We start from the raw sequence: 115,343 nt of genomic DNA on the forward strand, positions 1-115,343 counted from the left end.
TCGACGTAGATCGTTCGGGGCGACGGGTCGGTCGTTTCCTTGCGCACGGTTGCGACCAGCCGCTCGGCCGCCTTTTCCGCTATCAGGGCGAGCGGTTGGCGCACGGTCGTCAGCGCCGGCCAGATCTTCACTGCGATGGGCGTATCGTCGAAGCCGGTGATGGAAATGTCATCCGGCACCGAAAGCTTGTTCCGCAGCGCCACATTGACAAAGGCGGCAGCCATGTCGTCATTGCCCGCGATGACGGCCGTGAAATCCGGCCGGCCTTCGAGCACGCGTTCCGCCAGCGCCAGCCCTGCCTCGAAGGTCGGCGACGCTTCCCACACATGGTCCATGTCCGCCACGACCCCCGCATCGCCAAGCGCGCGCAGATACCCCCTGAGACGCGACGCGGCCACAAGGGCCGTGGGGAGCGTAACGATGGCGATCCGGCGGTGGCCCTTCTCAAGCAGCATGCGCGTCAACTCGTAGGACGCCTGCTCGTCATTTATGCGTACGCAATCCATATTGCGCAGGTCCCCTCCCGGTGCGAGACCGATCATGGGAACATCGTGCCGGTCCGGTAATCCGGCCGCGCTGGCCACCTCGCAAATCGGCGGCGGCAGCAGCAGTCCGTCTATTCCGTTCCGCAACACTTTCTCGACACTGCCAATGGGATCGGCAAAGTCGTAGATTTCCAGCACCAGTTGAACGCCAAGGCGCGATGTCGCGCGCAAGCTGCCGACCAGCATGGCGCTCAAAAGGGCGCTGTCGATGTCGCGATGGAGCAGGCCGATACGGATCGTCTTGGCCGCGGCCAGGCTGCGGGCGGCGGAATTGGGCGTGTAGTTCAGCGCCTTGACGGCCTCGAGCACCGCCTCCCGCGCGGCCGGATTGACGAAGCTCTTGTTGTTGATGACATTGGAGACGGTCATGGCCGATACGCCGGCGTGGCGCGCAACGGCAGCGATAGTGGGGCCTTTTGCGCCGCGCCGTCGCTTGCGGCCGTTATCCTGCGTTGTCATGTCGTCCCTGATCTGCTGGCGGAGAGAAATGTCGTAAGCGCGACAGTCCGGAGTATTCCCGGGTCCGCAATTCGTACCGGTTTCGACCGACGCCCGCCGGCCGGTCAGTCGCCACTGCGAATCCGATATTTCGCCGGTTCCTGCATCAACACCGGCGTGCCGCCTGCCAGTGACGTGCGGAAATTCTCGAGTTGCGGATCGGCGGTCCGCTCCATCTCGCCCAGCATCAGCCGCTTCATCTGGTCTGCCTTCGTCCTGTACGCCGGGTCGTCGATCAAATTGCGCCGCTGGCCCGGATCGGCTTCAAGATCGTAGAGCGCCATTGGATAGCCCATCACATATTGCTTCACCCGCGCTGCGATGCGCGCGTCCGTTTCTGCCGCCTTTGCCATGGCCGGGTAGGTGAGGCCCCACATGCTTTCGATCTTGAGCTCTGTCTTGCCGTTTGCCCAGGCGGTGTAGTGGAAAGCGTGGCGCCTGTCCTGCAAGGTGCGCGACGGATACAGGAAGCCGCTCGACACATAATCGACATAGGACATGATAAAGGGCGTGTCCCGCACCGCTTCCCCGTTCAGCATCGGAACCCAGGATCGCCCGTCCAGCCCTGGGACCGGCTTTGCCTGCAGCAGTTCGATCAGCGTCGGAAGGATGTCAAGATTGGTCGCAAGCATGTCGAAACGCCTCGGCTTGGCCATGCCGGGATAGCGCAGCAGTACTGGCGTGCGGATGCCATGGTCATACACGCTCGCCTTGGCAAAGGGCATCGGCATGCCGTGATCCGCTACAAACAGGATGATCGTGTCATCCCAGGCACCGCTCTTCTTCAGCGCCTTGAGGATGTTGCCAACTGCAATGTCCATCCGCTGCACCGAATTCCAATATTGCGCCATCTCCTCGCGAATGTCGGGCAGGTCTTCGAGATTTCCGGGAACGGGCACCTGCCCCGCCTTGAGAGGATGCGGAATGCGGTATGGGCCGGTCTGTTCGTGATCCAGTTCCCTCGCGTCCTCGCTACCATAAAAGGGGCGATGGGGGTCGTTGATGTTGCAGTTGATGAAGAAGGGTTTGTACTGGGCCTGCGCCTCTGTGACGGCCAGGCGAAGCATGTCGGCATGGACCATGGGATGGCGGTCCTTGCCCTCCTGCTTCATGTCCCAGGGGAAGGAGGAGGCAGGCTGCATATGTCCGATCTTGTGACTGGCGGCGCAGTAATAGCCTTCGGCTGACAGCGCCGAGCACAACGTCGGCGTCCCCTCCCGCATCGGGAAGAAGCCGTTGCCGCCATTTCTATGCGGCAGAAGGCCGCTCATGAACGCTTGCCGCGAAGGCATGCAGATCGGCGCTACGGTCCGCACCTGCCCGAAAACGTGGCTTTGCGCTGCAAGCCCGTCGAGATGGGGCGTGAGGCCGCGCCGTCCGTTCATGAACCCCAGTGCTGACCAGTCCACATCGTCGGAGGTGATAAGCAGCAGATTGTGGCGCTTGCGCGGGTCACGCTTCACATAGTCTACAGCGTGTGCATAGCCTGGAAGCGCAGCCACGACGGCGGCAGCCGCGCTCGCCTGCAGGAACCGGCGCTTGCGTTGATTTATCATCCCGTCCTCTCTGATCGTCAGTCCCTGGCACCACGCTGTGGCGCCGCTCGGTCCGCCGTTCCAAATGCTGCGTCCGTGTCAAAATGCAGTCTTGCCCACTTCGCGGGCATAATCAATATAGCGCTACATCAAATCGCTTGGCATAAACGGGGGGAGAGTTATGATCTGGACGGCGCAGCATGGGCGCTTCCGATTGGGTCCGATGGCGGTGGCAGGATTGCTGGCATCGGTCGCCCCGCCGGCCGGTGCGTCCTCGGAAGCTGTCCAATGGCGTGACCTCAACCGGAACGGCCTGCTCGATCGCTACGAGGACGCGCGTCTGTCGGTCGAGGAGCGTGTCGATGACCTGATCGCACGGATGACGATCGAGGAGAAAGTCGGCCTGATGGTTCATGCGAGCTTGCGGGCGGAAGGCTCGGCGATCGGCGTATCGTCGACCGGTTATGACATGCCGCGCGTGCGGGCTATGATCGAAGACGGCAAGATCAACAGCTTCATCACGCGCCTGGTGGTGGCGCCTGCGGCGTTCGCCCATCAGAACAATATGGTGCAGAAACTGGCCGAGGGCACGCGCCTCGGCATTCCGGTCACGATCAGCACCGACCCGCGTCACCATTTCCAGGCGACATTGGGTGCCAGCACGACCGGAGGCAGCTTCACACTTTGGCCGGACACATTGGGGTTCGCAGCGCTCGGGGACGCCAATCTCGTCCGTCGCTTCGGCGACATCGCGCGACAGGAGTATCGCGCGGTCGGCATCCATATGGCGCTGTCTCCGCAGGCCGACGTTGGCAGCGAACCACGCTGGTCGCGCTTTTCAGCCACGTTCGGTTCCGATTCCGAGACCATCTCCCGTCTTGCGGGTGCCTATGTCGAAGGATTCCAAGGGGGCACGTCCGGTGTCAGGCTCGACGGCGTCGCGACGGTCGTGAAGCATTGGGTCGGCTATGGCGCCGAGCCGGAAGGATTTGACGGTCACAATCATTATGGCCGCAACGTCACCCTGAGCGACGCGTCCTTCGCCGACCATGTCCGCGCGTTCGATGGCCCGCTTGCCGCCAGGAGCGAGGGCGTCATGCCGACCTATGTTGCTCTGCATGACGTCAGGATAGCCGGAAAGCCGGTCGAACCGGTCGGTGCCGGTTTCAACAAGCAGCTCTTGTCCGGTCTTCTCCGCGGACAAAAAGCCTATCGGGGTATCGTCGTATCGGACTGGTCGATCACGCGCGACTGCCCGGATGACTGCGTGGCGCCAAGCGCGAAACATCCGCAAATGCCAGCGACCATCGGCATGCCCTGGGGCGTCGAGAAACTGACCGTTACCCAACGCTTCGCAAAGGGCATCGATGCCGGTATCGACCAATTCGGGGGCGTGGACGAGGCCGTACCCATCCTCGCGGCGGTGCGCAGCGGCGTGATTACGGAGGCGCGCATCGACGAATCGGCGCGACGCATCTTGTCGCTGAAGTTTCGCCTCGGGCTGTTCGACACACCCTATGTCGACGAGCAGGCTGCTGGAAAACTCGTGGGCAATTCCGAATGGCAGCACGAAGCAGATATGGCGCAGCGGCAAAGCCAGATCCTGCTGCGCAACGTAGACGGACTGATACCGTTGCGGCACCAGACGAAAATCTGGCTCTACGGCGTCGATGCGCGCGGTGCACAGGCGGCGGGCTACACGGTCGTGAACGATCCAGCGGACGCCGAAATCGCACTGGTACGTACTGCCGCACCCTATGAAAAGCTGCACCCCTATCATTTTTTCGGCTCGCGGCAGCATGAGGGGCGGCTGGACTTTCGCGCCGGAGATCCGTCGGTGGCCGCGGTTAAGCAGGCGGCCTCCCACGTTCCCGTAATTCTGGCGGTGGAGATGGATCGACCGGCCGTGCTGACGGATCTCCTGCCATATACCAGGGCTATTCTCGTCAATTTCGGCACCAGCGATGCGGCGCTGTTCGACATCATATCGGGCCGGAGCGGGGTCTGCGGGCGCCTGCCATTCTCTCTTCCAGAATCCATGTCCGCGGTCGAGCGGCAGCGATCCGACATCTCGGATGATGAACGGGCGCTCATGCGGAGAGGCGAGGGGCTTTGTTTGAAAGCGCGCAGTGGGCATGTCAGCGAATGACCTGAGTTCGAAACGACCTGCGATGGCGCAGAATTGTTTGCATCGCGCACGGGGGCAACGACAAGCAGATGTGTGCGAAGGCCACAAGCGGCAGCTGTCTCTGCAAATTACCGCTACATTGTCCCCGCAAAGGTGCGCCGGGGATTTCGGTACGTCCGAACGGCAAACCGCATTTCGGCAGAGCATTGGCGCCTCCTGGCGTCATGGGGAAGGCGTTTGTCATGGGCTGCCACAACGCACGACACTTGTGGCCGCCTCTTTATAGGTCGGACCGGAAAAGGGCGCTGGCTTGGGTCTGCGGGGCCGGCTCCGGCCGATAGCGCCGCTCAATTCGGCGCTCCTGTCCCCTGCCTGGTGGGAGACTGCCCTTCCACTGCGCTGGTCCGTCACGGTCCGACTGCCGTCGTGACGCTGCCGACGGGGAAGATCTTTGCCGGGGCTTTCACCGCCGATGCGGGTTTGCGAAGGTTTGGCCAGATCCCGTCTCGGTCAGCAAGGATCGATGAAGCATGACTGATGGAAAGCGGAGGTGCCGCTTTTGCGTTCAGGCGGGGGTGATGGCGCTAATGCTAACGCCCTGTGCGCTGCCGCAGCCTGCCGTGGCCAAGGCCGAAGCGCCATCGCGGCCGCAGCGGCAACCCATGAATGTCCTTTTCCTCATCGCGGACGATCTGAACACGCGGACGAGTGCGACAGGGTTCAAGGATGTGCGCACACCCAATCTTGACCGGCTTGCGCGGCGATCGGTCAACTTTGCCAACGCTTACGCACAATATCCCTGGTGCGGACCGAGCCGCGCTTCGTTTTTGACGGGACGGCGGCCTGACACGACGCGGGTGTGGGATTTAAAGACCAAGTTCCGAGACATCATGCCGGACGTCGTGACCCTGCCGGAGTATTTTCGCCGGAACGGCTATTTCGCTGGGCGAGTCGGCAAGATTTTCCATCAGGGCGTCCCCGGAGACATCGGCACCAGCGGCCCCGATGACAAGCGATCGTGGGATCAGGTGGTCAATCCGGCGGGCCGCGACAAGATCAACGAACGGGACGGCCGGATGACTATCCTCAATCCTCACCCTTCAGGAAGATTGGGAAGCGCGCTCGCTTTCCTGGCGGATGAAGGCGCGGACGAGGAGCAGACCGACGGAAAGGTCGCGTCCGAAACCATTGCCATGCTCAAGCAGCATCGGGACAAGCCATTCTTCATCGCCGCCGGCTTCTATCGCCCCCATGTTCCGGAAGTTGCCCCCAAGAAATATTTCGACATGTATCCTTTGGCCAAGATTGACTATCGGCCCGAGGATCGGGCTCATTTGGCCCGGGTGCTGCCTGCTTCATACGGGCTTGTCGGATTTCAGAACATGAACCTGACGGCCGATCAACAGCGCAGCTTCGTGCGCGCATATTATGCCGCCACCTCCTTCATGGACGCACAGGTCGGGCGCGTGCTCGATGCGTTGAAGCCGCTTGGGCTGGATCGAAACACCATCATCGTCTTCACCAGCGATCATGGCTTCCTGCTTGGCGAGCACGGCCAGTGGGAAAAGCAGATGCTGTTCGAGGGATCGGTCCACGTGCCGCTCATCATCAACATGCCCGGTGCGAAAGGAAACCGGCGCATTTCGAGGAAGATGGTCGAACTGGTGGACCTTTATCCAACCCTGGCGGACGTTGCCGGGCTGCCAAAGCCGGAAGGGCTCGAAGGCCGCAGCCTGAAACCCCTCCTGCAAAAACCCGCGTCGGAAGCATGGGGGCATCCAGCGTTCAGCCAGGTGCAGGGCGGTCGAAGCGTTCGCGTCGATCGCTGGCGTTACACTGAGTGGGAGCAGGGCAATCTTGGTGCGGAACTCTACGATGAGGATCGGGATCCTCGAGAAGCGTCCAATCTCGCGTCTGATCCGCGCTATGCGGGCGTTGTCGCCCGATTGAAGGCGCTTTTGCCTGCGGCGTCGTCCGGTCCACGCTACGGCGTCGGCGGCGCGGAATGATGCCCGACGTCATGGCGGAGCTTGAGCGATCGGGCCGTGAACCTGTAAAGGTGCGGGACTTTCCGAGCTGCACCCGGTTCCGCGGACATCAGGTTAGGCTGCTACGCCAATACTTCCCCAAAGGAATCGATTTCAGCCGAAAATTGACAGATGAACTTGAAGCAGTGGCCCACACCGTGAACGCGCGACCGCGAAAGGCGCTCGGATTGAGGGGTTCCGGAGAAGCGCTCGACCAGTTCCTTGCCGAGATGCATGAAGCAGGTGTTGCGGCAAATGGTTCAATTATCCGGCAGGACGGTCCCGTTGGTTTGAAGACATATGCCGGTTTGTTGCGGCACTTGAGCGTTAACCCTCCAGTTCGGTGCGATGCCGCGCGGCGAGCGCGGCGAGCCAGCCGGCAAACGCCGCGACGTGCGGAAAATGGCGCGTCTCCTCATGCGTCACCAGCCAGAAGCTTCGGCGGATACGGATATCTGGAATGACGCGTGCCAGCTTGCGATCCGCATCGCCGATGAAGCAGGGGAGCACGGCGATGCCTGCGCCCGCCGTGGTCATGCGGTACTGAGCATTAATGCTGGACGAGCGGAGCTGCGGCTCGGGAGCGCCGGGGATCTCGTCGAGATAGCGCAGCTCGGGCGCATAGATGATGTCGGGGACGTAGCCGATCAGACGATGCTCGCGGAGCTGATCGGGCGTGACGACCGGTTTGTGCGCAGCGAGATAGGCGCGCGACGCGTAGAGGCGCAGGCCGTAGTCGGCGAGCTTCCGCGTGAGCAGCGGGCCACGGCGGGGCCGGGCGAGCAGCACCGCGACATCGGTCTCGCGCCGTGTCGGATTGAGGAAGCCGCTGGTGGCGACAAGATCGACGGCAAGTCCCGGATGCGCCTCCGCGAGTTCGCCCAGATGCCGGCTGACGAACCAGGTGCCAAAGCCCTCGGATACGCTCGCGCGAATCGTACCGCGCACCGGGCCGCCTGCGTCGCGGCTGCCGATCGCGGCGGCGGCACGCTCCATCGCCCGCGCCTGAGTCAGCAGGCGTTCTCCGGCGGGGGTAAGCGACTGGCCGTCAGGGCCTTGCTCGAACAGCCGTTCGCCGAGCGATCGTTCGAGGCGGCGCAGGCGACGGCCCGCGGTGGTCGCATCGATTTCCAGCGCGTGCGCGGCCTTGGTGAGTTGGCCGGTGCGTGCGATCGCAAGGAAGATCGGCAGGTCGCTCCAGTCCATCACCTGCAAATATGCAGACTCGACCTGCATGTCGATGGGTTGCCGGCATGAGGTGTGAAGGCGCATCACTCTCGCCTGAAGGAGAGACTGAGATGGCGACGGCGGTCCGTGAGATTTCGCACTTCATCGGCAATGCGGCGACGGCCGGGACGGGTACGCGTCGGGCGGACGTATTCGACCCCAATACCGGCGCGGTGCAGGCGCAGGTGACTCTCGGCGCGCAGGCCGATCTCGATGCGGCGATGACCAATGCGCTCAGGGCCCAGCCCGGCTGGGCAGCGACCAACCCGCAGCGCCGCGCGCGCGTCATGTTCAACTTCAAGGCGCTGATCGAAAAGAATATGGACGAGCTGGCGCATCTGCTCTCGTCCGAACATGGCAAGGTTGTCGCCGACGCCAGGGGTGACATCCAGCGCGGGCTGGAGGTGATCGAGTTCGCCTGCGGCATCCCTCATGTGCTGAAGGGCGAATATACCCAGGGTGCCGGGCCCGGCATCGACGTCTATTCGATGCGCCAGCCGCTGGGCGTGGTGGCGGGGATTACCCCGTTCAACTTCCCGGCGATGATCCCGATGTGGATGTTCGGCGTGGCGATCGCATGCGGCAATGCATTCATCCTCAAGCCGAGCGAGCGCGACCCGAGCGTACCGGTGCGCCTCGCCGAACTGATGCTCGAGGCAGGCCTGCCAGAGGGCGTGCTGCAAGTGGTGCAGGGCGACAAGGAGATGGTCGATGCGATCCTCGATCATCCCGAGATCAAGGCGGTGAGCTTCGTCGGCTCGTCCGACATCGCGCATTATGTCTATCGGCGCGGGGTGGAGGCCGGAAAGCGCGTGCAGGCGATGGGCGGAGCCAAGAATCACGGCATCGTCATGCCCGACGCGGACCTCGACCAGGTGGTCAACGATCTGGCCGGCGCGGCGTTTGGCTCGGCGGGCGAGCGCTGCATGGCGCTGCCTGTGGTGGTGCCGGTGGGCGACAAGACCGCCGATGCTCTGCGCGCGAAACTGCTTCCCGCAATCGATGCGCTGCGCGTGGGCGTGTCGACCGATGCCGAGGCGCATTACGGCCCGGTCGTAACCGCGGCGCACCGTGCGAAGATCGAGAACTATATCCAGATGGGCGTCGACGAGGGTGCCGAGCTGGTGGTGGATGGCCGTGGCTTCTCGCTCCAGGGGCATGAGCAGGGCTTCTTCATCGGCCCGACACTGTTCGATCGGGTGACGCCGCAGATGCGCACGTACCAGGAGGAGATCTTCGGTCCGGTGCTGCAGATGGTGCGCGCCGGGAGCTTCGAGGAAGCGGTGAAGCTGCCGAGCGATCACCAGTACGGCAATGGCGTCGCGATCTTCACGCGCAACGGTCATGCCGCGCGCGAGTTCGCGGCGCGGGTGAACGTCGGGATGGTCGGGATCAACGTGCCGATCCCGGTGCCGGTGGCGTATCACACCTTTGGCGGGTGGAAGCGCTCGGCCTTCGGCGACACCAACCAGCACGGCATGGAGGGGGTCAAGTTCTTCACGAAGGTGAAGACGGTGACCCAGCGCTGGCCCGACGGGTCGCCCGACGGCGGCAACGCGTTCGTCATTCCGACGATGGGTTGAGTGTCCTGCCTGCCCCATCTTGGCTGGGATGGGGCCAATGTTCATGCTGGGATCGCAAGAATGTTGAGCGTGCGCTCGAGGTCGTAGGCGATGGCGAACATGTTCGCCGCCTCGACCCGGGACTTGTCGTTCGCCGTTTGCCGGATACGCGCCCTCACATCGACGGTGGTGAAGCGGTCATAGGTGAACACGCTGCCACGCCCATTGGTGAAGATCCGGCCCTGGTTGTCGTTGGTGCCAAGCGGGAGCCGGCATAAGCCATGCGACGTCTCCGGACCTTTCGAGCGTTATGGCCGGTCCGATCATTTTGCGCCTGCTCTTTCGGCTTGCGCCCACGCAAGCCGCATAAGCTCGGGAAGAGCCGCAATCCGCTCGCGCGCCTGCGCCGACGAGGCGTTCCCGCGAATGACCCGCCCCTTTATGCCGTGAAAGATCGCCGCCAACCGGAAGAAGTTGAAGGCGACGTAAAAATCATAGCCCGGCATGTCGGTCAGCCCGCGCCGGCGACAATAGGCAGCGAGATAGGACGACTCATCAGGGATGCCGAGCGCGCCCAGGTCCGATCCCGAAAGCCCTGCCACGATGTGCGGCGGCATTCGGTACATCATGGCATTATAGGCGAAATCCGCGCCTGGATGGCCGAGGGTAGAAAGCTCCCAGTCGAGTACCGCGAGGACCCGCGGCTCGGTGGGGTGGAAGATGAGATTATCGATGCGGAAGTCGCCGTGCACGATGCTTGTCTCGGCGCCTGGCGGAATGTGCGCGGGAAGCCATTCGACGAGACGATCCATGGCGGAATCGCGGCCGGCCTCGGCGTCGCGGAAATATTGATCCGACCAGCGCGCGATCTGCCGGGCGAAATAGTTTCCCGGCCGACCATAATCGCCGAGCCCGATCGTGCCGAAGTCGATGCTGTGCAGCGCGGCAATAGTCGCGTTCATGGCATCGAAGATGGCGGAACGCTCTTCCGGCACCATGCCCGGCAGCGTCGCATCCCAGAAGATGCGACCTTCGACCATGTCCATCACGTAGAAGATCGTGCCTAAAACTGCCGGGTCGGTGCAGAGGCCGTGAACTGCAGGCACGGGAAAGTGCGCCTGGGCGAGCCCGGTCAGAACCTTGGCCTCGCGATCGAGCGCGTGGGCGCCCTTCAGCAGTTGGCCGGGCGGCTGCTTGCGCAGGACGTATCTCTGCTCCGGGGTGACCAGTTTGTAGGTCGGGTTGGATTGACCGCCCCGGAACTGCTCCACGCTGAGTGGCCCCGCATAGCCCGACACGTGGCCGCGCATCCAGGCGTCCAATCTGGCGAGGTCGAGTTCATAGCCGGGTCGGACCGCCGTGGTTCCGCTATCGGCGTTTGCCCGCGTCGTCACTTCGCAGTTCCATCTGCGGCAATCGCCGGTGGCAGCCACTGACCGTTCAGCATCTCCGGCTTGGGACTATAGGCTCGGATTACGACGAAGAAGGGTCCGGCGGGCGCCGGCAGCCAGTTCTCTTTGACGCTCCGTGCATGTTGCAGGTGGATTCGCACCGATCCATCAGGCGCTACCCTCAGCCCCTTGGTGCGATCGCTCACGAGATAGCGGCGGAGCGGGTTTGGATAGAGCGCAAAGGTCTTTGCATCATAGAGCGTGACCGACCAGAAGCCGTTGACGGGTGGCGGCGTCTGCAGGCGCAGCGTGTAGCGGGATATTGCTCCATCCAGCGGCGCCCCGCTGCCGTCCACGAAAGTCGTATAGGACGCATTCTCTTCTCGGACATTCGCGCCGAGACCCGCCATGTTGATTACGGAACGACGCAGATAGTTGTATCCGTAGATCCCCTTGTTCACCTTCATCCATCCGGTTCCGGTCGGCTCGCCAAGCCGCGACCTGGATTTGGTGATAAGAGCGAGCGCCTCCGCATATCCTGCTTCGATCGCGATGCGTGCAGCCTGGTCGAGAGACGCGGCATCGAACGGGCGGTCGGCCAGGATACCAAGAGGTCGGAAGCGGGACACCAGCGCCTCCTCGCCAGCCTGGCAGCCATTGATCCGCAGAATGTAGTCCAGCGCCCCGAGAAAGGCCGTGGCGCCGGCGCCCGGAAGCGGGGGCGCGATCATGGGCTCCTTCGTTTCCGCCGCATCGTCGGCTGGAGGGATGATCCTGACCGCATCCTGGAAGGCGCGGGCGACCCGAACCTCTTTTTCCGATTGCGCGAAGACGCGCATCAGAATCCAAAGCTGGGGAGTCGCTGCGTGGTAGACGGTCACGCCTTCCGCTGCCGTGCCCTGCCAGCCGCGGGGGACCAGCAGGAAGCGGCCGCCCTCCTTGCCGACAGTCCGATTGCTCAGATTGCTCGGGTTGCCGAAAATATCGAAGATGTTGAGCGTGAAGTATTTCAGTTGCGTTGCCGGGATCTGGATCTCGACCGGGCCCCTGGTAAGATCGATCCAGGCATTCGAGTACAGCGTATCGGTGTTGGGCACCTTGAACGTCGCATAATCCGGACCCGCAAGATCTCGCTCGTGCGCGAAGCGACTAAAGCCCGTGAACATGGGGGAGTGGCGGTCGAAGACCTGCCGGTAGAGCTGCTCATATTGAAGGTAGGCGGCCATGCCGTAGATCGTGGCGTCGAACGCCGTCGTCCTCAGCAGGTCCGCCCGGCCCTCGACGTCTTTCGGCAGCAGGTCGGCACCATAGCCAGCGGCCGTGACGGGTGCTTCGGGCGCGGCGAAGCTCGGAATCTGGCTATATCCCGCTGTTGCGCAGCAGAGCGGCGCAACAGCGAGTGCCGCGCGAAGGAGGCGCCGGTGATGCTTCTGCCTCATGCCTGTGCTGCTTTCCAATCGCGCTTGATCTTCTTGGCCAGGCTCCATTTGTGGACCTCGGTCGGTCCGTCATAGATGCGGAAGGCGCGGATCTCCCGGAATGCCTGCTCGACGATCGTGTCGCCGGAAACGCCGGTGCCGCCCATCACCTGCACGCACCGGTCTGCGACGCGGAACAGCGCGTCGGACACCGCCACCTTTGCCATGGAGCTTTCCGCCGTGCCGAGCGAACCCGTGTCGAGGATGCTCGCGCACCAGTCGATCATCGTCTCGGCCTGCTTCAGGTCGATCAGATTGTCGGCCAGCATGAAGCCGACGCCCTCATGGTCGATGAGCGGCTTACCGAACGCATAGCGCCGGCATGCATAGTCGATGGCGATCTCGTTGGCCCGGATTGCCAGTCCCCGCCAGCGCATGCAGTGCGAGAGGCGCGCGGGGCTCAGCCGGATCTGCGCATATTTGAATCCCTCGCCGCTCGCTCCCAGCATCTGGTCGGCAGGCACGCGCAGGTCGACAATGTCGATCTCTGCATGGCCGCCCGGCATGGAGTTGTCGATGGTGTCGAGGATGCGCACGGTGCGGATCGCCGGGTCGGGCAGGTCGACCAGGAACATGCAGGCGCCATCGTCTGACTTCGCCATGACGATGCCGACGCGCGCACCCTCGGCACCCGTGATGAATTTCTTGCGGCCATTGATGATCCAGTGATTGCCGTCGAGCCGGCAGGCCGTCTGCATCATCGAGGGATCGGATCCCGCGCCGCCATCCTCGGCAGGTTCCGTCATGAAGAAGGCCGACCTCGCTTCGCCCCGCACGAGCGGATCGAGGAAGCGTGCCTTCTGATCGGGGGTGCCGACCTTCCCAAGAAGGTACATGTTGCCCTCGTCGGGTGCGGCGGTGTTGCACGCGAGTGGGCCAAGGGGGGAAAGGCCGCTCCGCGTGAGGACGGTGGCGGTCTCCCGCTGCGTCAGATGCGAACCGTCGGCGAGGATGTGGGGGGTCAGAACGCCCGCTTCTCGCGCTTTCGCCCGCAATTCCATGACGAGCTCGTCGCTTGGACCATGATATCCCAGCCTCTCGTCCTTTTCGTAAGGAACGATGACCTCCCTGACGAAGGTCTCGACATTCGCCGCGATGGCGAGCGCACGATCGGTCATTGCGCGGTACTTCCTCCGTCGATGACGATTTCCCCACCGGTCATGTAACGGGACTCGTCGCTGGCGAGGAACAGGATGCCGTCAGCGATCTCGTCCGCCTCGCCGATCCTGCCGAGCGGGACATCCGCCAGCAATGTTCTCGCGATCTCGCGATCCGTATAGGCGGGAGCGGTGAGGGGGGTCGCTATATGGCCGGGATGGATCGAGTTCGCGCGAACGCCGTTGCCAATGGCCGCGCATTCCAGCGCCGTTGCTTTCGTGAACATCCGGACTCCGCCCTTGGCGGCGCAGTAGGAGCCGGTGTTCGGCGCCCCGACGATGCCGCGGATCGAGGACATGTTGACGATCGCGCCGCGGCCCGATGCTGCGAGCAGCGGCAACATATATTTCGTGGCGAGGAAGACACTGTCCAGATTGACCGCGATGATCGACCGCCACTGGTCGAGCGTCGTGTCCGCGATCGAGCCGAACTTTCCGAACCCGGCATTGTTCACGAGGACATCGAGCTTACCGAAGCGCGCGGCGATGCGCTCCGCAAGCGCTATCCAGCCCTTTTCGTCGGTCACGTCCAGAACGACAGTTTCATGCCCATCCTCCGGGAGGGCGGCCCGTGCCGCACGTAAAGCCACGTCGTTGCGATCGACCAGAAGAACGGTCGCGCCCTCGCGCGCAAAGCGGAGACTCGTAGCAAGGCCGATGCCGGAGGCGGCACCTGTGACCAGCGCAATCCTGCCTTGGAGCCGGCTCATGCGGCCTCGTCCTCCATGCCGGCATCGCCCTTGCTCAGCGCTAGCAGGCTTTCGAAATGGGGGTTACGGCGCGCCAATATGGCGTCCGCACGCTCCCGGATCGGCTCGTCGAAGCGATCGGAGGTGAACACGTAGAATTGATCATTGCGAATGCCCTCGAACGCTTGGGCGGCAACCTGATCGGCCGACGGCGCATTTCGGTAGAGATTGTCGGCAATGGACTGAAGCGCTTCTGCCTCTTCCGGGCGCCCTCCGGCTGAGCGCAGATGATCGGGCCTGGATCGTTCCGCCTCGTAGATGCGGGTCGCGACGAGCCCGGGACAAAGCATCGTCACGCCGATCGGTGCCCGCACGTCGCGGAGGCCGGCATAAAGCGCCTCCGTGATGCGAACGACGGCATGCTTCGACGCGCCATACACGGCCGATCCCGCGCCGCTGACGAAGCCGGCGACCGAAGCGGTATTGAGGACGTGGCCCGACCGTCCTTCGGCTATCATCCGCGGCACGAAGCTGCGGATGCCGTTGACCACGCCGTCCACGTTGACGCTGAACGCCCAGCGCCAGTCCTGCGGCGTGAAATCCCAGACGAGTCGATGCCGGCCGCCGGGTACAACGCCTGCATTGTTACACAGAAGCGAAACCTCACCGAAACGCTCCCATGCGAGATCTGCGAGAGACTGCACGGCAGCTGCATCGGCGACATCCGTCCGTCGAAGAGCGATCGCGGGGGCCGAGAGGCTATCGGCGACGCTTTCGAGATCGGCGAGGTTGATGTCTGCAAGCACGAGATTCATCCCCTCCGTCGAGGCGATCTTTGCGAGGGCGGCGCCGATGCCACTGCCGGCGCCGGTTATCACCGCCGTCTTCCCGGAAAAGTCCATCATCGGGAGCCGTTCCTCTGCTGCTGTCCGGATTGTGCCCGGAAGGGAGTCCAGTCTCGAACGTAATCGACCGTCCGGTCGGACGTCAACAGCGTCAGACCCGATTGACGTCTTTCGGAGAGGCGAATAGCAAGAGCAAGCCGACCGGACGGTCTAGAGAATATTGGAGAGACGATGCCCGATCTTCTGCCTCCGCTCGCAAGCCTCGGTCTTCTGCGGCGCGATGCGCCCAAGACGGTGGCAGGCTTCCGTCGCTGGCGCACAATTATCGAAACCGATGGCGCGTTGCCGACGCGTATCAAGCGTCTGTTCGTGGCCTGCGCCGCTGTCGTGAAGGGATATTGCGAGCTCGCGAGGCGCGAACTCGCCGCAGCGCGCGATTCCGGGCTCACCGAGCTCGAGGCTGCCGCCGCGGTCGCGATCCTGTCGAGCGTGCGAGGCGAGGGCGCGGCGCTTCGCTATCATGGCATCTTCTGCGAGGTGTTTCCCGAGGCGGTCGATCCCGAATGGCCGGACGAGGAACTTGTGGTGGAACCCGGCGCCGCCGAGACCAACTTTCTCCACTATTTCGGAACAATGCCGCCGTCGCTCGGCAAGCTTCTCGCCGTCAAACCGCTCGGTGCCGACGCATACTATCTCATGCGCGAGGGGACGCTCTCGGGCACCGCGCTGGGGCCGATCAGCGCGGAACTTCTGCTCGTCACGGTACTCGTCGCCGATTACAGCGAATGGTCCTCCGTCCATATGAAGGGCGCCCGCAAGGCTGGGGCGAGCGAGGAGGCGGTTGCCGAGGCGGTGATCTGTGCGGTGCCGACTGCCGGGCTTTCGGCATGGGTCATTGGCGCGACCGCGATGGACGCCTGATCGCTCCTTGCGTCTACAGGCCGCTCACAAGGTGGCCGCCATCGACCGCGATCACCGCCCCCGTCATGTATCGCGACTGATCGGAGCAAAGCAGCATCAGCGGTCCGTCGAGGTCGCTCATCTGGCCCAGCCGGCGTTGCGGGATGCGGGCGATCAGCCGCTGTCCCGCCGTCGATGCGAAGAAGTCGCGGTTGAGATCCGTCGCGATATAGCCGGGTGCCAGCGCGTTCACCCGAATGCCGAGCGGTGCCCATTCCAGCGCCATCGCCTTCGTCAACTGGATCAGGCCCGCCTTGCTGGCCGCATAAGCGGCGAGCCCCTTGGAAACGCGCTCACCGAGAATGGAAGCGACGTTGACGATCGTGCCGCCGCCGTCATGCATCGCCCGGGCAGCCTGCTGGGCAACCAAAAAGGCGCCGGTGAGGTTGGGGTCGAGAACCTGCCGCCATTCGGACGCGGTGACGTCAAGCGCAGCGCGAGTCTGTGCGACCCCCGCATTGTTGACGAGGAGCGAGAGCGGCGCGTCGGCTTCCCGTTCGATGAACGCGAACGCGCTAGCCACCGAGCCAGGATCAGTGACGTCCATCTCAATCGGGATGCAGGCACCGCCGCTCTCCCGTATTTCTGCGGCCAGCATCTCCAATGCGTGCGCGCGACGGGCCGCGACGACAGCGGTCGCGCCTTCGCGGGCGACAAGCTTCGCGAAATGCCGGCCCAGTCCGGAACTCGCCCCCGTGATCAAGGCAATTTTTCCCGCCAGTTGCATAATTTGCCCGGTCCTGCTTGCGTTCAAAGGATGTTGGCCTCACCCTTAAGCAGGACCGACCGGACGGTCGAGTGGACATTTGGAGAGGGCCATGCGGCTTGCCGGCAAGCGCGCGATCGTTACTGGAGGAGCCGGGGGCTTGGGCCGTTCGATCGTCGAGGCGTTCGTGGCCGAAGGCGCGCGGGTGCTGATTGCGGACCTCGAACCTGCCGAAGGCGAGGTCGCCGCCATTCATCTTGATGTCACGAGCGCTGGCGGCTGGGCGGCTGCCGTCGGCCGGATTCTGGCAATGTGGGGCGGGGTGGATATCCTCATCAACAATGCCGGCGTCGCGTCGAGCTTGGTGCAGATCGGCGATCGGACACCCGATGAGTGGGACAGAATGATGCAGGTCAACGCCAAGGGATGCTTCCTGGGTACGCAGGCTGTCCTACCGGCGTTTTGCGCGCAGGGGGGTGGCACCATCGTCAACGTCTCGTCTGTCGCCGGGTTGGGCCAGTCGCAAATCATGGATCCCGCCTATGCGCGCAGCAAGGCAGCACTGGCGATGCTGACAAAGGTGACTGCCGCGCAGCATGCAGCCGAAGGAATCCGCTGCAATGCGGTTCATCCGGGGCCGATCGACAGCGGGGTCGCTCGCATGGCCTACGCGGATGCAGAGGCGTTCCGGCGCCGCATTTCGCGCATACCGATGGGCCGTTTTGGGAGCATGGATGAGATCGTCGCAGCGATCCTCTTCCTTGCTTGCGATGAATCGTCCTACATCACTGGCGTATCGCTGGCCGTCGATGGCGGAGCATTGGTTCAATAGGGACGTCCATTGCGAGTCCGGCGGCAAGAACAAGGAACTGAGTTGGTATGGCCCGAGCGACGACGAAGAAGCGGCAGACGACGGAGGCGCATGATGAGAAGCGCGGTGAAATCCTTCGTCATTGTGCGAGCTTGTTCGACAGGGTCGGCTACCACAAGACATCCATGCAGATGCTGGCTGACGAGGTGGGTCTCGGCAAGCCGACACTCTACCATTATTTTCCCAGCAAGAATGCAATCCTCTTCGCCATGCATGATGCGCACATGAGCGCGCTGCTTGCAGGGCTTCAGGAGAAGGATGACGGTGGCGATCCACATGTTCGCCTGCGCGCAGCGTGTATCGACATTCTGCGCCAGATCGCGGAGCATCCCGGTTACGTTCGAGCGTTCATGGATCATTACGAGGACCTAGAGGGCAAGATGCGCAACCATATCCGTGCTCAGCGCAACGCCTACTTTGATCAGGTCCGAAGTATCATCAGACACGGCATCGACAACGGCCATTTCAGGCCGTGCGATCCGGATCTGACAACCTTCGGGTTTCTCGGCATGTGTAACTGGGCCTATAAATGGTATCCGCCAATGGCCAAGAAGAAGACGCCCGAAGAAGTAGCCGATGCCTTGTGCACCCCTTTCTTCAACGGGCTCAGTCTGACTCAAGGCTGACGCTGGCCGACGAAGGCGCGCCATGCAGATTTTGCCAGAGACGATTTCAGCCGTCCGCTTTGGCGAGCCGGCGGGGATACGCGCGGCAGCCGAGGCACTCCGCGACGCAGTGAGGAGCCTGTGCGGGCTCCGCACCGCGGTTACGCACAACATTGCCTCGCGCGAGCCGATGCGTGACGGCGAGGGTGCGGTGCTGGCGAGCGAGGTGTTCGGCTTCCACGGCGGTGAACCCCGCTGGTGGGAGGCGCCGCAGCTCGCCCTTTCGTCCCCGATCGTCCACGCCTGCAGGGTCGAGGCAGAGCCCTTTTGGTGCAATGGGCACGGCTTTCATACCCGTCTGCCCAATCCGCTGCTGGACGCGATCGATCTGCACGATTTCCGCATCCGCGCCATGACGGCTGCGGCGCTTGTCGTTCCGATCCACCTTCCCTTTGGCCAGATCGCGGCTGCCAGCTTTCTCTCGCCGGAGAAGGAAACGAACGATCTGTCCCAAGCCTACGCGCACGCAGCGGACGCCTTGGCCGTACTCGCCCGTGCGTTCGTGCAGAGCTATGTGAAGGTGACCGAGAGGGCTCGACCCGGTCTCGCCGGCGTATCGTTGACCAAGCGCGAGGTGGAATGCCTGCGCTGGGCGGCAGCGGGCAAGACAAACGACGAGATCGGCATGATCCTCGGTCTCCAGCGGACGACCGTGCGGTTCCATATCCGCTCCGCCTCGGTGAAGCTCGACGCAGTCAATCGCGACCAGACGCTGTTCAAGGCGGCACAACTCGGTTTTCTGGGCATGATCCGCTAAGGCTATCGCAATGGTCAGAAGCCGACCGCTCGGTCGATCGATATGGGTTGGGCAGGAGATAGACCGTGCCCGACTTGTCACCGCCACCCATTGCCAACGATCTCATCTGCCTTGGGGCAGACGGAATCCACCTCATCGCATCCCGGGAGCTCGAGACAGGCCGGGTGCGGTTCCCGGCACGCCCTGAAAGCGACGCGCGCTACGAACGCATCACACTCCCGAATCACGGTCGGCTCTGGTCGTGGACAATCCAGCGCTTTCGCCCGAAAACGCCTCCTTATGCCGGGCTCGACGAATTCGAGCCCTACGCCGTCGGTTATATCGAGCTCGACGGGGTTCTGATCGTCGAAAGTCGGCTGACCGATGTCGCTTTTGAAACGCTGGCGATCGGCATGGCCATGCGGCTCGTCCCGCTGCTATTCGCGGCGGCCGACGGCCTTTCGAGCACGACTTTCGCATTCGCTCCCGCTGAAGGCGCGGCGGCATGAGCGAGGATGTGTTCATCGTCGGCGCCGGCATCCATCCGTTCGGCCGGACGCCCGGGATGACCGGGCTTCAGCAGGGCGTGTTCGCCGTGCGGCAGGCGTTGGAGCGAGCCGGCTTGGCCTGGTCCGACATCCAGTTCGCGTTCGGCGGATCGGACGCGGCGGGCAATGCCGACACGATGGTTTCCGAGCTGGGGCTGACCGGCATTCCTTTCATCAATGTCTCGAACGGCTGCGCGACGGGCGGTTCGGCGATGTTCGGGGCCTACAGCGCCGTCAAGTCGGGCGCGTTCGACCTCGGACTGGCGGTTGGTTTCGACAAGCATCCGCGCGGATCCTTCTCGCCGCTGCCGGCTGACTGGGGCCTGCCGGACTGGTATGGCGAGACGGGGCTGATGCTGACGACCCAGTTCTTCGCGATGAAGATCCAACGTTACATGGCGCTTTATGGCATTACCCCGCGCACATTGGGTGCGGTTGCCGAAAAGGCGTTCGCGAACGGCGTGCTGGCGGATCATGCGTGGCGGCGCGAGGCGGTGGATCTCGACACCATCCTCGATTCACAGATGGTCAGCGATCCGCTGACGAAGTTCATGTTCTGCTCGCCGGGGGAGGGTGCCGTCGCCCTCGTGCTGGCGAGCGGGAAGAAGGCGCGCGAGCTGGGCCTTCCGGCCGTTCGTTTGCGGGCCGCTGCGGTTCGGACGCGGCCGCCGGGGTCGTTCGAAGTCTTTTCCCCCGCGCTCGACGTCGAGCGGGGCGGGTCACCGACGACGGTTGCCGCGCGCGCCGCATACGAGATGGCGGGTGTCGGGCCGGAGGACATCGACATCGCGCAGCTTCAGGATACCGAGGCGGGCGCGGAGATCATGCACATGGCCGAGAACGGCTTCTGCGCTGACGGCGAGCAGACCGGGTGGATCGCCGAAGAGCGAACGCGTATCGGTGGCGCGCTGCCTGTGAACACCGACGGCGGCTGCCTTGCCTGCGGCGAGCCGATCGGCGCCTCGGGCCTTCGGCAGGTGTACGAGAATTATGTCCAGCTGATCGGCCGGGCGGGTGCACGCCAGGCACCGGGCAAGCTGCGGCTTGGCTACAGCCACGTCTATGGCGCCCCGGGCGTTTCCGCCGTCGCGATCGTGGAGCGCTGAGCCATGGATCTTGCGTTTACCGCGGCGCAGCGCGCCTTTCGCGACGAGGTTCGCGCCTTTCTCGATCAGTCGCTGTCGCCCGAGCTGCGGCGCGGCGCGGCGCTTACTTCGGGCGTGTTCGCCGAGCCCGACATCGCCCGCCCGTGGCAGGCGATCCTCGAGGCGAAGGGCTGGCTCGTCTATCACTGGCCGGAATGCGCCGGCGGGCCGGGCTGGAGTCCTGTCCAGCGCTGGATCTTCGAGAAGGAGTGCGCCGAGGCTGGCGCGCCGATCCTGCCCGGCATGGGGCTGAAGCTCGTCGGCCCGGTACTCTACACCTTCGGCACCGAGGCGCAGCAGGCGTACTACCTGCCGCGGCTACGGAGCGCCCAACATGTCTGGGCGCAGGGCTTCTCCGAACCTGGTTCCGGTTCTGACCTCGCCAGTCTGCGGACCCGTGCGGTTCGCGACGGCGACCATTACGTGGTTTCCGGCCACAAGATCTGGACGACGCAGGCGCAGTACGCGAACCGACTGTTCGCGCTCGTCCGTACCGATCCCGGCGTGAAGCCGCAGCAGGGCATCAGCTTCCTTTTGATCGACATGGATCTGCCCGGCGTAACCGTGCAGCCGATTCTCAGCGCGTCCGGCGATCACGAACTGAACGAGGTCTTTCTCGACGAGGTGCGCGTTCCCGTCGCGGACCGGGTCGGCGAAGAAGGGCAGGGCTGGTCCATCGCCAAGTTCCTGCTGGAGAATGAGCGCGGCGGGTCAAGCTTCGCGCCCGCTCTCCTTGCCGACCTGTCGCGGCTGCGGGGCGCGGTAGGCCCCCTTTCCGGCGAGTTGGCAGATCGCGCGATCCGCCTCCGGTTGGAGGCGGAGGCGCTTGAAATGACCGAATTGCGCACGCTCGTCGAGATCGAAAGCGGCGCTGATCCGGACCCGCGCAGCCTCACCACCAAGCTCATCGCCTCCGAGATCCGGCAGGGGATCGAGATGCTGGCATTGGACGCCTGCGGGATGGCCGGCCTCCAGCTTCCCAGCGAGCGGCCATTCTACCGGGCGGGCATGCCGACGCCGGTCGGGCCCGCCGAGGCGCAGGTAGCCGCCGCCCGCTATCTCAACGCCCGCGCCTGGTCGATCTTCGGCGGCACGAGCGAAATCCAGCTCACCGTCATCGCCAAGGCCGCGCTCGGCCTTTGACCATCAAAGGACACATCATGCCCGAAGCCTATATCGTCTCCGCGCGTCGCACCGCTGGCGGCCGCCGCAATGGCCGCCTCGCCGGCTGGCATCCCGCCGACCTCGGCGCGCTCGTGCTGGACGCGCTGGTCGCCGACGCGGGCGTCGATCCCGCTGCGATCGACGACGTGATCATAGGCTGCGTCAGTCAGGTCGGCGAGCAGACCTTTGCCTTCGGCCGCAACATCGTGCTTGCCTCCAACCTTCCCGACAGCGTTCCGGCGGTGACCATCGATCGCCAGTGCGGTTCTTCACAGCAGGCAGTTCATTTCGCGGCGCAGGCGGTGATGTCGGGGCTTCAGGACATCGTCATCGCCGGGGGTGTCGAAAGCATGAGCCGCGTGCCGATGGGGTCTCCGATCACGCTCGCCCAGGCGGGTGGCATCGGCTTTAATCCGTTCTCGGCATCCATCCAGAAGCGTTACGGCGTAGAGATGTTCAGCCAATTCCATGGCGCCCAAGCGATTGCCGACAAATACGGCTTCACGCGCGAAGATCATGACCGGTTTGCGCTGGACAGTCACCGCAAGGCGGCAGCGGCGATCGAGGCGGGTGCCTTTGACAAGGAGATCGTGCCCGTGCCGATCGTCACGGCCGGGGGCGAGCAGGCGGTTCACGACCGTGACGAAGGGGTGCGTGCCGGAGCCACGCTGGAGTCGATCGGGTCGGTCAAGCTGCTGAGTGAAGGTGGCACGCTCTCTGCCGCGACGGCCAGCCAGATCTGTGACGGGGCGAGCGGCGTCCTTGTCGCCTCGGAAGCGGCGGTGAAGGCGCATGGGCTCACGCCGATCGCCCGGATCGTCAACCTTGCGGTGACGGCCGGCGACCCCGTGATCATGCTGGAGGAGCCGATCCCGGCAACCCGGCGCGTGTTGGAACGCGCCGGCCTCTCGATGAGAGATATCGACCTGTTCGAGGTCAACGAAGCCTTCGCCTCAATTCCGATGGCGTGGATGAAGGCGCTGGATTCGGACCCCGCAAAGCTCAACGTCAACGGCGGCGCGATCGCGCTCGGCCATCCCCTGGGGGCAACGGGCACGAAACTGATGGCGACGCTTATCCACGCCCTGAAGGCCCGCGGGCAGCGCTACGGCCTGCAGACGATGTGCGAGGGCGGCGGCATCGCCAACGCCTCGATCATCGAGGTGCTTTGACGATGAACCTCGCGCCTACGGACGAGCAGGCGATGGTGCGCGAAATGGTCCGGCGCTTTCTTGCCGATCGCTATGACACGGGCAGCATGGCGAAGCTGCCGATGTCGCGCGAGGACTGGCGGGCGCTCGGCGAACTCGGCTTGCTCGGCTTTCTGCTGCCGGAAGGAGCCGGCGGCATGGGCGGCGGCGCGGCGGAGGTGATGATCGTCGCCGAGGAGATGGGACGGGCGCTTGCGATCACCCCGCTCGCCGAGAGCATCGTGCTGTGCGGCCGCGCCATCGCCGGCAGCAAGGCGGGTCAGCGCTGGGCCGAGCCGCTGGCGCAGGGGACAGCGTTGCTCGCCTTTGCCCGGGGAGGGGTGGTCAGCGAAGAGCGGCTGTCTGGTTCTGCCGGCATCGTGCGCGAGGGAATGGATGCCGCCGCCTTCGTTGTCGTGCCGGAAGGCGGCGGGGCGCTGCTGATAGATGCGGCCGCGCCGGGTGTGGTACGAATGCCCGTGCGGTTGGTCGACGGCAGCATGGCGGCACATCTCGGTTTCCAGGATACGGCAACCGAGCCGTTGCCGATCCGGTCAGAGGCATTGGCGATGGCCGTTGCTCTCGCGGAGTTGGCGGTGGTGGCGGAGATGGTCGGATCGATGGCGACCTTGCTCGACCTGACCCTCGATTATGTTCGGCAACGGCATCAATTCGGAAAACCCATCGCCAGCTTCCAGGTGGTGCAGCATCGTTGCGCGCGGCTCTACGCCTCGCTGGAGCAGTGCCGCTCGCTGCTACTGAAGGCCGCACTGGTCGAGGAGCAACGGCGGTTGCGCGCGGTAGCGACAGCCAAAGCCTATGTTTGCGATGCGGCGCTCAAGCTCGCCGAGGACGCGGTGCAACTGCACGGCGGCATGGGGGTGACCGACGAACTTGCGGTGGGACGCGGATTGCGTCGGGTGCTGTTGCTGTCCCGGTTGCATGGCGGCGCGATCGCAGCGAGAGCGGTGCTCGCCGCCTGACCATTTTCCGATGGATTAAGGAGCGCCGCACGCTTCCGCGCCGTCGCCCTTCGCCACGGCGCTTGGCATGATCGCGGGTGGGTGCCATTGACCATCCATTGCGTCAGGCCTGGGCCGGTACAGACGCATCATCAGCATGAACTTTTCGGCTGGGGCAGGCAGCCAGTTCGATCGCCCGGCCGCTCCGGGGTCATCGCTTTGCACATGGATTCTCAACGAGCCGTCCTTGCCGTAGGTCAGGCCCGGCGTCCGGTCGCCAATCGAATACCGCCTGCGCGCGTTCGGCACGAGGAAGCCTTTGGCGTAGTAGAGTGTTATCGACCAGAAGGCGTTCACCGGTGGAAGATCCTGCCGGCGAAAGCAGATCGTGTAGCGCGTGCGGCCATCGAGCGGGTGCCCATGTCCGTCGCGATGGGCGACGGGATAGAGCGCCTCCTTCCTGTCGAGGACGTAGATCTGATCCATCGCTACCGCGGCGCGAAGAAGATAGTCGCCCCCGAAGCGGGATCCAGCATAATTGGTCGACCAGCCGTTCTTGACGGCCCCCAACGCGCGCGTCTTCGCCGCGATTGCGGCAAGACCGTCCCGAACGCCCCGACGGACCTCTTCCCGCACCTTCGGGCTCAGATCCTGTTCACGGAAGCCCGCGGTCGAGGCGAGGCCGATCGCTTGCAGGGACGCGGCCAGGGCGGCGTCGTCCGGCTCGGTTCGCCAATCGCGCAGAACGGTGCCCAGACGGGCCAGCCAACGGAGGGGATCGCCGGCAGGCCCGTCCGGAAGTCGGCGTTGCGGTGTGATCGGCGGCTCGACGAGATGCCCGGGCGCGAGCCATTTCGTGAGCCGGATGCGATCCTGAAGCCCGTGCACGCGCGGCAGATCGGCCGCTCCGTCGGTGAGGATGCGGCCGGCCACCATCAGATAGCGTTGTCGGCTCCGGACGAGAAGCGCGCCCGCAGGCACGCTTCCGCTATATGCCGGACCGACGATGAAGATCGGGGGCAGGCGCCGACCATGACTGCTCTGACCAAAGGATTGCCGGGTCTCGCTATCCGCGTCGCCAAACTGGAAGACGTAGTAGCGGTCGCCGAAATCCGGGGTGTCGAGCTGGAAGGGACCTGCCGCCGTGTCGAGGAAGGCGAGCGCGTAGAGCGTGTCGTTGTTTGGCGCGACGCCGATCCTCGTGTCGGGATCGGCGAGCGCGCGCGCCAGGCCCAGATGGTTGATCGGCGCGGTTGCCACTGTCGGCGGACGCGGCGCGTACGGGCGATCGGGCTGCGTCGACTTTTCCCTGAGCTCGGCGGCGCGCACCAGCGGATAGCCCCACACGATCGCGCGGACGGCCAGCACGTATGGATCCGCGCTCGGTCGCGCGAATAGCTGCTCCGTTGTCGGGCTCTTTTCGAGCGCCTGCGCCGTTAATGGCGTGGCAGGCAGGCAAGCGAAGGCCAGTAAACAGGATCGCAGGCAAACGGACAAAGCGCGTCTCCCTCTTCCGGCCGGCATGTCGTCAACGTTCACGCAGTTCGGCCTCGTAGAAGCGGCTTGCCCAGCCAATGCTCAGCGCGCCGGCAACCGAGAACAGGACGACGATGGCAAGGGCATAGCGGAGCGACGTATCCTGTATCGCGCTGTTCGCGGCCAGATGATCGCTGAGCGCTCCCGTCACTGCGGGTCCGAGCCCGAGCCCGAACAGGTTGAAGACAAGCAAGGTGACAGCCGAGGTAAGCGCTCGCGTACGGGCCGGCACGATCGACTGCGGCACGCCAACGATCGGGCCGTAGTAGAAGAACATCAGCATCGTCGCGATGAAGCCGCAGGCCAGAGAAACAGGTAGCGAGGGCGCGAGAAACTGGGCGAGAGCGGCCGGGACCATCAGGAGCATGGCCACCGCGCTCACCCAGACGCGGCCGGCCGGCCTGTGCGTCCCGGCGGCATCGGAGAGGCGACCGCCCAGATAGATGCCGAGCGCACCGCCGAGCCCGTTCATCAACGCCAGCCAGGACGCCACTTCGGCAAGCGGCAGGTGATGGACGCGCATGTAGAAAGGCGCCGACCAGCTCATCATCGCATATTGGGCGAAGGCGTGAAGGGTCGTCCCGGCCAGCATGTAACGGTAGGTGCGCAGCCGCCACAGCACGCCGATCGCTACGCCAAGCGGGACGCTGGCAGCGTCGCCGGAACGCTCCCGGGAGATGGTACGGGCAGGTTCCCTGACCAGCAGCATCACGACCGGTGCGAGCACCAGCCCGGCGAGCCCGATTACGACAAACGCAAGCCGCCAGCCGAGCGCCGCCGCGATCCAGCCGCCGGACGCGTATCCGAGCATGATGCCGGCCGGCAGCGCGAGCCCCCAGAGCGCCACCGCCGTCACTCGCTTCTCGGGCGGATAATAGTCGGCGATGATCGAGTGGGATGCGGGCACCGATCCGGCCTCGCCCAGCGCCACGCCGATCCGGAACGCCACCAGCGAGCCGAAGCCCGTGGCGAGGCCCGACAAGGCCGTCATTGCGCTCCACGTTGCCAGAGAGGCGGCGACGATGTTGCGTCGGTTCATTCGGTCTGCCAGCCGGGCGATCGGCAGTGATAGCGTCGCATAGAACAAGGCAAACGCCAGCCCGGTGAGCAGCCCCAGTTGCGCATCGCTCAGGTGAAGCTCGCGTTTGATCGGTTCCTGCAGCACGGACAGGACCGTGCGATCGATATAATTGAACATCGACACGAGCCCCAGCAGCACGAGCATGCTGCGCCTGGCCTTCAGAAAAGCAGGTCCCGATCCGTCTGCCGTCCGAGGTGCCAAGTCGAGGGAGGGTCCGTTCATGGGTTCACCTTATCGAAGCTTGCGATGGCCGGGAGCAGCCTTGTCGCGCGATGAAACCCGCGCCGCGGACGCCAGATCGGATGATTCCTTCACCGGCTCAAAAGCGGAATCGGACGCCGGCAGTCATCGTCCGGCCGCCAACGTCGTACAGCGTAAACAAGGTCGGGTAGAGCAACCCAGGCGCGGCGGCGGCGGCGACCAGCGGCGGCTTGCGGTCGAACAGGTTCGTGGCGGTCAGGAACAGCTCGGGAGAGCCTGCCGTATCGAATTTGTAGGACAGTGTCGCATCCGTGTAGAACACCGGCTTGACGGCCGGTACGGCATAGGAGGTGGTCGGATCGTTCTCGAGATTGCCGATCTTCACCTTGCCGATGATGGATTCCTGCGCAAACGCCGTGAACCCGCCGTTGGCATAATTGATGCTGATCGTCGAACGAACCTTCGGAAAGGCATAGCCCGTCTGGCTGTTCACGCCATGCCCGGCATAATCGATCACCGGCGCGACCGAGTTGGTCTGCGAAATGTAGCGCCGCAGATAGTTCATGGATCCCCGCAGCGTGACTTCACCACTGCCGACGCTCATGCGATAGGACAATGCGACGTCGATGCCGCTGGTCTTGAGAACGCTGATGTTCTGCGTGATCAGGCTCACCGATGTCGGATAGTTTGCCGGGGATCTGTCGCTGAACGGCAGGGGGCGATCGATCAGGCTGCAGGTTGGGGACGTACCACCGGAGGTTTCGCATTCATTGACGACGTCGTTCAACCCTTGCGTGGCGATCGCGCCGTCGATCTTCAGATCGTAATAATCGATCGAGGCGTTGAAGCCGCTGAAAAAACTGGGGCTGAGGACGATTCCGGCCGCAAAGGTGTCGCCGGTCTCTGGCGTGAGGTCCGGATTGCCGCCGCTGAATTGGCGGATCGACCCCGGCGTTCCCGTGTGCGGGTCATTGAAGTTGACGGGCGCCGTCTGAATGCCGGCAAACAGCTCGAACAGCGATGGCGCTCGAATATCGCGCGAGCGCGTCACGCGGAACATGATGTCCTGGACCGGCTTGTAGACTGCGCCGATCTTCCAGGTGTTGACGCTGCCGCTCGTGCTGTAGTCGGTCAGGCGAAAAGCGCCGTTGAGGCTGAGTTCCTCAGCGAACGGCTGACCCTTGAAGATCGGAACCTGAGCCTCGGCAAAGGCCTCCTTCACGTTGAGCTTGCCGAAGGCAGAGCCGACATTCGTGTTGTTGAAACGCGTCATGCGATTGGCCGGAATGCCGCGCAGACCGGTGAAGTCGATAGCGACGGAAGGATCGGAATTCGAGGTCAGGTTCAGTTTCTGCCTACGATATTGCGCGCCGATAGCCACGGTCACGACACCTGCAGGAAGTTCGACGAGATCTCCGCGCGCCGAGACGACGAAGTCGTCCGTCGTGTTGCTGGCGCGGTAGCGAGATACCCCGAGAACCGTTTGCAAGGCGTCGGTCGTTGGCGTGCCTGCGCCGAACACGTTGATCGGAACGCATCCGGGATAAAGGCCGGGGTTGGTCAGCGTGACGCGGCACACGATTGAACCGTTGGGCGCTCTGACCGCATCGAGCGCTGCGGCAAGCTTCGGGATCTCGATCTGCGTCTGTGCGAACTTCGTGACGGAGTTGCCGTGGGTATAATCGGCGGTGACATTCCATCCGCCGAGTTGCCACTCAAGTCCGCCGTTGACCAAATACGCATTGGTCGCTTCGTTCGTGGGGATCGGCCCCTGCTCGTCGATGAAGCGAAACACGGTGAACGAGTCGTTCGGCCCCAGACGCGCTTGCACCGACGGATCGAGGAAAGCGTTGCCGCTGAAGAAGCGGAAGCCGAGGACCGATTGCGCCTGGGTGTCATAGCTCGTGACGCTACGCGAATAGCTACCCTGAGCGTGCGCCGTCAGCGTCTCGGTAAGATCGTAGGACAATTGCCCGTAGCCTTGGGTGGTCGTCAACGGTGCGATCAACTGGTTGGAGCCCGGAATATACAGGCCGTCCCCGCCGACATTCGTGCCGGGCGTCCCAGTCGGGGCCCCTCGCTGAAACGGACGCACCGCGCCGCCCGGAAGGAAAATCGAGTTGGCGAGCGACGGAACGGTGCTCGTCAGGATGATGCCGTTGTTGAAGTCGTTCGTCGCGAAGCGCAGGTTCGGGAGGAAGATGAACGGGTTTCCCGCTCTGCCCGGGGCGTCGGTCGATCCGACCACCGAGCCGACGGCGGCATAGGCATCGTCACCGTAGATTCGTGCGCTGCGCTTGATACCTTCGCTGCTGAAGCGTTCGAGGGAGGCGATGACATGGCCCCGACCGCCAGCGAACCCGAGACCTCCGGCGAGACCCACCCGGTAGTTGCCGAGATCGCCACGCGTGGAGATGCCCCGCTGCGCAACACCCTTCAGACCCTCGAACTTCTTCTCAAGGACGAAATTGACGGCGCCGCTGACGGCGTCCGAACCATAGACGGCGGAGGCGCCGCCCGTGACCACGTCGACACGCTGGATCAGCAGTTGGGGAATCGTGTTGACGTCGACCGCGCCGCGGAAAGTCGTCGGCGGCACACGGATGCCGTCGAGCAGGATCAGCGCGCGGGTCGGTCCGACACCGCGAAGGTTGAGCAGGTTGCCGTGCTCGCCGCTATTTCCCTGCAACTGGGTATTCGCTGCGGGGCTGACCGAATTCGCGAATTGCGGAAGCTTGTTGAGAGCATCGGCGAGATTGGTCGGCGTTGCTTTCTGGAGTTCTGCGGTGGGGGCGACAGTGACAGGCGTCGGCTGGTTGTACCCGTCGCGGACAACCCGGCTGCCCGTGACGATGATGTCCTGGATCCGGCTGGTGTCGGCGTCTGCGTCCGAAGTCGATGCCGCTCGCGTCGACGTGTCCGCATTCTGGGCATTGGCCGGTGTGATAGCAAAGACGAAGGTGCATCCGCACAATAAGGCCAGTCGGCTTATCTTTAACCTCTCCATCATCCTCTCTCCCTTATTTACGGGCTGTTATGTCTTTCGCCCGGATCATTGGTATTTTTGCAGGTGTGGATGTTCAGCGTGCCCCCGCTTCTCGCGCCGAAAGCCACGCGGCTTGCGCGAGCGGCTCGATCCTGGTCACGATGTCGCCAGCGTTCGTGGCGGTTTGCACCCCATCCCGCGCGCGGCCGGCGATGCCCTGGAGAATGGCGGCGACGCGAAACAGGTTGAAGGCACGGTAGAAGGGGTGGGTCGGATCGCAGCGCAGCCCGGTACGCTCGCAATAGCGGCGCGCATATTCCTCGGCGGAGGGGATGCCGAGTGCCGCAAGATCGGCTCCCTTGAGCGTGCCGCGAACGTCGACGCCTTCTGGCCGGAACCACTCCATCATGTGATAGGTCAGGTCGCCGAGCGGATCGCCGAGCGTTGACAATTCCCAGTCGATGACTGCGGCGACACGCGGTTCGCTTGGGTGCACGAGCAGATTGTGAAACGAATAATCACCGTGGATGATCGTCGTACGCTCGTCCGTGATCGGTATCGCGCCGGGAAGCCACGCGATCAAGCGATCCATTTCCGGTATCTCGCGCGTGCGGGACGCCTCATATTGGCGCGACCAGCGCGAAATCTGCCGCGCGAAATAGTTGCCCTGCCGGCCATAGTCGGCGAGGCCGATCGCCGCGTAATCGACCGAGTGCAGCCGGGCGAGCGTCTCGTTGGCAGAATCATAGATGGCGGCGCGCTCGGCCGGTTCGAGGCCTGGCATCCGCGGATCCCAGAAGCTTCGACCGGGCACGTGCCGCATAACGTAGAACATCGTCCCGATGACGTCATCGTCCTCGCAGAGCGCGAGCGGCTCGGGCACCGGCAGACCGGCATCGTAGAGCGCGCGCGTCACACGATATTCCCGATCGACCGCGTGGGCGGACTTCAACAGCACGCCGGCGGGCTTGCGGCGAAGCACGTAGCTCTTGTCGGGTGTCGAGATCAGGAAGGTTGGGTTGGACTGGCCGCCCTCGAACCGCCTGACCTGCATGGGTCCATGGAATTCGCGCACATGGCTGGAAAGATAGGTCTTGAGGCGCGTCTCGTCGAACGCGCTGTTGCTGGCCACCTCGATCGTGGAGCCGATCGTCGCGGCGGGTCGCGCGGCGTTCACGGGCGGGCGCCTTCGTCTGCATATCTCGCCAGCTCCATGCGGGCGAGCTGACGTTCGTGGACCTCGTCCGGCCCGTCGGTCAGACGAACGATACGGGTGTTGGCCCAAAGTTCGGCGAGACCGAAGTCGTCGCTGACACCGCCGCCGCCATGCGCCTGGATCGCGTCGTCTACGATCTGCTGCGCCATTCTTGGCGCTGCGATCTTGATCATCGCGATCTCGGCGCGTGCCTCCTTGTTGCCCACCGTGTCCATCCGGTGCGCGGCCTTGAGGCAGAGGAGCCGCGCCATTTCGATCTCACACCGGGCACGCGCGATACGCTCCTCCCAAACCGAATGTTCGGCGATGGCCTTGCCGAATGTGCGGCGGGAGAGGAGGCGCCGGCACATTTTCTCCAGAGCGACCTCCATCGTGGCGATGTTGCGCATCGTGTGATGGATACGGCCCGGTCCAAGCCGACCTTGTGCGATTTCGAAGCCGCGTCCCTCGCCGAGCAGCATGTACTCGGCGGGCACACGAACATTTTCCAGCGCGACTTCGAAATGGCCGTGCGGCGCGTGGTCGTAGCCGAAGACTGGCAGATGGCGGACGAGCGTGACGCCGGGCGTTGCTCGCGGAACGAGGATCATCGACTGCTGGCGGTAGGCCGCTGCCTCGGGATCGGTCTTGCCCATGAGGATGAAGAAGTCGCAGCGCGGATGGCCAGCGCCAGACGACCACCATTTGCGGCCGTTGATGACGTAATCGCCGCCGTCGCGGCGGATTTCGGTCTGAATGTTGCGGGCGTCCGATGAAGCGACCGCCGGCTCGGTCATCAAGAATGCGGAGCGCGTCTTGCCGTCGCGGAGCGGGACCATGAAGCGCTGCTTCTGCTCGGGCGTGCCGTAACGATGCAGGACTTCGAAATTACCGGTGTCGGGCGCCATGCAGTTGAAGACTTCGCTCGCGAACGAGATCCGGCCCATCAACTCGGCGATAGGCGCATATTCGACATTTGTGAGGCCGACACTGGTGAAGAAGGCATCGTCATGCTCCGATGGAGGCATGAACAGGTTCCATAAGCCCGCCGCTCGCGCCTTCTCCTTCAGTTCGTCGAAGACCGGGGGGATGGCGGCCCAGCGATCGATGCTGGCCGACTGGTCGTGGTAGACGGGCACGGCAGGAACGATATGCTCGTCCATGAAGGCGCGCACCCGCTCCATCCACTCCCTGGATCTTGTCGACTGGTCGAAGTCCACGCATCCACTCCTGATAGGTGGCCGGTTCCACGCCGGCACTGCTTGTCGTCTACATTCACCCGACCGTACGGTCGAGAGTTTTCTAATCGACCGACTGGTCGGCTGTCAAACTGGTCAGGGCTGAAATTTTAAGTTGACGCCCGACCAGTCGGTCGATCAATTGTTCGGACGGGAGAGAGGATGCAATGTCAACAAGTCCGCTCATGAATGTCGCCCTTTTGCGGGGGTACGCGCCGTACACGCTGGCCGGCCTCGCGGCTTTCCGCGCGGTAATCGAATCCGATGGGGCTGTGTCGGCGAAGCTGAAAGCGATGTTTGCCGCTGTCGCTGCGGTCGATCGTCGTCACCTCGATCTGGCGCGGCGCGAGCTTGCGCGAGGGGGCGAGCTTGGCTTGACGCCCAAGGAAGCCACAGCTGGACTGATCGTGCTCACCAGCCTGCGCGGCGAAGCGGCCGCGCTGCATTTCGCCACCATCATCAGTGAGACGTTCGCTGATTCGAGCGGACCCGTCCCCCAGGAACTGCCGGTCGCGGCCGAGGGGGAGGCAGAGGCGAACTTCAAAGCCTATTGGGCCGGTAGCGTGCCGACGCCTCTGGCGCAGCTGATGCGGTTGGTGCCGAAGGCGGCCGACGCATATTATCTGATGCGGCGGGGCAGCATCGACGCCAACCCGCTGTCGCCCAAGCATGGCGAGTTGTTGCTGCTCACGATCCTTGCCGCCGGGTACAGCCCGATGGCGGCAACGCACGTGCGCGGCGCGCGCAATGCGGGCGCTGTCGACGAGGAGATTGCCGAGGCGGTGCTCTGCGCCGTGCCGGCCGCCGGCATCGCCGCATGGATGGCGGTGGGCGGCATGCTCGCGCCCCCGGAAGAGGGCGGCATTCCACGCTGAAAATCAATCGTTCAAACGCTATCACCAAGGAGAGATATGATGGAACCCGAGAAGGACGTCATCCAATACGAAGTGGCCGACAACGGAATCTGCACGATCTGGCTCAATCGGCCACATGTGAAGAATTGTGTAAGCCCGCAACTTCTGCGTGATCTCGAAGCTGCGGTCGATAAGGCCGCCGAAGACAGCAAGGTACTGGCAGTGGTCTTCCGCGGTCGCGGCCGGACGTTTTGCGCCGGTGCCGACCTCGGCCAGCTCGTCGGCCCCGTCCTGCACGAGACCAGCACCTCGCTCCAGCTCGCGATCGACTCCGCGCGCACCTACGACAAGATCTACAACATGAAGAAGCCCACGATCGCCTGCGTCGAAGGCTATGCCGTCGCCGGCGGGTTCGAGCTCTTCATCTCGTGCGACTTCGGCATTGCCGCCGATGATGCCAAGATCGGCGACTTCCACATCCGCCGCGCGCTGTTCGGCGGCGCGGGGCCGATCTATCGGCTGCCGCGCTACATCGGCATGCGCAAGGCCAAGGAACTGATGCTGACCGGCAAACTGCTCACTGGCGAGGAGTGCGTCGAGTGGGGCCTGTGCAACGCGTCTGCCCCGACGGAGCAGCTCGAACAGCTGATCCAGGACTTCTGCGCGCCGCTGATCGACAAGAGCCCGTTTTGCATGTGGATGACGAAGATGGCGGTCAATCGCGGGCTCGATGCCGACACCAACTCGCTCATTACACTTGAAACGATGACCTGCAACGTCGTCCATCACTCTGCGGATGCAAAGGAAGGCGTGGCGGCGTTTCTTGAGAAGCGCCAGCCCGTCTGGACCGGCAAATAGGCCATGGCGGTCAGCATGGTCGTCCTGGCGAGCCGCCCGCAGGACTGGACGCACGAGCAGTTCACCACCTGGTGGCGGGGGCCCCACGCCGACGCCGCCAGGATCCTGCCCGGCCTCATCGCCTATCGGCACGGCGCGGTGACGAAAGACTATGACAGTCCCGAGGTGCCGGGCTGGGACGGTCATGCAGTACTGACCTTTACCGATCGTGCTGCGCTCGACACCGCGTTCGCTTCCTCCGAGTGGAAGGCGGCGACGGCGCAAACGAGGGGGATGGGCGGCCGGCGCATCATCCTGATCACCGACGAGGTCGACTTGCTGGCAGGGACGCACGATGCCTGATATTGGCCCTGGCTTCGCCGCCGCGCAGTTCAGGCTCGATGGCAAGCGGGCACTGATCACGGGCGGGCGCGGCGCATTGGCCGAAGCCATGGCAGCCACGCTCGCTGATCTCGGCTGCGCGGTCGCGCTTGCGTCCCGCACCGAGGCGGACTGCGCCGAACTTGCAGCCAGTGTCTCGCGGCGGTTCCGCGTCCCGACCGTCGGGCTGAGTTGCAACATTGCCGACGAGGCCTCGGTTGAGGTGGCGGTAGCGCGGACCATTGAACGGATCGGCGGGCTCGACATCCTGATCAACAATGCGGGTGCCTCCTGGTGGGGGTTGCCCCAGGACATCCCGTTGAAGGGATGGCAGAAAGTGATGGATGTGAACGTGACGGGCACGTTCCTCGCCTGCCGGCATGCCGCGCGCCACATGATAGCGCAAGGCGGGGGCGCCATCGTCAACATCGCCTCTGTTGGCGCCTTCCTGTCCTATCAGCCCGAGGCGGGGCAGGTGGTGCCCTATACGACGAGCAAGGCCGCGATCGTTCATTTGACCAGCGACCTCGCCGCTCAATGGGCTGGTCACAACATTCGCGTAAATGCCATCGCTCCGGGCTCGATCGAGACCGGCATGACCGAGACGCTCGACCCCGCGATCCGGGAGAGGACGCGACTCGGCATCCTGATGCGTCGCTTCGGCAAACCCCAGGAGATTGGGGGTACGCTGGCGTTGCTGGCCTCTGACGCCGGCAGCTTCATCACCGGCCAGACGTTTCTCGTTGATGGAGGGCAGTCCCTTGCCTGACGCTCTCGTGCCGCCCGCGATTGAGTGGGATCATGAAAGGCTCTGGCCGCAGTTCGAGCGACTGGCCCTCGCTGATCCGGCCGCGCTGGCGCTTGTCGATTGCGACGATCGGCAGTGGACTCGTGGAGAACTGCTGGGCCTCGCCCTCGAGATCGCAGCAGCGCTGAGCTCGGCGGGCGCGAGGCCGTACGCGCGCGTGCTCGTGACCGGGCACAAATCGCCGGCGTCGATCGCAACCGCGCTCGCTGTTTCGTCGTTGGAAGCGGTCTTCTGCCCCGTGTCGCCAAAGTTGGGTGCTGGCGATCTCGCCAAGCTGGAGTCCCTCCTGGGGCACGTGGCGAAAGTCACAGGCGCGGGTAGCGATTTGCCCGACATTCTGCCGGTCGCCGGGTCGGCGTCGACCGATGAACGGGACCGCCAAACGGTCCTCATCGGCTTCACCTCGGGCAGCACGGGCGTGCCGAAGGGGGTTATGCACGGCGCGGGCGCCCTTAACTATGCCACGCGCGCCTGCGCCGCCATTGCGGGTTTGCAATCCGGCGACGCCATTCTCGGTATTGTGCCGCTGGACAGCGCGCCGGGCTTCACATTTACCGCCCATTTCGCCTTGTCGCTTGGGCACGCGCTGGTCTTGATGGATCCGTGGCTGCCGGCGGAGGCGCTGCGGCGAGCGGAGCGCTACCGTTGCGGCTGGGCGATTGCGGTGCCAACCCACCTGTTCACGATGGTCGAGGCCGCCCGGCAGGGTGAATGGAGCGGCCGGCTCCCGCTGCGCGCGATGGCTGTGGGCGGAAGCGCCATGACCGCCGAGTTGATCGCAGACGCGGACCGCCTGCTCGGCCTGAAGGCCTTGCGCATGTTCGGAATGTCCGAATGTATGGGCCACGCCTCGACACACCCGCAACATCCGCTGGAGAGGCGACAGCATTACGACGGCATCCCTTTTCCCGGCACGGAAGACGAGGCTTTCGATGGCGAGTTGCGGCCTTTGCCGCGCGGGCAACGTGGACAGGCAGGCGTGCGCGGGCCGTCGCTCTTCCTTGGCTATGCCGAGGGGCTGGGCGCGGGGCAGGAGCGGATGACGCCGGACGGCTTTTATCTTACCGGCGACGAGATCATCCGTGACGATGAAGGCTTCGTCCGCGTGGTCGGGCGGATCAAGGATCAAATCATTCGCGGCGGCTTCAACATTGATCCTGCCGAGATCGAGGCGGCGCTGCTGCGCCACCCCGCCATCGCCGAGGCGGCGGTGGTGGCGGTGCCCGAGCGCAAGCTCGGCGAACAGGCGTGCGCCGTCTGCCGGATCCGGGCGGGCGAAGGGGCTGTCGATCTGAGCGCCTTGCTCGGTCACCTGGCTGCACAAGGTGTATCGCGCAAGAAGTGGCCAGAGCATCTGGTGCTGGTGGAGACCATGGCCGTAACTGCCACCGGCAAGCTCGACAAGAAAGCAATGGCAGTCATGGCCGCGGCGGAGCTTGCCCGACGGTCTGGTTCCTCCGCCCTTAGACAGGACGCCTGACATGACCCGCACCGCAACGAGCGCCTTCATGGCCGACGTGATGCTGATCACGCTCGACAATCCGCCAGTGAACGCCCTTTCGAATGCTCTTCGGCGCGACCTGCATGAGGAACTGCAGCGCGCCTTCGAAGATGCGGCCGTGCGGGCGATCGTGCTGATCTGCGCAGGGCGCACGTTCGTTGCGGGTGCCGACATCACGGAGTTCGGCCAACCCTGGCAGCGACCGTCGCTGCCGGATCTCTGCACATTTCTCGATGATGCGCCCAAGCCGGTCATCGCCGCCATCCACGGGACGGCGCTGGGTGGAGGGTTCGAACTGGCGCTCGCGTGCCACTATCGCATCGCCGCGCTGAGCGCGAAGGTCGGCTTGCCCGAAGTGCACCTCGGCATCCTCCCCGGTGCGGGCGGCACCCAGCGCGTGCCCAGGATCGTCGGGGTCGAAGCCGCGCTCGAGATCATCACGTCAGGGCGGCGGATCGGCGCCACCGAGGCCCTGTCACTTGGGCTGATCGACGCGGCCGTTGGCGATGCGATCCTCCGCGATGAGGCAATTGCCTTTGCAAAACGGGTGATCGCGGATGGTGGCGCCATGCCGCGTATTCGCGACCGGACAGTGACGGTAGAGGCGGCTCACGCCCGTTCGGATCTTTTCGCGAATTTCCGCAAGGCCAATCCGCACCGGTTCAAGGGGTTCCTCGCGCCTGCCGCGATCGTCGAAGCGGTCGAAGCGGCAGTGACGCTCCCCTTCGACGACGGACTGGCAACGGAGACGGCGTTGTTCGAGCGATTGGTCGCCAGTCCCGAGTCGGCCGCGCAGCGGCACGCGTTTTTTGCCGAACGGGAGGCGGCGCGCGTGCCCGACATAGGAGCAGATGCGGTGCCGATCGATATCTGCGCCGTCGGCGTTATCGGTGCCGGCACGATGGGCGGCGGCATCACCATGAACTTCCTCAACGCCGGCATTCCGGTGACGCTGGTTGAGATGACGCAGGAGGCGCTGGATCGCGGGATCGCCACCATCCGCCGAAACTATGAAGCGACCGCTGCCAAGGGACGCATGACGACCCAGCATGTCGAGCAGCGGATGGCTCTGATCTCGCCCAGCCTGGATCTGGGGGCGCTCGTCGATGCCGATCTCCTGATCGAAGCGGTCTACGAAAGCATGGACGTGAAAAGGGATATCTTCGCAAGGCTCGACGGCATCGTGAAGCAGGGCGCGATTCTCGCCTCGAACACGTCGTTCCTCGATCTGAACCGCATCGCCGCGGCGACCCGCCGGCCCGCCTGCGTGGTCGGCCTTCATTTCTTCTCGCCCGCCAATGTCATGCGGTTGCTGGAGGTGGTCCGGGGTTCAGCCACATCGAAGACCGTGATTGCGACGGCGATGAAGCTTGCCAAACGGATTGGCAAGGTCGCGGTTCTGAGCGGCGTCTGCGACGGCTTTATCGCCAATCGCTTGCTCGCGCCGCGTGGCTATCAGGCCGAAGCGATGATGCTGGAAGGAACGCCGATTGCCGAAATCGATCGCGCGCTGGTCGGCTATGGTTTCGCAATGGGCCATTTCCAGATGATGGATCTGGTTGGTCTCGATGTGATCGGCCGAGACGCGGCGAAACGAACGGTGATGGGAGATCTCGTCGCTGCCGGCCGCTTGGGGCAGAAGCGCGGCGCCGGCTATTACGATTATGATGAAAAGAGGCGGCCCAGCCCGTCGGCCGTGACCGCGGCTCTCATTGCGGAAGTTGCTGCAGCCGGAGGGGTCGCGGGCGCCGCTACCCGTGGCGATGAAGCGCTGCTTGCGCGATTGCTCTACCCGGTCGTCAACGAAGGGGCGAAGATCCTGGACGAAGGCATCGCACTGCGTGCCTCCGATATCGATATTGCCGCGGTGCTGGGCTATAATTGGCCCGTATATCGGGGCGGCCCGCTGTTCTGGGCGGATCAGGTGGGTCTTGGTCGTGTCGTTGCCGAGATGCGCGCGCTGGAAGCGGTGCATGGCGAAGTCTTCCGCCCGGCGCCTTTGCTGGTCCGCCTGGCAGACGAGGGCCGGGGCTTCGGCAGCCTAAGTTGACGGTCAATGCCTGCGTGCTCACGCACCGGCCCAAGGTTCGCCAACCGCCTGGCGCGGAGAAATGCCGGTGGATGGGAATTGAGGCGGCGCGCGGGTTACCATCAGCGATCAGTGCCGGTCCGTCTTCGACGCTGAAGGATGCAGGACACTGTGATGTCAGTCAGTCGACTTCCGTCTCACGCTTTCACAATTAAGACGACCGAAGGGAAGCCGGCGGAATGACCGCACTATTCGACCTGACCGACGAACAGCGCGAGATTCAGGACCTCGCACGGCGCTTCACCGCCGATGCCATCACCCCGCACGCCGCGGCGTGGGACGAGAAGCATATCTTCCCGCGCGACACGATCCGCGCCGCCGCCGAACTCGGCTTCGGTTCGATCTACGTGTCCGAGGCGTCGGGCGGCATCGGGCTGGGCCGCCTGGAATCGGCGCTGATCATGGAGGCGATGGCCTATGGCTGCCCTTCGACGAGCGCCTTCATCTCGATCCACAACATGGCGTCCTGGATGATCGATCGCTTCGGCGGCGAGGCGGTGAAGGCGCGTTACCTGCCGTCGATGGTGACGATGGAGCGGATCGCGTCCTATTGCCTGACCGAACCCGGATCGGGATCCGACGCGGCAGCGCTCAAGACAAGGGCGGTGCGCGACGGCGACGATTATGTCGTCACCGGCACCAAGGCGTTCATTTCGGGCGGCGGCGAGAACGACATCTACGTGGTGATGGTCCGCACCGGCGAGGATGGCCCCAGGGGGATCAGTTGCCTGGTGATCGAGAAGGACATGCCTGGCGTGTCCTTCGGTGCGCAGGAGCGCAAGCTCGGCTGGCACTCGCAGCCGACCGCGCAGGTCAATTTCGATGCTGTGCGTGTTCCTGTGGATAATCTTGTGGGCAGCCTGGGGGAAGGCTTCCGCATCGCGATGATGGGGCTGGACGGCGGGCGGCTGAACATCGGCGCCTGCTCGCTGGGCGGGGCGCAGCGCTGCCTCGACGAGGCGATCAACTACACCAGGGAGCGCAAGCAGTTCGGCCAGGCGATCGCCGATTTCCAGAACACCCAATTCATGCTGGCGGATATGGAAACCGAGCTGCAGGCGGCGCGCTGCCTGCTCTACACCGCCGCCGCGAAGGTGACCGCCGACGCGCCGGACAAAACGCGCTTCGCGGCAATGGCCAAGCGCTTCGCGACCGACACCGGATCCAGGGTGGCCAACGATGCGCTGCAGCTCCATGGCGGCTATGGCTATCTGATGGATTATCCGATCGAGCGCTTCTGGCGCGACCTGCGCGTCCATTCGATCCTCGAAGGAACGAACCAGGTGATGCGGATGATCATCGGGCGCGAACTGACCCGCCAGTGAGCGTAGCGATCCTGCCAGGAGGACATGTGACAGACGCGTTGATCATCCGGACCGAAGGCGGCGCCGGCCGCATCCGCCTCAACCGGCCCAAGGCGATCCATGCGCTGACCGCCGGCATGGCCGAGGGCATATTGCATGCCCTGGAAAGCTGGCGCGGCGACGGCGCGGTCGAGGTGGTGATGTTCGATCACGCCGAGGGGCGCGGATTCTGCGCGGGCGGCGACATCCGCCTGATCGCGGAGAGCGGAGCGGGGGACGGCGTGGCGGCGCGGCGCTTCTTCCACCTCGAATATCAGATGAACCACCGGCTGTTCACTTATGCCAAGCCGACCGTGGCGTTCATGGACGGCATCACGATGGGCGGCGGCGTCGGCATCTCGCTGCCCTGCAAGTATCGCGTCGCGACCGAGAACACCCGCTTCGCGATGCCCGAAACCGGGATCGGCCTGTTCCCCGATGTGGGTGCAGGCTGGTATCTGTCGCGCCTGCCCGGGCGGGTGGGGCAATATCTGGCGCTGACCGGCGCGCGCATCGACGGTGCGGACTGCCTCGCGCTGGGCCTCGCGACCCATTATCTGCCCACCGCCGCGCTCGACGAGGCCAAGGCGCGGATCGCGTCGGACCCGCGCGCGATCGAGGAGATCCTCGCGTCGCTCGCCGTCGCGGCGCCGCCCGCGGCGATCGAGGGGCAGCGCGCGGACATCGCCCGGCTGTTCGCGTCGGACGTCCTGGAGGATGTCTATGCCGCGCTGGAGGCCGATGGCGGCGAATGGGCGGCCGCGCAGCGCGCGACGCTCGACGGCAAGTCGCCGCAGACGATGAAGGTATCGCTCAGGCTGCTCGCGAACGGCGCGCTGTTCCAGGATTTCGCCGACGAGATGCGGCAGGAATATGCCGTCGCCTGCCATGTCGTGCAGCGTCACGACTTCATCGAGGGCGTCCGCGCGGTGATCATCGACAAGGACAATGCGCCGAAATGGAACCCGGCGACGCCCGAGCAGGTGAGCGATCATCTGATCGACACGATCTTCGCGCCGCTGCCCGAACATGAGGCGTGGCAGCCGGCGCGGGCGGGCTGACCGGCAAGCGAGATCAACGATATGGGCATGAAGGAGCAGCGCGTTAGATGAGCTACGAGACTTTGCTGGTCGAGACCCGCGGGGCGGTGACCCTGGTGACGGTGAACCGGCCGCAGGCGCTGAACGCGCTCAATTCGCAGGTGCTGGCGGATCTGATCGCCGCTTTCGCCGCCTATGATGCCGATCCGGCGCAGCGCTGCCTGGTGCTTACCGGCAGCGAGAAGGCGTTCGCGGCGGGTGCCGACATCAAGGAGATGCAGGCGAAGGGCTTCGCGCAGATGTTCGGCGAGAATTTCTTCGCCGGGTTCGAGCGGGTGACGGCCACGCGCAAGCCGTGGATCGCCGCGGTCTCGGGCTATGCGCTGGGCGGCGGCTGCGAACTGGCGATGATGGCCGATTTCATCATCGCCGCCGACACCGCGAAGTTCGGCCAGCCCGAGATCAAGCTTGGCGTCGCGCCGGGGATGGGCGGATCGCAGCGCCTGACCCGCGCGGTGGGCAAGGCGAAGGCAATGGACATGTGCCTGACCGGGCGGATGATGGATGCCGCCGAAGCGGAGCGCGCCAGCCTGGTCAGCCGGATCGTGCCCGCGGCGGATCTGGTGGCCGAGGCGCTGAAGGCGGCCGAAGCGATTGCGGGCATGCCGCCGCTCGCCGCCATCGCCAACAAGGAAATGGTCAACACCGCGTTCGAGACGGGGCTCGCCACCGGCATCCTGTTCGAGCGCCGCCTGTTCCACGGCCTGTGCGCGACCGCGGACAAGGCGGAAGGCATGGCCGCGTTCGTCGAGAAGCGGCCGGGCAACTGGACGGGGAAATAAAGCAACCCGCGCGACAAGGAGAGGATATGGCACGTATCGGTTTCATCGGGCTCGGCAATATGGGCGGCGGCATGGCGGCCAACCTCGCGCGGGCGGGGCACGCCGTCCGTGCGTTCGACCTTTCGGATGCGGCGCTGGCGCGTGCTGGGGAAGCCGGGTGCGCGATTGCCGCCTCCGCCGCCGCGGCGGCCGAAGGCGCCGAGGCGATCGTCACGATGCTGCCGGCCGGCAAGCATGTCGAACAGGTCTATGGCGATGCGCTGTTCGGGGCGGCGGCGGTCGGCACGCTCCTGATCGATTGCTCGACCATCGACGTGGCGACCGCGCGGCGTGTGGCGGATGCCGCGGGCATCGTCGGGCTGGTCGCGGTCGATGCGCCGGTCTCGGGCGGCATCGCCGCCGCCAATGCCGGCACCCTGACCTTCATGGTCGGGGGGACCGACGCGGCGTTCGGCCGCGCCGAACCGATCCTCGCGCGCATGGGCAAGGCGGTGATCCGCGCCGGCGGCAACGGCGCCGGGCAGGCGGCGAAGATCGCCAACAACATGCTGCTCGGCGCGACGATGGTCGCGACCTGCGAGGCCTTCCTGCTTGCCGACAAGCTGGGGCTCGATCTCCAGACCTTCTACGACATCTCGTCCAAGGCCTCCGGACAGAGCTGGTCGATGACGAGCTATTGCCCGGTTCCGGGGGTGGGGCCGCAGACGCCCGCCGACAATGGTTACAGGGGCGGCTTCGCGGCCGGGCTGATGCTGAAGGATCTGAAGCTTGCTGTCGAGGCCGCGAGCGACGTCAATGCCAGCGTGCCGATGGGGGCGAATGCGCTGGCACTGTACCAGGCGCTGCAGAATTCGGGCGGCGGCGGGTTCGACTTCTCGTCGATCATCAGACTGCTGAACGGGGACGGGGTGCCGGAGCTATATCGATGATCGAGCCTGCTCACCACCGGTTGTCGATCGCGGCCCAATGCCGGCCGCTATCGATCGACCGGTCGAGCTATTATTATGTGCCAGTGCCGGAGAGGAGACGCTGGCGCCGATGCGGGTGATCGACCTCGCGGGAAATGGTCGAGGCAGGTTCAACCACCGCGGCCGCTCGAGCCTATCGGCAGCATTCCCCCTGCCGAGGCCAAACATCGATATTGCGCCATGCTCGACGACGGGAGCATGGCAGCCTAACTTAACCCGCGGAGCCTGATCGTGTCCCACCGGGTGGTGTAGGTTCGCCGGCGTTGTGACGGCGATCTCCGGCGAGGCCGGATTGATCAGGCAGCCACGGCGGGCATGCTGACGAGAGGGTTATCGCTCAACGGAGCGACGCTTTCCAGCGTCATGTACCGGGCGCGCTGTACAGCCCACTCGTCGTTCTGTTCGAGCAGGATGGCGCCGACCAGGCGAGTGATGGCGTCCTCGTTCGGGAAGATGCCGACGACGTTGGTGCGCCGCTTGATCTCGCCGTTGAGCCGCTCGATGGGATTGGTCGAGTGCAGTTTGGCGCGATGCTGCGGCGGGAAAGTCATGTAGGCGAGCACGTCCTGCTCGGTGTCATCCATGAAGGTGGCGAGCTTGGGCACGGTTGGCCGCAGTTGGTCGGCGACCTTGCGCCACTGGACGCTGGCGGTTTCGGCGGTCTCCTGGGCGAAGGCGGTGGCGATGAACGCCGACACCACCCTGCGCCCGCTCTTGCCGGCATGGGCCAGGGCGTTGCGGGCGAAGTGGACGCGGCAGCGTTGCCAGGTCGCGTTGAACAGCTTGGAGACCGACGCCTTGATGCCCTCGTGGGCATCGGAGACGACGAGCTTGACGCCACGCAGGCCGCGTCGCGCAAGGCTGCGCAGGAAGGCCGTCCAGAACACCTCGGCTTCGGACGAGCCGATCGCCATGCCAAGGACTTCGCGCCGGCCGTCGCCGTTGACACCGACCGCGATGATCACCGCGACCGAGACGATCCGCCCGGCCTGACGGACCTTGAGATAGGTGGCGTCGATCCAGAGATAGGGCCAGTCGCCCTCGATCGGCCGGTCGAGGAAGGCCTTCACCCGATCGTCGATCTCTTCGCACAGCCGGCTGACCTGGCTCCTGGAGATGCCGCTCATCCCCATCGCTTTCACCAGATCGTCGACCGAGCGCGTCGAGATCCCTCCGCCTGCTTTCCAACGATGCTACGCATCGCCGGAACCTTGGCAGGCTCCGCCCTGGATATAGGCTTCCTGGATCACCGCGGTCAGCGCCTTCTCGGCCATCCGTCGCGGCTCGAGGAAGCCGGGGAAATAGCTGCCCTTGCGCAGCTTGGGGATGCGCAGCTCGACGGTGCCGGCGCGGGTCTCCCAATCGCGCTCGCGGTAGCCGTTGCGTTGGGCGAGACGTTCCGTGCTCTTCTCGCCATAGCCGGCACCTGTCAGCCCGCTTACCTCCAGATCCATCAGCCGCTGGGCCGCAAAGCCGATCATCTCGCGCAGGAAGTCGGCATCCGCGCTCTTCCCCAGCAGCGCCTGAACGTTCATCTTGTCGTCGGTCATCGGGATCTCCGTCGGTTCGAGTGTCGCAACCCAAACCTATCCGAAGATCACCGATGGCCACCCGCAAAGCTGACCGGCTGCTACAGCGCTGTTCGCAAGCGCGCAGCCGGTCAGCTTTGCTACCGACGAGCTACACCACCAACTGGGACACGATCCGGAGCCTTCGGCTCGGTGCGGTTCACACATCGAGAATGAAGCGTTGCGACCACCCGTTGAACCCGCCATCAATAGCGGTCGTTCAACACCATGTTAGCGGATGGCGGCTTCGTCTCCCAGAGGCGTTCGCTCTTTCGCCGTTATCCGACCGTGGAATGTCGCTCGGTCTGACATCACGCACAGTGCCCGAAGGCGATCGTGACGCGCAGCCCGGGATGCGTGTTTTCGATCTCAAGCTGCGCGCCGATGCGCTGCGATGCCGAGCGGACGATGGCAAGGCCGAGACCGCTGCCCTCGACGTCACGCCCGGTATCGAGCCGGACGAAGCGTTGGCCGAGGCGTGGCAGGTCGGCGTGCCGGACGCCGGGGCCATCGTCGCCGACCGCGATCGACACGCGGCCGCCCGTGTTTCGGATCGTCACGACGACAAGACCGCCGGCGCGGTTGTAGCGGATGGCATTGTCGAGCAGGTTCGACACGATTTCGAAGAGCAGCGCGCGATGCGCCGACACCAGGACGCCATCGTCCGGCGCGTCCAGCGTCACATCGACATCGGCTTCGATCGCCTGGCCGATCCGGCGCTCGATGACGGCAACCGCGACCTCGCGCAGATCGACGCGCTCCGCCGGCGGTGAGGCTCCTGCTTCGTCGGCCCGCGCGAGCGCCAGCAATTGCGTGACGAGATGTTCGAGGCGGTCGGCGGCATCGGCGATCTCGTCCAGCGCCGATTCCTCGCCGCGGCGCGCGAGCGCCACCTGCACCCGCAGCACCGACAATGGCGTCCGCATCTGGTGAGAGGCATCGGCGGTGAACCGCCGCACCCCGGCCGTGGCGGCGTCGAGCCGCGCGAGGAGATTGTCGAACGCCCCTGCGAGCGGCGTCAGTTCCACCGGCAACGGCCCCGTCACCAGCGGTGCAAGGTCCGGTGCGGCGCGGGTGTCGCGCGCCGTTACCGCGCCGCGCAGCCGATCGAGCGGCCGCAGGCTCCAGCCGAGCGAGGGCCGGATCAGCAGCATGGCGACCGCGACCAGCACAAGTTCCCCCAAGGCGAGCGCGGCGATCAGCCTGAACCTGACCGAGCGGCGATAGTCCTGGGTTTCCGCGATCTGCACGACCACAGGCCCCGAGAGCCCCGGCAGCGCGCGCCGCACCTCGGCGATCCGGACATCGAGGCCGCGGAAGCGGGCGCTGCGGAAGCGTGGTCCGTCGAGCGTGAGCGCGTCGATATCCGGAGCGGGCAGATCGGGATAGCCGGTGAGCACCTGATCGCCGACCGCGATGCGATAGAAGATGCTGTCCCGCTCGCTGTTTTGGAGCATGCCGAACGCTGCCGCCGGCAGATCGAGCGTGACGACGCCACGTTCCACCTGCACCGTCTCTGCGATCGCGCCCAGCGCGCCGCCCAGCACGCGATCGTTGGACCGGCGCACGACGTCTGCGATCAGCGTCGATCCCGCAAAACCGATCAGGATGGCGATGCCGAGCAACGGCCCGAGCATCGCCAGCATCAACCGGCTGCGCAGGGCCAGCGGGCGGGGTGCGGCTGCGGCCGAGATTTCAGCCTTCATCGAGCAGATAGCCGACGCCGCGCACGGTGCGGATGACCGGCCCGCCCGCCGGCAACTTCGCCCGCAGCCGGGTGATGTTCACCTCAAGCGCATTTTCCCCGACGGGTTCGTCGAGCCCGAACACTTCGGCGAACAGCGTCTCACGCGAGACGATCCGGCCGGCGCGGGACGCCAGCGCATCGAGCACCGCCCATTCGCGACGGCGCAGATCGAGCAGCGCGCCGGCCACCTTCGCCTCGCCGGTCGAGCGATTGACCGTCAGCGTACCGACGACGATTTCGGGCGTCGGATCGCCACCGCGCCGTCGGCCGAGTGCGCGGATCCGCGCTTCGAGTTCCTCGGGTGCGAACGGCTTGCGCAGATAATCGTCCGCGCCCAGATCGAGGCCGCGCACGCGATCGTCCAGCGCGTCACGCGCAGTCAGCATCAGCACCGGCGCGCGCTCGCCCCGCCGGCGCAAGGTCGCGAGAACCTCGAACCCGTCGATGTCGGGCAGGCCGACGTCGAGGATGATCAGCGAATAGGGCTCACCCGCCGCGAACAGCAGCGCATCCTGCCCGGTCGCCACGCGATCGATCGCGTGCCCTGCGGTCCGCAGCAGCGCCTGAATGCTCCGCGCAAGTGCCGCATCGTCCTCCACCATCAGAATGCGCAACAATTCTTTCCTCGTGAAAGGCGGGTGACAGTTTGGCTGCCTAGAACGGCATTAGCAGCTTACCCGACGCGAGACATGGGAAGCGAGAGGAGCCGAGATCGTGCGTAGAACACTCATTGCCGGACTGACTATAGCCGCGGTGGCGGTGGGGGGCACAGCCTATCTGCTGCTCTCGACGCCGTCGCAGCGCGCATTGATGGCGCAGTCCCGCGCCGAACGCGCGGTGATCGTCTGGGGCAACGCCGACGCGAGCGTGGTGGCGCCGCTGGTCGATGCGTTCAACCGCCGGCACCCCGGCGTGACCGTGCGCTACACCGATGTCGATTCGACGCTGATGTACGATCGCATCGTCGGGACGGTGCAGGGCGGCAAGGCCGCTCCCGATATCGTCTGGTCCTCGGCGATGGACCTGCAGGCGAAGCTGATCAACGACGGATATGCCCAGCGTTACGCCAGCCCGCAGAAGTCGGCGCTGCCGGACGAGGCTGTCTGGAAGGACATGGGCTATGGCGTGACCGCCGAGCCGGTGGCAATCGTGTACAACAAGCGGCTGATCGCACCGAGCGAGGTGCCGCAGACGCACCAGGCCTTCACGGCGCTGCTGCGCGCGCGCCGTGAAGCGCTGATCGGCAAGGTCGCGACCTATGATCCGGCGCGTTCGAACGTCGGCTATCTCTATGTGACACAGGATCAGGCGATCACGCGGGACACGCGGGCGCTGCTGCAGGCGATCGCCGCCACCCGCCCGATCCTGCTGCCCACCACGGAGCCGATGATGGACGCGGTGGGCAAGGGCGAGGTGGCGATCGCCTATAATGTGGTCGGCCCCTACGCGCTGAAGCACGCGGCGAGCGACGATGGCGTGGGCGTGGTGTTTCCGAAGGACTACACGCTCGTCGCCTCCCGCGTCGCCTTTATCCCGCGCGATGCGCCGCACCCCGCCGGCGCGCGGCTGTTCCTCGATTTCATGTTGTCACGCGAGGGCCAGTTGCTGCTGGCGCGCGGGTTGCTGCCGCCGATGCGGACCGATCTGGCCAATACCCGGTCCGCGCTTCCACAGGCCCGGCCGATCCGCGGCGGTCCCCAGCTTTTCGTGAATCTCGATCCAGTCAAGCGCCGACGCTTCCTCGCGGAGTGGGACGCGATCCTTGCCGAAGGAGCAAATGCAAGATGAAACTCCTGAAGGCCAGCTGCGCGCTGGCCGCACTCGTCGCGGCGGTGCCCGCGCTCGCGCAGACGCCGGGCCGCGACGAGCTTGCCGATCTGGTTCGCCTGCAGGCAGCGGAAATCCAGTCGCTGCGGGCGAGGATCGACCGTCTGGAGGAGGCGCAGCAGATCGCATCCGCGCCGCAGGAACCGGTAGCGCCACCGGTGGTGGTCGCCACGCAGGAGGCGCCGGCGGAACCGCCCGCACCGCACCGCACCCAGCCCTATGCGCCGCAGCTTGCGCCGCCCGGCCCGGCCGACCGCGACATCGCGCGCGTTCTCGAAGCCAATGCCGCGGGCGTCAAGACGGAATGGGGCGCGGGCCTGCCGGTGTTCCATTCCGCCGATGGCGCATTCACCTTCAAGCCGCGCGGCCGCATCCTGACCGATGTCAGCTCGACCTTCGGCTCCGCCTATGACGGCCGCAACCTCACCACCACCGGCATGCGCGCGCTGCGCATGGGCATCGAGGGCGGCGTCGGCACGCATTTCTTCTACCAGTTCGAGACCGACTTTTCCGAGAATGAGGTCGATGTCGTCACGGCCTTCATCGGCTGGCGCAACCGCATCTCGCCGGGAATCGAGTATGATGTGCGCGCCGGCCATCTGTTCAACGATCGCGGCTTCGAAGGATCGACCGGATCGGATTCGACGCCGTTTCTCGAGCGCGCCACGGTGGCGACCGCGATCATTCCCCAGCGCGGCTTCTATGGCATCGGCGCGATGCCGCGGCTGTTCTGGCGCACCGGCCATGCCTCCCTCACCGTCACCGGCGACCGGGTCGACGGCACCCAGACCGTCAGCGACGGGCGGACGGTGCTGGGGCGCGTCCACTGGAACCCGCTGAAGGGCGATCGCGCGATCCTGCATCTCGGCGCGTGGGGCTTTGACGAGGCGCTAGCGGCGGGTGCCGATACGCTGACGCGCGGCACCGTGATCGGCGGCCGCTTCAACGGCGCGCTGCGCGTATCCACCGGGGTGATCACCGGCGGAACCGGCACGACGGGCTATGGCGCGGAAGTGGGCGGCTATGTCGGGCCGATCTGGCTGATGGCAGAGGCGGGGGAACGGCACGCACGGCTGGATGCCGGTCGCCCGGACCTGCTGACCCGCGCGTGGAGCGTGGCGGGCGGCTGGTTCGTGACCGGTGACCTGCCGCCCTATAATCCCCGCCTTGGCGCCTTCGGCCAGCCCCATGTGCTGCGGCCGGTGTTCGATGGCGGATCGGGCGCGATCGAGCTGACCACGCGCTACGAAAGCCTGGAGTTCGATGGCCTGGCGACCGGCGGACGTGGCTGGGCCGCGACGATCGGGGCCAACTGGTACCTCAACAGCTTCGTGCGCATCCAGCTGAATGCCATCCACTGGCACACCGACAATCCCGCCGGACCCTATACCGGCAGCGACGACGGACAGACGGTCAGCACCCGCGTCGCCGTTACCTTCTGATCCGCCAACCGGGATCCTTTTGCAATGAACCTTGCCTTGCTCGGCTTCCTGATGGTCGCCACGTTCATGACGCTCATCATGACCAAGCGGATGACGCCGCTGGTCGCGCTGATCGTCATCCCCACCGCCTTTGCGCTCATAGCCGGTTTCAGCGCCGGGCTGGGCGGGATGATGATCGACGGCATCAAGAACCTCGCGCCGACCGGCGTGATGCTGCTGTTCGCGATCCTGTTCTTCTCGACGATGACCGATACCGGGCTGTTCGATCCGCTCGTCAACCGGCTGCTGCGCGTCGTCCATGGCGATCCGCTGCTGATCCTGGTCGGCACGGTGGTGCTGTGCGCGCTGGTCAGCTTGGATGGCGACGGATCGACGACGTACATCATCACGATCGCAGCGCTGCTGCCACTCTACAAGCGCTTCGAGATGAACCGGCTGTATCTCTGCGCGCTGCTGATGACGACGAGCGGGGTGATGAATCTCACGCCGTGGGGTGGGCCGACCGCGCGCGCGGCAAGTGCGCTCAAGCTCGATCCGGCGGAACTGTTCCTGCCCCTGATCCCCGGCATGATCGCCGGGTTGGCGACGCTGATCGTGATGGCGATCTTCTTCGGCCGTCGCGAGCGCCAGCGGCTGGGCCAGGTCGCACAGAGCACGCCCGCGGATTTCACCGGCATGGCGGTGTCGCAGTTTCCCGAGGCGCGCCGCCCGCACCTGCGCTGGTTCAACGGTATGCTCGTGATCGTATTGCTGGCCGGGCTGGTGACGGGCTTGCTGCCGCTTTCGGTGCTGATGATGCTGGCGTTCGCGATCGCGCTGATCGTCAACTATCCGGGCATCGCCGAACAGAAGGAGCGCATTTCCGCCCATGCCGGCAACGTGCTGTCGGTGGTCTCGCTGATCTTCGCGGCGGGCATCTTCACCGGCATCCTCAGCGGTACCGGCATGGTCGATGCGATGAGCCGCGCGGTGGTGGGCATCATCCCGCCCGCCATGGGCCCCTATATGGCGCCGATCACCGCAGCGCTCAGCCTGCCTTTTACCTTCTTCATCTCGAACGACGCCTTCTATTTCGGCATGCTGCCGATCCTGGCCGAGGCGGGCAGCCATTATGGCGTCGCGCCGATCGCGATCGCGCGGGCCAGCCTGATGGGCCAGCCGGTGCACCTGTTGAGCCCGCTGGTGCCATCGACCTACCTGCTCGTCAGCCTGGCCGGCATCGACTTGGCCGATCACCAGCGCTTCGCACTGCTGCCGGCCGCGCTGGTGTGCCTCGTGATGACGATCGTCGGCATGGTCGTGCTGGCATTCCCGTTCGTTGCCGCGCTGTGATGCCGGATATCGGGCGGATCGTATCGCCGGTTCCTTCCGCGCCGTTCGCTGCGGGCGCCCGCGCCGGATGATGCGCCGACGTGTCGAAAAATCTGGCGCTCCGCGCGTGATCGCGCGCTTCGTCGCGGCGCTGATGCTGGGAGCAGTCGGTGGGGCGCTGTTCACTCTGGTTGGAAGCCCGCTGCCGTGGGTGCTCGGATCGATGACAGCCTGCGCCATCGCCAGCATCGCCGGACTGCCCGTCGCAGCCGCGGCCGCGACTCGCCGGCCAATGGCCGCGATCATCGGGGTGGTGCTGGGATGCTCGTTTCATCCCGGCCTGTTCGGCCTGATCGGCCAATCCTGGCTGTCGCTCCTGTTGCTGCCACTGTTCCTTGCCGCCGCGGCCATGCTGTGCATCACTTGGTTTCGCCGCGTCGCGAGGTTCGATCCTGCCACCGCCTATTTCGCCGGCATGCCGGGCGGCATCGCCGAAATGGTGATCATGGGCAGCGAGCGCGGTGCCGACGAGCGCAGCGTGGCGATGATCCAGGGGGCACGCATCTTCCTCGTCGTGCTCGTGATCCCGTTCCTGATCCGCCATTTCAGCGGCATCGCGCCGAATGACGGGGCGGCGATCGGAGACATTACGATCCCTCCCGATATCGATCTTCTCCCGTGGGGCGGTTTCTCGATCGTCGTAGGCACGCTGGCGGCGCGCGCCCTGCGGGTACCCGCCTGGCATCTGATGGGCCCGATGGCGGTCAGCGCGACGCTCCATCTGTCGGGCGTCACCGATTTTCGCGTACCCTTGTGGCTTCTCGCCGCCGCACAGGTCGGCCTCGGCGCCACGATCGGCTGCCGCTTTGGCGGGCTGAGCCTGGCCGCCTTCGCACGGATCCTCGGTCTCGCCGCCGGGTCGACCCTGATCCTGCTGGCGCTCACCTTCGCCTGGGCGGGGGCAATGAGCCGGATCTCGGGGCTCGATCCAGCACTTCTCGTGCTCGCCTATGCGCCGGGCGGCCTGGCGGAGATGAGCATGGCGGCGCTGGGCCTCGCGCTCGAGCCCGGCATTGTCATCGTGCACCATCTCGTCCGCATTGCCGCCGTCATCATCGGCGCGCCGCTTGCCTTTCGTCCTTCAAGGAATACCGCTCCATGATCTCCGTCATAACCCCGCTGGTGCTGCTTCCCGCCATGGGATGCGACGGCCAGCTCTGGGCGCGCCAGGTGCTCGATCTCGCCGAAATCGCGCATCCGGAGCTTGGCGACCTCACCGTCGACGACTCGCTGGAGCGCATGGCTGAGCGCGTGCTCGCGCACGCCCCGCCGAGCTTCGCCGTCGCCGGGGTCAGCCTCGGCGGCTATGTCGCGATGGAGATGATCCGGCAGCAGCCGGACCGGATCAGCCGCCTTGCGTTGTTCGGCGCCCGCGCCTCATTGAACGCGCGTCCGCGCACCATGGCGGAACAGGGGATGCTGGCGACCGAGCCGCACGCCGACCCGATGCTCTCGAAGATCATCAGCGGGCCGGTGCAGGCCATGGCCGAGCGGGTTGGCGCCGCGGTGTTCGAACGCCAGCAGCGCGCACTGCTCGCCCGTCCCGATCTGGCGCCGGCGATCGCGGCGATCCATGTGCCGACGCTGGTGGCGGTGGGCGATCATGACCGGATCTGCCTGCCGGAAGATGCCCGCGCGCTGGCGCAGCAGATCCCGACCGCGAACTTTCGCCGACTGCGCTCCTGCGGCCACCTGCCGCCGATCGAACGCCCCGGCGAGACGACGGCGCTGCTGCGCGACTGGCTGAAAAATTGAGCGTTGGGGTGGACGCCCCCTGACGGCATTGATGTACCAAGCCTGCGATGGTTGTCGAAAATCTTGCGCCTGAAGAGGCCAGGGGTTCGAATCCCTTCGGGTGCGCCAAATTTTTCAATGCGACCGGATCGCTGACGCCGCCGATGCCGGCGGCTGCCTTGTATCACTACAGCTGGTAGTAATGCGCCCATTCGGGCCGCGGTGGATCGCCCAACAACAGTGCGTCGGCGACCTTGTGGTTGGTGATCCGCCGACTGCCCGGGTCGAAACTGATCTTGGCATTTGTGCGCTGTGCTATGACGCCCAGCGCCATTGTTTGACACAAGGGCCCGGCGATGCGGAAATCGGAATGGCACTGCTCCTGACCCATCACGCTGCGCAGGAAATTGCCTGCGTGACTTGTGTCATAGGCGGGCGTCGCGGGCAGGCGTGATCGGAGGTCCAGGCCGGCTTGGCCGATGATTTCCAGTTCCGATGCGTGGGAGCCGCCCTTGAATGTCAGGCCCTCGCCATAGATCACCTTGCCGGGTGCCAGCCGCTTCGTTTCAATGCTGCCGGCGCTGGGCGGGGGAATGTTGGGGTCGACGACCGAATCGCCGAAATCTGCCGGCAGCGGGGGTAGGTTGTTTTGTCCTTCGTACCAGCTGAGCTCGAGCGGCGGCAGCGCGCCTCGGCGCGGAAACCGGAATATGAGGGTGGAGCCCTGTGGAAACAAATAGCGGCTCGGCCTGTCGATCCAATGGCTCTCGACCTCCGTTGGCAGGCCGAGCCGCAGAAATTCATGCGCATTATCGAAGATATGGGCGCCCCAATCGCCGAGTGCGCCGTTGCCATATTCGAACCAGGATCGCCATTCACCGACCATGTAGCCGAAATTATAAGGATGCGGATTGCTTGTTGCCTGCCAAACGTCGAAATCGAGATCGGCGGGTACGGGTTCGGCTGGTAGAAAGCCGTTCGTTGTCTTGCCGTGCCAGCGGCGCGGAGAGTTCATGAAAGCCGTGATACGCGTCACATTCTTTATGATTCCAGCCGAGGTCCAGGCGCCGAACTGGAAATAGCCAGCGCCCGAATGCCCCTGGTTGGCCATTTGCGTCATGACCTTGTACTTCGTGGCCGCGTCCATCATCAGTTGGATCTGACGAAAGCTGTGGCCCATCGGCTTTTCGCAGTAGACATGCTTCCCAAGGGCCATCGCGTGCATCGCTACCGGAAAGTGCGAGAAATCGGGCGTGGCGATACTGACTGCGTCGAACGCATTTCCCATTTTGTCGAACAACTGACGGAAATCACGGAATTTCGGCACGTCGGGGAACATTTTGAGCACTTCGGCGGTGCGCGACGCGCCCATTTCGGTGTCGCACAGCGCCACCACATTGGCGAGGCCGCTGTCGTAAAGGTCCTTGACCACCGCAACGCCGCGTCCGCCGATGCCGATGCAGGCGATGTTGACCTTTTGCCCACGCGACTGCGCGCGGACAAGGCCGGGTGCGAGCAGGGCACTGGCGCCCAAGGCGCCCTTCATCCACCCGCGGCGACTGATCGCCGTGGCGGCGACAGGCATCTTGATCGTCATCCTCATTTCCCTCCTCGCGTAGCCCGCGGTATCACGCCGGGTAATTGCCGGGCCAGGCGACTTCCCGGCCCTCTTCCATCGCTGCCAGCCCCATCAGCGCCGCCACGCCGGAGCGATAGGCATGGTCGATCATGCCCGGCGCCCGTTCGCTTCCGCGGATCGCGTTTGCATAGGCTGCCAGCGACAGCCCCGTGCCGTCGTCACCCTCCCAGTTCGCCAGGATCGGGGCGCCTGTTGCGGACTGTTTGAGTTCCGGCGACCAGGTGGCGGATGCGAGCGGCACGCGGGCCGCGGGGGTCCCGCTCTCAACCTGCCTTGCCAGCGCCGTCAGGGCAGGGGCGTGCGGCAGTTCTTCCCAGAACATCCGACCGGTCTCCAACTCCATCGTACCCTTCGATCCGGTTACCTGCACTTCCATGCCGTGGTGCCGGTTCGAGCTCAGCGAGTCATAGATGGCCGTGACGCCACCCGGATACCGATAGAGCACATTGACGTTGTCGAAGACCTCGCGCCCATCCTTCCAGTAATTCGTGCTGCCATAGCCGACACAGGCGAGCGGGGGCGCATCCATGATCCAATTGGTGACGTGCAGGTGATGCGAGGCGAGCTCGCCCATCAATCCGGCGGAATATTCGCGGTACAGCCGCCAGTTGACCAGCCGCTCCAATTCCGGCGAAGCCGATGCGCGTCGCCAATCCGTATTTCGGTGCCAATAGGCACGAATCTGGGTGATGGGGCCCAATTCGCCTGCCCGCATATAGGATAGAGCCTTGTGGAAACGCGCGTCGAACATCCGTTGATGCCCGATCTGGAAAACGTTCGGGCTGCGCGAAGCGGCGGTTGCCACCCGTTTGCAGTCGTCGATGGTGCGGGCCAGGCTTTTCTCGCAGAACACGTGCTTGCCCGCTGCAATCGCCGCCAAAGCCATGGGCGCGTGCAGATGGAGTGGCGTCGCGATCACCACGCCGTCGATCCCTTTCAGGTCGAGCAGCGCGCGATAGTCGGTAAAGCGGCGGGCCATCTGCCCGGCAGCGTCCGCCGCCGCCGCGGCGCGTGCAAGGTTCGATGGATGCACGTCGCAAACCGCGGCGATCTCGACGCCCGGGGTCTTGAACAGATGGTCCGCCAGCAGGGCGCCGCGCGAACCGATGCCGATCAGGCCCAGCCGCACGCGGTCCGACGGCGCCTGCCCGACCGGTGCCGCACGCAACGGCGATAGCCATGGCATCTCGGCGGCAAACGCCGACCCCGCCAGCGATGCCGCGAGACCGCGCAGGAAGCTGCGTCGCGCGGGCAGGGAAAGCGCAGCGCCGTGTGCGATAGCGGAATCATCAGGCCGCATGACTCCAGATCCTTTCTTCGGAGCCATGCGCACCCTCGGCGCGCCAGGCGAATTCGATGGCACGCGCCGGCGGATAGCGGCGCAAGATCTGCGGGCGCTCCGCGACCGGCGTCGCGATCAATGCGGTCGACAGCACTTCGGCGTCGACCGGGCAGGTGCAGGCGATACTCAATTGACGGTCGATGCCCACCGCCTGCCGCGTATGCGGGTCGATCAGGTGGGGCATGCCCCGGGCTGCTCCCGATGTGGACATCGCGGCATCGCGCAGCGCGAAGCCGCCGACGCTGCGCGTCGCGTCGACGCGGTCACCGATGCCGATCTGCCATGCGCTCGCGCCCGGTTCTGCCCCGATCGCAATGATCGAACTTTCGCCGAAACTCACCAGCGCATGCTCGATGCCACGTGAACTCATGCAGGTCCGCACCGCGCGTAGCGCAATTCCCTTGCCGATCCCCCCCAGATCAAGCCGCAGCCCGGGCAGCCGAAACGCAATGCGGCGGCGATCCTGATCCAGATCGACATGATCCCATCCCGCCGGCGGCGTGGCGGCGGATCCGCCGCGCCAATTGTCGTTGATTGCGCCGAGCGTGATGTCGAAAGCCCCGCCCGTGCGCAGCCAATGCTGGCGGCATTCGACTAGGATGGCGCACAATTGTTCGCTGAGCCTGACCGACGTTTCGCCCGCAAGGAGGTTGACCCGGGCAAGTTCGGCATCCCTTCCAAAGCGGCTCATCGTCCGTTCCTGTGCGCCCAGCACCGCCGCAACGTCGCGGGCCAGGGCATCACCCGCGGCCTCGTCAATTCCCGGCACCAGAAGCGAAAGGCGCGTGTTCATCGCCGGCAGCGTCCGAAGGAATACGCGCATGGCGATTACCGCCCGGTCGGAAATTCGCGGATCTTCAGGTTGGTGAAGGAAACGGTGTCGCCATGGTCCTGTAGCAGGATGTGGCCATCCGCCCATTCACCGAATCCCGTGATGTCCCGGAATTTGCTCTGCGCGACGCCGGCGTCAAATGCACCCGATCCACGCACGAAATCCACGGTCTGCTGCCCGTTCAGATAATAGGTGATGTGCCCTTTGCGCGAAACGATGCGGCCATGGTTCCACTCACCGACCGGCATCATCTTTTTGGTCTTCGGCGCCGGAATGACGTCGTAGAACGAGCCGGTGGTGCGGTTTCCGTCGCGCCCCGCCTTGGCGTCGGGGTGCCGCGCATCGTCGAGGATCTGAAATTCCATGCCGATGCCGGATCCGATCGGGGTCGGCTTGCCCGTGACCCGGTCGAGCGGCGAAATGTCTGTTTGAGCAAAGATCTTTACGCCGCTGTTGGCACCCTCGGTAATCCGGAAATCGAAGGTCAGGTCGAAATCGCTGTATCGCTTGATCGTTATGATGTCTCCACCGCCGCGCGATTCTTGTCCGTCACTGCCCCGGATCGTGAGCACGCCGTCGCATATAAGCCAGCCCTGCTTCGGAAACTCTGCCGATCTTGCGCCGCGCCATCCTGCCGACGAGCGACCGTCCCACAGGAGCGTCCAGCCTTCCGCACGCTCGCGCGAGGTGAGGCGGTTGGCATCGGCAAGTCCAGCAACAGGGCACTCAGTGCCTTGCGCGGCTTGGGCGTCCTGATCCGGAACTGGCGCTGCCGGCGTGATCGCCAGTATGGCAGCGGAAAGAATGGCCAGCATGATTTGCATTCCTCTCACCGCGCCGATCATCGCCGGCGCCTTCTATGGGGACATGGCACGTTGTGCGATTTCGCGACGGCGCCATGAGCATGACCCTTCGCTGTCGCCTCGTGAGTATATTGGCCTTACCGGAAGGCGATCTGCAAGCCAAATTTTCTGATGTGATCTGAATATGTTGGGGGTATACTCAAAAAGAGGTCAGGCCATTAGCGTTCAATTCGTCGCCGGAACCGGACCGAGGTAGGTCGGCTCCACCGGCGCGGTTGCAAGAACCAGCTTCTGAAGAACGACATTGTCGTCCAGCCGCCAGATCTTCAGCACGTGCCGTCCCGCGGCGAGATGCCCCATGTCGGTCGATAGCCGCACGACATTGTCGCGCACCGCGTCTGCCCAGCGCTTTTCTCCCGGAGTCCGCTGTGCGCCGCCCGTGGCGGTCAATTCGGCGCGCAACGTCTGCACGGGGCCCCCGTTCATCGACGCGCCGATCGCGACACCCGCGCCGCCGAGCGTATCCAATGTCGGCGCGAGAAACAGGGTGAGCGTCGCGGGCCCCGCAACCGCGACATCGACATTATAGTCGATGCATATGCCATCTGCCGGGGTCGTTGCCGGCCGCCCCTGCGGCAGGGCCAACACCGCCCCCTTCGTCCGGCCGAGATGGGGGATGGCCGTCCAGCGCAATCCCGCGCCATGGTGCAACCGGCTGAAAGCGGTCGCCTCGATCGCGATCACGCCGCTCTTGCTCACGGTGCGGGCGACGAACGACACGCCGCCGCGCCGACGGTGTTCCGGCGTGTCGCCCGCGACGCGCACGATGCTGGGCATCGTCTGCCGGGTGGGATCGTTCCAGATCACATAATTCATGTGGACCTGTGCCATCATGCCATCCCATTTGCCGTCTGCGATGCGATGATAACGATCCGTGAGGTCCTGGTCGCGCTGGAACGTCGACTCCACCTGATCGGCGAAGGCATTGGCGCGCGGGTCGTTGCGCGAAGCCAGCTTCCGGTTCCACGCTGTTGCATAATAGAGCCGGTAGAGATTGGCCATCGCGGCGATGGGAAACTCCACGAGTTGATAATAGGCATCCTGCCGATCGGCGCCCAAGGCACGCTTCGCCGCCAGCATCCGCGCCTCCAGCGCGTCCCATTCGGCAACCATCGCGCCGAACGCGCCACCGTCAAGTCCATCGGGCGTAATGTCGCCGATCGTAAAGCTGTCCTGATCGATCAGTTCGGGCTTCCGCCGTGCGGCATATTGGCTGTAGGCGGTGACGATCGTGCCGATCGCTGCGGCATGCTCCGGCCCGAACGTCGCTTCGGCCCAGCGCGCCGGATAGTCGGCGAGCACCGCAGGCGTGAACGCATCCGGATTCCACGCCATGGCAAGGAAGAAACCGAGCGGATATTCCATCGGCTTGATGTCGCCTACATTGACGATCCACATCGCGTCGGCACCGCGCCGATAGGCCAGGTCCATCTGCTGCCAGATCTTCTCGATCTGGTTGGTGTTGATCCATTTATAGTTGCGCGGCACGCCGACATAATCGAAATGGTAGTAGACGCCATATCCGCCGGGCCGCCGCCCCGCATCGGGCGCGGGAAGCCGCCGGATCTGCCCCCAATTGTCGTCGGCGAAAAGCAGCGTCACGTCGTCCGGCACCTTCATGCCATGATCGTAATAGTCCTGCACTTCCTTGTAGAGCGCCCACACCTGGGGTGTTTCGGCTGCCGGTTTGCCGGTGACGTCCGCGATGATCGCCCGCTGATCGGCCACAACCTGCTCGAGCAGTCCGGTCGCGGTGCCTTCGGCCATCGCCTCGTCGCCATCGCCGCGCATGCCGATGGTGACGACCGACTCATAGGTGCCGCTCGGCTTCGAAGTCATCCGCTCGATGCCGCCGCGCCAGAACGTGCGCAGATTGCGCGCGTTCGTCGAATAATCCCACGCACCGCCGGTCACGCCGGACTTGGTATCGCGATGCCATTCATCCTGCGCGCGCATCATTACCTCGTGATGGGAGCTTCCCATCACGACCCCCATCTGATCGGCAAGGATCATCGAATTCGGATCGTCGGCCGCGAATGCCTTGGGCGCCCACATCGCGGGCCACAGATAATTGCCCTTCATCCGCAGCAGCAACTCGAACACATGGGCATATACGGCGGCGTTGACTCCGCCGAACGCCTTTTTCGCCCAACCGCTGAAGCAGGGGTCCTCATCGTTGATGAAGAAGCCGCGGTAGCGGACCTTCGGCTGGTCCCGCCGCACACCCGCCGGGATCGACACGTTCGCCTGCCGCTTGACCGGCACGTCGGCAAACCAGTGCCAGGGCGAAACGCCGATCCGCTCGGACAGGTCATAGGTGCCGAACACGGCGCCACGCCGATCGGCACCGACGATGACGAGCGCCTCGGTCACCCCCGGAAACGGCCGATCGACCACGATCTGCAGAAAGGCTTCCCATTCGCCGACGATATCGCCGACGTCGATCCGGCCCTCGGCGACGAGGCGATCGATCGCCGCGCAACGCCCCGCAACGCCGATCACGACGATGCGCCCGCGCGCTCCCTTGAGGTCGGCGTGACGCAATGGCCGCCGTCCGCACACCCGTTCGATATCTCCGGAAAAATTGTCCGCGGCATGACGAACCGCGCTGTCCGCGATGGGATCGACCAGGATCGCTGCCGGCAGCCCATCCGCAATCAACGGAAAGCCAGTATCGCCATGCCCCCCCACCGTCGCGGCATTCACGGACGAAACTGCGGCGTTGATGGCCAATCCTGCCCCCGCCAACGCCGATCCCGCTATGAGGGTTCGACGAGACACGCCATGCCTGCGACTTCCGGCCATCATTCTCTCCATATGCGTGTCATGCGAGCGCTATCGTAACATCTGGCTGCGGCGCAGCCTTCGCCATCGCCCGATACTGATCTGCTTTGACTGAGAGCAGCGGGAGTGAGCCGCACTATTCCACGTTCACGACGACGACGGATTTCGCCGGTACGAGGAATGTGAGGCGTCCGTTTTCGAGACGTCCGGCAAATGGTTGAGGGCGAACTGCATTGGGCTGCTCGAAGCTGTTGATCGTATCTATCGCCGGGGCGGTGAGAACCCGTCCCGTCGCGGTTCCGGTCAGGTTGGTTTCGACGCGGGCAGGCTGGCGGGGATCGGTGTTCACAATCGCAACGTAGAGTTTTCCATCCCTGGCTCTCGCAGCTGACATATCCACCATCGGCATCTTGCGAGCGCCGTTGACGTAATCCGGACCCGCCACCGCTGCCGGAAAAGGAGTAGCTCCCATAAATGGCTGATACATATCGAACACATGATAGGTTGGCGTGAGGATCATCCGCTCCTTATCCGTCAAGATCATGGCCTGGAGTACGTTTACCATTTGGGCGATGTTTGCCATCTTGACGCGGTCTGTGTGGCGATGGAAAATATTGAGGGTCAGCGCTGCGACCATGGCATCGCGCAAGCTGTTCTGCTGGAAATGATGTTCACCGGCCAGGGCGTTCCGATCCAGTTTGTACCATGTGCCCCATTCGTCGACGAACAGCGGCATTTTTCTTTGCGGGTCGTGTTTGTCCATGATGGCTTCCACGCGTGAAAGCATGGGTTCCATCTGGCGCGCCAGATCGAGAACATCTGACCAGTCGGACTCGCTGAAGCCGGTCGCTTCGCTCTTGGGCCGGCCCATCGGCATTGCATAATAATGAAAACTCAGTGCCTCGGTCTCGCCGGGGTTCTTCATCATGGCTTCGGTGAACGCCTCGTAGTCGCCACCGCCCTGTACGCTCGCACCGCTTGCGACCCGTATCATGGCCATCGATTTCGGCGCCTTGACGAAGGCGGAATAGCGCGCGTTGACATCGGCGGCGAATTCCGGCCGCATATTGCCGCCACATCCCCAGGTTTCGTTACCAATTCCGAAATATTTTATCGTCCATGGCTTGGCCCTGCCGTTGCTCCGGCGTTGCTTGGCAAGCGTGGAATCGTTATCGGCCGTCATATACTCGAGCCAAAGCTGCATGTCTCGCGGCGACATCGACCCAACATTGCCGGAAACATAGGCTTCGGCACCGAGCAATTCCATGAAGTCGAGAAATTCATGCGTTCCGAACTGGTTGGTGTCGGTGACATCATCCCAGTTCATTCGTGTTCTCACCGGCCGTTGCGAACGGGGGCCGATGCCATCCCGCCAATCATAGACTTCACTGAAACAGCCGCCCGGCCAACGCACCACGGGGACATGGATTCTTTTCAGCGCGTCGAGAACATCCTTACGGAACCCTTTTATGTTCGGGATGCGACTGTCGGGTCCCACCCATATGCCTTCATAAATTCCACGTCCGAGATGCTCTGCGAACTGGCCATAGATCTGGGGTTCGATGCGGGCACCGGGCGTGTCGAGGTTGATCACTGCCGCGACATTCTTCGGTTCTTGCGCTTGAACCGGAACAGACGATGCGGCCAGCAGCATCGATCCTACCGCGGCCGCACGGTGCAACCACCGGCCGACGCGCGATCGCGTGGCACAGGCAGATGGGAAAGGACTCGATTGCGCTTTCATTATCGTTCCCCTTTGCTCGCCAGCCTCGACGTCGGAATTTTTCTGCCGGGTGGTCCGAAATAGCTCGCGGGCAAGGTGCCGCGGTAGGCAATGATGGTCTGGAGTACGATGGTGGGATCCACCATGGCGACGGTCAGCACGTGCCGGCCGCTGCTGGCGATCGGCACCTTGAAGCGCATGATCCGCATGTCGGTGCGCGCATTGATGTCGTGTGCTTCGCCGAGGAACTCCTCGGAGGCACGGTTTTCGGGCGTGAACACGGTGACGATCTGCGGCGCCGCGTCGTCGATCCACAGCGCCAGCGAAAGCGGGCGATCGGGATCGACCATGAGCGTCGGTGCGGTGACCAGATCGAAGGTCCACTCGCCGCTTTCGCCGACGAATATCGGATACTCGAGGCGTGGGGCATCCGTTGGGGAGGGGGGCGAAGCGGCGTCCACCGGGAAGATCGACATTGCGGCATCGACCCTGCCATAGTCGGGAATGGCTTCCCAGCGAACGCCGTTGCGAGGAACGTTTCGTTCGTAAGCACTGGCCGGGATCGAAAACGGCCCCGTCAGCGCTCCCCAGGCACCGCTTGCCGCTGCCTCTTCCTGGGGTGAGGCGCGAACGGCCGTCACCGCCACCGACACGTTCGCCGAGACCACCCCGTCGGCGACGGTGACGCTGCCGTCGCTCACCTTGATCGATCCGGTCGTGCGACCGGGCGGCAGCTTCGCCCAGTCGATTTCAACAGCATATCGCCGATCCGAGGTGCTGACGCTGAAAGCCCTGGTTTCCCTGAGCACGATCCAGGGGTCGCTGGGTTTGACGCTTATCTCGGCTTGCCGCTTTCCCCGGGGGAAGACCTCGATCCAGCTGGATTGCCGGTTCAGGCTGTCCAGTACCGGGAGGGCAGGGGGCAGATAGTAGCCCGGCCAGGCCTTGGCAGACCCGTCGATCGCGACGCCAAAACGGGCCTCGTCGTTGAGGTCGAGTTCTGAAACGGCCGGCGGGATGTCCTGGACGGGCTGATACCAGTTGAAATAGCCGATATAGGTCTGGTCCATCAGGTGGTTCCATTTTCCGCCTGACAATGCATGGTTATAATAATCGCGAATCTCATGAGCCCGGGCAAACAGCCTCTTCGTCTCGGCGGCTTCAAGGTTGGTGCTGGCGCGGCCCTGCTGGGCAAAGCGCCTGTTCCGCGCCGCCGCGACCAACAGCGCGGTCAGATTGCCGCATCCGCGAATGGGATGAAGCACAAGCTGGTAGTAGGCTGCTCGATGGCTCTCCGGGAGGCGGTCGTTGATCGCCTCTGCCCGGGCTTCGAGGTCCGACCAGAGCGCGAGGACGCGCTCGGCCTCGTTGAAGTTTTCAAGGCTGTAGGTGTCGGGTTCGAGCTGCTCCGGCTTTCGCCAGCCGTTATATTTCGCATAGCGTGAGACAAGCGCAGCGATCTCTTTTGCGTGCTCGGGACCGAATTCGCGCGCTGCCCAGATTGCGGTCCAGCCACCGATATTCTCCTTGGCGACGGCTTTGGGATCCCACGCCATCGTCAGGAAGAATTCGATCGGAATTTCGAGCGGTTTCAGGTCGCCGATGTTGGTGATCCAGATGCGATCGGCGCCATATTCCAGCGCGAGGTTCATCTGCTCCCATATCTTGGGGAGCGGATTGGTGTTGATCCATTTGTAGCTGTAGGGGCCGCCATTCATATCCATATGATGGTAGATGCCGAACCCGCCCTTGCGAGCGGCGCGCTCCTCGGCGGTGGGCAGGCGGCGCAGATAGCCGACATTGTCGTCGGCAAACATCAATGTAATATCATCGGGCAGTTCAAGTCCGGCATCATAATATTTCTGAACTTCCGTAAAGAGCACCCAGACCTGCGGAATATCCTCTATCGGTTTGCCGGTTTCCTCCCGAAGGAACCGTCGCTGATCGGTGATGATGGTCTCGAGAAGCGCGATATCGGACTTGATGCCGCCAGTGCCCTCGAGCGCGACGTCGCCATCGCCGCGCATTCCCATTGTCACCAGCAGTTCGCGATCCCGGCTGCGCTTTGCACCTTCCCGGAAGAATTGCTGCACGGCCGGACGATTGGTGACGTAATTCCACTCTCCGTTGCCCGGGCGACGCGATGTCCATTCACGGTGCGCACGGTTCATCGGCTCGTGGTGGGACGTGCCCATGACGATCCCATATTCGTCCGCCAGCAGACCGTTCCTCGGGTCGTCCTCGTTGAAGGCGTTGTTCCACATGGCTGGCCAGAGATAGTTGGCGCGCAACCGGAGCAGCAATTCGAACACCTTGGTGTAGAATGTCGAATTCATGCCCCCGAACTTCTCTGCGGTCCACGCAGAAAGGCAGGGGGCTTCATTGTTGAGGAAGATGCCTCGATATCTGACCGCCGGCTCCCCCTGGAAATAACGGCCATAGGCGACCCGCACGCGCTCTCGCCGCACGACCGGAACATCGGCCCACCAATACCAGGGCGAAACGCCGATGTTCTGCGACAGATCATAGATTCCGAAGATCGTGCCGCGCTTGTCGCTGCCGGCAATGACGAGCGCTTCGCGGATACCCGGAGCCGGGTTCCGAACGGTCTGGATGGTGTAGGATTCCCATTTTCCCCGGATCGGGGCCACGTCGATCCGTCCGGAGGCGGCAAGCTGATCGATGAGCCGGCTGTGGCCCAGCGTACCGATCAGAACCATGCGATCCCGATCCGCACGGGATACCTGTTCGGCGTCCGCACCGCAAACGCGACCGATGTCGGCGGCGAGATCTCCTACGGCCCGGATGACGCCCGGGAAATCATCCGGCTCGACGAAGAGAGCCGCTGTGCGGCCCGCACCGGCCAGTTCGAACCCCCGCGTCTTTTCGTCGAAGCGAACGGCTGCATGAAGCGGACTGGCAGCCAACCCTGCAGCCAGCGATCCCGCAAGAACGTCGCGGCGTGAAAGCATGGCACTTCCCTACATCAGCGAACCGGCTGGCCCTGGCAGCCGATAGCGTAACGAATTGGAGGAGCCACGCCATCGGGCGCAACTCCTCCTCGTTATCCCTTAGAAACTACCGCGGAAGCCGACGAGATATTGCACGCCCGGACGATATTGCGTGAACGTCGCGCCATCATACTGGAAAGAGCTGCGCAGGCGCGCGTTGGTGAGGTTCTGGATATCGACCGTCAGCTGGGGTGCGCTCTTCCATCCGAAGATCTCCTCCAGATCGAAGCTCGATGAGAAATCCCATTGCTGATAGTCGTCGGTAAACAGCGCGGCGGTGGGAATACCATTCTGGTTCAGGCCGCTGCTCTGCGAGCCTTCCCGATAGGTTGTCGACACCCGCAGATTGATTCCGCCCTTTTCGTAATAAGCGATGAAGTTGTAGGTGAACGGCGCGACACCGAACGCAACGGCCGGTCCGTCGCTGCGCTGATCGACGAGCGTCGCATTGGCGTTGAAGCCGAACCCTTCGATCCCGAAGCGGCTCGTCAGGAAGTCAAGCGGCTGAACCCACTGGAATTCGAGACCGTTGACGGTAAGCTTGTTCGGCACGTTGACTTGCGACTGAACCTGGATGGTCGCAACGCCGGGGCCGCCCCGAAGGTCGATCGCCTGCCGCTGCGTCGGATTCAGCGAGTCGTACGTGATCCCATATTGCGCCAGGAAGGCGAATGGCTGCGTGGTGATCTGATTGGTGGTGAAGCCGGTCAACTCCTTGCGGAAGGCGTTGACCGAGATCAGGCCTTCGCGACCGGTATAGAGTTCGACGCCGAAATCGAGATTGTCCGAAAAATAGGGGTTCAGCGCCGGGTTGCCGATCGTCGCGGTGGCCGCCGAGGGGTCACCGAAACCGACGCCCGGAAGCTGGGCGGCGGGATCGGGGCGCGTCATCGTCTTCGAATAGGCGGCACGAAGCACCGCCATATCGCCAAGGTCATAGGCAACCGTCGCTGCCGGCAGCCATTTGTCATAGCTGTTCGACGTCCGCACGATGTTGACGACGCTCGGATAGCGCGCACCGTCGGGCAAGGTCGAACCGTCAGCGGGGGTGTTGCGCGGGTCGCTCAGGCTCACGCGGCCTTCGATCGTCTGATCGGTCTTTACGTAGCGGGCGCCCACATTGTAGCGGAGGTCATTGTCTCCAATCTCGAATTTGCCCGTGGCGATCAGATAGGCTGCGAATGATTTTTCGCGGATCAGGCCGCCGCTGGCGCCGGTGTTGGACCCGCCGGACTCCGGTGCGTTGTCATGATAAAAGTCATAGTTCGACGCCTGCCGGAAACGGTTCCAGTCCACGGTGACAAAGCCGGCGCGGCCCGGCATCAGGAAGTTGGGCAGGTCTCCGACCGGGATCAACGACCCGCCATAGGTCACTGGGCCGGTCTGCCCGGCCGTGTAGCCCGTGCCGTAACCCGGATAGGTCGGATAGCCGGCGGTGCCCGGCGGGACCGAAGCGAGACCGGCGCAGGGCGGCTGGCTGTTCGGGCCGGGAACGAAGACGCTGGGATCGCCGCCGCACACCGCATTCTGCCAGGCCTGGCTGTTGTCGAAGCCACGGATGCGGCGGCTGACGTCGTCGTAATTGCCGCCGAGCTGCAGACTGAACCGCTCGTCACCCCACGTCAGCGCGCCACGCACACCCTTGGTCTCGTTGACGCGCCGCTCGTCCGAAATATTGACGCGGCCGCCATTCCACACGAAGTTGTTGGGATCGTTGAGATCGACGCTCGACGTGATGGTCGGCGCGCCGTCCGGGTTATTGACATAGTCCACCGTTACCCCGCTGCCGAGCGCGGTAACCGGACCAGCCGTCGGCACCTCACGGTGGAAGGTGCTGCGGGTGTAATTGCCCTGGATCGAAACCTTCAGGCGATCATTGATTTCCCAGTCCAGGCCGGGATTGACGCTGTAGAGGTCGGTCGTCTCCGTCAGCGGGCGATATTCGAGAAAGAATTGCGAATTGGCGTAGGTGCCGCTGTTGACCAGGCATCCCGTTGCACAATCCTCCCGATCATATGTCGTATTGGTCGGGATGATTTGGCTGTTCCTGACGATCCAGGCGACATTTTCGCGGGTCAGATTGTTGCGCTTATAGCCATAAAGGCCGTCCAGATAGAATTTCATCTGGTCATTTGGGCGCCACTCCGCGCTCGCGATCGCATTGATGCGATCGCGCCGGCCGTATTGAGCGGAAAAGCGGCCGAGGCGCGGGAGAATGCCATTGTCGATCTGCTGGATCGAGGCGCCCGGGTTATTCGCCAGCAGCCACGCCCGATCGATCGTCTGGCCCGCGACGAGGCCAGCTCCGGCTCCGGCCGGTACCGCCGAGGGGATCGTCCAGTTGCCGCCGCCCGTCGCGTTGCAGCCGGTCGCCGCTCCGCACTGCGCTGCGGTCAAGGCCGGGTTGGTGAAACCGATCGTCTCATAGCCGCGATTGTCCGTATAAAGCCTTTGTCCGGATACGCCGACCAGAATGCCCATCGTGTCGTTCGTCGTGCTGAAGATCATCGATCCACGCGCGCCGATGCGATCGACCCCGCTCTGCTTCGTCCCCTGAAGGCTGTAGGTCAGTCGTGTCCCGGGGCGGTCAAACGGGCGGGCCGAGCGCATGTCGATGTTACCGGCAGCGCCGCCCTCGAGAAGATTGGCGGTATAGCTTTTGTTCACCGTCAGCTTGGTAAACAGATCCGTCGGAAAAAAGCTCAGGTCCACGGACCGATCCGTGCCCTGCGCATCCGTCGCGCCGGATGAGGACACGGCGATCGGCGCCCCATTCAATGTGACGTTGGTGAAGTTCGGCCCCAACCCGCGAATGGCGACGTTGATGCCCTCACCATTAACATCGCGATTGATGGTGATACCCGGAATGCGATTGAACGACTCGGCGATATTCGTGTCGGGGAACTTGCCGATATCCTGCGCGAAAATCGAATCGGTAAAACCCGTGGCCTCCCGCTTCGCGTTGGTCGAATTCTGCAGCGACGCCCGATACCCGGTGACCACAATGTCGGCCACTGCCGTATCGCTGACGGATGCCGCTTCTTCCTGGGGAGGCGCCTGCGGCGGAGCCGTTTCCTGCGCACTCGCAACATGTGAAATCGCAAGAGATCCAACGGCGGAAGCCGCCAGCAACGAAACCCGAATCCGCTTATGACATCCAGACATTTTCACCCCTCCAAGGCTGGCGCCGGATTCCCCGGTTCGCCGCTGGTAACGCTACCAACACGCCCGTTGTCGGAGTAGTTCGGTTTTTTGTCAACAACGATCTTACCATTGGGTCAGACCAGATGAGGTTTGCAACTGACGGCCGCGGTGAAGCCTATACCCGGGCTCTGGCCGACCGGTCAGGCCGGTGGCGCGCTAACAAGCCCCAGCCGCCATATGCTCCATCGCTGCCTGTCGGTCCGACTTGCGGTGTATAAAGGGCGTGAAGGGCGTGCGGCGTGAGAAAGCCTGCCGCCGCTTCGATCCAGTCTCAATCATCTTCCGAACTGAATTCTTCCCGGATTTGCCGGAGGCTTTAACGTCCGGGAGAGTGGAGCCTATGAGCAAGGCGCGAAGATGTTCGCTTTAGGCCGGCGAGGGGCGATCCGTATGATTAGATCGTGAGCGGGTTTAGCCGTCGCGCCGGGCCGCGGTGGTGCTCGTGTGCGTGGCGGAGGCGCCCTATGAGGGGGTAGAGAAGGGTGAGATCGACGCCGGCAGGCATGCCGGTCTCCCAAGCAGATTTTTGCAGGCATAAGCTGAACAGGCATAAGCTGAAGGCGCTGGAACGCCAGATCCGCGAGGTGCGCTGGGCCAACGAGAGGGTGCGTAAGGCATCCGCACATTTTGCCCGGGCTGAGTGCCATTGGTTTCGATCCGGTTTTCGAGGGGCTCGACGGCGAGCGGGCGTATCGAGCGCAGGGGCTATACTCCTTGGGAAGATGCGCCGCACGAGCGTCTCCGGGGCCCAGTATCCCGCGTTCACATGCGGTGTCCGGGCGGCTATGGTCGCCACCGCGTCGATCACCCGTGCCAACCCCGGCAGCAACGCCCGCTCGATCTTCGCGACCCGATCGCGGCAAGGAGACACGTGTGAGTAAGAGCAAAACCCCGGCGAAGGTTTCGACCGGCATTGCGGGACTGGACCAGATTCTTCGCGGGGGTCTGCCCGCGTCCAATCTCTACATCCTGCAAGGCGCGCCTGGGGCGGGCAAAACGACCGCCGCACTGCAGTTCCTGCGTGCCGGCGTGGAGGCGGGCGAACGCTGCATCTATGTGAGCCTTTCGCAGACCGCGGCCGAGTTGACGGCGATCGCCCAATCGCACGGGTGGACGCTCGATGGCATCCGGATCGAAGAATTGTCGGCGACGGACGCGGTGCACGGCGCTGCCGATCAGACGATCTTCCAGACTGCCGAACTGCGGCTTGACGAGACCCGCGAAGCCATCGAGCAGGCGATCGAGGAGCACAAGCCGCAGCGGCTCGTCTATGATTCCCTGCTGGAGATCCGGCTGATCACGGGAGATGCGCCCCGCTTTCGCCGGGAACTGCTTGGCTTCAAGGCGTTCCTCGCCAAGCGCAGCGTTGTCGCCATGCTGCTCGATACGCAGACGAGCGAGACGGCGACCGGCGGGGAGGAGGTCGAAGGCATCGCCCACGGCGTCATCCGCTTCGACAAGTCGCTTGAGGATTATGGTTCGGTGCGTCGGCGCATCGAGGTGAGCAAGATGCGCGGGGTACCGATCGCCGACGGCTATCACGACATGGCGATCCGCGAGGGCGAGGGCGTGGTGGTTTTCCCGCGTATCGTTCCGGGCGACGCGATCGATGCGCGCAAGGCCCAGCTGATCAAGTCGGGTGTCGATACGCTCGACGACATGTTTGGCGGCGGACAGGAATCGGGCACGACCACCCTGGTCATCGGCCAGGCGGGCACGGGCAAATCGACCATGGCATCGCTCTACGCGATGGCGGCGCTCAAGCGGGACGAACATGTCGCGCTTTTCCTGTTCGAGGAACGGCTCGAAACCTTCTTCCGGCGATCGGAAGGCCTCGGAATGGATTTGCGTCAGTTCCACAAGGATGGCCAGTTGATCATCCGCGATTTCAGTCCGAACGAAATATCGCCGGGGGAGTTCGCCCAGATCGTCCAGTCGATCGTTACCGAGTTCAAGACACGGGTTGTCGTCATCGACAGCTTCACCGGCTACCTCAATTCGCTGCCGCATCGCGAGAAGGCCGTTCGCGACATCCAGTCGCTGCTCAAATATCTCGCGCGATCCGGTGTCCTTACGATGCTGATCGTTGCCCAACACGGATTGCTTGGCCAGAATGTCGGAATCGACGTCGATGTCAGCTTCCTCGGCGACACGGTGCTGCTGCTGCGTATCATGGAGGATGAGGGCCGCCTGCGCCGTAACATCACCGTCGTCAAAAAGCGCCATGGCCCGCACGATCTCGACGTCCATGAGCTCTTCATCAAGAGCGCGGGAATCACGGTCGTGCCATTCAATCCGCTCCCGACGGCATGAGCGAAGCCGATCCGGAAGAGCCGGGCGCGCTCGATCAAGTTCTCATCCTCGCGCCCTATCGGCGGGATGCGGAGTATTTGGTCCGGCTGCTCAGCGAACACGACATCGCCGTCGCGGCCTGTACGGCGACCGACCTGGCAGCGCATCTTGCCGCCGGGCCGGGGGTGATCGTGACGACCCACGAAGCGTTGACCCCGGGGCTGATCGCCATCATCGGCGAGCATCTGCGCGCCCAACCGCCCTGGTCGGAAATGCCGATCGTCGTCCTGCTCGACCGCGCTTCGCCCAACGCCCGCATTAGGGCGGCGCTCGAGGAGGCTTGGTCGCGTTCGCGCCAGCTCTTCTATCAGCGCCCGCTGACGCCGGTCGAACTGGTCAGCGGCGTTCAGTCGGCGCTGCTGGCGCGATTGCGCCAGCTTAATGTCCGAGACCATATCGACCGCGAGGTCGAACTTCGCCGCGAGCTTAATCACCGGGTCAAGAATATCCTGGCCAGCGTATCCTCGATCTTCGAGATGACCCGTCGCGGAGCCCAGGACATCGACGCATTGGCCGAGGATTTCGGCGGGCGGCTTCAGGCCCTCTCCAGGGTGCACTCGGCGGTCTTCCAGGCCGAGGGGGAATCGATCTCCATCGCAGAGGTTGCCGCACTGACATTCGACCCCTATCGCCAGATGGGCGTCAGCCGGATCGTTGTGCAGGGGCCGCCCGTCACCCTGACCCGCGCCGCCGGGACGACTCTCGCGCTGTGCCTGCACGAACTGACGACCAACGCGATCAAATATGGCGCGCTTTCCGTCGCCGATGGCCGGGTGACGTTCCGCTGGGAGATCCTCGCCGATCTTCGCCAGCATCTTTCGATGGAGTGGCGGGAAGAAGGCGGCCCGACGGTGGTCAAGCCATCGCACGCCGGCTACGGCACGCGCTATTTGCGCTCGGCTCTGGCCAGTCTGTTCGGCGGCAAACCCGATATCTCTTTCGCGGCCGATGGCCTGCGATGCACGGTTCAAGGGCCGCTTTCGCGTTTGGCGGAAGACTCCGAGGCCGACCGGTATTTGCCCGGCGCGTGAGCAATGCCATCTCGCGCCAACGCCAGTCACAAAGTCCAACGCTGTTGCGCACCCCAGAGCCGATGGACGCGTGACCGGAGCTGTCAGGCGCCGTCCCGCGTGTCGTCGCCGCGATCGAGCCGGGCCATCCAGGCATCCAGGCTCAGCGCGTCGCTCGCTTGCGTCTCGGCGCCCATCGTTTCGCGCATCGTGTCGAGCGCGAACTGGCCGCGATCGTCGTTCTCGGCTGCGACGGCGTCTTTCGGAATCCATAGCGCGTAGTCGCGCATATGCGCATCGGCGGCGGTGAACAGGACGCAGATATCCGTCGCGATGCCCGTCAATACCAGGCGGCTGACGCCCAGCTTGGGCAACAGGACCGGCAGGTTGGTCGCGTAGAAGCCGGAGAATTGCGGCTTGATGACGAAGAAGTCCTCGTCACCGGGCGCGATCAACTCGGCAGCGCGGTTTGGCTGGGCAAGGGCGTGGTCGACCAGGCGCGACTTTTCCGAATGCCACTCGCCGAAATTGTCGTTGACGTAGATGACGGGATAACCGGCGCCGGTCATCGCTTGTTTGATCCTGAGAATGGCGCATGCGGCGTGCGCCGCCTTGGGCTCGAGCACGTCCGCACCGGGGAAGTCGAAGCAATTGATCATGTCGATGATCAGCAGCGCTGGCCGCCCTCGCGGCCGATCATGCGCCGGGGCTTGGGGGCCATCAGGTCGATCGGGGTTCATCTGTCCGCTCCTGAGCGATTAACGTATGCGGCCCTCCCGGGTTTCGCTTCGTCGCCATGATCTGCACGCAGCAAACCGGAGGATGGGCGTCATCTGCCAGCGCGCCCGAAAAGCTTGGTTCGGTCAGGTTCAGCAAGGCAACGTGGCGGAATCAGCAGGCTTGAGGCGCCCACCCGACGAAGCGAAGCCCATGTCGACCCTCTTCAGAAAGCATCATATCCATCAGAATTGAACGGCGTTCAATTTTTAAATTGAACAATGTATAATTATGTGCGATCTCCTCGTGAGCGGCGATTTAGGCGCCGCTTGCAGAGGATGTGTCGATGCCTGAGATTGCCAATCGCCGGCCGTTGAAGGCGCGCAATACGCGCTGGGCGGCGGGGCTTGCCCGATTGCTGCTGAAGACGCGGTTGACGCCCAACGCGGTGTCGGTCGGCGGGATCGGCTTCGCCGCTGTTGGTGCCGCCTGCTTCCTATTCGCGCCGCGCTGGCCGGCGCTGTGGCTCGGCGGGGCGCTGTGCGTCCAACTGCGCCTGCTCGCCAATCTGATGGATGGATTGCTGGCGGTGGAAGGCGGGCGCAAGTCGGCCAGCGGCCCGCTCTACAACGAATTTCCTGACCGTATCGAGGATACGCTGCTGCTCGTTGCGGCAGGCTATGGCGCCAGCGTGCCGGTGCTCGGTTGGGCGGCGGCGGTGTTCGCGATGGGCACCGCCTATGTCCGCGCGCTGGGCGGCACGGTGGGGCTGGCTCAGCAATTCTGCGGTCCGATGGCGAAGCAGCATCGCATGGCGCTGCTCAGCCTGGGCGCGGTTGCGAGCCTCTTCGTGCCGGCGATGCCGTGGGTGCTGGCAATCATCTGCGCGGGCGCCGCGATCACCAGCGTGCGTCGGATGATGCGCTATGCCGCTGCGCTGCGGGCGGCCGCGCGATGATCGGCTGGCTCATCCGCGGCGCGACGCGCTTCCTCGTCGGCGGTCATGCCCGGTGGAAGGGCTGCGCGCCCGATCCGCGGCAGCGCATCTATTTCGCCAATCATTCGAGCCATCTCGACACGGTGATCCTGTGGGCCGCGCTGCCGCCCGAACTGCGCGCGGTGACGCATCCGGTCGCGGCGCAGGATTATTGGGGCAGGGGGCCGGTGCGCCGCTATATCGCCACGCGCGTGCTCAACGCGGTGCTGATCGACCGCAACGCGCGCCGCGATCCGCTGGCGGCGCTGCGCGCGGTGCTCGATCGTGGCCATTCGCTGATCCTGTTCCCCGAAGGCACGCGCCACAGCGATCCGCAGCCAGGGCCGTTCAAGGGCGGGCTGCAGCATCTGGCCGAAGCCTATCCCGCGGTCGAACTGGTGCCCGTCTATCTCACCAACCTTGTCCGCGCCTATCCCAAGGGCGCGATCCTGCCGGCGCCGATCATGTGCACCGCCACCTTCGGTGCGCCGCTGCCGACGATCGCCGACGAGGCCAAACCCCATTTTCTTGCCCGCGCGCGTGCCGCGGTCTGTGCGTTGGGAGCGTGATGTGAACGATCGGATGATCCTGCTGTTCGGCGGCGTCTTCGCGTTGCTTGCCGTCGCCTCGGCGGTGGGCTTCGCGCTCTCCCGCCGCGCCGCCACCGAAACCGTCGCCAACCTCAACGCGCGGATCAAGGCGTGGTGGGTGATGATCGCGATCTTCGCGGTCGCCTTCTTCGTCGGTAAGGAATTGACGATCGCGCTGTTCGCGCTGACCTCCTTCTATTGCCTGCGCGAATTCCTGTCGATCACGCCGACCCGGCCCGAGGATCATCGCGCGGTCGCGGTTGCCTTCTACCTCTTCATCCCGCTGCAATATGCGCTGATCTGGAGCGGCTGGCAGAGCCTGTTCGGCATCCTGATCCCGGTCTGGGCCTTCCTGATGCTGCCGGTGCTGGCCGTGCTGAAGGGCGAGACCGACGATTTCATGGCGCGCACCGCGCGCATCCAGTGGGCGCTGATGCTGACCGTCTATTGCATCAGTCACGCGCCTGCGTTGCTGATCTTGAAGATCCCCGGCTTCGAGGGGCAGGGCTTCCTGCTGCTGTTCTTCCTGATCACCATCGTCCAGCTTTCGGACGTGCTGCAATATGTGTTCGGCAAGCTGTTCGGCCGCCACAAGGTCGCCCCGCGCATCAGCCCCGCGAAGACCTGGGAAGGGCTGATCGGCGGCGGCCTTTCCGCAACGGCGGTGGGCGCGGGGCTATGGTGGATCACGCCCTTCGCGCCGTGGCAGGCGGCGCTGCTGGCGCTCGCGATTGTGCTCGCCGGCTTCTGCGGCGGCCTCGTCCTCTCCGCGGTCAAGCGCTCGCTTGGCGCCAAGGATTGGGGCACGATGATCGAGGGCCATGGCGGCGCGCTCGATCGGATGGATTCGGTGAGCTTCGCGGCGCCGGTGTTCTTCCACCTCGTAAATTACTTTTTCGCGATGTGAGGTACATGCAAACGGTTTGCCGGGGCTCCTGAACCATGCGACGAGCGACGCATGAGCGATGCCCCCTTCCTCACGCGCCGTCTCCTGCTGGGTGGGCTCGGCGCGACGGCGCTGGGGTGCCTGGCTGACCGTGGCAGGGCGCAACCCTCGGGCTCGGCGGTCGATCGGCTGACGCCGGAGCAACGCGCTTCTTATGATACGCTGCAGGCTAAGGCTAGGGCAGCGTTCACCTATGAGCGTGTGTCGGTTCCGGGATCGGAGGCGCTCGCCAAGTGGGAGGAACTCAAATCCTCGGGGCGCGGTTGGCCCGTGGTCATCGGCAACGATGAGGATTTCGATCGCATCGTCGAGCAATTCATGATCGAGGATCCCGAGATCGGCGCCGGGCCGGGGTTGCGCGCGCCCGCCGAGATTCTTGCCACCGCAGCCGGGATCGCATTTCCTGAAGATCTTCGGAAATGGCCGGGCGCCTATCAGCCGCAGGACCTGCTGGCGGAGGATGGTGAATGGCCTGCCGATGCGTCTGCAGGTTCGGTCGGGTTAAGCGTGGCCATGGATGTGGTGTCGCAGCGTCTGTACGAGCGGGTGCATATCCTACTCACCCCCGCGAAGTTCTGCTGGAAAGTGCCGGCCTATCTCCGCTGGGGCGGCTCGAACGCTTGTCCGCCGCCGGAATATCATGTTGCAGCGCTGCGCCGCTGGCATGAGCGTTATGGCGCTGAACTGATCGGCATCAATGGGGACGTAATGAATCTCCGCGCCGCCCGGCCACCGGCGCAACGTGCCGCGGCAATGACCCTCGCGCGTGAGGTTTATGCCTATTGCCCGGACATCGTGGAGCAGGGGACGGGTGACATCGCGCCACTGGCAGCCGCGATGATGGCGAACAGTTGGTGGTATTTTTGGTGGGATTGAACGGGTCGCGCGACGGACCCTACCGCGCCTGCCAGCGTTACCCCTCTACCTGATATCGTCCACATCGAAAGGATCGAGCATGCTCAGATGGGCCGCCATCTTCGCAATCATCGCACTTGTTCTCGGCGTCATCGGCTTTGGTGGCATTGCGGGCTTGGCCTGGGACTTGGCGAAGCTGCTGTTCTGGCTGGCCGTCATCATCGCCGGCGCGCTCGCGGTGCTGGGGCTGACGATCTATAAGAAGGTTACCTGATCGGCGATATCGACCCTACTCCGCCGCCAGCCCCAATATGCGTCGCGCCTGCACCAGATGCGGGCGGTCGACCATACGGCCCGCGACCTTGAGCGCGCCGATGCCGGGGTTGGCGGCAAAGGCGTCCACGATCGCCTGTGCGCTGGCGATCTCTTTCGCGTCCGGGGTGAAGCCCTGGTTGATGATCGCCACCTGCGCGGGGTGGATCGCCATCATGCCGGTGAAGCCGTCGCGTCGCGCGCGGGCGACATAGGCGGCGAGCGCGTCGGCATCGTCGATGCGCGGGAAGACCGTTTCGATCGCGGCGGTGCCCGCGGCGTGCGCGCCGAACAGGGTCAGCGCGCGGACCATCTCATAGGGGGCGGTGTAGCTGCCATCCGCCTCGCGCGCGCCGGTGGCGCCGATCGCGGCGGGCAGGTCTTCGGCGCCCCAGGTCAATCCGGCGAGCCGGTCGCGGACCGCGCCATAGCTTCCGAGCTGGAAGATCGCGATGGGCGTTTCGGTGGCGATGGGCAGGATCGGCGGCGGGCGCCTGTCGAGCAGCGCCAGCAGCGCAAGCACGCTCGATGCGCCTTCGGCCTTGGGCAGCACCAGCCCGTCGGGCCGGCCCGGCTGCACCGCCGCGATGTCCGCGGCGATCTGGTCGCTGTCGAGCGGATTGACCCGAACGAAGCTGGTGACGCCGCGGGCGCCCGCCAGCCAGTCCGCCACTGCGGCGCGGCCCTCGGCCTTCTTCTCCGGCGCCACCGAATCCTCCAGGTCGAGGATCAGCGCGTCGGCGCCGCTCGCCGCGGCCTTGGCGAAACGCTCGGGCCGGTCGGCCGGCACGAACAGCAGCGAGCGCAGCCTCATTGCGGAGCCTTCTTGATCAGCGCCATGCGCAGGCACTGGCAGACGATCTCGTCGCGCTGGTTGAGCATGCGATGGGTGAAGGTCACGATGCCGGCCTCGGGCCGCGAGCGGCTTTCCTTGAGCTCTGCCACCTCAGTCTCGGCGCGCAGCGTATCGCCGAGGAAGACGGGCTTGGGCATCACCAGCCTGTCATAGCCGAGATTGGCGACGAGCGTGCCCAAGGTCGTGTCGCCCACCGACAGCCCCACCATCAGCGCGAAGGTGAAGGTGCCGTTGACGAGGATCCGGCCGAACTCGCTGGCCTTCGCCGCCTCCGCATCGATGTGCAGCGGCTGCGGATTGTGCGTCATCGTCGAGAAGAGGAGGTTGTCCGTCTCGGTCACCGTGCGCCGGATCTCGTGGACGATCCGGTCGCCCACCGCCCACTGGTCGAAATATCTGCCCGCCATCAGGCCGCCTCCGCCTTCTCGATCTTCGCCAGCACCATGCCTTCGCGCACCTGGCCGCCCTCGGCGGCGTTGAGTTCCGCCACTGTCCCGTCGAACGGCGCGGTGAGGCTGTGCTCCATCTTCATCGCCTCCAGCGTCAGCAATTTCTGGCCCTTGGTAACGACATCGCCGGCGGTGACCGCGACGGCGATGATGCGGCCGGGCATCGGCGACAGGATCGCGCCGTCCGACGCGTCGGCGCCGCCCGTACCCACCGCGCGCCACGGCAGGAGCTGCCAGACCTGCCCGCCCTCGGCGATCAGCGCGGAAGTGGCGGGCGTGGCGGCCGCAGCCGGCTGCAGCGCCACGGTGATCGCCGCACCATCGAGCAGGAAGCGGCCTTCCAGGCGGCGCGGCGCGTTGAGCCGTATGCCGGCGAGCGGACCCGGTGCCGCCAGGGTCGCGGCGGCGCGGGCGAGCGCTGCATCGGACGGCGTGGCCGCGGGCAACAGCGCATCGCCCTCGCGCGCGATCAGCCCGGTGTCGAGCCGTGCTTCGGCGAAGGCGGGGTGATGCAACGCCTTCGCGAGGAAGCCGGCGTTGGTCCTGAGCGGCCAGATCAAGGTCTGGTCCAATGTCGCGGCGAGGCGCAGGCGCGCCGCATCGCGGTCCGGCCCCCATGCGATCAGCTTGGCGATCATCGGATCGTAGAAGGGCGAGATCTCCGCGCCCTGTTCGACGCCGGTGTCGGTGCGGTAGGAGGGGCCGATCTCGAACCGGTCGAGCGTACCGGTCGAAGGCAGGAAACCCCTCGCCGGATCCTCGGCATAGAGCCGCGCCTCCATCGCCCAGCCGGTGATCGACAATTCGTCCTGCCGCTTCGGCAGCGGCTCGCCGGAGGCGACGCGGAGCTGCCATTCCACCAGATCCTGCCCGCTGATCTCCTCGGTCACCGGATGTTCGACCTGGAGGCGGGTGTTCATCTCCATGAACCAGATGCGATCGGCGCGAAGCCCCGCCGAGCCATCCGCGATGAACTCGATCGTGCCCGCGCCGACATAGTCGACTGCCTTCGCCGCACGCACCGCCGCGTCGCAGATCGCGGCACGGGTGGCCGCGTCCATGCCGGGAGCGGGGGCCTCCTCGATCACCTTCTGGTGGCGGCGCTGCAGCGAGCAATCGCGCTCGAACAGGTGGACGACATTGCCGTGCGCATCGCCGAAGATCTGCACCTCGATGTGGCGCGGATTGTCGATCCACTTCTCCAGCAGCACATGGTCATTGCCGAACGAGGCCGCCGCCTCGCGCCGGCACGACGCGAGCGCATCGGCGAAATCGGCGGGGGCATCCACCTTGCGCATGCCCTTGCCGCCGCCGCCGGCCACCGCCTTGATCAGCACCGGATAGCCGATCGCCTCGGCCTCCGCCGCGAGCCGCCCGGGGCTCTGGTCCTCGCCGAGATAGCCGGGGGTGGTCGGCACGCCGGCCGGCTGCATCAGCGCCTTGGCGGCGTCCTTCAGCCCCATCGCGGTGATCGAGGCGGGGCTGGGGCCGACCCAGACCAGCCCGGCGTCGATCACGGACTGGGCGAATGTGGCGTTCTCGCTGAGGAAGCCATAGCCGGGATGGATCGCCGCGGCGCCCGTCGCCTGCGCGGCGGCGATGATGCGATCGCCCTTGAGGTAGGAGTCGCGAACGGGGGAGGGGCCGATATGCACCGCCTCGTCCGCCATGCGCACATGCAGCGCGCCGGCATCGGCATCGGAATGGACCGCGATCGTGCGCACGCCGAGTTTCCGCGCGGTACGGACGATGCGGCAGGCGATCTCGCCGCGATTGGCGATGAGGAGGGAGGGGATCATACTAAACTCCATTTCCTCCCCGAGCGGCGCTCGGGGAGGACAAGTAGCACCGGCACCGTCACATCCGGAACACGCCGAACTGCGCGCGATCCGGAATGGGCGCGTTCAGCGTTGCGGCGAAGGCGAGGCCGAGGACGTCGCGGGTTTGGGCGGGGTCGATGATGCCGTCGTCCCACAGCCGCGCGGTGGCGTAATAGGGGTTGCCCTCATCCTCATATTTCCGGCGGATCGGCGCCTTGAACGCCTCGGCCTCCTCGGGCGACCACGTGGCCGCGTCGCGGTGGACGGTGGCGAGGACGCTGGCGGCCTGCTCGCCGCCCATCACGCTGATCCGCGCATTGGGCCAGGTGAACAGGAAGCGCGGGCCATAGGCGCGGCCGCACATGCCGTAATTGCCGGCGCCGAAGCTGCCGCCGATCAGCACGGTGACCTTGGGCACCTGCGCGGTCGCGACCGCGGTCACCAGCTTGGCGCCATGCTTGGCGATGCCCTCCGCCTCATACTTCCCGCCGACCATGAAGCCCGAGATGTTCTGGAGGAACAGCAGCGGCACGCGGCGCTGGCAGGCCAGTTCGATGAAGTGCGCGCCCTTCACCGCGCTCTCGCTGAACAGCACGCCATTGTTGGCGAGGATCGCCACGGGCATGCCCCAGATATGCGCGAAGCCGCAGACCAAAGTCGTGCCGTACAGCGCCTTGAACTCGTGGAATTCGGACCCGTCGACGATCCGCGCGATCACCTCGCGCACGTCATAGGGTGCGCGCACATCCTGGGGCACGATGCCGTAGAGGTCGGCGGCATCGAACTTCGGCGGCACCGGCGCGCGCAGGTTGACGTCGGGCTTCAGGTCGGGCTGCAAGGTGGAGACGATGTCGCGGACGATGCTGAGCGCATGCTCGTCATCCTCGGCGACATGATCGACCACGCCGGACCTGCGGCCGTGGAGGTCGCCGCCGCCCAGATCCTCGGCGCTGATCACCTCGCCCGTCGCCGCCTGCACCAGCGGCGGGCCGGCGAGGAAGATCGTGCCCTGGTTGCGGACGATCACGGTCTCGTCCGACATCGCCGGCACATAGGCGCCGCCGGCGGTGCAACTGCCCATCACGCAGGCGATCTGGGGGATACCGCGCGCGGAGAGATTGGCCTGGTTGAAGAAGATCCGGCCGAAATGCTCGCGATCGGGAAAAACCTCCGCCTGGTTGGGCAGGTTGGCGCCGCCGCTGTCGACCAGATAGACGCAGGGCAGGCGGTTCTCGAGCGCGATTTCCTGCGCGCGCAGATGCTTCTTGACGGTGACCGGGTAATAGGTGCCGCCCTTCACGGTCGCATCGTTGCAGGCGATCATCACCTGCCGGCCCGATACGCGGCCGATGCCGGCGATCAGGCCGGCGCCCGGCACCTCATCGCCATAGAGGCCGTTGGCGGCAAGCTGGCCGATTTCGAGGAAGGGGGAGCCGGGATCGAGCAGGTGCTCCACCCGGTCGCGCGGCAGCAGCTTGCCGCGGGCGACATGCTTGTCGCGCGCGGCGGGCGAACCGCCCGCGGCGGCGGCGGCGACCCGCGCGCGCAGATCGTCGGCCAGCGCGCGGTTGTGCGCGGCGTTGGCCGCAAAACCCTCGCCGCCCGCCGCCAGCCGGGTGTCGAGCACCGGCGCGCTCATGCGCCGATCAGCTCGCGGCCGATCAGCATGCGGCGGATCTCGTTGGTGCCGGCGCCGATATCGAGCAGCTTGGCGTCGCGCATATAGCGTTCCACCGGCCAGTCCTTGGTGTAGCCGGCGCCGCCCAGCGCCTGCACCGCCTCAAGCGAGGTCTTCATCGCATTCTCGCTGGCGAGCAGGATCGCGCCGGCGGCGTCGAACCGCGTCGTCTTGCCGGCATCGCACGCCCGCGCCACCGCATAGACATAGGCCCGCGCCGAATTGAGCGCGACATACATGTCGGCGATCTTGGCCTGCATCAGCTGGAACGCGCCGATCGGCTTGCCGAACTGCCGGCGCTCGCGAACATAGGGCAGCACCACGTCGAGGCAGGCCTGCATGATGCCGAGCTGGATGCCGGAGAGCACGGTGCGCTCATAATCGAGACCGGACATCAGCACGCCGACGCCGCCATTGGGCGGCCCCATCACATTCTCTTCCGGCACCTCGCAATCATCGAACACCAGCTCGGACGTGGGGGAGCCGCGCATGCCCATCTTCGCGATCTTCTGGCCGATCGAGAAGCCCTTCATCTCCTTCTCGATGATGAAGGTGGTGATGCCCTTCGATCCCTCGCCGGTCTTGGCATAGACCACCAGCGTATCGGCATATTCGGCGTTGGTGATCCAGAACTTGGTGCCGTTGAGGACGTAGCGATCGCCCTTCTTCTCGGCGCGCAGCTTCATCGAGACGACGTCCGACCCCGCGCCCGCCTCCGACATGGCGAGGCTGCCGACATGCTCGCCGGAGATCAGCCTGGGCAGATACCGTGCCTTCTGATCGGGGTTCCCCCAGCGGCGGATCTGGTTGACGCAAAGGTTGGAATGCGCGCCATAGCTGAGGCCGACCGAGGCGGAGGCGCGGGCGACCTCCTCCTGCGCCACGACATGCTCCAGATAGCCGAGGCCGAGGCCCCCATACTCCTCTTCCACGGTGATGCCGTGGAGGCCGAGTTCGCCCATCGCGGGCCACAGATCGCGGGGGAACCAGTCCTTCTCGTCGATCTCGGCGGCGAGCGGGGCGATCCGGTCGGTCGCGAAGCGCGCGGTGCTGTCGCGGATCATGTCCGCCGTCTCGCCGAGCGCGAAATCGAAGTCGGTCATTGGCATTCTCTCCTGTGACCGCGGTTCTAGCCGGCCGGGAGAGGCTTGGGAAATTGAACTTGCCCCAAGCACTGCATTGATACCATCTATGCAGGCCGGCTATGCAGGCCGGCCGCGCGCGCCGCCCCGAAAGCCCCGACGACGATGCTCGACCGCTACCTGCTCCGCTACTTCCTCGGCGTCGTCGACCAGGGCAATTTCTCGCGCGCCGCCGCCGCCTGCAACGTCTCGCAGCCGACCCTGTCGGTGGGCATCGCCAAGCTGGAGCGCACGCTGGGGCAGCCGCTGTTCGTGCGCTCCAACCAGCGCGTCGAGCTGACCGAGGCGGGCACCCGCTTCCTCGTCCACGCGCGCCGGATCGAGCGCGAGTTCAACGTGGTGATGCAGTCGATGGGCGCGTCGGCGGACCTGCCGACGTTGCGGCTGGGCGTGCTCGCCAGCATCCCCGGCGAGACCATCGCGGCCGGGATCGCGGCGGCGCGGCCGGCGGAGGCCTATCGCTTCGAGCTGCTGTTCGGCACCGAGCGCGAGCTGGCGGGGCACCTCGCCAAGGGCCGGATCGACCTGGCGCTGACACTGGTCGACCGCGGCGCCGGCCGCTTCGCCGAGCGGCGGGTGACGACCGAGGGCTATGCGCTCGCGCTCGCCGCGGACCATCCGCTGGCGGACACGCCCGAGATCGCCGCGGAGGCGCTGGCGAACGAGACGATGATCGTCCGCCGCCATTGCGAGGCGCTCTCCGAAACCAGCCGCTTTTTCACCGAACGCGGCGTGCGCCCGCACTTCGCGCTGCGATCGACCAACGACGACCGCGTGCTGCAGTTCGTCGCGGCGGGGCTGGGGCTGACGGTGATGCCCGCCTGCTACCGCCACCCCGGCATCCGCCGCCCGCGCCTCGCCGGCTTCGCGGCGACCCGGACCCTGGGCTGGGTGGCGGGCGACGCGATGGAGCATCTGCTCGCCACGCCGATCGCGCTGATGACGAGCATCGAGCGCGGGTTGCGGGCTTAGCGGGGCGATCGGGGCGTCGGGGGGCGGGCGAAGGTGACAAAGGTTACAGTGAAACCTGCCCGATCCTGCGCGATCAGATCGTCCCGGCCTTCATCTGCTTGACGGCATAGTCCGTCGCGCGCGCGGTCATCGCCATGAAGGTCAGCGACGGGTTGACGCACGACACCGACGCCATCTGCGCGCCGTCGGTGATGAACAGGTTGGCCGCGTCATGCGCCTGGTTCCAGCCGTTGAGCACCGAGGTCTTGGGATCGCGGCCCATGCGCGCGCCGCCCATCTCATGGATCGCCTCGCCCGGGATGTGGGTGCCGCGCGAGCTGGTGACGTTGGTCAGGCCCGCCTGGCGCAGCATCAGTTCGCCCTGCGCCTGGGCATCGTCCATCATCCTGATCTCATTGTCGCGGAAGGTCACGTCGAAGCGCAGCAACGGCATGCCGCGGCTGTCGGTCTTGCCGAAATTCAGCATCACGCGATTGTCTTCATAGGGCAGGCACTCGCCGAACGCGCCCATATTGAAGCGCCACGGGCCGTAGCGCCGCATGCCGTGCTTCATCGACTCGCCGAAGCCCTCGGGCACCGGCTGGCGCCGGCCGGCGCCGCCCTGATAGCCATAGCCGCGCTTGAACGGCAGGTCCTCCGCCGCGAGGTTGCGGAAGCGGGGGACGTAGACGCCGCCGGGGCGCCGGCCATATTCGACGAACTCGGTCATGCCGGGGATGTCGCCGCTGATGTTGACCTTGAAGATATGGTCCATCACCGCGCTGCCGAGCGCGCCATTCGAATGGAAATAGCTCCGCTCGCTGCCCTCCGGCCGCGAATTCAGCAGGACGTGGACCGACCCCATCGCCGATGCGCAGAGGAACACCAGCCGTGCCTCGACCACCTCGGCGCGGCCGGTATTGGCATCGACGAGCCGGACGCCGGTGACGCGCTTGCGTGCCGGATCATATTCGAGGTTGGTCACCCAGGTGTCCGATCGCAGCGTCAGCCGACCGGTCGCGCGCGCGGCGGGCAGCGTGACCGCCTGGGTCGAGAAATAGGCGCCGAAGCTGCACCCGCGGTCGCACTGCGCCCGCTTCTGGCAGCGCGAGCGGTTCTGCTCGGGCTTGTCCTCGGTGATGTTGCTGAGCCGCGCGTTGATGAGCTTTCGCCCCGGAAACTCGGTCTCCAGCCGCTCCTTCAGCCATGTTTCCGCGACGTTCATCGGGAAGGGCGGCATGAACTCGCTGTCGGGCAGATAGTCGAGATTCTCGCGCCCGCCCGATACGCCGATATATTTCTCGACATAGCTGTACCAGGGCGCGACGTCGTCATAGCGGATCGGCCAGTCGGTCCCGATCCCCTCGCGCTTGTTCGCCTCGAAATCGGACGGCGCCCAGCGAAAGCTCCAGCGGCCCCAGGTCAGCGACTTCCCGCCGACGACCCCCGGCCGCACCCAGCGAAAGGGATTGGGCGCATCGAAATCATAGGGGTTGAGGCGATCGTTGGTGAAGAAGGGCTGGTTGGCGGGCTGCACCCAGAAGTTCAGGCCCTGATAGTCGCTCTTGACGAACGCCGCGGGCATCCGGTTGCGCGCCGGGATCTCGAAGGCGGGCTTGCCGTCATAGGGATAGTCTTCGCCATGTTCGACCATCCGGCCGCGATCGACCATCAGGACGCGCAGCCCCTTTTCGGTGAGCTCCTTGGCGGCCCAGCCGCCGCTGACGCCGGAGCCGATGACGATTGCGTCGAAGCGATCCGTTGCTGCCATGATGTCTGCCTGTCGATATCGGGGTGGGGGCGGGCGCTGCGCTGTGCTGCGCTCAGGCCGAGAAAATGCGGTCGATCTTCGATGCGGGATAGGCGCCGTCATAGTCGCCGGGAACGGGCAGATAGTGCCGTTCCTGCGTGATCCCGACCTCCGACGTGAAATAGCCGGTGACCACCAACTGGCGGAACGCCTCGAAGAATTCGGCGCCGCCGGGGATGCGATCGTTCATCGCGAGCGTCAGCAGCGCATCCTGCTCGGTTCCCGACGCCTTGAGCGCGGGCTTGCGATAGTCGGCCATGCTGCGCGCATCCAGCGCGGCGAGGCCGCCGAGGATGAGATCGCGGTCGTCGTCGATCGCCCAGTCGCCGAGCATATGCTCGATATACTCCGGCACGCCCGCGGCGATCGCGCCCGGCGTGTCGGTCGTCGGCATCACCCGCTCGCTGAGCGCGGTGACGAGCGCGCGCTGTGGGAGCGTAAACACGACGGCCGGCTTGCCGGTGTTGATTTTGGGGATCGGCTCATAGCCCGCCGCGCGCGCCAGCGGCGCGAACAGGCTGGATCCGAAGACGGCGGCGAAGCCCGCGAGCGCGGTGCGGCGGTCAATCGAAAGGATGTTGGACGGCGCGAACATCGTCATGCTTTCGCCCTGGCGCTGTGCGTCCACTCAAGCCTCATAACGCTCTCCCAAAAGGCCATTTCGGCGGCCATTTCCAATGATCGTAGAGGATCGACAAAGGGCTGTCGATTGGGTTGATGACGTTATCACGCGCGGGGTGCCGGGGTCGCGGGACGATGGGGGCGTGGGGATGGGCGAAGAGCATAAAGGATAGGGTGGATATTTCCTGATCCTGCGAGCGAAGGGCGGAGAGAGGCCGGCGGTCGCACAGGAGAGCGCTACCACGTCGCCGCCGTTGCCGGGCGTTGCGAAGGGCAGCGCGTGCGCCGGCGTGGGGGGAGGGGGCAGCGCCGAATCGTCGGCCTGCCATCGTGGAAGAAGGATGCGGACGACACGCGGCGGTCTCTCCAGCCGCTTGCGGCCGATCATTCTGTCGTTCCCGGCAACCGGAAGGGTCTCGTTCGTCGTCACGGCAATCTCCCCGTCGCTGGCCGCGCGCGGCCCGATCTTGCCGATGGTGCCCGGCGCAGTCGCATGGCCGATCTGCCATCGATCGTGAATCGTCGGTTCGCGGTAGGGGTGCCTAGGGCGGCTGCCGGTTCGACCAGGACGCCGGGGAGGGGCCGCATCGTCCCGCTCGCGGCGACGCGCTGTGCGAACCCGGTCAGCGCGACGACCGACTGCGCTGGATCTAACAGGCGGCTAACACCCCCATTACGCACCCCTAACGCCCCCTCAACACCCCCCGAACGCACATCTTCCGATGACGTGAGCTTTCCGTCGTTCGATTTCTGTCGGAAAAGACGTCTGAATGCGGGCGTTGCGTGACCGCGCCGGCTATGTATCCATTGCGGGCGTCGATGCGTGGGGTGGGGACATGCGCGTCCGGATCGAGAAGTGGGGAAACAGCGCCGCGGTGCGCATTCCGGCGCAGGTGATGGCTGCAGCCGCTATACGCATCGATCAGGCTGTCGATGTAGGCGCGGAAGGCGGACGGATCGTTATCGAGGCTGCGACCTCGCCGTGCTATGATCTTGACCAACTGCTTGCAGGGATGTCGCCGGACACCTTTCCAGACTTGGTCGATTTCGGTCCTGAGGCGGGTGGCGAAGCGTGGTGAAGGCTTATGTTTGGCATGTACGCGGTGCAATGCCAGTGCGGGCTAATGTTGATGGCATCAAGAGCCGGAGATTGGGACAAAGCGGCCGATCGGGCTGGGCAGCTCGAACGTCCCGTCGTTCCAGAACCTGACGCTCGCCGGCGTGGCCTTTCGCATTCCTGAAGGAGCAGGTTTGGCCGGTTGGAGGCCGACAGCTTCCGGAGGGCAACCCAGGATAGCGGCCGTTCATGGGCCGGCTAGACGCGTCATTTTAGACCCTTCGATACTCGGCGCTACTGACGGAATGACCCAGTTCCGGCCGCTCAGCCCTCCGATGGCGCTCCCTAAAAACGGTCACTCGCTCATACTGGCGGCTAACTCTTCAGTCGACAGTGCGCTTGCGGCCCAAGTCGGCGAAGCACTTGCCCGCCACCTCGTCCGCATAGACGGTGTCACCCAACGCAAGGCTGACGGAGGTGCAACACGCGCCGCGATAGGCGAGCCACACGCGCTCGGCTGCGGTTGATGCGCTTAGTATCTCGGCTGGCCATCAGCGAGCAATGCCGGATAGTGATGCGCAAGATCGAGCATCCGCTTCGTCGTTAGTGAAGGGCCGCACCGCTCACGCGTCTATGCATCGTTTCGCGATTTGCAAGGCATCCCGGAGCGCGTGTGGTAAAGCTCGATCCCAGGGAGGGAGGCTCGAATGCATATCTCGCGCGTCCAGTTAGTGAATTACCGCAACTTCGCCAACGCGACGTTCCGGTTCAACGCCGGGATCAACACGATCATCGGCGAGAACGGCTCCGGAAAGACAAACCTGTTCCGCGCCATCAGGTTGATGCTGGATGATGACATGCTACGATGGGCGCACAAGCTGGATGATGGCGATTTTCACCGCGGCCTCGGCAACTGGCGCGGGCACTGGATCATCATCAGCCTTGAGTTCAGCGAGGTCTCGCAGGACGAAGCGATCCAAGCGTTGTTCTTACATGGGACTGGCGTGGTCGAAAATGAGCAGATCGGGACAGCAACCTACAACCTCATTTTCCGGCCAAACGCCGCCATTCGAGCCAAACTTGGCGAGTTGGAAATGGGCGATCAGGCTGGTTTGGAAGCGCTCCGACGAACGATCACGATCGATGATTATGAGCCGGTCTTTACCGGCAAGAGCACCGCGGACTTCGCCGATCCGGCTGTCTACCAGTCCTTGGTCGGCAATTTCGATACGGTCGAGTTTCCCGACGAGCTAAGCCCGCCGGAGATCGGCGGACGGATGCCGGCAGTGCTCTCGGTTTCCAAAGAGGTCTGCTTCACCTTCGTTCAAGCGCTACGCGATGTGGTGAGCGAATTTCAGGGACAGCGCACCAACCCGCTTCTCACTTTGCTGCGCGGCAAGAGCGGGGAACTGGACGCTGACACTTTGGACCCGATCACTCAGCGGGTGAAAGATCTGAACGAAGCCATCGAAGGGTTGCCGGACGTCGGCGAAATGCGCTCGCACATCCGCCAGACGATCCGCGACGCCGCCGGTGAAGCGTATTCTCCGGCGAGATTGTCGATCCGCTCGGGTGTGCCGACCGAGGCCGATAAACTTTTCCAATCTCTCAAGCTTTTCGTCGGCGAAACCGACGACGAATATGAGGGTGCCATTCACGAGCTAAGCTTGGGCGGCGCTAACCTTATTTTCCTGACTCTCAAGCTGCTGGAATTCAAATACCAGCAAGCCAAGCGAGCTTGCGCCAATTTCCTTCTTATCGAGGAGCCAGAGGCGCACATCCACACGCACATTCAAAAGACCCTGTTCGACAAACTGACCTATCCCGACACGCAGGTTATTTATTCGACGCACTCGACCCAGATTTCGGAGGTCAGCAATGTCGAGAACGTCAACATCCTTGGTCGTGATGGCGGCCGGTGCGAGTCGTATCAGCCGACCGCCGGCCTCGCGACGCCAGCCATCCGCAGCATTCAGCGCTACCTCGACGCCGTTCGCAGCAATCTTCTGTTCGCGAAAAGCGTGATCCTGGTGGAAGGCGACGCCGAGGAGATTTTGATCCCGGCCCTTATCAAAGAGGTCTACGGTGTCAGCCTCGACGAGCTGGGCATCAGTCTGGTCAACATTCGCAGCACCGGCTTCGAGAACGTCGCAGTTCTGTTTCACGACCAGCGGATTCGGAAGCGCTGTGCGATCATCACCGACCTTGACGCGGCGTTCTTCGATCTCGCGCCCGACATGCTGGACACCGACGATGAAACCCGGGCCAAAGAAAGGGCAACGGCATCGCAGAACGCCGGTGCCGCGAGGCGCGCGCGGCTTACCGCCTTCATCGACGGAAACGATTGGCAATCGCTGCATTTGGCCCCTCACACGTTCGAGGTGGATTTCGTCGCCGCCGGCAATGTCGAGATCGCCGTGGCTGCCTTGCCGACGGTCTATGTCGATCCCGCGACGATCGCGACCGCAACCAATGAGCTAAGGTCGAATAACGCGGCGCTCTACGGCACGCGCATTCTCACGATGGCAAAGAGTGCTGGAAAAGGATGGTTCGCCATCCAGCTCGCGAAGCTCATTACGCCGACTGCCCGCATTCCCGCCTATATCTCGGAGGCTGTGTTCACGACGCACGGTCGGCTTTCGAGGGCCGTGGCAACGAACATCATCGAGTATCGGATGTTAAAGAGTGGTCTGCCAGAGCTTCTTGGAGACGATTATTTTGACGAGGTGCGCGCGCTTGTTCGGCAATTCAGCAACAAGGAGATTGATACTCAAGCGATAATTGCCGGCGTCGGCGCCGTGTTGCCGGGAGACGCGGTGCTCGATGTGCTCGGCTACGCCTGATGGTCTTTGTCTGGAATAAGGACGACCTGAACGACGAGCAGGTCGATGCAATCCGGCATCCCGGCAGCGTGTTTTTGAGCGCGTGCCCCGGCAGCGGAAAAACTCGCGCGCTAACCTACAAAATTGCCCTCGAACTATCTCGCCTGGAGTCCGAGAAGCAGTGGGTTGTCGCAATTACCTACACGCATCGCGCCGCCGAGGAGATTGAGGAGCGGATCGAGCGGCTTGGCGTGGACACGAGCCGATTGTGGATCGGCACCATCCACTCGTTCTGCCTGGACTGGATGCTCCGCCCTTACGGCATCCTGCATGACCAACTGAAATATGGCTTCCGCGTTGTGGATCAGCACGAAAGCGAGCGGCGCTTGGAGGAGCTGGGATCGCAGATGCGGCCAAGGGTCGCGCCCGCGATTTGCGGCTACTACTTCACGACCAACGGCGTGGTGCTGGCGGCACCCGCCCATAGTCAAGCATCGGTGCATGCCGTGCTTGAGGCATTTTGGGAAGGGTTGAGAGACGAGCGTCGCATCGACTTCGAGATGATCCTTCTCTACGCGTGGGAGCTTGTTCGGGATAACCCGACGATCTCAATCCTGCTTAGCTCCATTTTCAAGTTTATCCTCGTGGATGAGGTGCAGGACACGAAGGAAATCCAGTACGCTATCGTCGCCTCCATTTTGCGCGCGGGCGCGGGACGGACGCTGGCATTCTTGGTTGGCGACGCCAACCAATCAATCTTCACGTCGCTTGGCGGCTACGCCATGCCGCGCGGCGATTTCCAGCAGCTTTCCGGCGTGGCCATGGCGCACAAGAGCCTTTCGATTAATTACCGTTCGTCGGACCGCATCGTCCAGTATTACTCGAACTACCATGTTGCGCCCGCAGTCGTCACCGCAGAGGGCGCTTTCAAGGAATATCCCAGCAAGATCAGCTTCGACCAACAGATCGCGCATCAGGGGTTTGAGGACGAGATCGTCCGCCTGATCCGGTATAACATCGAGCAACTCCAAATACCGCCAAACCAGATTTGCATTGTCGGTCCTTGGTGGATGTCGCTGGCGGCACTTACCCGCCGCCTGATGGCCGCGATGCCGGACCAGTCCTTTGACGGTCCGGGGATGGCGCCGTTCGCTCGCGATCAAGACAATTTTTGGTACAAGGTCGCTCGTCTGGCGCTTACCGAGCCGTCGCCCCGGCTGTTCATTCGTCGGCTGCGCTGGGCAGGGGAAGTCTTGGCCGACCTGCACCACGCGGGCGTGATGCTGCCGAATGTCACGCGCCGAGATATCCTCAGGATTTGTAACACGATCCAGATCGCCTCGCAGGACGGGCTCGAGTTTTTGCGGCTTTTTTTTGAGGAGTTCAGTTCGGGCGTGGGGTTCAACCCGACAGCCTATGTCATGCTGGCAGAACACCATGAGACCTTCTTTGCGAGGTCCGAGCGCCAGATCGAGCGGTTGCTTGCGAGTGGCGTTCAGGGCGTCAATGACATTGCCATGTTCCGCCGGACATTTGCCAGCCGCACCGGCATCACGATTTCCACCATCCATGGCGTGAAAGGGTTGGAGTTCGATACGGTCATCGCCTTCGCACTGCTCCAAGGCATGGTCCCGCATTTCGCAGAACCGAATCCGGAAGAAAGCGCGAAGAAACTGCTTTATGTGATCTGCTCCCGCCCGCGAAAAAATCTCCATCTAATCGCCGAGACAGGGCGCGTTGACGGGCGTGGCGATCCCTACGTTTGCACCACGGTCCTTGCCGCCTGTCGGCACGCCTACGATCAGATCGCGGCTGATGCAGGGGCAGGTGCCGACGTGGAACCTGCGGATTTATAACAGTCACGACTGAGTGCCTAGCGTTGCCCCGGCCCGCGCTCTAGGCGATGGCGCGCTTGGAACCGCCACGATGTTTCCTCCATCCCGTGGTGATCGCTATCGCTAGGGGGAAGCTGCCGAGCCGCTGCCAGTGAACGAAGGGCTGCTTAGCTCGACAGCACTCTCCAAACCAGACATGCCGATCCCCGCCAACCCCATACAATGCTGGACCCATCGTTGCGCGGTGACGGGCATAGTGCGGACGGGCAACAGTTGGTGGCCGGCGCTGAGCTCTCAAACGGCGACAATTGGCGCGATGCCGATGGCCTGATTCGGTTGGCCTGGCCGTCCGCTTCCGTTTCAAGCAGACGTAGATCGGGTCGCGTTGTACGACCGGGTCTGGTCGCAAGCAGCCGTTAACGACCGCTCGAGAAAAGACCGAGATTGCGGCGCTAAATCACCGCAATCTCGCCCGCCCACATCCCCCCGCGAGCACCACCCTCACATCCACCCGCCGCGCCTCGGCGCTCTCGATCCCGTCAAACGCCGCCGCCACATAGGGCCCCGGCAGCCGCTCCGCGATCCGGATCCGCGCCGCATCCACCCCGCGCATCATCAGTGCGTCGCGCACCAACTCCGCGCGGATGCGTGCCAGCCCCGCGTCCTCAGCGATGGGGGCTGGCCGGAGGCCGTCTGCTGCTCCGTCTGGGCATGGCCGGCGATGTCGATGCGGGCGGGTTGGACGTCCAGCGCGTAGTTGATCGTCGCGTCGAGATAATAGTCGGCGAGCTGGTAGGCGACGAAGCTGTGGCCGAAGTCGAAGGGGATGGTGAGGCGGCCCTCCTTGTAGGGGCGCTGGCGGTGCTTTCGCTCCTCGTAGAGCGGACGACCAATGCTCTCATGCGACGGTGAGCGTCAGAGTTCATGCCCGAGTTTTGCATCGACCGACCAGACGCCACCGCCGTGCATCGCAATCGAGAAAGCGATCAATCCGAGAATGATCGGATATTCGATGCCGCGATCGATCCAGGGATAGGTCGGGCCAAGCGCGAAACAGATGAAGGCCATCTGGATCGCCAGCATCGGCGCGAACAACCGGGTTGCAAGGCCGAGCGCGACGCACAGCCCGCCTGCGGTTTCCAGTATCGCAACGAACATGGCGAGCGTCGAAGCAAAAGGAAGATGAAGGACGTTGCCGATGAGGTTGATCGATCCCTGCATCGGATCGGCCATCGAGCCGTGCGGGGTTCCGGTCAGCTTCGGGACCCCATGCGTCACGATCGTCAACCCGAAGGCGATGCGCAGGAGCGCATAGGACAAGGTCCGCCCGGTCGCATAGAGCGGCGCCAGTGCGGGGAAAATCAGAGCCGGTGCCGAGCGCGGCCGATTACCGCGTTGCCGATCGACCAATGAAACCTCCCTTCAAAGAGCGCGTGCCGTGGCCTGTCCGAGTTCCTCCGGTCGCAAGCGCCGGAAGGCCGAAGGTCGTGGTGCCGAGGCAGGGGGCGGAGGCGAACAGGCCGGTATTGCCGGGCGTCCTGTTTTTCATGAGCGTGAGGCCTTTTGGCAGAGGAGGGGGAGGCGGCCCGCTCCGGCCCCGGCGGAGCCGCGCGCGCGACGCTGCCGTGCCGGCCGTCCGGGCAATGCCGTCGTGTCTCGGCGGACGCGGTGACAGACGCGAGATTTCCGGCCGATAATCCACGCGCGCTCGCAATCCTGTCCTCGTCCGAATATACCGCATCTTTCTGGTCAGTTGCTTTATGTTGTCGCAGAACGCGCAGCATTGAAGCACGCGAACAATGATCGTTGCGTCGATGGAATGTTAACGGCGTGTGTCCGATACACTGCGCCGATCTATCCGAATGAGCTTGTATGCTAACTTTCGTTCGTCAGATCGGTCCTCTGTTGTTGAGACTATCATTGACGGGGCGGTATTTTCTGCGATGATGATCCCGCCTGGCTTGGGTCGACGCCCGTAAGCTAGAGAGGTTGAGCCATGGCCAGAATGCCGGAAACCGGAGAAATCTTGCCTTTTCCTACAGCATCCTCGGTCGGGGCGCCGTCCGAGCGCCTTTCTCCGGAAGGGAACCGGGTGCGGTCGGCGCTGCTTGCGGCTGCGGAGCGCTACGCCGACTCGCAAGGCGGCGGCGAAGGCTTCTTTGCCGTGCCGGATTTCGGCGTCCATGTGATGCGGACCTACGAGCCGATCGACCATCATCAAGTGTATCGGCCGTCGCTCTGCATCACGCTCCAGGGATTGAAGCAGATCCTCGTGGGCGGCCAGATGCTCAGCTATGGGCCGATGGACTGCCTGATCGTGGGGCTGGACCTTCCGGCGCGCGGCCGGATCGTCGCCGCCAGTGGGCGGACGCCATTCGTCGGTATCAAGATAGAGTTCGACATCGCCGTGATGCGCGATGTTCTCGAACAGCTCGACACGCGTCCGACGCCGACACAAGGGGCGGGACGAAGCATGTTCGTGTCCGCGGTCGAGGGGCCGCTCGCCCACTGCGTCCTCCGCATGATCGAGCTGACGGACACGCCCAAAGCGATGCCCATTCTCTATCCGGCGTTGATGCGCGAATTCTATTACTGGCTGCTGACAGGGCCGAACGCGGGCGATCTGTGCAAGCAGATCATCCCGGGGACCTATCTGGAACGTATCGCCGAAGCGATCCGCCTCCTGCGCAAGAACTTCGCCCAGACGCTTCGGATGGAGGCGTTGGCCGCCGCCGCGCATATGAGTCTTTCCTCGTTCCACCAGCATTTCAAGGCGCTGACGTCGATGACGCCGCTCCAGTTCCAGAAGCAGCTTCGCCTGCTCGAGGCGCGCCGGCTGATGATGGTGGATGACATGAATGTCGCCGAGGCTGCCTATCGGGTCGGCTATGAGAGCGCGTCGCAATTCAGCCGCGAATATTCCCGTGCTTTCGGCGTCGCGCCGAAACGGGATGCGATGAACGTCAAGGTCGCCGGGGCGTAGCGTCTGCGCGCCGCGGGGCCTTGTCGGAATTACGGGGCGCTGCACTTTTCCTGATTTTGGCCCGCGCCTGGCGCACTGGCCGCAGCTTGCCTATCGAGCGGATGCGCCTTCTACCACTGCCTCGAATATCTGCGATCGGTCCGGCCCTTCGGCGATGTGCAGAACGACCCATGTATCCGCTCGATGCGCGACGACGACACGTATCTTGTCGTTGAACAGGCCGTCCGCCAATCCGGTTGGCGCGACCTTCCCGGAATTCAGGATCAGGCTGCCCATGTCGCGCCCGCATGCCGGGCCAACGCAGGCGTAGGCGACCGAAAAGCCGCGCTGCTTCAAGAGATCGTCATAGTAGCGCTGGATCTGCAAAGGCGCGGTCGCCGGCTTTACCCGATAATCGATATGCGTGACTTTGCCTTCCAGCAGCCGCCGGTTCGTTGGCGCTTCGGCGTTGGCGATCGGACCGATCGGGACGGTGACCTCGTCCAGAGAGGGTGCCCGATAGCCGTCGATCACGGCGTGGGGGTATCGCGGCAGAGCCGGATGATCCTCGCCATCGATATCCTGCGCGAGCAGGGGGCCGCACAGGACGACGGGCAGGACGGCCATGATGCCGGAGATTTTCCTCATATTCGCTCCAATTCCGTCGCAGTCGCGTTTTCCGGCAGACTGGGAGTGCCGTCGCCTGCCGGGATCCAGGCGAAATTCGCCACGTTCGGGTCCGAACGCAACCGGTCATTCGCGCGCCAGCGTCGGAATGGCGCGAGTGGGGCACGGGCGAGCTTTGACCGGGCGCTCGACGATCCGGATACGCGCCGCATCCACCCCCGCGCATCACCAGCCCGAAGGGAGCCCGGTCCAGGGGCCGCGGGCGGTGGAAGCGGCGTGAGGATGGCGCTGCGGGCTTGACCGCGGCGCCGAATCTGCTAAGCGCCCGCCCTTGATCGGCGCGTTGCGTCGGTCATACCGTCCGAGACAGTTGGTGAGGGCATTCCGGCCCTCTTAATCTCCAGCCTAGACGGGGAAAGCGTTTCTCGCCCGTTGGCGCATCGCGTCGAACGGGCCTGCCGGACGGGCCTGGTTCCCGTCATGTCAGGTAGCCATTCCCCTCGGACAGACTGCCTCGCGTTCGGCGCGTGCGGATGTCCGCGCGCGCAGGCCGCGGGGGTTGCCGGCGTCGCGATGGTCGCGGTGCCGGAATTGAGTGGAGAATGGCATGGATCGTGCTCAAAAGGCCGCTGCCGTTGCCGAGCTGAACAGCACCTTCTCCGAGGTTGGCGTGGTGGTTGTCACCCGCAATCTCGGCCTCACCGTCGCGCAGTCGACGGTGCTGAGGACGAAGATGCGTGAGGCCGGCGCGAGCTACCGGGTCTCGAAGAACAAGCTTGCCAGGATCGCGCTCGGCGGCACCGACTATGTGGGCGTGGGCGACATGCTCACCGGTCCGGTCGGTCTCGCCACCTCGCCCGACCCGGTCGCCGCAGCCAAGGTTGTGGTGGACTTCGCCAAGACGACCGACAAGTTCGAGATCGTCGGCGGGGCGATGGGCGCGACCGTTCTTGACGCCGATGGCATCAAGGCGCTCGCCACCATGCCGTCGCTCGATGAGCTGCGCGCGAAGATCGTGGGCCTGCTGGTTGCTCCGGCGACCAAGCTCGCGACCATCACGCAGGCTCCGGCGGCGCAGCTGGCGCGCGTGCTGAACGCCTATGCGGAAAAGGACAAGGAAGCCGCCTGAGCGATCAGGCAGTCCGATACGCGAACGTCTTTTACCTGAACATGATGGGCCCATGGGCCCGATTTGGAGATATCAAATGGCTGACCTCAACACCCTCGTCGAACAGCTTTCCGAACTGACCGTCCTCGAGGCCGCCGAGCTCTCGAAGCTTCTCGAAGAGAAGTGGGGCGTTTCGGCCGCCGCGGCCGTTGCCGTTGCCGGCCCGGCCGCTGGCCCCGCCGCCCCGGCCGAGGAAGAGCAGACCGAGTTCGACGTGGTCCTCACCGGTGACGGTGGCAAGAAGATCAACGTCATCAAGGAAGTCCGCGCGATCACCGGCCTGGGCCTGACCGAAGCGAAGGCCCTCGTCGAGGCCGCGCCGAAGGCGGTCAAGGAAGCCGTGAACAAGGAAGAGGCCGCGAAGATCAAGGCCCAGCTCGAGGCCGCCGGCGCGACCGTCGAGCTCAAGTAATCGGCTGCGGGCTTCGCGGCCCGCAACCGAACGCTTCTGCGTTCAGGAAGAAGGGGGCGGCCTTGGGGCCGTCCCCTTTTTTCGTGTGCGGCACGAGAACGGCCCACCATCCGGGGATGGCGGGCCGCTGCCTTTCCAATGGTGAGGGGGCGGATCAGACCAGCGCGGGTTCCCGGCTGGCGGGCGCGGGCGCGATGCCCGCCGGCGGCGCGGTGCGGCGACGCTGGATCTCGGCAAGATACGGATCCACCGGCGCGGCCGGCGCGGTCGCGCGACGGCGTTCGATCTCCGCGAGATACGGGTCGACCGGCGCGGCCGACGTCACCGCGCGGCGGCGCGCGACCTCGGCGAGATAGGGATCGACCGGCTCGCCGGCAAAGCGATCGCGCAGCGCGGTCTTGCGATCCTGCGCTGCGGCGACGACGGCGGCCGGGGCCGGCGCGGCGTTGAACACCGGCGCGGGCTGCGGACGGCGGGTCGGCTCGATCGCCGTGTCGCCGCTGGTGGCGGCGGTCGCCTGCGGGGCGAAGGCGGGCAGCGGTGGGATGTCCGGCGCGTCCGCGCGCGGCGCATCGGCCCTGTCGCGGCGGCGACGGCCGAGCAGCAGCAGCGCCCCGGCGATCACCGCCAGCGCGACGATGCCGCCGATGATCCACGTCATCGTCGAATCCGTGCGCGCGGTCACCGGTGCGGGGGCGGCGCGGTGCGTGTGACCGGCGGGGCGTCGACGGCCGGTGCGGTCATCGGCGCGGTCGCCGGTGCCGTCGCGACCGGCGCGGCGGGGGTGGCCGGCGGCGGAGCGACGGTGGACGTCACCGGTGGCGGCGCCACCGCGGCGTCCTGCGCGAGCGCGGGGGTGAGGGGAAGCGCGGTGGCTGCGAGAAGCAGGGCGCCGCGCGACGATAAGAGAAGGGATCTTTCGTCATAGCCCAGGTGAAATGTTCGAATGCTGGGATGCGCCCCGTGCAACTTGCACATATCGGGACGAGCCGTGGCGTCGCAGGGACGAGCCGCAAATCGGGCGGGGTTTGACTCGCGGCGATGCTGCGCCTATATGGCCGGTTCACCCCCGTCAGTCGGGAAATGATGCGCCGTCGCGCAGTGCATCGGTCGAATGGATCGGCAGGGGATCAAGGACGCTGGAGCTGCGGCTTCCCATTGTGGAGGCTCGCGGCTTTTTGCGTCTGTCTGCGCGCCTGTATTGACGACCGAGAGGGCGAACACCGACCATGGCGACCAAGGCAGCTCCCGCTTCCGGCACCGCGAAGAAGCGCATCCGCAAGGTTTTCGGCAACATCCACGAAGTGGTGCAGATGCCGAACCTGATCGAGGTGCAGCGCGAATCCTACGAACAGTTCCTGCGCTCCGACCCCTCGACCGGCTATGTGTCAGGCCTGGAAAAGACGCTGCGCAGCGTGTTTCCGATCCGCGATTTCGCCGGCACCGCCGAACTGGACTTCGTCCATTACGAGCTCGAGGAGCCGAAGTACGACACGGACGAATGCCGCCAGCGCGGCATCACCTATGCGGCGCCGATGCGCGTCACGCTGCGCCTGATCGTCTTCGAGGTCGACGCCGACACCGAAACCCGCTCCGTGCTCGATATCAAGGAGCAGGACGTCTACATGGGCGACATGCCGCTGATGACGCAGAACGGCACGTTCATCGTCAACGGCACCGAGCGCGTGATCGTCAGCCAGATGCACCGTTCGCCCGGCGTGCTGTTCGACCATGACCGCGGCAAGACCCATGCCTCGGGCAAATATCTCTTCGCTGCGCGGGTGATCCCGTATCGCGGCTCGTGGCTGGACTTCGAGTTCGACGCCAAGGACATCGTCAACGTCCGGATCGACCGCAAGCGCAAGCTGCCGGTGACGGCGCTGCTCTATGCGCTCGGCCTGAACTCCGAAGACATCCTCAACCACTTCTACAACACCGTCATCTTCGTGCGCGGCGAGGGCGGCTGGCAGGTTCCCTATGTCGTCGAGAACTGGCGCGGCCAGAAGCCGACGTTCGACGTCGTCGACGCGAACTCGGGCGAGGTCGTGTTCCCGGCGGGCACCAAGATCAGCCCGCGCGCGGCCAACAAGGCCGGCCGCGACGGCCTGCAGATGCTGCTGATCCCGACCGAGGAAATCTTCGGCCGCTACAGCGCCTATGACCTGATCGACGAGTCGACCGGCCGCATCTACATCGAGGCGGGCGACGAGGTTTCGGCCGAGAATCTCGAAATGCTCGACAAGGCCGGCATCGACCGGATCGAGCTGCTCGACATCGACCATGTCAACACCGGCCCCTGGATCCGCAACACGCTGAAGGCGGACAAGGCGGAGGAGCGCGACCATGCGCTCGCCGACATCTATCGCGTGATGCGCCCCGGCGAGCCGCCGACGAAGGAAACCGCCGAGGCGCTGTTCGCCGGCCTGTTCTTCGATCCGGAGCGCTACGACCTCTCGGCCGTCGGCCGCGTGAAGCTCAACATGCGCCTCGAGCTCGACGCCGAGGACACCGTGACCACGCTGCGCACCGAGGATATCCTCGCGGTCGTCAAGACGCTGGTCGGCCTCAAGGACGGCAAGGGCGAGATCGACGACATCGACAATCTCGGCAACCGCCGCGTGCGTTCGGTGGGCGAGCTGCTGGAGAACCAGTATCGCGTCGGCCTGCTCCGCATGGAGCGCGCCGTGAAGGAGCGCATGTCGTCGGTCGACGTGTCGACGGTGATGCCGAACGACCTGATCAACGCGAAGCCCGCGGTCGCCGCGGTGCGCGAATTCTTCGGCTCGTCGCAGCTCTCGCAGTTCATGGACCAGACCAACCCGCTCTCCGAAGTGACGCACAAGCGTCGCGTCTCGGCGCTCGGGCCGGGCGGTCTCACCCGCGAGCGCGCGGGCTTCGAGGTCCGCGACGTCCACCCGACCCACTATGGCCGCATCTGCCCGATCGAAACGCCGGAAGGCCCGAACATCGGCCTGATCAACAGCCTGGCGTCGTTCAGCCGCGTCAACAAGTACGGCTTCATCGAGACGCCGTACCGCAAGGTCATCGACGGCAAGGTCACGCAGGAAGTCGTCTATCTGTCGGCGATGGAAGAGGCCAAGCACACGATCGCGCAGGCGAACGCCGAGCTGACCGCGGACCATGGCTTCGCCGAGGACCTGATCTCGGCGCGCGAGGCCGGCGAATTCCTGATGGCGCCGCGCGATCACATCACCCTGATGGACGTGAGCCCCAAGCAGCTCGTGTCGGTCGCGGCGTCGCTGATCCCGTTCCTGGAAAACGACGACGCCAACCGCGCGCTGATGGGCTCGAACATGCAGCGCCAGGCGGTTCCGCTCGTCCGCGCCGAGGCGCCGTTCGTCGGCACCGGCATGGAAGAGACGGTGGCGCGTGACTCGGGTGCCGCGATCGCGGCGCGCCGGTCGGGCATCGTCGACCAGGTCGACGCGACCCGCATCGTCATCCGCGCGACCGGCGACGTCGAGGCCGGCAAGTCCGGCGTCGACATCTACACGCTGATGAAGTTCCAGCGTTCGAACCAGAACACCTGCATCAACCAGCGTCCGCTGGTGAAGGTGGGCGACACCGTGAACGGCGGCGACATCATCGCCGACGGTCCGTCGACCGAGCTGGGCGAGCTGGCGCTGGGCCGCAACGCGCTCGTCGCGTTCATGCCCTGGAACGGCTACAACTACGAGGACTCCATCCTGATCTCCGAGCGGATCGTGAAGGACGACGTCTTCACCTCGATCCATATCGAGGAGTTCGAGGTGATGGCCCGCGACACCAAGCTCGGGCCGGAAGACATCACCCGCGACATCCCGAACGTGGGTGAAGAGGCGCTGCGCAACCTCGACGAGGCGGGCATCGTCTATATCGGCGCCGAGGTGGAGCCGGGCGACATCCTGGTCGGCAAGATCACGCCGAAGGGCGAAAGCCCGATGACGCCGGAAGAGAAGCTGCTCCGTGCGATTTTCGGCGAAAAGGCCAGCGACGTGCGCGACACCTCGCTGCGTCTGCCCCCGGGCGTCGCCGGCACGGTCGTCGAGGTGCGCGTGTTCAACCGCCACGGCATCGACAAGGACGAGCGCGCGATGGCGATCGAGCGCGAGGAGATCGACCGCCTGACCAAGGACCGCGAGGACGAGCGCGGCATCCTCAACCGGGCGACCTTCAATCGCCTGCGCGAGATGCTGATCGGCCAGGTCGCCACGGCGGCGCCCAAGGGCGTGCGCAAGGGCGTCGAGATCGACGAGCAGCTGCTCGGCGAGGTCGAGCGTCATGACTGGTGGAAGTTCGCCGTTCAGGACGATGCCCGCCAGTCGGACCTGGAAGCGGTCAAGGCGCAGTATGACGAGGCGGTCGGCCTGATCGTCCGCAAGTTCGAGGATCGCGTCGAGAAGCTGCAGCGCGGCGACGAGCTGCCGCCGGGCGTGCTGAAGATGGTCAAGGTGTTCGTCGCGGTGAAGCGCAAGCTGCAGCCGGGCGACAAGATGGCCGGCCGTCACGGCAACAAGGGCGTCATCAGCCGCATCCTGCCGGCCGAGGACATGCCGTTCCTGGCGGACGGTACCCCGGTCGACATCGTGCTCAACCCGCTGGGCGTGCCGAGCCGCATGAACGTCGGGCAGATCTTCGAGACGCATCTGGGCTGGGCCGCGCGCGGCCTCGGCCGCCAGATCACCGAGGCGCTGGAGACGTGGCGCGAGAATGGCGGCAGCGCTGCCGGCACCCCGCCGGAAGCGGTGCGCGAGCGCCTGAAGACGGTCTATGGCGAGGATTATCACGCCGAGATCGACGCCCGGTCCACCGACGAGGTGGTCGAGCTGGCGCAGAACCTGAAGAACGGCGTGCCGATGGCGACGCCGGTGTTCGACGGGGCGCGCGAGAGCGACGTGGCGCACATGCTCAAGCTGGCGGGTCTCGACGAGAGCGGCCAGGTGGAGCTGTTCGACGGCCGCACCGGCGATCAGTTCGATCGCAAGGTGACGGTGGGCTACATCTACATGCTGAAGCTGCACCACCTGGTCGACGACAAGATCCACGCGCGTTCGATCGGGCCGTACAGCCTCGTCACCCAGCAGCCGCTGGGCGGCAAGGCCCAGTTCGGCGGCCAGCGCTTCGGCGAGATGGAGGTGTGGGCGCTCCAGGCCTATGGCGCCGCCTACACGCTGCAGGAGATGCTGACGGTGAAGTCGGACGACGTGATCGGCCGCACCAAGGTCTACGAGGCGATCGTCAAGGGTGACGACACGTTCGAGGCCGGCATTCCCGAGAGCTTCAACGTGCTCGTCAAGGAAATGCGGTCGCTGGGTCTCAACGTCGAGCTCAATGCGCTCAGCGAGATCGAGGACGACGACGTGCTGCCCGAGGCTGCCGAGTAACCGGAATCGAGCCCCTTCCCTTCAGGGGAGGGGTTGGGGTGGGGCCCGTGATCAGGCACCCATCCCGCAAGGTCCGCAGAAATGCTCAGCCCCCACCCCAACCCCTCCCCCTGAAGGGGAGGGGCTAAGGAGTGAAAAGAATGAACGAACTGACCAATTTCGCCAATCCGATCGCGAAGCCCGAAACCTTCGACCAGATCCAGATCGGCATCGCCAGCCCGGAGCGTATCCGCAGCTGGTCGTTCGGTGAGATCAAGAAGCCCGAGACGATCAACTATCGCACGTTCAAGCCCGAGCGTGACGGCCTGTTCTGCGCGCGCATCTTCGGTCCGATCAAGGATTACGAGTGCCTGTGCGGCAAGTACAAGCGGATGAAGTACAAGGGCATCGTCTGCGAGAAGTGCGGCGTCGAGGTGACCGTCTCGAAGGTCCGCCGCGAGCGGATGGGCCATATCGAGCTCGCCGCCCCGGTTGCGCACATCTGGTTCCTGAAGTCGCTGCCGTCGCGTATCGGCCTGCTGCTCGACATGCAGCTCAAGCAGCTCGAGCGCGTGCTGTACTTCGAATCCTACATCGTCATCGAGCCGGGCCTGACCGCGCTCGACAAGTATCAGCTCCTCACCGAGGATGAGCTGCTCAACGCGCAGGACGAATATGGCGAGGACGCGTTCAGCGCCGGCATCGGCGCCGAGGCGGTCCGCATCATGCTCGAAAGCCTCGATCTCGAGGGCGAGCGCGAGGTGCTGCTCAAGGAGCTGGCCGAGACCAAGTCCGAGCTGAAGCCCAAGAAGATCATCAAGCGGCTCAAGGTCGTCGAGAGCTTCATCGATTCGGGCAACCGCCCCGAATGGATGATCCTCGAGGTGATCCCGGTCATCCCGCCCGAGCTGCGCCCGCTGGTGCCGCTGGACGGCGGCCGCTTCGCGACGTCGGACCTCAACGACCTGTATCGCCGCGTCATCAACCGCAACAACCGCCTCAAGCGGCTGATGGAGCTGCGCGCGCCGGACATCATCGTCCGCAACGAAAAGCGCATGCTGCAGGAAGCGGTCGACGCGCTGTTCGACAATGGCCGCCGCGGCCGCACGATCACCGGCGCCAACAAGCGTCCGCTGAAGTCGCTGTCCGACATGCTTAAGGGCAAGCAGGGCCGCTTCCGCCAGAACCTGCTCGGCAAGCGCGTCGACTATTCGGGCCGCTCGGTCATCGTGACCGGCCCGGAGCTCAAGCTGCACCAGTGCGGCCTGCCCAAGAAGATGGCGCTCGAGCTGTTCAAGCCGTTCATCTACGCCCGTCTCGACGCCAAGGGTCTCTCGATGACCCTCAAGCAGGCGAAGAAGTGGGTGGAGAAGGAGCGCAAGGAAGTCTGGGACATCCTCGACGAGGTGATCCGCGAGCACCCGGTTCTGCTGAACCGCGCGCCGACGCTCCACCGTCTCGGCATCCAGGCGTTCGAGCCGGTGCTGATCGAGGGCAAGGCGATCCAGCTTCACCCGCTGGTCTGCTCCGCGTTCAACGCCGACTTCGACGGCGACCAGATGGCCGTCCACGTGCCGCTGAGCCTCGAGGCGCAGCTGGAAGCGCGCGTGCTGATGATGTCGACCAACAACATCCTCAGCCCCGCGAACGGCAAGCCGATCATCGTGCCGTCGCAGGACATGGTCCTCGGCCTCTATTATCTTTCGATGATGAAGGAGAATGAGCCGGGCGAGGGCATGCTGATGTCCGACATGGCGGAGGTGCACCAGGCGCTCAACGCCAAGGCGGTGACGCTGCACACCAAGGTCACGACCCGGGTGCCGCAGACCGACGAGGACGGCAAGCAGTACATGAAGCGCGTCGAGACCACGCCGGGCCGCATGCTGCTGGGCGAGACGCTGCCGAAGAGCCACAAGGTGCCGTTCGAGACGATCAACCGCCTGCTGACCAAGAAGGAGATCGGCGACGTCATCGACATCGTCTATCGCCACACCGGCCAGAAGGAGACGGTGCTGTTCGCCGACGCGATCATGTCGCTGGGCTTCCGCCACGCGTTCAAGGCCGGCATCAGCTTCGGCAAGGACGACATGATCATCCCGGCCGAGAAGGACGGGCTGGTCGACGAGACCCGCGCGCTCGTGAAGGATTATGAGCAGCAGTATCAGGACGGCCTGATCACCCAGCAGGAAAAGTACAACAAGGTGATCGACGCCTGGAGCCGGTGCGGCGACCAGGTGGCTGCCGCGATGATGAAGGAGATCCAGGCGGTCAAGAAGGGTGAGGACGGCCGCGAACTGCCGATCAACGCCATCTACATGATGGCGCACTCGGGCGCCCGTGGTTCGCCTGCGCAGATCAAGCAGCTTGCCGGCATGCGCGGCCTGATGGCCAAGCCGTCGGGCGAGATCATCGAAACGCCGATCATCTCGAACTTCAAGGAAGGCCTGACCGTCCTCGAATACTTCAACTCGACCCACGGCGCCCGCAAGGGTCTCGCGGACACCGCGTTGAAGACCGCGAACTCGGGTTACCTGACCCGTCGTCTGGTCGACGTGTCGCAGGATTGCACCGTGGTCGAGCTCGACTGCGGCACCGATCGTGCGCTGGAGATGAAGGCGATCGTCCAGGGCGGCGCCACCATCGCGTCGCTGGGCGAGCGCATCCTGGGCCGCACCACGGCCGAGGACATCATCGACACCAAGAATGGCGAGGTCGTCATCCCCGAGGGCACGCTGCTCGACGAGGCGATGATCGCGCAGATCGAGGCGATCGGCACCCAGGCGGTCAAGATCCGCAGCCCGCTGATCTGCGAGACGCGGATGGGCGTGTGCGCCAAGTGCTACGGGCGTGACCTTGCCCGCGGTACGCCTGTGAACATCGGCGAGGCAGTGGGCGTCATCGCGGCGCAGTCGATCGGTGAGCCCGGCACCCAGCTGACGATGCGGACCTTCCACATCGGCGGCGCGGCGCAGCTCAACGAAACCTCGAACCTCGAGGCGGTCTCCGACGGCACGATCGAACTCCGCGATCTGCCGACGATCACCGACAGCCGCGGCCGTCGCGTCGCACTTGCCCGCAACGGCGAGCTGGCGATCATCGACACCGAGGGCCGCGAGCGGGCGGTGCACCGTATCCCCTACGGTGCCCACCTGATGTTCGAGGATGGCGCGAAGGTCTCGAAGGGCGATCGCATGGCGGAATGGGATCCGTTCACCATGCCGGTCATCACCGAGAAGGGCGGTATCGTGAAGTTCCAGGATCTGATCGAGGGCGCCACGCTCACCGAGCAGACCGACGAAGCGACCGGCCTGACCCAGCGCGTCGTGACCGAGAACCAGTCGCGCAACCGCAAGGAAGACCTGCGTCCGCGCATCACCCTGCTCGACGAGGGCTCGGGTGAGGCCGCCCGCTACATGCTGGCACCGGGTGCGATGCTGTCGGTCGAGGAAGGCCAGAACGTCCATGCCGGCGACGTGCTCGCCCGCGTGAGCCGCGAAGCCGCCAAGACCCGCGACATCACCGGCGGTCTGCCGCGCGTTGCCGAGCTGTTCGAGGCGCGCAAGCCGAAGGAAAATGCGATCATCGCGAAGGTCTCCGGCCGTGTCGTGTTCGGTAAGGACTATAAGGCCAAGCGCAAGATCGGCATCCAGCCGGAGGATGGCGGCGAGGTCGTCGAGTATCTGATCCCGAAGTCGAAGGTGATCGACGTTCAGGAAGGCGACTATGTCAAGCGCGGCGACAACCTGATCGGCGGCAGCCCGGATCCGCACGATATTCTCGAAGTGCTCGGCATCGAGCCGCTTGCGGAATATCTCGTGTCGGAAATCCAGGAGGTCTATCGTCTGCAGGGCGTGAAGATCAACGACAAGCACATCGAGACGATCGTTCGCCAGATGCTGCAGAAGGTCGAGATCACCGAAGCGGGCGACACGACGCTGCTGCCGGGCGAGCAGGTCGACTGGGAAGAGATGACCGAGATCAACGAGAAGGTCATTGCCGAAGGCCGCCAGCCGGCCGTCGGCAAGCCGATCCTGCTGGGCATCACCAAGGCCTCGCTGCAGACCCGCTCGTTCATCTCCGCTGCGTCGTTCCAGGAGACCACCCGCGTCCTCACCGAGGCTGCGGTGCAGGGCAAGAAGGACACGCTCGTCGGCCTCAAGGAGAATGTCATCGTCGGCCGCCTGATCCCGGCGGGCACCGGCGCCGGCATGAACCGCCTGCGCGTGGCGGCATCGAGCAAGGACGCCGCCCTGCGCGCCCAGCAGCGCGCCTGGCAGGCCAGCCTCATCGCGCCGAAGTCGGCCGCTGAGGAACATGCCGCCGAACTGCGCCGCCCGGTGCAGGACGACACCGGCGACGACGCGCTCGCCGCCGTGGTTGCCGACACCAATGGCGAGGACGGCGCGGAGATCTGATCTCCGGGGTGTTCAAGCTGAGAGGTAGGGAAGGGCCCGCCGGAGCTATCCGGCGGGCCTTTTTCGTGGTGAGATGCGCAGCTTGGGTCAAGTGCGGAGAGATCCGAAGCGCTCTTTGTGTTTTGTCCAGTCCGGGAGCGGGATGGTCTCTTCTTCAAGGCCAAGCACAACAACCATTCATTGTAGCGTCAGATTTGACATCAGCCCTTCCACGTTTGAGCTAGCCGCTAGCATGGAAAATGTAGTGCATGACAAGTCGATACAACCGACCTTATAAATTCGGTATGCATGGGCATTACCGGCGGTGGTAGTGATGCGGACAGAATGCGGGGAACAAAGTTGCGACCAACAGTAGAAGCGCTGCGATTCCGGCAATGGCTAAGCGCATGGGACGAGGTGGAGTTTGCCCCGGCCGGGAACCGATCTCAGCCAACCCCCGACATGTTCATGTTCTCAATGCCAGCGACGGCACTTCGTGCATTGAGTGAGCCGTTCCGTCGCCGACGCGATGCGGGGGCCGCCGAGGCTACCGGCATTCAGCGCAATCTCGACGAAGATCGCGCTCGCCTCATCCAGGATTATGTGAAGAATGGGTTCCCATATTCTGAGATGAGTTCCGGCCGCCGGAATCGTTATGACCTTGCCGATTTACGCAACCCCGGCTGGCTGCCGACGGCGATCATAGTAAACATCCTTCCGGCCGACGCCGAGCGCCGCGGGCGACGTATCCATGCGGATGACGTGGTGACGATCAATGGTGACGAAAAGCGATGCGCTCTTCAGTTACCTGTTGACTTCGATGACGAGGGGGGATGGCTGCCCGACGACCTGCCACCGTTTGAGGTCATCGATGGACAGCACCGCCTTTATGCGTTTGATTCAGCAAGCCAAATTCCTGACAATTTCGAGTTGCCGGTTGTTGCCTTTCACGGGCTCGACATAGCATGGCAAGCTTATCTGTTCTGGACGATCAATATTTCTCCAAAGAAAATTAGTCGTAGTCATGCATTTGATTTGTATCCACTGCTGCGCACTCAGGATTGGCTTGAAAAGTTTGATGAAGCCGTTGTGTATCGTGAGGCGCGCGCACAAGAATTGACGGAAACTCTATTTAGTCATCCGGCGAGTGTCTGGAACGGGCGCATTAATATGCTCGGCGTAGGCAGAGAGCAGGGGCGTGTCAGCCAAGCGGGTTGGATCCGCGCCATGATCAGCACGATTTTAGCTCGGAGGTCGCGGTCCGGGGCAGGGCTCTTCGGCGAGAATGTCGGATTCGAGAATATGCCTCTGCCATGGTCGCGTGCGCAACAGGCGGCTTTTTTGATTGAATCCTGGAGTAAATTCCTCCGCTCTGTAAACGAGAGCGACGCGGAATGGGCCGTGGATCTGCGCGGCAATAGGCTTATTCCGGAGTTAAGCCCTATCGACGACCCCGCCTTCACCGGCCCTCACACGCTCATTAATCAAGAACAGGGTGTTCGCGGGCTGCTGACGATCGTTAACGAGTATTTCTTCCGGAATGCTGACCGTCTAAATTTAGCGTCTTGGTTGCTGTCTCAAAACAACGCGAATTCCGCCGAGATCGTCTCGCGGGCGCTCGAATCCCTCGCAGGTACTGCGATTGAGGGAGAGTTGCAGGCGTTGATGGAGGTAGTTGCAACATTTGACTGGCGCTCGTCTGATGCGCCCAATCTTGACGACGTAACGAAACGGCAGAAGCAAGCCTATCGCGGAAGCGGCGGCTATAGTGTCTTGCGCTCGGACCTCTACAGCTATCTTGCGGCGCAAGAGGGAGAGATTGGCAACACGTTCTCAGAGGCGGCGCGGCGCTAATATGTCCCTAAGCAACGATGATCAGAATCATATCCGTAATGCGGACGGAGCGGCTGTTGAGATCGCGTTGGGGGCGCTATCTTCTCTCGATGCCATCAGCGCAAATAATGCTTTCGCAGATTATCGTATCACTCACGCGCCGCCATATACCGCAGGGGAGGCGGACAATATTCGTGAATTGATGGCGATTGGTTTTACTAATCATTGTATTGATGGCTGGGCATTTTTGTCTCGCGCCATGGCCGCGTTGCTTGCTGGAGACAATCATGCAGTGAGGCATTTTGCATATTATGCGGAGCTGCGTGGAGGGATGTCGTTGTTGGCCGCAGCGGGGATCGGGATCTTCAACCGCTCCAACATTGTCACGCTCAACGGCGGCGAGCTTGAAACACTTCAGCCTGAGGGGACCCACGTCGCCGTATGGGAAGCGCTTGATGCATGGCTCCCCAGTCAGACCGCCGCACAATTGATTGCCGGGAGTTTAGAGATCGCAGGAATCTCATTAGGAGAATGTTTAAATATATTGCTGCCCGGTGCCGGTGGAGCTGCGGTGTATAGTCTAAGTACCATGGTGTTCCACTGGGGGCTTGACCTAAAGCAGGCGAGGGCGGACAAGCACACTCGGGAAATATCTTCCTACGATCCGCATGCCCTTTTTCCGGTGCGTAACACTGCTGATGATGCATTTAATTTTACCGCAATATTATGGAAGAGTTTCGAGCCTGCGGGGATTGACCGCTATGACGAGATCGACCGTCACATCCTTCGTACAGCCTTGCAGCATTATTTTGACCAGGGCCATACGATATCCGAGGGCGATTATAATCGTCTACCAACGGAAGTGAGGAGCATAGCTTCGTTCGAATTCTTGACCTCCAGTGACTTCATTCATGAGCACCCTCTCATTATCGCTGCCCGCGACAACATCGAGCCTGCGCCGCCGTTTGCAATGCTCGCGCGCGCGGCGCTTCTAATGCGAACAGCGACTTCCGTGACTCGAGCGGCGCTCCGCAAGACTGGACTGCTTGCTCCCGGTTTCGTACGGCCATGGCTGACAAAATATGCAGCCGACCGCGCGATCGTCGACGAGGAGCTTCCCGATATCGCTGACGAGCTTTGGCATGATATCGACGACGCAATCACGCGTATCCGTACCCTGCAGACTGATGCCGGCCAACGTGCGCGCACGTTCACGCGGTGGGTTGCAGCCAACGACCCCAACGCTGCTGTACCGCGCCTCTCGGAATTTGAGAGGGTCGCCTTATGGAGTTTTGCCGTTTAGGGAGGGGCGCTATGATTGAGCCATTTCTCAAATGGGCCGGCGGAAAACGGTGGCTGACGTCCTCGGGGGGGCTGCCGGCGCCACAACATTTCGATAGATATGTTGAACCCTTCCTCGGCGGCGGTGCTGTATTTTTCAAGCTGCAGCCTGAGGTTGCGCTGCTTTCAGATATAAACGGCGAACTGATCGATCTATATCGCGTCGTGCGGGACGCACCTGATGCGCTTCGCGAGCGGTTGGAAGGTCATCAGGCCCGGCACTGTCCTGAGCATTATTATGCTACGCGTGCAGTCGTGCCGGACTCGCTTGTTGAACGAGCGGCGAGGACACTTTATCTCAACCGAACATGCTGGAACGGGCTTTATCGGGTCAATCGCAAGGGTGAATTTAATGTGCCGATTGGCACAAAGACGGCAGTCGTCTTAGAGGCAGACGATTTCTTGAGTATTGCTCGTAATCTTCAAAATGCTGATATCAGGCAATGCGATTTTGAGGAAACAATATCGCAAACTGTTGCTGGTGATTTTCTATTCGTTGACCCTCCCTATACGGTGCGTCATAATATGAATGGTTTTGTCAAATACAATGAGAAAATATTCACTTGGTTGGACCAAGTGCGACTTTATGCTGCGGTCACTGCCGCTGCCGCGCGCGGGGTGTCCGTCGTAGTTACCAATGCCGATCACGAGAGCCTACGTGAACTTTATGCTGGTAATTTCATATATCGCAGGCTGTCCCGCAGCAGTGTGTTATCGGGACTTGCGACGGGAAGAGGGCCAACGACCGAGGCGATGTTCATAGCTAATCTTTGATCTTGCAATGAATGATTGGAAAGGGGCGTTTTACTATACGTTTATTGCCTTCGCCCCGCTTCCGGTGCCGGAATCCCCCATCTCCTACACAAACTCCCCCGCCTCCAAAACCTCCACCCCCGGCGCCCCCGCCACCGCAGCCTCCACCAACACCTCCGCCACCCGCTCCGACCGGCTGATCCGCATCCGTCGCGGCAGCACCGGAGCGAGGGCGCCCAGCAGCGCGCCCATCACCCGCTCGCCCGTCCGCACCTCTTCGCGGTGGCCGCCGAGGAAGCCGGGGCGCAGGATCGTCAGCGCGGGGAAGGCGAGGTTGCGGAGGGCCTGTTCGAGTTCGCCCTTGGTGCGCAAATAGAGGAAGCGCGAGCGCGGGTTGGCGCCGGCCGACGAGACCAGCGCGAAGCGCGTGGCGCCGTGGCGGCGGACGGTGCCGGCGATGGCGCGGGCATGGTCGAGGTCGACCTTGCGGAAGGCGGCGGCGGAGCCGGCGGTGGCGCGGGTGGTGCCCAGCGCACAGATCGCGCCGTCCACCGCCCACCAGGGCGCGTCGGCGGCGAGGCGGGCGAAGTCGACGACGGGGTTGAGCAGCTTCGGGTGCGGCTCCAGCGGGCGGCGGGTGGGGGCGACGACCTGCGTCACCCGCGCGTCCGCCAGCGCCAGCGTGAGCGCCTGCCGGCCGACGAGGCCGGTCGCGCCGGCGATGAGGATGCGGGTCATGCCTGCGCCGCCCGCCGGGGGTCAGCGCGCATCGGCGGGCGCGACGCGCAGGTGGGTGCGGAAGAAGGGCAGCATGTCGGTGACGATCCGGCCGGTGGGGCCCCAGGTGCGATCGCCCCAGCCGCCATGATATTCCTCCGCCTCATAGGGCACGCCGAACTCGTCGAGCAGGTGGGTGAAGACCTGGAGCGAGACGATATGGTCGGTCACCGGATCGTTGCGGCCCCAATCGAGCTTCAGCCCGTTCAGCCGCCGCAGATTGGCGGCGTAGCGGCCGACCTGCCGATCGAGGAAGAAGCTGGCGGCGAGCCGCTCGGTCAGCGCCGGGTCGATCAGCAGCCTCTCGCCCTCGCGCCGCGCCGGCGGATCGAAGAATAGGGGCGCGCGCGCCGGGTTGGGGAGGTGCGCCTGATAGATCGAGGCGAAGATCTGCGCATAGCCATGCGCCTTGAGGTCGTCGATCGTGCGCGCGGTCTGGAGCAGCGTCCAGTCCGGCCGCGACGACATCGTCTGGACGCCGGGGCCGGCGCCGATCGGGTGCAGCGCATAGACGGCGCCGAAGACGTCCGGATGGCGCATGCCGAAGCGGATCGCGCCATGGCCGCCCATCCGGTCTCCGGCGATGCCGCGCGCGTCGCGGCCGGCGAGCGTGCGGTAGCGGGCGTCGATGAAGGGCACCAGCTCGCGGACCATGAAATCCTCCCAGTTCCCGGTCGCCGCGGAATTGACGTACCAGCCGCCGCCGAGCGGGGTGGTGAAGTCCGCGGTGACGAGGATGACCGGGCCGATCACGCCATCGGCGATCGCCGTATCCAGCAGCGCTTTGGCGTCGTGCGCGGCGAAGGGGGCGGTCTCGTCCTCGAAGAAGTTGGAGAGGAAATAGAGGACGGGCAGGCGCTGCGTGCCGCCATCATAGCCCGCGGGCAGATAGATGTTGATGCGGCGGGTGGGCGATATGCCGATCCGGCTGCCGGCGAAGCTGCGCGATGCGAGCTGCGCGGCCTCCACCCGGCTCGGCGCCGCGGCCATCGCGCTGCCGCAGAGCGACATCAGGAGCAGGGCGAAGACGAGGATCGGCGTTCGTCGGCTCATGGCGGGCGCCTTGCGGAAGGTGCGGGCGAGTCGGGGGTGAGTATCCGGTAAATCGGGGTGGGGCGCCATGGGTTTGGGGCCAATCTTCCCCCTCCTCTTTAGAGGCTACGACATTCACACATCTCGATTGCGGTCGCTTTTTGCCCTCGCCCCTATGGGGAGAGGGAAAGGTCCGCGTAGCGGACCAGGGAGAGGGGCAGTCGCGCCAAGCGTAAAGGCCTGACGGGTTCGCTCTAAAAATGGGCCAACCGGGCAGCAGTGCCAAGCCCTCCGAACCTTTACGCGGAGCGCGACTTCCCCCTCTCCCCGTCCCGTGCGGCGGTTATGATGGGTCGATCATGCCCCCGGCATGATCTGTGGAATGCCGGGGGCATTCCACACCCGTCAGAACCGACGCACGCCCCGTAGGGGCGAGGGGGCGCGGCGGCAGCCCCTCTCAATCCATCTACGAAGTGTGAATCCTGTAGCCTCTTTAGAGGAGGGGTTGGGGTGGAGGCGAGCGCAGCGAGCTTCCGGCAACGCCGGAAACAGCGTCGCCGGGGGCATTGAGCCCCCGCCGCCGCTTCCCCACCCCTTCCCCTCCCCTGAAGGGGAGGGGGTATTCTTTCGTTAATCCCCGCCCTACCAGCGGTAGCGCAGCGATCCGATCACCGTGCGTGCGGCGCCGAAATAGCAGCTGTTGTTGAACGGGCAGGCGCTGATATGCGTCTTGTCGAACAGGTTGGCGGCGTTGACCGCGAGGTCGAAGCCGGCGAGCGCGGGGGTGGCGCGGCCGAGATCATAGCCGAGCAGCGCGTCGACGAGGATGAAGCCGTCGGTGTGGAAGCGGGTGAAGGTGGCGGCGCCGTTGACCACCGCATAGGTGGTCGTGCCGTCGGACCCGCCTACATAGCGCGCGCCGGCGCCCAGGCGCAGGCCGCCGAGCGGCCCGGCGATGCGATCGCCCTTGCCGAGATCCCAGGAGAGGAAGCCGGAGGCGGCCCATTCGGGCGTGCCGAGCTGGCGGGTGCCGGTGGTGGTGGGGGTGATGCCCGCGGCGGGGGTGCCCCGGGTGATGATCGCGTCGGTATAGCTGCCCGCGACGATCACATCGACGCCGGTCGTGATTTCACCGCGGCCCTCGATCTCGACGCCGCGCACGCGCACCTCGCCGATCTGGATCTGCGCATTGGCGGGGATGCCGCCGCTGCCGGCGTTGGGATCGCCCACCGGCACCTTCTGGCGGCGCAGGTCGTAGACCGAGGCGGTGAACAGCGCGTTCAGCCCGCGCGGCTGGAATTTGAGGCCGGCTTCATATTGGCGGCCGGTCACCGGATCGAAGGGCGTGCCGTCGAAGGTCGCGCCCGCCTGCGGCTCGAAAGATTCGGCGTAGCTGACATAGGGGGCGAGGCCGATCGCGGTCTCGTAAAGCCCGCCCAGCCGCATCGTGAACGCGCCCTGGCTGAGCTGCGCGGCGGTGTCGTTGCGCTTGTTGACGGTGGTCTGGTCGTACCAGTCGTAACGGCCGCTGGCGATGAGCTGGAGGCGGCCGATCGCGACCTGATCCTGCAGATAGACGCCCACCTGATCGCGCTTCTGATCATTGTTGACGTAGCCGGCGCTCAGCACGGTCAGGTCGGTGCTGGGCAAGGTGCCGCCATAGGTGGGCGCGAACAGGCTGAGATTGGGGATGCTGGTCAGCGGGTTGCCGGTCTGCCCGGTGTTGAACTGCTGCACATTCTCACCGACGATGTTCTGATAATCGATGCCGGCGAGCAGATTGTGCCTGAGCGGGCCGGTCTCGAACCTGGCGTTGAGATGATTGTCGAGCGTCAGCGTGTCGAAATCCTCGTCGGCGCCGCCGCCGCCGCGGATGATCGTCGAATAGTCGCTGTTGCGGCTGGCGCCGGTGCCGGTCGTCGCGAAGCCGCCGACATAGAGCTGGCGGTAGGACAGCCTGTTGTTCTGGAAGCGGAAATTGCTGCGGAAGGTGAGATGCTGGTTGAAATCGTGGCGGAAGAAGGCCGCGATCGACTTCGCCTTGTGGTCGTAGCGCTCATAGCCGGGATCGCCGGTGTTGATGTCGCGCGGCAATTCACCGAACGGATTGGGTAGCACCGATCCGAACGCGGGCACCCCCGAATAGCCGCCGCCCGAAGGCGAGCGCTGGTAGGTCGCGAGCAATGTCAGGCTGGTGTCCGGCCCCGGTGCGAAGGTGAGCGAGGGGCTGATGTGCCAGCGTTCGCTGAACGTGCCCTCGGTCAGCCCGTCCGCCTTCTGCCAGCCGCCGACGACGCGGGCGAGCAGGCGGCCGTCGCCGTCGAGCGGCTGGTTGACGTCCGCCACCGCGCGCAGCGCGTCGAAATTGCCCGCCTGGAGCTCGATCCGGCCGAACGCCTCCGCCTCGGGCAGCTTGCTGGAGAGGTTGACGAGCCCGCCCGGCGTGGAATTGCCGTAGAGCACCGATGCGGGGCCCTTGACGATGTCCAGCCGGTCGATGCGGTTGAAATCGATCTGCGGGGTGGAATAGGGGCCGGCGATCAGCCGCATGCCATCCAGATAGACGCCCGGCGCGAAGCCGCGCAGGATGAGCTGGTCGTAGCGCGTGACCATGCCGCCGCGCTGGTTCGCGGCGACACCGGCGACATAGCCGACCGCCTGGTTGATCGACTGGACGTTGCGCAGCTCCATCTCGCGGCTGTCGATCACGGTGATGCTCTGGGGGGTCTCGATCAGCGGCGTATCGGTCTTGGTGCCGGTGCCGGTGCCGCGTTCCTTGACGCCGGTGACGACGATCGCGGCGTCCCGCCCCGCCGCGTCCCCGTCCGCCGGCGCGTCCGCGGCGAGCGCGGGGGCGGAGAGGGGGAGGGCGGCCAGCGCCATCGCCAGCGCACGACGCGACAGCCGCGCCGGCAGCCGCCGGCATCCCGTTGATCCAGTCATATTTGCCCCATTTTATTGCTAAAGACTCGCAATACCCGTTAGTGCGGCGGCGATGGGGTTGCAATGGCCATCGCGCATAGCTTGCCGTGCCGTCGTGACGCGGGGGGGGGCGATCGAATCATGCAGTTCCGGTTGCGCGCCCTTTCGCCTGCGGGTAAGCGCGGCGCATGGGCATATTGGCTAACATCTTCACCTGGTGGAACGGCGCCACCTTCGGCACCTGGCTCAACACGCGGATGACCGGCTCGCGGGTCGGTGAGGATGCGCTGGGCAATGTCTATTTCGAGGCGAGCAAGCCCGGTCCGATCGGCAACCGCCGCCGCTGGGTGATGTATGCCGGCGCGAACGACGCCAGCCGCGTGCCGCCCGAATGGCATGGCTGGCTGCACAACACCCATGATGACGTGCCGGAACAGGCGCTGCCGCCGCGCCGCGCGTTCGAGAAGCCCGCCACGGCGAACCTCACCGGTTCCGTCGCCGCCTACCGCCCCGCCGGCGCGTTCGGTGCGGGGGATCGTCGCGCCGCTGCGACGGGGGACTATGAGGCATGGACGCCCGACGCCTGATCGTGCGCCGCGTCGCCATCGCAGCCGCGGCCGCCGGGCTGGGCATCGCTGCCTGGCAAGGCGCGGTAGCGCTCCAGGACGATAATGGCGCCGCTGCGGGCTCGACCGCGGCGGACGACGCCGTAGCCGCCGGCAATGCGTCCGTCACCGCGCCGCCGACCGTGATCGAGGTCAAGGAAACGCCGAAGGCCGGCGATTCCAGGGCGCCGCAGGCGACGCCGATGGCGCAGCGCGAGGCGGTGATCGGCTTCCTCAACAAGCGCAACGGCCTGTCGCGCGAGGTCAAGCTCAAGCCGGGCCAGGCAGTGCGGATCGGCGATGCGGTGATCCGCCTGCGCGCGTGCGAGAAGACCGCGC

89 protein-coding genes and 3 pseudogenes (2 of these 92 cut by a window edge) are annotated in these 115,343 nt (G+C 64.6%); 51 read left to right on the forward strand and 41 right to left on the reverse strand.

Annotation, left to right across the window (positions count from 1 at the left end):
- Positions 1–1,004: the 5' portion of a LacI family DNA-binding transcriptional regulator gene (locus NX02_RS05860; protein WP_053000605.1), read on the reverse strand. The gene continues 46 nt to the left of window position 1, outside the view; the window shows 1,004 of its 1,050 coding nt (coding positions 1–1,004); its start codon is at positions 1,002–1,004; the stop codon falls past the left edge of the window.
- A 104-nt stretch (positions 1,005–1,108) separates the two neighbouring features.
- Entirely contained in the window at positions 1,109–2,599 is a 1,491-nt protein-coding gene (locus tag NX02_RS05865) for a sulfatase family protein (protein WP_025291261.1), read from the reverse strand.
- 160 nt (positions 2,600–2,759) lie between these two features.
- Here NX02_RS05865 and NX02_RS05870 point away from each other — a divergent pair, with 160 nt between their 5' ends.
- Both NX02_RS05870 and NX02_RS05875 read left to right on the forward strand, forming a co-directional pair.
- Positions 2,760–4,727: a glycoside hydrolase family 3 protein gene (locus NX02_RS05870; protein ID WP_245648773.1), complete on the forward strand. Its 1,968-nt coding sequence runs from the start codon at positions 2,760–2,762 to the stop codon at positions 4,725–4,727.
- Between the two features lie 509 nt (positions 4,728–5,236).
- Positions 5,237–6,715 (forward strand): sulfatase, encoded by a 1,479-nt coding sequence (locus tag NX02_RS05875; RefSeq protein WP_039996435.1) that lies wholly within the window; start codon positions 5,237–5,239, stop codon positions 6,713–6,715.
- Positions 6,716–7,060: 345 nt separating this feature from the next.
- Here the strand turns inward: NX02_RS05875 and NX02_RS05880 are convergent, their stop codons facing one another.
- A complete protein-coding gene (locus NX02_RS05880; RefSeq protein WP_039996436.1) occupies positions 7,061–7,969 on the reverse strand; it encodes a LysR family transcriptional regulator in 909 nt (302 codons plus the stop codon).
- A 62-nt stretch (positions 7,970–8,031) separates the two neighbouring features.
- Between NX02_RS05880 and NX02_RS05885 the strand changes: the two genes are divergently transcribed.
- The gene (locus NX02_RS05885) at positions 8,032–9,543 is read left to right on the forward strand and encodes a CoA-acylating methylmalonate-semialdehyde dehydrogenase (RefSeq protein ID WP_025291265.1); all 1,512 of its coding nucleotides are present in this window, start codon (positions 8,032–8,034) and stop codon (positions 9,541–9,543) included.
- 41 nt (positions 9,544–9,584) lie between these two features.
- On the opposite strand, the gene NX02_RS32250 is transcribed toward NX02_RS05885, so the two are convergent.
- The 6 genes from NX02_RS32250 to NX02_RS05910 form a co-directional block, all read right to left on the reverse strand.
- Positions 9,585–9,734, reverse strand: coding sequence for a hypothetical protein (locus tag NX02_RS32250; protein WP_158013936.1), 150 nt, complete (start codon positions 9,732–9,734; stop codon positions 9,585–9,587).
- A 111-nt stretch (positions 9,735–9,845) separates the two neighbouring features.
- A complete protein-coding gene (locus tag NX02_RS05890; RefSeq protein ID WP_025291266.1) occupies positions 9,846–10,916 on the reverse strand; it encodes a phosphotransferase in 1,071 nt (356 codons plus the stop codon).
- Positions 10,913–12,352, reverse strand: coding sequence for a DUF1254 domain-containing protein (locus NX02_RS05895; RefSeq protein WP_025291267.1), 1,440 nt, complete (start codon positions 12,350–12,352; stop codon positions 10,913–10,915). Before NX02_RS05895 ends, NX02_RS05890 begins: the two co-directional genes overlap by 4 nt.
- Positions 12,349–13,509, reverse strand: a complete 1,161-nt coding sequence (locus tag NX02_RS05900; protein WP_025291268.1) for an acyl-CoA dehydrogenase family protein — start codon at positions 13,507–13,509, stop codon at positions 12,349–12,351. The genes NX02_RS05895 and NX02_RS05900 overlap by 4 nt, the downstream gene beginning before the upstream one ends.
- Positions 13,506–14,258: an SDR family NAD(P)-dependent oxidoreductase gene (locus tag NX02_RS05905; RefSeq protein WP_025291269.1), complete on the reverse strand. Its 753-nt coding sequence runs from the start codon at positions 14,256–14,258 to the stop codon at positions 13,506–13,508. The genes NX02_RS05900 and NX02_RS05905 overlap by 4 nt, the downstream gene beginning before the upstream one ends.
- The gene (locus NX02_RS05910) at positions 14,255–15,142 is read right to left on the reverse strand and encodes an SDR family NAD(P)-dependent oxidoreductase (RefSeq protein WP_025291270.1); all 888 of its coding nucleotides are present in this window, start codon (positions 15,140–15,142) and stop codon (positions 14,255–14,257) included. The genes NX02_RS05905 and NX02_RS05910 overlap by 4 nt, the downstream gene beginning before the upstream one ends.
- A gap of 171 nt (positions 15,143–15,313) precedes the next feature.
- Between NX02_RS05910 and NX02_RS05915 the strand changes: the two genes are divergently transcribed.
- Positions 15,314–16,003, forward strand: coding sequence for a carboxymuconolactone decarboxylase family protein (locus NX02_RS05915; RefSeq protein WP_025291271.1), 690 nt, complete (start codon positions 15,314–15,316; stop codon positions 16,001–16,003).
- Between the two features lie 13 nt (positions 16,004–16,016).
- On the opposite strand, the gene NX02_RS05920 is transcribed toward NX02_RS05915, so the two are convergent.
- A complete protein-coding gene (locus NX02_RS05920; RefSeq protein WP_025291272.1) occupies positions 16,017–16,769 on the reverse strand; it encodes an SDR family NAD(P)-dependent oxidoreductase in 753 nt (250 codons plus the stop codon).
- Between the two features lie 91 nt (positions 16,770–16,860).
- Here NX02_RS05920 and NX02_RS05925 point away from each other — a divergent pair, with 91 nt between their 5' ends.
- The 8 genes from NX02_RS05925 to NX02_RS05960 all read left to right on the forward strand — a co-directional run bounded on the left by NX02_RS05925 (position 16,861) and on the right by NX02_RS05960 (position 24,050).
- Positions 16,861–17,580, forward strand: coding sequence for an SDR family NAD(P)-dependent oxidoreductase (locus NX02_RS05925; RefSeq protein ID WP_025291273.1), 720 nt, complete (start codon positions 16,861–16,863; stop codon positions 17,578–17,580).
- Between the two features lie 47 nt (positions 17,581–17,627).
- Positions 17,628–18,245 (forward strand): TetR/AcrR family transcriptional regulator, encoded by a 618-nt coding sequence (locus NX02_RS05930; RefSeq protein WP_025291274.1) that lies wholly within the window; start codon positions 17,628–17,630, stop codon positions 18,243–18,245.
- Positions 18,246–18,267: 22 nt separating this feature from the next.
- On the forward strand, positions 18,268–19,041 hold the full coding sequence (locus NX02_RS05935; RefSeq protein ID WP_025291275.1) for a helix-turn-helix transcriptional regulator: 774 nt from the start codon (positions 18,268–18,270) through the stop codon (positions 19,039–19,041).
- A 65-nt stretch (positions 19,042–19,106) separates the two neighbouring features.
- Positions 19,107–19,529, forward strand: a complete 423-nt coding sequence (locus NX02_RS05940) for a Zn-ribbon domain-containing OB-fold protein (protein ID WP_025291276.1) — start codon at positions 19,107–19,109, stop codon at positions 19,527–19,529.
- Positions 19,526–20,674 (forward strand): thiolase family protein, encoded by a 1,149-nt coding sequence (locus tag NX02_RS05945; RefSeq protein ID WP_025291277.1) that lies wholly within the window; start codon positions 19,526–19,528, stop codon positions 20,672–20,674. The genes NX02_RS05940 and NX02_RS05945 overlap by 4 nt, the downstream gene beginning before the upstream one ends.
- A 3-nt stretch (positions 20,675–20,677) precedes the next feature.
- Positions 20,678–21,856 carry an acyl-CoA dehydrogenase family protein gene (locus NX02_RS05950; protein WP_025291278.1) on the forward strand — a complete coding sequence of 393 codons (1,179 nt, stop codon included), beginning with the start codon at positions 20,678–20,680 and terminating at the stop codon, positions 21,854–21,856.
- Between the two features lie 17 nt (positions 21,857–21,873).
- On the forward strand, positions 21,874–23,049 hold the full coding sequence (locus tag NX02_RS05955) for an acetyl-CoA C-acetyltransferase (RefSeq protein WP_025291279.1): 1,176 nt from the start codon (positions 21,874–21,876) through the stop codon (positions 23,047–23,049).
- 2 nt (positions 23,050–23,051) lie between these two features.
- On the forward strand, positions 23,052–24,050 hold the full coding sequence (locus NX02_RS05960; protein WP_025291280.1) for an acyl-CoA dehydrogenase family protein: 999 nt from the start codon (positions 23,052–23,054) through the stop codon (positions 24,048–24,050).
- Between the two features lie 15 nt (positions 24,051–24,065).
- Here the strand turns inward: NX02_RS05960 and NX02_RS05965 are convergent, their stop codons facing one another.
- The 5 genes from NX02_RS05965 to NX02_RS05985 form a co-directional block, all read right to left on the reverse strand.
- A complete protein-coding gene (locus tag NX02_RS05965) occupies positions 24,066–25,397 on the reverse strand; it encodes a DUF1254 domain-containing protein (RefSeq protein ID WP_025291281.1) in 1,332 nt (443 codons plus the stop codon).
- 160 nt (positions 25,398–25,557) lie between these two features.
- Positions 25,558–26,868: an MFS transporter gene (locus NX02_RS05970; protein WP_025291282.1), complete on the reverse strand. Its 1,311-nt coding sequence runs from the start codon at positions 26,866–26,868 to the stop codon at positions 25,558–25,560.
- A gap of 97 nt (positions 26,869–26,965) precedes the next feature.
- Positions 26,966–29,857, reverse strand: a complete 2,892-nt coding sequence (locus tag NX02_RS05975; RefSeq protein WP_025291283.1) for a TonB-dependent receptor plug domain-containing protein — start codon at positions 29,855–29,857, stop codon at positions 26,966–26,968.
- A 70-nt stretch (positions 29,858–29,927) separates the two neighbouring features.
- On the reverse strand, positions 29,928–31,010 hold the full coding sequence (locus NX02_RS05980; protein ID WP_025291284.1) for a phosphotransferase family protein: 1,083 nt from the start codon (positions 31,008–31,010) through the stop codon (positions 29,928–29,930).
- Entirely contained in the window at positions 31,007–32,212 is a 1,206-nt protein-coding gene (locus NX02_RS05985; RefSeq protein WP_084717626.1) for an acyl-CoA dehydrogenase family protein, read from the reverse strand. Before NX02_RS05985 ends, NX02_RS05980 begins: the two co-directional genes overlap by 4 nt.
- 239 nt (positions 32,213–32,451) lie before the next feature.
- On the opposite strand from NX02_RS05985, the gene NX02_RS05990 reads away from it, so the two are divergent.
- The 11 genes and pseudogenes from NX02_RS05990 to NX02_RS33530 all read left to right on the forward strand — a co-directional run.
- Positions 32,452–33,141, forward strand: coding sequence for a carboxymuconolactone decarboxylase family protein (locus tag NX02_RS05990; RefSeq protein WP_245648776.1), 690 nt, complete (start codon positions 32,452–32,454; stop codon positions 33,139–33,141).
- Positions 33,142–33,180: 39 nt separating this feature from the next.
- The gene (locus NX02_RS05995; protein WP_025291287.1) at positions 33,181–33,978 is read left to right on the forward strand and encodes an enoyl-CoA hydratase/isomerase family protein; all 798 of its coding nucleotides are present in this window, start codon (positions 33,181–33,183) and stop codon (positions 33,976–33,978) included.
- A gap of 3 nt (positions 33,979–33,981) precedes the next feature.
- Positions 33,982–34,320, forward strand: a complete 339-nt coding sequence (locus NX02_RS06000; RefSeq protein ID WP_025291288.1) for an EthD family reductase — start codon at positions 33,982–33,984, stop codon at positions 34,318–34,320.
- Positions 34,313–35,107, forward strand: a complete 795-nt coding sequence (locus tag NX02_RS06005; protein WP_025291289.1) for an SDR family NAD(P)-dependent oxidoreductase — start codon at positions 34,313–34,315, stop codon at positions 35,105–35,107. The genes NX02_RS06000 and NX02_RS06005 overlap by 8 nt, the downstream gene beginning before the upstream one ends.
- The gene (locus NX02_RS06010) at positions 35,085–36,626 is read left to right on the forward strand and encodes a class I adenylate-forming enzyme family protein (RefSeq protein WP_025291290.1); all 1,542 of its coding nucleotides are present in this window, start codon (positions 35,085–35,087) and stop codon (positions 36,624–36,626) included. The genes NX02_RS06005 and NX02_RS06010 overlap by 23 nt, the downstream gene beginning before the upstream one ends.
- A gap of 1 nt (position 36,627) precedes the next feature.
- Positions 36,628–38,697, forward strand: coding sequence for a 3-hydroxyacyl-CoA dehydrogenase NAD-binding domain-containing protein (locus NX02_RS06015; RefSeq protein WP_025291291.1), 2,070 nt, complete (start codon positions 36,628–36,630; stop codon positions 38,695–38,697).
- 218 nt (positions 38,698–38,915) lie between these two features.
- Positions 38,916–40,061, forward strand: a complete 1,146-nt coding sequence (locus NX02_RS06020; RefSeq protein ID WP_025291292.1) for an acyl-CoA dehydrogenase family protein — start codon at positions 38,916–38,918, stop codon at positions 40,059–40,061.
- 26 nt (positions 40,062–40,087) lie between these two features.
- Positions 40,088–41,140: an enoyl-CoA hydratase/isomerase family protein gene (locus tag NX02_RS06025; RefSeq protein WP_025291293.1), complete on the forward strand. Its 1,053-nt coding sequence runs from the start codon at positions 40,088–40,090 to the stop codon at positions 41,138–41,140.
- Between the two features lie 47 nt (positions 41,141–41,187).
- A complete protein-coding gene (locus NX02_RS06030; protein ID WP_025291294.1) occupies positions 41,188–41,961 on the forward strand; it encodes an enoyl-CoA hydratase-related protein in 774 nt (257 codons plus the stop codon).
- Positions 41,962–41,987: 26 nt separating this feature from the next.
- Positions 41,988–42,890, forward strand: coding sequence for a 3-hydroxyisobutyrate dehydrogenase (gene mmsB, locus NX02_RS06035; protein ID WP_025291295.1), 903 nt, complete (start codon positions 41,988–41,990; stop codon positions 42,888–42,890).
- Positions 42,887–43,020: pseudogene (locus NX02_RS33530) on the forward strand (IS3 family transposase); the annotation flags it as partial. The gene mmsB and the pseudogene NX02_RS33530, both read left to right, overlap by 4 nt.
- 205 nt (positions 43,021–43,225) lie before the next feature.
- Here the strand turns inward: NX02_RS33530 and NX02_RS06040 are convergent.
- The 3 genes and pseudogenes from NX02_RS06040 to NX02_RS06050 all read right to left on the reverse strand — a co-directional run bounded on the left by NX02_RS06040 (position 43,226) and on the right by NX02_RS06050 (position 46,846).
- A pseudogene (locus NX02_RS06040) lies at positions 43,226–44,479 on the reverse strand (IS256 family transposase).
- A 329-nt stretch (positions 44,480–44,808) separates the two neighbouring features.
- Positions 44,809–46,203 carry a sensor histidine kinase gene (locus NX02_RS06045; protein WP_025291296.1) on the reverse strand — a complete coding sequence of 465 codons (1,395 nt, stop codon included), beginning with the start codon at positions 46,201–46,203 and terminating at the stop codon, positions 44,809–44,811.
- Positions 46,193–46,846: a response regulator gene (locus NX02_RS06050; RefSeq protein WP_084717627.1), complete on the reverse strand. Its 654-nt coding sequence runs from the start codon at positions 46,844–46,846 to the stop codon at positions 46,193–46,195. Before NX02_RS06050 ends, NX02_RS06045 begins: the two co-directional genes overlap by 11 nt.
- 112 nt (positions 46,847–46,958) lie before the next feature.
- Between NX02_RS06050 and NX02_RS06055 the strand changes: the two genes are divergently transcribed.
- The 5 genes from NX02_RS06055 to NX02_RS06075 all read left to right on the forward strand — a co-directional run bounded on the left by NX02_RS06055 (position 46,959) and on the right by NX02_RS06075 (position 52,639).
- Complete coding sequence (locus NX02_RS06055; RefSeq protein WP_025291298.1) at positions 46,959–48,032, forward strand: ABC transporter substrate-binding protein; 1,074 nt, start codon at positions 46,959–46,961, stop codon at positions 48,030–48,032.
- On the forward strand, positions 48,029–49,513 hold the full coding sequence (locus tag NX02_RS06060) for an OprO/OprP family phosphate-selective porin (RefSeq protein ID WP_025291299.1): 1,485 nt from the start codon (positions 48,029–48,031) through the stop codon (positions 49,511–49,513). The genes NX02_RS06055 and NX02_RS06060 overlap by 4 nt, the downstream gene beginning before the upstream one ends.
- Positions 49,514–49,537: 24 nt before the next feature.
- On the forward strand, positions 49,538–50,845 hold the full coding sequence (locus NX02_RS06065) for a CitMHS family transporter (protein ID WP_025291300.1): 1,308 nt from the start codon (positions 49,538–49,540) through the stop codon (positions 50,843–50,845).
- 106 nt (positions 50,846–50,951) lie between these two features.
- Positions 50,952–51,986, forward strand: coding sequence for an AbrB family transcriptional regulator (locus tag NX02_RS06070; protein ID WP_342671298.1), 1,035 nt, complete (start codon positions 50,952–50,954; stop codon positions 51,984–51,986).
- Complete coding sequence (locus tag NX02_RS06075) at positions 51,983–52,639, forward strand: alpha/beta fold hydrolase (RefSeq protein ID WP_039996437.1); 657 nt, start codon at positions 51,983–51,985, stop codon at positions 52,637–52,639. Before NX02_RS06070 ends, NX02_RS06075 begins: the two co-directional genes overlap by 4 nt.
- A 166-nt stretch (positions 52,640–52,805) precedes the next feature.
- Here NX02_RS06075 and NX02_RS06080 read toward each other — a convergent pair whose 3' ends face one another.
- The 7 genes from NX02_RS06080 to NX02_RS06110 all read right to left on the reverse strand — a co-directional run bounded on the left by NX02_RS06080 (position 52,806) and on the right by NX02_RS06110 (position 64,521).
- On the reverse strand, positions 52,806–54,215 hold the full coding sequence (locus NX02_RS06080) for a Gfo/Idh/MocA family oxidoreductase (RefSeq protein ID WP_211258296.1): 1,410 nt from the start codon (positions 54,213–54,215) through the stop codon (positions 52,806–52,808).
- Positions 54,216–54,246: 31 nt separating this feature from the next.
- On the reverse strand, positions 54,247–55,584 hold the full coding sequence (locus NX02_RS06085) for a Gfo/Idh/MocA family protein (protein WP_084717628.1): 1,338 nt from the start codon (positions 55,582–55,584) through the stop codon (positions 54,247–54,249).
- A complete protein-coding gene (locus NX02_RS06090; RefSeq protein WP_025291305.1) occupies positions 55,547–56,422 on the reverse strand; it encodes an FAD:protein FMN transferase in 876 nt (291 codons plus the stop codon). Before NX02_RS06090 ends, NX02_RS06085 begins: the two co-directional genes overlap by 38 nt.
- 5 nt (positions 56,423–56,427) lie before the next feature.
- Positions 56,428–57,276 carry a 3-keto-disaccharide hydrolase gene (locus NX02_RS06095; protein WP_211258297.1) on the reverse strand — a complete coding sequence of 283 codons (849 nt, stop codon included), beginning with the start codon at positions 57,274–57,276 and terminating at the stop codon, positions 56,428–56,430.
- Between the two features lie 183 nt (positions 57,277–57,459).
- Entirely contained in the window at positions 57,460–60,027 is a 2,568-nt protein-coding gene (locus NX02_RS06100; RefSeq protein WP_245648777.1) for a glycosyl hydrolase 115 family protein, read from the reverse strand.
- 187 nt (positions 60,028–60,214) lie between these two features.
- Positions 60,215–61,822, reverse strand: coding sequence for an alpha-N-arabinofuranosidase (locus NX02_RS06105; RefSeq protein ID WP_084717630.1), 1,608 nt, complete (start codon positions 61,820–61,822; stop codon positions 60,215–60,217).
- Positions 61,822–64,521 (reverse strand): glycosyl hydrolase 115 family protein, encoded by a 2,700-nt coding sequence (locus NX02_RS06110; RefSeq protein WP_245648778.1) that lies wholly within the window; start codon positions 64,519–64,521, stop codon positions 61,822–61,824. The genes NX02_RS06105 and NX02_RS06110 overlap by 1 nt, the downstream gene beginning before the upstream one ends.
- Between NX02_RS06110 and NX02_RS33535 the strand changes: the two genes are divergently transcribed.
- Positions 64,495–64,767: a hypothetical protein gene (locus NX02_RS33535; RefSeq protein WP_245648779.1), complete on the forward strand. Its 273-nt coding sequence runs from the start codon at positions 64,495–64,497 to the stop codon at positions 64,765–64,767. The genes NX02_RS06110 and NX02_RS33535 overlap by 27 nt on opposite strands.
- A 105-nt stretch (positions 64,768–64,872) precedes the next feature.
- Here NX02_RS33535 and NX02_RS06115 read toward each other — a convergent pair whose 3' ends face one another.
- The gene (locus NX02_RS06115; protein WP_342671299.1) at positions 64,873–67,827 is read right to left on the reverse strand and encodes a TonB-dependent receptor; all 2,955 of its coding nucleotides are present in this window, start codon (positions 67,825–67,827) and stop codon (positions 64,873–64,875) included.
- Between the two features lie 1,062 nt (positions 67,828–68,889).
- Between NX02_RS06115 and NX02_RS06120 the strand changes: the two genes are divergently transcribed.
- Together NX02_RS06120 and NX02_RS06125 are read left to right on the forward strand one after the other, a co-directional pair.
- Positions 68,890–70,329 (forward strand): DUF7125 family protein, encoded by a 1,440-nt coding sequence (locus tag NX02_RS06120; RefSeq protein ID WP_025291311.1) that lies wholly within the window; start codon positions 68,890–68,892, stop codon positions 70,327–70,329.
- Positions 70,326–71,399 (forward strand): sensor histidine kinase, encoded by a 1,074-nt coding sequence (locus NX02_RS06125; RefSeq protein ID WP_025291312.1) that lies wholly within the window; start codon positions 70,326–70,328, stop codon positions 71,397–71,399. The genes NX02_RS06120 and NX02_RS06125 overlap by 4 nt, the downstream gene beginning before the upstream one ends.
- An 83-nt stretch (positions 71,400–71,482) precedes the next feature.
- On the opposite strand, the gene NX02_RS06130 is transcribed toward NX02_RS06125, so the two are convergent.
- A complete protein-coding gene (locus tag NX02_RS06130; protein WP_047099746.1) occupies positions 71,483–72,118 on the reverse strand; it encodes a cysteine hydrolase family protein in 636 nt (211 codons plus the stop codon).
- A 323-nt stretch (positions 72,119–72,441) separates the two neighbouring features.
- Between NX02_RS06130 and NX02_RS06135 the strand changes: the two genes are divergently transcribed.
- The 5 genes from NX02_RS06135 to NX02_RS31330 all read left to right on the forward strand — a co-directional run bounded on the left by NX02_RS06135 (position 72,442) and on the right by NX02_RS31330 (position 75,736).
- Positions 72,442–73,053 carry a CDP-alcohol phosphatidyltransferase family protein gene (locus tag NX02_RS06135; RefSeq protein ID WP_025291314.1) on the forward strand — a complete coding sequence of 204 codons (612 nt, stop codon included), beginning with the start codon at positions 72,442–72,444 and terminating at the stop codon, positions 73,051–73,053.
- Positions 73,050–73,640 (forward strand): lysophospholipid acyltransferase family protein, encoded by a 591-nt coding sequence (locus NX02_RS06140; RefSeq protein ID WP_025291315.1) that lies wholly within the window; start codon positions 73,050–73,052, stop codon positions 73,638–73,640. The genes NX02_RS06135 and NX02_RS06140 overlap by 4 nt, the downstream gene beginning before the upstream one ends.
- A 1-nt stretch (position 73,641) precedes the next feature.
- Positions 73,642–74,568 (forward strand): phosphatidate cytidylyltransferase, encoded by a 927-nt coding sequence (locus NX02_RS06145; protein WP_025291316.1) that lies wholly within the window; start codon positions 73,642–73,644, stop codon positions 74,566–74,568.
- A gap of 51 nt (positions 74,569–74,619) precedes the next feature.
- A complete protein-coding gene (locus NX02_RS30590) occupies positions 74,620–75,483 on the forward strand; it encodes a DUF4253 domain-containing protein (protein ID WP_025291317.1) in 864 nt (287 codons plus the stop codon).
- A gap of 79 nt (positions 75,484–75,562) precedes the next feature.
- Complete coding sequence (locus NX02_RS31330; protein ID WP_025291318.1) at positions 75,563–75,736, forward strand: DUF1328 domain-containing protein; 174 nt, start codon at positions 75,563–75,565, stop codon at positions 75,734–75,736.
- Between the two features lie 15 nt (positions 75,737–75,751).
- Here NX02_RS31330 and NX02_RS06160 read toward each other — a convergent pair whose 3' ends face one another.
- Genes NX02_RS06160 through NX02_RS06180 form a run of 5 tightly spaced genes read right to left on the reverse strand, consistent with a single transcriptional unit; the run spans position 75,752 to position 81,680 of the window.
- Positions 75,752–76,588, reverse strand: coding sequence for an HpcH/HpaI aldolase/citrate lyase family protein (locus NX02_RS06160; protein WP_025291319.1), 837 nt, complete (start codon positions 76,586–76,588; stop codon positions 75,752–75,754).
- Positions 76,585–77,037 carry a MaoC family dehydratase gene (locus NX02_RS06165; RefSeq protein ID WP_025291320.1) on the reverse strand — a complete coding sequence of 151 codons (453 nt, stop codon included), beginning with the start codon at positions 77,035–77,037 and terminating at the stop codon, positions 76,585–76,587. Before NX02_RS06165 ends, NX02_RS06160 begins: the two co-directional genes overlap by 4 nt.
- Positions 77,037–78,878, reverse strand: coding sequence for an acetyl/propionyl/methylcrotonyl-CoA carboxylase subunit alpha (locus NX02_RS06170; RefSeq protein ID WP_025291321.1), 1,842 nt, complete (start codon positions 78,876–78,878; stop codon positions 77,037–77,039). The genes NX02_RS06165 and NX02_RS06170 overlap by 1 nt, the downstream gene beginning before the upstream one ends.
- Before the next feature lie 58 nt (positions 78,879–78,936).
- Positions 78,937–80,538 (reverse strand): carboxyl transferase domain-containing protein, encoded by a 1,602-nt coding sequence (locus tag NX02_RS06175; RefSeq protein WP_025291322.1) that lies wholly within the window; start codon positions 80,536–80,538, stop codon positions 78,937–78,939.
- Positions 80,535–81,680: an isovaleryl-CoA dehydrogenase gene (locus tag NX02_RS06180; RefSeq protein ID WP_025291323.1), complete on the reverse strand. Its 1,146-nt coding sequence runs from the start codon at positions 81,678–81,680 to the stop codon at positions 80,535–80,537. Before NX02_RS06180 ends, NX02_RS06175 begins: the two co-directional genes overlap by 4 nt.
- A 144-nt stretch (positions 81,681–81,824) precedes the next feature.
- Between NX02_RS06180 and NX02_RS06185 the strand changes: the two genes are divergently transcribed.
- Positions 81,825–82,691, forward strand: a complete 867-nt coding sequence (locus NX02_RS06185) for a LysR family transcriptional regulator (RefSeq protein WP_025291324.1) — start codon at positions 81,825–81,827, stop codon at positions 82,689–82,691.
- 73 nt (positions 82,692–82,764) lie between these two features.
- On the opposite strand, the gene NX02_RS06190 is transcribed toward NX02_RS06185, so the two are convergent.
- Complete coding sequence (locus tag NX02_RS06190) at positions 82,765–84,441, reverse strand: GMC oxidoreductase (protein ID WP_025291325.1); 1,677 nt, start codon at positions 84,439–84,441, stop codon at positions 82,765–82,767.
- 52 nt (positions 84,442–84,493) lie between these two features.
- Positions 84,494–85,108, reverse strand: a complete 615-nt coding sequence (locus tag NX02_RS06195; protein ID WP_342671300.1) for a gluconate 2-dehydrogenase subunit 3 family protein — start codon at positions 85,106–85,108, stop codon at positions 84,494–84,496.
- Between the two features lie 763 nt (positions 85,109–85,871).
- Here NX02_RS06195 and NX02_RS06200 point away from each other — a divergent pair.
- From NX02_RS06200 to NX02_RS06210, 3 genes are all read left to right on the forward strand, one after another.
- Entirely contained in the window at positions 85,872–86,180 is a 309-nt protein-coding gene (locus tag NX02_RS06200; RefSeq protein ID WP_245648781.1) for an AbrB/MazE/SpoVT family DNA-binding domain-containing protein, read from the forward strand.
- A 685-nt stretch (positions 86,181–86,865) separates the two neighbouring features.
- Positions 86,866–89,001 carry an AAA family ATPase gene (locus NX02_RS06205; RefSeq protein WP_025291328.1) on the forward strand — a complete coding sequence of 712 codons (2,136 nt, stop codon included), beginning with the start codon at positions 86,866–86,868 and terminating at the stop codon, positions 88,999–89,001.
- The gene (locus NX02_RS06210; protein WP_025291329.1) at positions 89,001–90,836 is read left to right on the forward strand and encodes a UvrD-helicase domain-containing protein; all 1,836 of its coding nucleotides are present in this window, start codon (positions 89,001–89,003) and stop codon (positions 90,834–90,836) included. The genes NX02_RS06205 and NX02_RS06210 overlap by 1 nt, the downstream gene beginning before the upstream one ends.
- Positions 90,837–91,272: 436 nt before the next feature.
- Here NX02_RS06210 and NX02_RS32255 read toward each other — a convergent pair whose 3' ends face one another.
- Positions 91,273–91,446: a hypothetical protein gene (locus NX02_RS32255; RefSeq protein ID WP_158013939.1), complete on the reverse strand. Its 174-nt coding sequence runs from the start codon at positions 91,444–91,446 to the stop codon at positions 91,273–91,275.
- An 80-nt stretch (positions 91,447–91,526) separates the two neighbouring features.
- On the opposite strand from NX02_RS32255, the gene NX02_RS32260 reads away from it, so the two are divergent.
- Complete coding sequence (locus tag NX02_RS32260) at positions 91,527–91,727, forward strand: hypothetical protein (RefSeq protein ID WP_025291330.1); 201 nt, start codon at positions 91,527–91,529, stop codon at positions 91,725–91,727.
- A 3-nt stretch (positions 91,728–91,730) separates the two neighbouring features.
- Here NX02_RS32260 and NX02_RS06215 read toward each other — a convergent pair whose 3' ends face one another.
- Positions 91,731–92,225, reverse strand: coding sequence for a DoxX family protein (locus tag NX02_RS06215; protein WP_025291331.1), 495 nt, complete (start codon positions 92,223–92,225; stop codon positions 91,731–91,733).
- A 682-nt stretch (positions 92,226–92,907) separates the two neighbouring features.
- On the opposite strand from NX02_RS06215, the gene NX02_RS06220 reads away from it, so the two are divergent.
- Positions 92,908–93,798 (forward strand): AraC family transcriptional regulator, encoded by an 891-nt coding sequence (locus tag NX02_RS06220; protein ID WP_025291332.1) that lies wholly within the window; start codon positions 92,908–92,910, stop codon positions 93,796–93,798.
- A gap of 90 nt (positions 93,799–93,888) precedes the next feature.
- On the opposite strand, the gene NX02_RS06225 is transcribed toward NX02_RS06220, so the two are convergent.
- Complete coding sequence (locus tag NX02_RS06225) at positions 93,889–94,404, reverse strand: hypothetical protein (RefSeq protein ID WP_025291333.1); 516 nt, start codon at positions 94,402–94,404, stop codon at positions 93,889–93,891.
- A gap of 607 nt (positions 94,405–95,011) precedes the next feature.
- On the opposite strand from NX02_RS06225, the gene rplJ reads away from it, so the two are divergent.
- Positions 95,012–95,533 (forward strand): 50S ribosomal protein L10, encoded by a 522-nt coding sequence (rplJ, locus tag NX02_RS06230; protein WP_025291334.1) that lies wholly within the window; start codon positions 95,012–95,014, stop codon positions 95,531–95,533.
- A gap of 76 nt (positions 95,534–95,609) precedes the next feature.
- Entirely contained in the window at positions 95,610–95,984 is a 375-nt protein-coding gene (gene rplL, locus NX02_RS06235) for a 50S ribosomal protein L7/L12 (protein ID WP_025291335.1), read from the forward strand.
- 154 nt (positions 95,985–96,138) lie between these two features.
- On the opposite strand, the gene NX02_RS06240 is transcribed toward rplL, so the two are convergent.
- Positions 96,139–96,645 carry a hypothetical protein gene (locus NX02_RS06240; RefSeq protein WP_025291336.1) on the reverse strand — a complete coding sequence of 169 codons (507 nt, stop codon included), beginning with the start codon at positions 96,643–96,645 and terminating at the stop codon, positions 96,139–96,141.
- Positions 96,646–97,213: 568 nt separating this feature from the next.
- Between NX02_RS06240 and rpoB the strand changes: the two genes are divergently transcribed.
- The 5 genes from rpoB to NX02_RS31340 all read left to right on the forward strand — a co-directional run bounded on the left by rpoB (position 97,214) and on the right by NX02_RS31340 (position 109,689).
- Positions 97,214–101,368, forward strand: a complete 4,155-nt coding sequence (rpoB, locus tag NX02_RS06245) for a DNA-directed RNA polymerase subunit beta (RefSeq protein WP_025291337.1) — start codon at positions 97,214–97,216, stop codon at positions 101,366–101,368.
- A gap of 140 nt (positions 101,369–101,508) precedes the next feature.
- On the forward strand, positions 101,509–105,762 hold the full coding sequence (gene rpoC, locus NX02_RS06250; protein ID WP_025291338.1) for a DNA-directed RNA polymerase subunit beta': 4,254 nt from the start codon (positions 101,509–101,511) through the stop codon (positions 105,760–105,762).
- A gap of 441 nt (positions 105,763–106,203) precedes the next feature.
- A complete protein-coding gene (locus NX02_RS31335; RefSeq protein ID WP_162232664.1) occupies positions 106,204–107,595 on the forward strand; it encodes a DGQHR domain-containing protein in 1,392 nt (463 codons plus the stop codon).
- Position 107,596: 1 nt separating this feature from the next.
- Positions 107,597–108,877: a hypothetical protein gene (locus NX02_RS06260; protein WP_158013940.1), complete on the forward strand. Its 1,281-nt coding sequence runs from the start codon at positions 107,597–107,599 to the stop codon at positions 108,875–108,877.
- Between the two features lie 11 nt (positions 108,878–108,888).
- Complete coding sequence (locus tag NX02_RS31340) at positions 108,889–109,689, forward strand: DNA adenine methylase (protein ID WP_084717633.1); 801 nt, start codon at positions 108,889–108,891, stop codon at positions 109,687–109,689.
- Between the two features lie 84 nt (positions 109,690–109,773).
- On the opposite strand, the gene NX02_RS06265 is transcribed toward NX02_RS31340, so the two are convergent.
- From NX02_RS06265 to NX02_RS06275, 3 genes are all read right to left on the reverse strand, one after another.
- Positions 109,774–110,406, reverse strand: a complete 633-nt coding sequence (locus NX02_RS06265) for an NAD(P)H-binding protein (RefSeq protein ID WP_025291341.1) — start codon at positions 110,404–110,406, stop codon at positions 109,774–109,776.
- Between the two features lie 21 nt (positions 110,407–110,427).
- Positions 110,428–111,498: an alpha/beta hydrolase gene (locus NX02_RS06270; protein ID WP_025291342.1), complete on the reverse strand. Its 1,071-nt coding sequence runs from the start codon at positions 111,496–111,498 to the stop codon at positions 110,428–110,430.
- A gap of 621 nt (positions 111,499–112,119) precedes the next feature.
- Positions 112,120–114,420: a TonB-dependent siderophore receptor gene (locus tag NX02_RS06275; RefSeq protein ID WP_025291343.1), complete on the reverse strand. Its 2,301-nt coding sequence runs from the start codon at positions 114,418–114,420 to the stop codon at positions 112,120–112,122.
- 167 nt (positions 114,421–114,587) lie between these two features.
- On the opposite strand from NX02_RS06275, the gene NX02_RS06280 reads away from it, so the two are divergent.
- Together NX02_RS06280 and NX02_RS34010 are read left to right on the forward strand one after the other, a co-directional pair.
- Positions 114,588–114,986 (forward strand): NADH:ubiquinone oxidoreductase subunit NDUFA12, encoded by a 399-nt coding sequence (locus NX02_RS06280; protein WP_025291344.1) that lies wholly within the window; start codon positions 114,588–114,590, stop codon positions 114,984–114,986.
- 221 nt (positions 114,987–115,207) lie between these two features.
- A pseudogene (locus NX02_RS34010) lies at positions 115,208–115,343 on the forward strand (DUF2155 domain-containing protein) (its annotated part continues 98 nt past the right edge of the window); the annotation flags it as partial.

Source organism: Sphingomonas sanxanigenens DSM 19645 = NX02, assembly GCF_000512205.2.
GTDB classification, from domain to species: domain Bacteria; phylum Pseudomonadota; class Alphaproteobacteria; order Sphingomonadales; family Sphingomonadaceae; genus Sphingomonas_D; species Sphingomonas_D sanxanigenens.

Excerpts from the sequence above, each read along its gene's own strand:
- NX02_RS05865 (WP_025291261.1), bottom strand. The coding sequence starts at position 2,599 with ATGATAAATCAACGCAAGCGCCGGTTCCTGCAGGCGAGCGCGGCTGCC.
- NX02_RS05870 (WP_245648773.1), top strand. The coding sequence starts at position 2,760 with ATGATCTGGACGGCGCAGCATGGGCGCTTCCGATTGGGTCCGATGGCG.
- NX02_RS05875 (WP_039996435.1), top strand. The coding sequence starts at position 5,237 with ATGACTGATGGAAAGCGGAGGTGCCGCTTTTGCGTTCAGGCGGGGGTG.
- NX02_RS05880 (WP_039996436.1), bottom strand. The coding sequence starts at position 7,969 with ATGCAGGTCGAGTCTGCATATTTGCAGGTGATGGACTGGAGCGACCTG.
- NX02_RS05885 (WP_025291265.1), top strand. The coding sequence starts at position 8,032 with ATGGCGACGGCGGTCCGTGAGATTTCGCACTTCATCGGCAATGCGGCG.
- NX02_RS05895 (WP_025291267.1), bottom strand. The coding sequence starts at position 12,352 with ATGAGGCAGAAGCATCACCGGCGCCTCCTTCGCGCGGCACTCGCTGTT.
- NX02_RS05900 (WP_025291268.1), bottom strand. The coding sequence starts at position 13,509 with ATGACCGATCGTGCGCTCGCCATCGCGGCGAATGTCGAGACCTTCGTC.
- NX02_RS05905 (WP_025291269.1), bottom strand. The coding sequence starts at position 14,258 with ATGAGCCGGCTCCAAGGCAGGATTGCGCTGGTCACAGGTGCCGCCTCC.
- NX02_RS05910 (WP_025291270.1), bottom strand. The coding sequence starts at position 15,142 with ATGATGGACTTTTCCGGGAAGACGGCGGTGATAACCGGCGCCGGCAGT.
- NX02_RS05915 (WP_025291271.1), top strand. The coding sequence starts at position 15,314 with ATGCCCGATCTTCTGCCTCCGCTCGCAAGCCTCGGTCTTCTGCGGCGC.
- NX02_RS05920 (WP_025291272.1), bottom strand. The coding sequence starts at position 16,769 with ATGCAACTGGCGGGAAAAATTGCCTTGATCACGGGGGCGAGTTCCGGA.
- NX02_RS05925 (WP_025291273.1), top strand. The coding sequence starts at position 16,861 with ATGCGGCTTGCCGGCAAGCGCGCGATCGTTACTGGAGGAGCCGGGGGC.
- NX02_RS05930 (WP_025291274.1), top strand. The coding sequence starts at position 17,628 with ATGGCCCGAGCGACGACGAAGAAGCGGCAGACGACGGAGGCGCATGAT.
- NX02_RS05935 (WP_025291275.1), top strand. The coding sequence starts at position 18,268 with ATGCAGATTTTGCCAGAGACGATTTCAGCCGTCCGCTTTGGCGAGCCG.
- NX02_RS05945 (WP_025291277.1), top strand. The coding sequence starts at position 19,526 with ATGAGCGAGGATGTGTTCATCGTCGGCGCCGGCATCCATCCGTTCGGC.
- NX02_RS05950 (WP_025291278.1), top strand. The coding sequence starts at position 20,678 with ATGGATCTTGCGTTTACCGCGGCGCAGCGCGCCTTTCGCGACGAGGTT.
- NX02_RS05955 (WP_025291279.1), top strand. The coding sequence starts at position 21,874 with ATGCCCGAAGCCTATATCGTCTCCGCGCGTCGCACCGCTGGCGGCCGC.
- NX02_RS05960 (WP_025291280.1), top strand. The coding sequence starts at position 23,052 with ATGAACCTCGCGCCTACGGACGAGCAGGCGATGGTGCGCGAAATGGTC.
- NX02_RS05970 (WP_025291282.1), bottom strand. The coding sequence starts at position 26,868 with ATGAACGGACCCTCCCTCGACTTGGCACCTCGGACGGCAGACGGATCG.
- NX02_RS05975 (WP_025291283.1), bottom strand. The coding sequence starts at position 29,857 with ATGATGGAGAGGTTAAAGATAAGCCGACTGGCCTTATTGTGCGGATGC.
- NX02_RS05985 (WP_084717626.1), bottom strand. The coding sequence starts at position 32,212 with ATGGAGCGGGTGCGCGCCTTCATGGACGAGCATATCGTTCCTGCCGTG.
- NX02_RS05990 (WP_245648776.1), top strand. The coding sequence starts at position 32,452 with ATGAATGTCGCCCTTTTGCGGGGGTACGCGCCGTACACGCTGGCCGGC.
- NX02_RS05995 (WP_025291287.1), top strand. The coding sequence starts at position 33,181 with ATGGAACCCGAGAAGGACGTCATCCAATACGAAGTGGCCGACAACGGA.
- NX02_RS06000 (WP_025291288.1), top strand. The coding sequence starts at position 33,982 with ATGGCGGTCAGCATGGTCGTCCTGGCGAGCCGCCCGCAGGACTGGACG.
- NX02_RS06005 (WP_025291289.1), top strand. The coding sequence starts at position 34,313 with ATGCCTGATATTGGCCCTGGCTTCGCCGCCGCGCAGTTCAGGCTCGAT.
- NX02_RS06010 (WP_025291290.1), top strand. The coding sequence starts at position 35,085 with ATGGAGGGCAGTCCCTTGCCTGACGCTCTCGTGCCGCCCGCGATTGAG.
- NX02_RS06015 (WP_025291291.1), top strand. The coding sequence starts at position 36,628 with ATGACCCGCACCGCAACGAGCGCCTTCATGGCCGACGTGATGCTGATC.
- NX02_RS06020 (WP_025291292.1), top strand. The coding sequence starts at position 38,916 with ATGACCGCACTATTCGACCTGACCGACGAACAGCGCGAGATTCAGGAC.
- NX02_RS06030 (WP_025291294.1), top strand. The coding sequence starts at position 41,188 with ATGAGCTACGAGACTTTGCTGGTCGAGACCCGCGGGGCGGTGACCCTG.
- mmsB (WP_025291295.1), top strand. The coding sequence starts at position 41,988 with ATGGCACGTATCGGTTTCATCGGGCTCGGCAATATGGGCGGCGGCATG.
- NX02_RS06045 (WP_025291296.1), bottom strand. The coding sequence starts at position 46,203 with ATGAAGGCTGAAATCTCGGCCGCAGCCGCACCCCGCCCGCTGGCCCTG.
- NX02_RS06050 (WP_084717627.1), bottom strand. The coding sequence starts at position 46,846 with ATGGTGGAGGACGATGCGGCACTTGCGCGGAGCATTCAGGCGCTGCTG.
- NX02_RS06060 (WP_025291299.1), top strand. The coding sequence starts at position 48,029 with ATGAAACTCCTGAAGGCCAGCTGCGCGCTGGCCGCACTCGTCGCGGCG.
- NX02_RS06065 (WP_025291300.1), top strand. The coding sequence starts at position 49,538 with ATGAACCTTGCCTTGCTCGGCTTCCTGATGGTCGCCACGTTCATGACG.
- NX02_RS06075 (WP_039996437.1), top strand. The coding sequence starts at position 51,983 with ATGATCTCCGTCATAACCCCGCTGGTGCTGCTTCCCGCCATGGGATGC.
- NX02_RS06080 (WP_211258296.1), bottom strand. The coding sequence starts at position 54,215 with ATGACGATCAAGATGCCTGTCGCCGCCACGGCGATCAGTCGCCGCGGG.
- NX02_RS06085 (WP_084717628.1), bottom strand. The coding sequence starts at position 55,584 with ATGGCTCCGAAGAAAGGATCTGGAGTCATGCGGCCTGATGATTCCGCT.
- NX02_RS06090 (WP_025291305.1), bottom strand. The coding sequence starts at position 56,422 with ATGCGCGTATTCCTTCGGACGCTGCCGGCGATGAACACGCGCCTTTCG.
- NX02_RS06095 (WP_211258297.1), bottom strand. The coding sequence starts at position 57,276 with ATGATCGGCGCGGTGAGAGGAATGCAAATCATGCTGGCCATTCTTTCC.
- NX02_RS06105 (WP_084717630.1), bottom strand. The coding sequence starts at position 61,822 with ATGAAAGCGCAATCGAGTCCTTTCCCATCTGCCTGTGCCACGCGATCG.
- NX02_RS06110 (WP_245648778.1), bottom strand. The coding sequence starts at position 64,521 with ATGGTTCTGATCGGTACGCTGGGCCACAGCCGGCTCATCGATCAGCTT.
- NX02_RS06125 (WP_025291312.1), top strand. The coding sequence starts at position 70,326 with ATGAGCGAAGCCGATCCGGAAGAGCCGGGCGCGCTCGATCAAGTTCTC.
- NX02_RS06130 (WP_047099746.1), bottom strand. The coding sequence starts at position 72,118 with ATGAACCCCGATCGACCTGATGGCCCCCAAGCCCCGGCGCATGATCGG.
- NX02_RS06135 (WP_025291314.1), top strand. The coding sequence starts at position 72,442 with ATGCCTGAGATTGCCAATCGCCGGCCGTTGAAGGCGCGCAATACGCGC.
- NX02_RS06140 (WP_025291315.1), top strand. The coding sequence starts at position 73,050 with ATGATCGGCTGGCTCATCCGCGGCGCGACGCGCTTCCTCGTCGGCGGT.
- NX02_RS30590 (WP_025291317.1), top strand. The coding sequence starts at position 74,620 with ATGAGCGATGCCCCCTTCCTCACGCGCCGTCTCCTGCTGGGTGGGCTC.
- NX02_RS31330 (WP_025291318.1), top strand. The coding sequence starts at position 75,563 with ATGCTCAGATGGGCCGCCATCTTCGCAATCATCGCACTTGTTCTCGGC.
- NX02_RS06160 (WP_025291319.1), bottom strand. The coding sequence starts at position 76,588 with ATGAGGCTGCGCTCGCTGCTGTTCGTGCCGGCCGACCGGCCCGAGCGT.
- NX02_RS06165 (WP_025291320.1), bottom strand. The coding sequence starts at position 77,037 with ATGGCGGGCAGATATTTCGACCAGTGGGCGGTGGGCGACCGGATCGTC.
- NX02_RS06170 (WP_025291321.1), bottom strand. The coding sequence starts at position 78,878 with ATGATCCCCTCCCTCCTCATCGCCAATCGCGGCGAGATCGCCTGCCGC.
- NX02_RS06175 (WP_025291322.1), bottom strand. The coding sequence starts at position 80,538 with ATGAGCGCGCCGGTGCTCGACACCCGGCTGGCGGCGGGCGGCGAGGGT.
- NX02_RS06180 (WP_025291323.1), bottom strand. The coding sequence starts at position 81,680 with ATGACCGACTTCGATTTCGCGCTCGGCGAGACGGCGGACATGATCCGC.
- NX02_RS06185 (WP_025291324.1), top strand. The coding sequence starts at position 81,825 with ATGCTCGACCGCTACCTGCTCCGCTACTTCCTCGGCGTCGTCGACCAG.
- NX02_RS06190 (WP_025291325.1), bottom strand. The coding sequence starts at position 84,441 with ATGGCAGCAACGGATCGCTTCGACGCAATCGTCATCGGCTCCGGCGTC.
- NX02_RS06200 (WP_245648781.1), top strand. The coding sequence starts at position 85,872 with ATGCGGGCGTTGCGTGACCGCGCCGGCTATGTATCCATTGCGGGCGTC.
- NX02_RS06205 (WP_025291328.1), top strand. The coding sequence starts at position 86,866 with ATGCATATCTCGCGCGTCCAGTTAGTGAATTACCGCAACTTCGCCAAC.
- NX02_RS06210 (WP_025291329.1), top strand. The coding sequence starts at position 89,001 with ATGGTCTTTGTCTGGAATAAGGACGACCTGAACGACGAGCAGGTCGAT.
- NX02_RS32260 (WP_025291330.1), top strand. The coding sequence starts at position 91,527 with ATGGCCGGCGATGTCGATGCGGGCGGGTTGGACGTCCAGCGCGTAGTT.
- NX02_RS06225 (WP_025291333.1), bottom strand. The coding sequence starts at position 94,404 with ATGGCCGTCCTGCCCGTCGTCCTGTGCGGCCCCCTGCTCGCGCAGGAT.
- rplJ (WP_025291334.1), top strand. The coding sequence starts at position 95,012 with ATGGATCGTGCTCAAAAGGCCGCTGCCGTTGCCGAGCTGAACAGCACC.
- rplL (WP_025291335.1), top strand. The coding sequence starts at position 95,610 with ATGGCTGACCTCAACACCCTCGTCGAACAGCTTTCCGAACTGACCGTC.
- NX02_RS06240 (WP_025291336.1), bottom strand. The coding sequence starts at position 96,645 with ATGACGTGGATCATCGGCGGCATCGTCGCGCTGGCGGTGATCGCCGGG.
- rpoB (WP_025291337.1), top strand. The coding sequence starts at position 97,214 with ATGGCGACCAAGGCAGCTCCCGCTTCCGGCACCGCGAAGAAGCGCATC.
- rpoC (WP_025291338.1), top strand. The coding sequence starts at position 101,509 with ATGAACGAACTGACCAATTTCGCCAATCCGATCGCGAAGCCCGAAACC.
- NX02_RS31335 (WP_162232664.1), top strand. The coding sequence starts at position 106,204 with ATGTTCATGTTCTCAATGCCAGCGACGGCACTTCGTGCATTGAGTGAG.
- NX02_RS06260 (WP_158013940.1), top strand. The coding sequence starts at position 107,597 with ATGTCCCTAAGCAACGATGATCAGAATCATATCCGTAATGCGGACGGA.
- NX02_RS31340 (WP_084717633.1), top strand. The coding sequence starts at position 108,889 with ATGATTGAGCCATTTCTCAAATGGGCCGGCGGAAAACGGTGGCTGACG.
- NX02_RS06265 (WP_025291341.1), bottom strand. The coding sequence starts at position 110,406 with ATGACCCGCATCCTCATCGCCGGCGCGACCGGCCTCGTCGGCCGGCAG.
- NX02_RS06270 (WP_025291342.1), bottom strand. The coding sequence starts at position 111,498 with ATGAGCCGACGAACGCCGATCCTCGTCTTCGCCCTGCTCCTGATGTCG.
- NX02_RS06275 (WP_025291343.1), bottom strand. The coding sequence starts at position 114,420 with ATGACTGGATCAACGGGATGCCGGCGGCTGCCGGCGCGGCTGTCGCGT.
- NX02_RS06280 (WP_025291344.1), top strand. The coding sequence starts at position 114,588 with ATGGGCATATTGGCTAACATCTTCACCTGGTGGAACGGCGCCACCTTC.